General features: G+C 71.6%; 73 protein-coding genes and 6 pseudogenes (2 of these 79 only partly in view). 37 read left to right on the top strand and 42 right to left on the bottom strand.

Annotated features, from left to right (window positions below):
* Positions 1-1072, top strand: the 3' portion of a protein-coding gene (locus ACLZOT_RS11335; RefSeq protein ID WP_416968658.1) for an L-serine ammonia-lyase. The gene continues 296 nt to the left of window position 1, outside the view; 1072 of the gene's 1368 nt are visible here — the last part of the coding sequence; its start codon lies beyond the left edge, outside the window; it ends in the stop codon at positions 1070-1072.
* A gap of 117 nt (positions 1073-1189) precedes the next feature.
* Here the strand turns inward: ACLZOT_RS11335 and ACLZOT_RS11330 are convergent.
* The 3 genes and pseudogenes from ACLZOT_RS11330 to ACLZOT_RS11320 form a co-directional block, all read right to left on the bottom strand.
* Positions 1190-1807, bottom strand: a pseudogene (locus tag ACLZOT_RS11330) (2-oxo acid dehydrogenase subunit E2); the annotation flags it as partial.
* A 222-nt stretch (positions 1808-2029) separates the two neighbouring features.
* Positions 2030-3286 (bottom strand): annotated as a pseudogene (locus tag ACLZOT_RS11325) (transketolase C-terminal domain-containing protein); the annotation flags it as partial.
* A 52-nt stretch (positions 3287-3338) separates the two neighbouring features.
* Positions 3339-4445, bottom strand: a complete 1107-nt coding sequence (locus ACLZOT_RS11320; RefSeq protein WP_416968657.1) for a thiamine pyrophosphate-dependent enzyme — start codon at positions 4443-4445, stop codon at positions 3339-3341.
* Between the two features lie 237 nt (positions 4446-4682).
* On the opposite strand from ACLZOT_RS11320, the gene ACLZOT_RS11315 reads away from it, so the two are divergent.
* The 12 genes and pseudogenes from ACLZOT_RS11315 to ACLZOT_RS11260 all read left to right on the top strand — a co-directional run bounded on the left by ACLZOT_RS11315 (position 4683) and on the right by ACLZOT_RS11260 (position 30901).
* Entirely contained in the window at positions 4683-6062 is a 1380-nt protein-coding gene (locus tag ACLZOT_RS11315; protein ID WP_416968656.1) for a cysteate synthase, read from the top strand.
* A 44-nt stretch (positions 6063-6106) separates the two neighbouring features.
* On the top strand, positions 6107-14098 hold the full coding sequence (locus ACLZOT_RS11310) for an amino acid adenylation domain-containing protein (protein WP_416968655.1): 7992 nt from the start codon (positions 6107-6109) through the stop codon (positions 14096-14098).
* 6 nt (positions 14099-14104) lie between these two features.
* A pseudogene (locus ACLZOT_RS11305) lies at positions 14105-18622 on the top strand (amino acid adenylation domain-containing protein); the annotation flags it as partial.
* A 192-nt stretch (positions 18623-18814) separates the two neighbouring features.
* Positions 18815-18913: pseudogene (locus ACLZOT_RS11300) on the top strand (phosphopantetheine-binding protein); the annotation flags it as partial.
* Between the two features lie 114 nt (positions 18914-19027).
* Positions 19028-20398: a condensation domain-containing protein gene (locus ACLZOT_RS11295; RefSeq protein WP_416968686.1), complete on the top strand. Its 1371-nt coding sequence runs from the start codon at positions 19028-19030 to the stop codon at positions 20396-20398.
* 3 nt (positions 20399-20401) lie between these two features.
* Positions 20402-24250, top strand: a complete 3849-nt coding sequence (locus ACLZOT_RS11290) for an amino acid adenylation domain-containing protein (RefSeq protein WP_416968654.1) — start codon at positions 20402-20404, stop codon at positions 24248-24250.
* A gap of 12 nt (positions 24251-24262) precedes the next feature.
* Positions 24263-24475 carry an MbtH family protein gene (locus ACLZOT_RS11285; RefSeq protein ID WP_050369211.1) on the top strand — a complete coding sequence of 71 codons (213 nt, stop codon included), beginning with the start codon at positions 24263-24265 and terminating at the stop codon, positions 24473-24475.
* The gene (locus tag ACLZOT_RS11280; RefSeq protein ID WP_416968653.1) at positions 24472-25161 is read left to right on the top strand and encodes a thioesterase II family protein; all 690 of its coding nucleotides are present in this window, start codon (positions 24472-24474) and stop codon (positions 25159-25161) included. Before ACLZOT_RS11285 ends, ACLZOT_RS11280 begins: the two co-directional genes overlap by 4 nt.
* A gap of 15 nt (positions 25162-25176) precedes the next feature.
* The gene (locus ACLZOT_RS11275; protein ID WP_416968652.1) at positions 25177-26001 is read left to right on the top strand and encodes an SDR family oxidoreductase; all 825 of its coding nucleotides are present in this window, start codon (positions 25177-25179) and stop codon (positions 25999-26001) included.
* A gap of 797 nt (positions 26002-26798) precedes the next feature.
* Positions 26799-28484 (top strand): non-ribosomal peptide synthetase, encoded by a 1686-nt coding sequence (locus ACLZOT_RS11270; protein ID WP_416968685.1) that lies wholly within the window; start codon positions 26799-26801, stop codon positions 28482-28484.
* 74 nt (positions 28485-28558) lie between these two features.
* Positions 28559-29032 (top strand): SRPBCC family protein, encoded by a 474-nt coding sequence (locus ACLZOT_RS11265; RefSeq protein WP_416968651.1) that lies wholly within the window; start codon positions 28559-28561, stop codon positions 29030-29032.
* A 147-nt stretch (positions 29033-29179) separates the two neighbouring features.
* Positions 29180-30901, top strand: a complete 1722-nt coding sequence (locus tag ACLZOT_RS11260) for a hypothetical protein (RefSeq protein ID WP_416968650.1) — start codon at positions 29180-29182, stop codon at positions 30899-30901.
* A gap of 54 nt (positions 30902-30955) precedes the next feature.
* Here ACLZOT_RS11260 and ACLZOT_RS11255 read toward each other — a convergent pair whose 3' ends face one another.
* Positions 30956-33259 (bottom strand): NB-ARC domain-containing protein, encoded by a 2304-nt coding sequence (locus tag ACLZOT_RS11255; protein WP_416968649.1) that lies wholly within the window; start codon positions 33257-33259, stop codon positions 30956-30958.
* Between the two features lie 758 nt (positions 33260-34017).
* On the opposite strand from ACLZOT_RS11255, the gene ACLZOT_RS11250 reads away from it, so the two are divergent.
* Positions 34018-34932: a WD40 repeat domain-containing protein gene (locus ACLZOT_RS11250; RefSeq protein WP_416968648.1), complete on the top strand. Its 915-nt coding sequence runs from the start codon at positions 34018-34020 to the stop codon at positions 34930-34932.
* Between the two features lie 19 nt (positions 34933-34951).
* Here the strand turns inward: ACLZOT_RS11250 and ACLZOT_RS11245 are convergent, their stop codons facing one another.
* The 6 genes from ACLZOT_RS11245 to ACLZOT_RS11220 all read right to left on the bottom strand — a co-directional run bounded on the left by ACLZOT_RS11245 (position 34952) and on the right by ACLZOT_RS11220 (position 44529).
* A complete protein-coding gene (locus ACLZOT_RS11245; RefSeq protein WP_416968647.1) occupies positions 34952-38770 on the bottom strand; it encodes a hypothetical protein in 3819 nt (1272 codons plus the stop codon).
* A complete protein-coding gene (locus ACLZOT_RS11240; protein ID WP_416968646.1) occupies positions 38767-39171 on the bottom strand; it encodes a hypothetical protein in 405 nt (134 codons plus the stop codon). Before ACLZOT_RS11240 ends, ACLZOT_RS11245 begins: the two co-directional genes overlap by 4 nt.
* Before the next feature lie 280 nt (positions 39172-39451).
* Positions 39452-39637 carry a hypothetical protein gene (locus ACLZOT_RS11235; protein WP_416968645.1) on the bottom strand — a complete coding sequence of 62 codons (186 nt, stop codon included), beginning with the start codon at positions 39635-39637 and terminating at the stop codon, positions 39452-39454.
* Positions 39638-39744: 107 nt separating this feature from the next.
* Positions 39745-42645, bottom strand: a complete 2901-nt coding sequence (locus ACLZOT_RS11230; protein WP_416968644.1) for an AAA family ATPase — start codon at positions 42643-42645, stop codon at positions 39745-39747.
* A gap of 312 nt (positions 42646-42957) precedes the next feature.
* The gene (locus ACLZOT_RS11225; RefSeq protein WP_416968643.1) at positions 42958-43620 is read right to left on the bottom strand and encodes an NADPH-dependent F420 reductase; all 663 of its coding nucleotides are present in this window, start codon (positions 43618-43620) and stop codon (positions 42958-42960) included.
* 219 nt (positions 43621-43839) lie between these two features.
* Positions 43840-44529 (bottom strand): FadR/GntR family transcriptional regulator, encoded by a 690-nt coding sequence (locus ACLZOT_RS11220; protein WP_416968642.1) that lies wholly within the window; start codon positions 44527-44529, stop codon positions 43840-43842.
* Between the two features lie 53 nt (positions 44530-44582).
* Between ACLZOT_RS11220 and ACLZOT_RS11215 the strand changes: the two genes are divergently transcribed.
* Complete coding sequence (locus ACLZOT_RS11215) at positions 44583-45410, top strand: ABC transporter ATP-binding protein (protein ID WP_416968641.1); 828 nt, start codon at positions 44583-44585, stop codon at positions 45408-45410.
* A gap of 38 nt (positions 45411-45448) precedes the next feature.
* On the opposite strand, the gene ACLZOT_RS11210 is transcribed toward ACLZOT_RS11215, so the two are convergent.
* Positions 45449-45661 (bottom strand): EF-hand domain-containing protein, encoded by a 213-nt coding sequence (locus ACLZOT_RS11210; RefSeq protein WP_055723894.1) that lies wholly within the window; start codon positions 45659-45661, stop codon positions 45449-45451.
* A 48-nt stretch (positions 45662-45709) separates the two neighbouring features.
* Positions 45710-46621, bottom strand: coding sequence for a MerR family transcriptional regulator (locus ACLZOT_RS11205; RefSeq protein WP_416968640.1), 912 nt, complete (start codon positions 46619-46621; stop codon positions 45710-45712).
* Positions 46622-46681: 60 nt separating this feature from the next.
* On the opposite strand from ACLZOT_RS11205, the gene ACLZOT_RS11200 reads away from it, so the two are divergent.
* Positions 46682-47317 carry a GNAT family N-acetyltransferase gene (locus ACLZOT_RS11200; RefSeq protein ID WP_416968639.1) on the top strand — a complete coding sequence of 212 codons (636 nt, stop codon included), beginning with the start codon at positions 46682-46684 and terminating at the stop codon, positions 47315-47317.
* Here ACLZOT_RS11200 and ACLZOT_RS11195 read toward each other — a convergent pair.
* From ACLZOT_RS11195 to glgX, 5 genes are all read right to left on the bottom strand, one after another.
* Positions 47304-47906: an ADP-ribosyltransferase gene (locus tag ACLZOT_RS11195; protein WP_416968638.1), complete on the bottom strand. Its 603-nt coding sequence runs from the start codon at positions 47904-47906 to the stop codon at positions 47304-47306. The genes ACLZOT_RS11200 and ACLZOT_RS11195 overlap by 14 nt on opposite strands.
* Positions 47907-47993: 87 nt before the next feature.
* Entirely contained in the window at positions 47994-49160 is a 1167-nt protein-coding gene (locus tag ACLZOT_RS11190) for a YncE family protein (protein ID WP_416968637.1), read from the bottom strand.
* Positions 49157-49927, bottom strand: coding sequence for a polysaccharide deacetylase family protein (locus ACLZOT_RS11185; RefSeq protein WP_416968636.1), 771 nt, complete (start codon positions 49925-49927; stop codon positions 49157-49159). Before ACLZOT_RS11185 ends, ACLZOT_RS11190 begins: the two co-directional genes overlap by 4 nt.
* A 137-nt stretch (positions 49928-50064) precedes the next feature.
* Positions 50065-51465, bottom strand: coding sequence for a sulfatase (locus ACLZOT_RS11180; protein WP_416968635.1), 1401 nt, complete (start codon positions 51463-51465; stop codon positions 50065-50067).
* 99 nt (positions 51466-51564) lie between these two features.
* Positions 51565-53775 (bottom strand): glycogen debranching protein GlgX, encoded by a 2211-nt coding sequence (gene glgX, locus ACLZOT_RS11175; protein WP_416968634.1) that lies wholly within the window; start codon positions 53773-53775, stop codon positions 51565-51567.
* 194 nt (positions 53776-53969) lie between these two features.
* Between glgX and ACLZOT_RS11170 the strand changes: the two genes are divergently transcribed.
* The 4 genes from ACLZOT_RS11170 (at position 53970) to ACLZOT_RS11155 (ending at position 58263) form a co-directional block, all read left to right on the top strand.
* A complete protein-coding gene (locus ACLZOT_RS11170) occupies positions 53970-55175 on the top strand; it encodes an Ig-like domain-containing protein (RefSeq protein ID WP_416968633.1) in 1206 nt (401 codons plus the stop codon).
* 144 nt (positions 55176-55319) lie between these two features.
* A complete protein-coding gene (locus ACLZOT_RS11165; RefSeq protein WP_416968632.1) occupies positions 55320-56558 on the top strand; it encodes a L,D-transpeptidase in 1239 nt (412 codons plus the stop codon).
* 85 nt (positions 56559-56643) lie between these two features.
* The gene (locus tag ACLZOT_RS11160; protein WP_416968631.1) at positions 56644-57411 is read left to right on the top strand and encodes an enoyl-CoA hydratase/isomerase family protein; all 768 of its coding nucleotides are present in this window, start codon (positions 56644-56646) and stop codon (positions 57409-57411) included.
* Between the two features lie 243 nt (positions 57412-57654).
* On the top strand, positions 57655-58263 hold the full coding sequence (locus ACLZOT_RS11155) for an ATP-binding protein (protein ID WP_416968684.1): 609 nt from the start codon (positions 57655-57657) through the stop codon (positions 58261-58263).
* Positions 58264-58326: 63 nt separating this feature from the next.
* Here the strand turns inward: ACLZOT_RS11155 and ACLZOT_RS11150 are convergent, their stop codons facing one another.
* The 8 genes from ACLZOT_RS11150 to ACLZOT_RS11115 all read right to left on the bottom strand — a co-directional run bounded on the left by ACLZOT_RS11150 (position 58327) and on the right by ACLZOT_RS11115 (position 69674).
* Positions 58327-58962, bottom strand: a complete 636-nt coding sequence (locus ACLZOT_RS11150; RefSeq protein ID WP_416968630.1) for a response regulator — start codon at positions 58960-58962, stop codon at positions 58327-58329.
* Positions 58952-60217: a sensor histidine kinase gene (locus ACLZOT_RS11145; protein WP_416968629.1), complete on the bottom strand. Its 1266-nt coding sequence runs from the start codon at positions 60215-60217 to the stop codon at positions 58952-58954. The genes ACLZOT_RS11150 and ACLZOT_RS11145 overlap by 11 nt, the downstream gene beginning before the upstream one ends.
* Positions 60218-60229: 12 nt before the next feature.
* A complete protein-coding gene (locus ACLZOT_RS11140; RefSeq protein WP_416968683.1) occupies positions 60230-60994 on the bottom strand; it encodes an ABC transporter permease in 765 nt (254 codons plus the stop codon).
* Positions 60995-61101: 107 nt separating this feature from the next.
* Positions 61102-62007, bottom strand: a complete 906-nt coding sequence (locus ACLZOT_RS11135) for an ATP-binding cassette domain-containing protein (RefSeq protein ID WP_416968628.1) — start codon at positions 62005-62007, stop codon at positions 61102-61104.
* Positions 62008-62162: 155 nt separating this feature from the next.
* Positions 62163-63932 carry an ABC transporter ATP-binding protein gene (locus ACLZOT_RS11130; RefSeq protein ID WP_416968627.1) on the bottom strand — a complete coding sequence of 590 codons (1770 nt, stop codon included), beginning with the start codon at positions 63930-63932 and terminating at the stop codon, positions 62163-62165.
* On the bottom strand, positions 63929-65704 hold the full coding sequence (locus tag ACLZOT_RS11125) for an ABC transporter transmembrane domain-containing protein (protein ID WP_416968626.1): 1776 nt from the start codon (positions 65702-65704) through the stop codon (positions 63929-63931). The genes ACLZOT_RS11130 and ACLZOT_RS11125 overlap by 4 nt, the downstream gene beginning before the upstream one ends.
* A complete protein-coding gene (locus tag ACLZOT_RS11120; protein ID WP_416968625.1) occupies positions 65701-67557 on the bottom strand; it encodes an ABC transporter ATP-binding protein in 1857 nt (618 codons plus the stop codon). Before ACLZOT_RS11120 ends, ACLZOT_RS11125 begins: the two co-directional genes overlap by 4 nt.
* Positions 67554-69674, bottom strand: a complete 2121-nt coding sequence (locus ACLZOT_RS11115) for an ABC transporter ATP-binding protein (protein ID WP_416968624.1) — start codon at positions 69672-69674, stop codon at positions 67554-67556. Before ACLZOT_RS11115 ends, ACLZOT_RS11120 begins: the two co-directional genes overlap by 4 nt.
* A 364-nt stretch (positions 69675-70038) precedes the next feature.
* Between ACLZOT_RS11115 and ACLZOT_RS11110 the strand changes: the two genes are divergently transcribed.
* The 3 genes from ACLZOT_RS11110 (at position 70039) to ACLZOT_RS11100 (ending at position 74693) form a co-directional block, all read left to right on the top strand.
* Complete coding sequence (locus ACLZOT_RS11110; protein WP_416968682.1) at positions 70039-71997, top strand: M4 family metallopeptidase; 1959 nt, start codon at positions 70039-70041, stop codon at positions 71995-71997.
* 440 nt (positions 71998-72437) lie between these two features.
* Entirely contained in the window at positions 72438-74105 is a 1668-nt protein-coding gene (locus ACLZOT_RS11105; RefSeq protein ID WP_416968623.1) for a M4 family metallopeptidase, read from the top strand.
* 72 nt (positions 74106-74177) lie between these two features.
* Positions 74178-74693, top strand: a complete 516-nt coding sequence (locus ACLZOT_RS11100; RefSeq protein ID WP_416968622.1) for a DUF1990 domain-containing protein — start codon at positions 74178-74180, stop codon at positions 74691-74693.
* Position 74694: 1 nt separating this feature from the next.
* On the opposite strand, the gene glgP is transcribed toward ACLZOT_RS11100, so the two are convergent.
* Positions 74695-77250, bottom strand: a complete 2556-nt coding sequence (glgP, locus tag ACLZOT_RS11095) for an alpha-glucan family phosphorylase (RefSeq protein ID WP_416968621.1) — start codon at positions 77248-77250, stop codon at positions 74695-74697.
* 239 nt (positions 77251-77489) lie between these two features.
* Here glgP and ACLZOT_RS11090 point away from each other — a divergent pair, with 239 nt between their 5' ends.
* The 5 genes from ACLZOT_RS11090 to glgB all read left to right on the top strand — a co-directional run bounded on the left by ACLZOT_RS11090 (position 77490) and on the right by glgB (position 86516).
* Positions 77490-78656 (top strand): S8 family peptidase, encoded by a 1167-nt coding sequence (locus ACLZOT_RS11090; RefSeq protein WP_416968620.1) that lies wholly within the window; start codon positions 77490-77492, stop codon positions 78654-78656.
* Positions 78657-78879: 223 nt separating this feature from the next.
* Positions 78880-80937: an alpha-1,4-glucan--maltose-1-phosphate maltosyltransferase gene (locus ACLZOT_RS11085; protein ID WP_416968619.1), complete on the top strand. Its 2058-nt coding sequence runs from the start codon at positions 78880-78882 to the stop codon at positions 80935-80937.
* Positions 80934-82634 (top strand): maltose alpha-D-glucosyltransferase, encoded by a 1701-nt coding sequence (treS, locus tag ACLZOT_RS11080; protein ID WP_416968618.1) that lies wholly within the window; start codon positions 80934-80936, stop codon positions 82632-82634. Before ACLZOT_RS11085 ends, treS begins: the two co-directional genes overlap by 4 nt.
* Positions 82635-82735: 101 nt before the next feature.
* The gene (locus ACLZOT_RS11075) at positions 82736-84124 is read left to right on the top strand and encodes a maltokinase N-terminal cap-like domain-containing protein (RefSeq protein ID WP_416968617.1); all 1389 of its coding nucleotides are present in this window, start codon (positions 82736-82738) and stop codon (positions 84122-84124) included.
* Between the two features lie 28 nt (positions 84125-84152).
* Entirely contained in the window at positions 84153-86516 is a 2364-nt protein-coding gene (glgB, locus tag ACLZOT_RS11070) for a 1,4-alpha-glucan branching enzyme (protein ID WP_416968616.1), read from the top strand.
* A 3-nt stretch (positions 86517-86519) separates the two neighbouring features.
* Here glgB and ACLZOT_RS11065 read toward each other — a convergent pair whose 3' ends face one another.
* The 5 genes from ACLZOT_RS11065 to ACLZOT_RS11045 form a co-directional block, all read right to left on the bottom strand.
* Positions 86520-87905, bottom strand: a complete 1386-nt coding sequence (locus tag ACLZOT_RS11065; RefSeq protein ID WP_416968615.1) for a cytochrome — start codon at positions 87903-87905, stop codon at positions 86520-86522.
* 55 nt (positions 87906-87960) lie between these two features.
* A complete protein-coding gene (locus ACLZOT_RS11060; RefSeq protein ID WP_416968614.1) occupies positions 87961-90204 on the bottom strand; it encodes a HelD family protein in 2244 nt (747 codons plus the stop codon).
* Between the two features lie 170 nt (positions 90205-90374).
* On the bottom strand, positions 90375-91124 hold the full coding sequence (locus ACLZOT_RS11055) for a hypothetical protein (protein ID WP_416968613.1): 750 nt from the start codon (positions 91122-91124) through the stop codon (positions 90375-90377).
* A 143-nt stretch (positions 91125-91267) separates the two neighbouring features.
* On the bottom strand, positions 91268-91600 hold the full coding sequence (locus tag ACLZOT_RS11050; protein WP_416968612.1) for a thioredoxin family protein: 333 nt from the start codon (positions 91598-91600) through the stop codon (positions 91268-91270).
* Positions 91585-92007 (bottom strand): MerR family transcriptional regulator, encoded by a 423-nt coding sequence (locus ACLZOT_RS11045; RefSeq protein ID WP_416968611.1) that lies wholly within the window; start codon positions 92005-92007, stop codon positions 91585-91587. The genes ACLZOT_RS11050 and ACLZOT_RS11045 overlap by 16 nt, the downstream gene beginning before the upstream one ends.
* 87 nt (positions 92008-92094) lie before the next feature.
* On the opposite strand from ACLZOT_RS11045, the gene ACLZOT_RS11040 reads away from it, so the two are divergent.
* Positions 92095-92835 carry a VOC family protein gene (locus tag ACLZOT_RS11040; protein WP_416968610.1) on the top strand — a complete coding sequence of 247 codons (741 nt, stop codon included), beginning with the start codon at positions 92095-92097 and terminating at the stop codon, positions 92833-92835.
* A gap of 39 nt (positions 92836-92874) precedes the next feature.
* Here the strand turns inward: ACLZOT_RS11040 and ACLZOT_RS11035 are convergent, their stop codons facing one another.
* Together ACLZOT_RS11035 and ACLZOT_RS11030 are read right to left on the bottom strand one after the other, a co-directional pair.
* Positions 92875-93639 (bottom strand): DUF2127 domain-containing protein, encoded by a 765-nt coding sequence (locus ACLZOT_RS11035; protein WP_416968609.1) that lies wholly within the window; start codon positions 93637-93639, stop codon positions 92875-92877.
* Between the two features lie 192 nt (positions 93640-93831).
* The gene (locus ACLZOT_RS11030) at positions 93832-95268 is read right to left on the bottom strand and encodes a cation:dicarboxylate symporter family transporter (protein WP_416968608.1); all 1437 of its coding nucleotides are present in this window, start codon (positions 95266-95268) and stop codon (positions 93832-93834) included.
* 124 nt (positions 95269-95392) lie between these two features.
* Between ACLZOT_RS11030 and ACLZOT_RS11025 the strand changes: the two genes are divergently transcribed.
* Both ACLZOT_RS11025 and ACLZOT_RS11020 read left to right on the top strand, forming a co-directional pair.
* Positions 95393-97069 (top strand): ATP-binding protein, encoded by a 1677-nt coding sequence (locus ACLZOT_RS11025; RefSeq protein ID WP_416968607.1) that lies wholly within the window; start codon positions 95393-95395, stop codon positions 97067-97069.
* The gene (locus ACLZOT_RS11020; RefSeq protein ID WP_416968606.1) at positions 97066-97761 is read left to right on the top strand and encodes a response regulator; all 696 of its coding nucleotides are present in this window, start codon (positions 97066-97068) and stop codon (positions 97759-97761) included. Before ACLZOT_RS11025 ends, ACLZOT_RS11020 begins: the two co-directional genes overlap by 4 nt.
* Before the next feature lie 64 nt (positions 97762-97825).
* Here ACLZOT_RS11020 and ACLZOT_RS11015 read toward each other — a convergent pair.
* Positions 97826-99814: pseudogene (locus ACLZOT_RS11015) on the bottom strand (ATP-binding protein); the annotation flags it as partial.
* Positions 99814-100347 carry a hypothetical protein gene (locus ACLZOT_RS11010; RefSeq protein WP_416968605.1) on the bottom strand — a complete coding sequence of 178 codons (534 nt, stop codon included), beginning with the start codon at positions 100345-100347 and terminating at the stop codon, positions 99814-99816. The pseudogene ACLZOT_RS11015 and the gene ACLZOT_RS11010, both read right to left, overlap by 1 nt.
* A 46-nt stretch (positions 100348-100393) precedes the next feature.
* Here ACLZOT_RS11010 and ACLZOT_RS11005 point away from each other — a divergent pair, with 46 nt between their 5' ends.
* The 3 genes and pseudogenes from ACLZOT_RS11005 (at position 100394) to ACLZOT_RS10995 (ending at position 103247) form a co-directional block, all read left to right on the top strand.
* Positions 100394-101218, top strand: a complete 825-nt coding sequence (locus ACLZOT_RS11005; protein ID WP_416968604.1) for a 5'-methylthioadenosine/S-adenosylhomocysteine nucleosidase — start codon at positions 100394-100396, stop codon at positions 101216-101218.
* 88 nt (positions 101219-101306) lie between these two features.
* Positions 101307-101897, top strand: a pseudogene (locus tag ACLZOT_RS11000) (NB-ARC domain-containing protein); the annotation flags it as partial.
* On the top strand, positions 101895-103247 hold the full coding sequence (locus ACLZOT_RS10995) for a tetratricopeptide repeat protein (RefSeq protein WP_416968681.1): 1353 nt from the start codon (positions 101895-101897) through the stop codon (positions 103245-103247). The pseudogene ACLZOT_RS11000 and the gene ACLZOT_RS10995, both read left to right, overlap by 3 nt.
* Here the strand turns inward: ACLZOT_RS10995 and ACLZOT_RS10990 are convergent.
* The 3 genes from ACLZOT_RS10990 to ACLZOT_RS10980 are packed head-to-tail and all read right to left on the bottom strand — an operon-like array spanning position 103236 to position 106737.
* Positions 103236-105239, bottom strand: coding sequence for a tetratricopeptide repeat protein (locus tag ACLZOT_RS10990; protein WP_416968603.1), 2004 nt, complete (start codon positions 105237-105239; stop codon positions 103236-103238). The genes ACLZOT_RS10995 and ACLZOT_RS10990 overlap by 12 nt on opposite strands.
* The gene (locus ACLZOT_RS10985; protein WP_416968602.1) at positions 105236-105685 is read right to left on the bottom strand and encodes a PPOX class F420-dependent oxidoreductase; all 450 of its coding nucleotides are present in this window, start codon (positions 105683-105685) and stop codon (positions 105236-105238) included. Before ACLZOT_RS10985 ends, ACLZOT_RS10990 begins: the two co-directional genes overlap by 4 nt.
* 26 nt (positions 105686-105711) lie before the next feature.
* Positions 105712-106737, bottom strand: a complete 1026-nt coding sequence (locus tag ACLZOT_RS10980) for an ATP-dependent 6-phosphofructokinase (RefSeq protein WP_416968601.1) — start codon at positions 106735-106737, stop codon at positions 105712-105714.
* Between the two features lie 245 nt (positions 106738-106982).
* Between ACLZOT_RS10980 and pta the strand changes: the two genes are divergently transcribed.
* From pta to pyk, 3 genes are all read left to right on the top strand, one after another.
* Positions 106983-109073: a phosphate acetyltransferase gene (pta, locus tag ACLZOT_RS10975; RefSeq protein WP_416968600.1), complete on the top strand. Its 2091-nt coding sequence runs from the start codon at positions 106983-106985 to the stop codon at positions 109071-109073.
* The gene (locus ACLZOT_RS10970; RefSeq protein ID WP_416968599.1) at positions 109070-110305 is read left to right on the top strand and encodes an acetate kinase; all 1236 of its coding nucleotides are present in this window, start codon (positions 109070-109072) and stop codon (positions 110303-110305) included. The genes pta and ACLZOT_RS10970 overlap by 4 nt, the downstream gene beginning before the upstream one ends.
* A 73-nt stretch (positions 110306-110378) precedes the next feature.
* Complete coding sequence (gene pyk, locus ACLZOT_RS10965) at positions 110379-111809, top strand: pyruvate kinase (RefSeq protein ID WP_416968598.1); 1431 nt, start codon at positions 110379-110381, stop codon at positions 111807-111809.
* 188 nt (positions 111810-111997) lie between these two features.
* Here pyk and ACLZOT_RS10960 read toward each other — a convergent pair whose 3' ends face one another.
* From ACLZOT_RS10960 to ACLZOT_RS10945, 4 genes are all read right to left on the bottom strand, one after another.
* Positions 111998-113362, bottom strand: a complete 1365-nt coding sequence (locus ACLZOT_RS10960; protein ID WP_416968597.1) for a hypothetical protein — start codon at positions 113360-113362, stop codon at positions 111998-112000.
* Complete coding sequence (locus tag ACLZOT_RS10955) at positions 113352-113900, bottom strand: DUF6114 domain-containing protein (RefSeq protein ID WP_416968596.1); 549 nt, start codon at positions 113898-113900, stop codon at positions 113352-113354. The genes ACLZOT_RS10960 and ACLZOT_RS10955 overlap by 11 nt, the downstream gene beginning before the upstream one ends.
* A gap of 131 nt (positions 113901-114031) precedes the next feature.
* Complete coding sequence (locus tag ACLZOT_RS10950) at positions 114032-114697, bottom strand: DUF6230 family protein (protein WP_416968595.1); 666 nt, start codon at positions 114695-114697, stop codon at positions 114032-114034.
* Positions 114698-115324: 627 nt separating this feature from the next.
* Positions 115325-115343: the 3' end of a tetratricopeptide repeat protein gene (locus ACLZOT_RS10945; RefSeq protein ID WP_416968594.1), read on the bottom strand. It continues 956 nt past the right edge of the window; only the last 19 of its 975 coding nucleotides appear in the window; the start codon falls outside the window, past its right edge; its stop codon occupies positions 115325-115327.

Genomic DNA, 115343 nt, shown 5'->3' with positions numbered 1-115343 from the left:
GTTGGGCGAGCGGGAGATCCCGTTCTCGTTCGACGACGATCTGATCCTGCACCGGCGCAAGGCACTTCCGTACCACGCGAACGGGATGACCCTCTGGGCGTACGACTCCTCCGGCGCCGAGGTCCTCACCCGGACGTACTACTCCGTGGGCGGCGGGTTCGTGGTCGACGAGGAAGCCGTCGGCGCGGACCGGATCAAGCTCGACGACACCGCCCTGAAGTACCCCTTCCGTACCGGGGACGAACTCCTGCGTCTCACCAAGGAGACGGGGCTGTCGATCTCCTCGCTGATGCTGGAGAACGAGCGGGCCTGGCGGACCGAGGACGAGATCCGTGCCGGGCTCCTCGACATCTGGCATGTCATGCGGGCGTGCGTGTCGCGGGGCATGTCCCGGGAGGGGATTCTCCCCGGGGGCCTGCGCGTTCGGCGCCGGGCCGCCATGACGGCTCGTCAACTGCGTGCCGAGGGCGATCCGTTGGCCCGCTCCATGGAGTGGATCACGCTGTACGCCATGGCCGTGAACGAGGAGAACGCGGCGGGCGGGCGCGTGGTGACCGCGCCCACGAACGGCGCCGCCGGGATCATCCCCGCCGTCCTGCACTACTACATCAACTTCGTGCCCGGCGCGGACGAGGAGGGTGTCGTCCGCTTCCTGCTGGCCGCCGGGGCGATCGGGATGCTGTTCAAGGAGAACGCGTCCATCTCCGGGGCCGAGGTCGGGTGCCAGGGCGAGGTCGGTTCCGCGTGCTCCATGGCCGCGGGGGCGTTGGCCGAGGTGCTCGGCGGGTCTCCCGAGCAGGTCGAGAACGCGGCCGAGATCGGGATGGAGCACAATCTCGGGCTCACCTGTGATCCCGTGGGCGGGCTGGTGCAGATTCCCTGCATCGAGCGGAACGGGATGGCCGCGGTGAAGGCGGTGACCGCCGCTCGGATGGCGATGCGGGGGGACGGGTCGCACAAGGTGTCCCTCGACAAGGTCATCAAGACGATGAAGGAGACGGGGGCGGACATGTCGGTGAAGTACAAGGAGACGGCTCGGGGTGGGCTGGCGGTGAACATCATCGAGTGCTGAGGGGGGATCGGGGGTGGCTGGGGGTTCGGGAGCGGCTGAGGGGGCTCGGGAGCGGGTGGGGGGCTCGGGAGCGGCTGGAGGGCTCGGGAGCGGCTGGGGGCCGGGGCCCCGGGGGCCTCAACTCCCTTGTGTCAGTGTGGCGATGGTGTGCTGGAGGAACGCCGCCGCTGTCGCGCCGTCGCAGGTCCGGTGGTCGAACGTCAGGGACAGGGGGAGGATCGGGCGGACGGTGACCTCGCCGTTCACCGCCCAGGGGCGGTCCGCGAGGCGGCCCGCCGCGAGCATCGCCGTCTGGGGGTGGTTGAGGAGCGGGGTTGCGCCGTCCACGCCCAGGGGGCCGTAGTTGTTGAGGGTGAAGGTGCCTCCCGTGAGGTGGTCGGGGGGCAGGGTGCCGGTGCGGGCCAGGGTGGTCAGGCGGGTCAGTTCCGCGGACAGGGCCTTGAGGGGGAGGGTGTTCGCGTTCTTCGCGACGGGGACTGCCAGGCCCTTCGGGGTCTGTGCCGCGAACGCCAGGTTGATGTGCGGGAGTCGGAGGAGTTCGTGGCGGTCGGGGTCGATCCTTGAGTTGAACTCGGGGTATTCCTCCAAGGCTTTGACGGCTGCTTCCGCCAAGAGGGCGAGGAGGGTGGTTCCTTCGGACTGTTTCCGGGCGAGGAGGGGGGTCGCGTCCGTGTCGGTCCAGATGGTGACGGCCGGGGTGTCGCGTTGGGTGCGGAGGAATTTGTCGGCGGTGGACTGGTCGAGGGGGGTGCGGGTGGGGGTCTTGGGGGTGGGGTTGTTCGGGGCAGGGCTCTTCGGGGCGGCGCTCTTGGGGGCGGTGTTCTTCGGGGTGCGGCCCGTGCCGTAGCCGGTGAGGACGGCTCCTGAATCGGCGTCCGTGGTGGGGGTGTCGGGCTCGGGGTGGGCGGTTCGGTGAGGCCGGTTCTCCGGGGCCGCCCGCTCGCCGATCGACACCAGCGGCGCCCCCACCTCGGCCGTCCGCCCCGCGTCGCAGTGCAGCGCGGTCACGACTCCGGCGTACGGACTCGGCAGCGCGACAAGGGACTTGGCGGTCTCGACCTCCGCGAGGGGCTGGTCGTGGGTGACCTGGTCCCCGACGCGCACGAGCCACTCGACGACCTCGGCCTCGGTGAGCCCCTCGCCCAGGTCGGGGAGGTGGAAGGTGTGGACGGTGCGGGGCGCCGGTTCCGGAGCCACGCGGCGCAGAGCCGTCAACACCCGTGCCGCGTCGGGGAGATGGGCGTGTTCGAGGAGCGGCGGCGGGTACGGGATGTCCAGCCCGGTGACCCGCAGCACCGGCGCCCGCAGCGCGTCGAAGCACCTCTCCTGGACGCGGGCGACGATCTCCGCGCCGACCCCGGCGAACCCCTGCGCCTCGTGGACGACGACACAACGCCCGGTGCGCCGTACGGACTTGGTGAGGGCGGCGTCGTCGAGGGGGACGATCGTCCGCAGGTCGAGCACCTCGACGTCCAGCCCCTCGGCGGCGGCCTCCTCGGCGGCGGCGAGGGCGACGGGGACGGCGGGCCCGTAGGCGACGAGCGTCGCGTCGGTCCCGGCTCGGCGGACGGCGGCGGTGCCGAACGGCTCGGCGGTGACGGGGAGTTCGACGTCCGCCTTGGTCCAGTAGTGCCGTTTGGGTTCGAGGAAGACGACCGGGTCGGGGTCGTCGATCGCCTCGCGCAGGAGGGCGTACGCGTCGCCGACGGTCGCCGGGGTGACGACCTTCAGCCCGGCGGTGTGGGCGTAGTACGCCTCGCTGGAGTCGCTGTGGTGCTCGACGCCGCCGATGCCGCCGCCGTAGGGGACGCGCAGGACGATCGGCAGGGAGAGAGCGCCGCGCGTACGGTTGCGGAGCTTGGCGACGTGGGAGGCGATCTGCTCGAACGCGGGGTAGGCGAAGGCGTCGAACTGCATCTCCACGACCGGGCGGAAGCCGGCCATCGCGAGGCCGACGGCGAGGCCGACGATGCCGGACTCGGCAACTGGCGTGTCGAAGCAGCGGTGTTGACCGAAGTCGGCGGCGAGACCGTCGGTGACGCGGAAGACGCCGCCGAGCCTGCCGACGTCCTCGCCGAAGACGAGGACTCGGTCGTCGGCGCAAAGGGCGTCGCGGAGGGCGGTGTTGAGGGCTTTCGCCATGGTCGTCGGGGTCGGTGGGGCCGTCGCCGTCGCCTTGGTCGCCGCCGTCGCCGTGGTCGCGGGGGTTGTCATGGTCTCGGGGGTTGTCATGGTCGTGGCGGTTGTCATGGTTGTGGCGGTCATCTCAGCGGCCCTCCAACACGGTTCGCTGCTCGGTCAGTTGGGGTGTGGGCGCGCTGAAGACGTGGTCGAGGAGGCCGCTGGGGTCGACGTAGGGATCCTCGGCCAGCCGCACGCGTACGTCGGCCGCGTACGCCTCCGCCTCGGCGGCGATCTCCTCCACCTCGGCGGGTGTGAGGAGTTGCCGTTCCGTCAGCCAGGTCTCCAGCCGCTCGACGGGGTCCCGGTCCCGCCACGCCTCGGCCTCCTCGGCGGGCCGGTAGCGGGAGGGGTCGTCGGCGCTGGTGTGCGCCGCCATCCGGTAGGTGTGGGCCTCGATCAGCCAGGGCCCGCCGCCGGTACGCGCGCTCTCGACGGCCTTGTGCAGGACGGCGATCAGGGCGACCGCGTCGTTGCCGTCGACCTGTTCGGAGCGGACGCCGTAGCCAACTCCCTTGTACGCGAGGGCCGGTGCGGCGCTCTGCGCGGCGAGCGGCACGGAGATCGCGTACCCGTTGTTCTGCACGAGGAAGACCACCGGCGCCTTCAACACCCCTGCCAGGCCCAGCGCTTCGTGGAAGTCGCCCTCGCTGGTGGCGCCGTCGCCGAGGAGGGCGAGGGCGACGGTGTCGGTGCCTTTGAGGCGTTCGCCGTGGGCGAGGCCCGTCGCGTGGGCGGTGTGGGTGGCGAGCGGGGTGCACTGGGGGGCGGTGCGGTGGGCGACGGGGTCGTATCCGCAGTGGGCGTCGCCGCGCAGGAGGGTGAGTGCCTCGACGGGGTCGATGCCCCGGCTGACGAGGGCGACGCAGTCGCGGTAGGTGGGGAAGAGCCAGTCGGTGGGGCGCAGGGCGAGGGCGGCGCCGATCTGGCACGCCTCCTGGCCGAGGCTGGAGGGGTGGACCGCGAGCCGGCCCTGCCGGGCCAGCGCGGTGGCCTGCGCGTCGAAGCGGCGGCCGACGACCATTTTCCGGTAGGCGCTGCGCAGCAACTCCGGTGCGGGCAGGGAGTATTCCCCGTCCGCGTTCCCGGAGAACCATTCGCCCGTGTCGGCTTCTCCCCTGCGCGGGAGAAAACGAACCGGATCTTCGGATGGCAGCCACGGCGTTCCCGATCGTGTCGGCCTGTCGCCCATTTCGCCGCCGTCCTCTCGCCAAGGAACCATGTCGGGCCAGAGCTAACACACCCTCGACTCCCCGTCTGAGAAGGGGAAATGAAGCGGACCTGAACAAACGGCCGGTCTATACCAGTTCTTGACCAAGCACCTGATGTCAACCGACCGTTGGGCCAACCGCAATTCCGGGTCCTCCCCTTCTTTGCTGAGTCCCGGATGCAATGGGGCGGCGAAGCACGACCTGCGGAAGGCAATGGAATGTCCCGAGTACGCCCCTCAGTACACGCGGGAAATCGGCACTACTCGCTCGTCTGCTCCTCCTGCGGGGCGCGGTACGCGGACGACGGGCTGCTCCTCGACTGCGCGCGCCCGCACGAACCGGCGTTCCTGCGGGCGGAGTACGAGTCCCCGTTCGACTCCCCGCGCACCGGGCTGTTCCGGTTCGCCTCGCTGCTGCCCGTCGCCCGCACCTTCCCCGACGTACCCGGGCCGGTCGTCCTGCGCGCGGAGAAACTCGGGCGCGCGCTCGGTCTCGACCGGCTGTGGACCGCGTTCAACGGGCACTGGCCGGAGCGCGGTGCCTACCTTCCGACCTGCACGTTCAAGGATCTTGAGGCGTACACCGTACTCGGCCGGCTGCCCGCCGACCCGCCCGTCCTGGTGATCCCCTCGGCGGGCAACACGGCCGCCGCGTTCGCCTGGGCGGCGACCCTGTACCGGGTCCCGTGTCTGATCGTCGTCCCCGCGCCCGCGCTCGACGGCATGCGCTTCCCCGGGCCGCTCGATCCCTGCGTGCGGATCGTCGTCCTCGACGGGCCCGCCACCTACAGCGACACCATCGCCTGCGCCGAACTCCTCTCCGCGCTCCCCGGCCATCGGGCGGAGGGCGGTGCGCGCAACGTGGGGCGGCGGGACGGGCTCGGGAGTGTGCTGCTCGCGGCAGTTGAGGCGATCGGGGGGTTGCCGGATGTGTACGTCCAGGCGGTCGGCAGCGGTACGGGGGCACTCGGGGTGCACGAAGCGGCTCGGCGGGTGCGGGCGGGGCGGGAGAAGGCACCCCGGCTGATGATGTGTCAGAACGCGCCGTTCGCCCCGCTGTTCGAGGCTTGGCGGGGGCGGGGTGCCGCTCCTGCCGACCGCGAGCGTGAGCCTCTCGCCCGTGAACTCACCAATCGGCGGCCGCCGTTCACGGTGCGCGGTGGGGTGCGGGAAGCGCTCGTCGAGAGCGGGGGTGACGTGCTGTGCGTCGACAACTCCGCGGCGCTGGCCGCCATGGCGCTCTACGAGGAGACCGAGGGCATCGACATCGAGCCGGGGGCGGGGGTGGCGCTGGCCTCGCTCGCGGAGGCGGTGCGGGAGGGGAGGGTGCGGCGGGACGAGGTGGTGCTGCTCAATGTCACGGGTGGGGGGCGGGCTCGGCAGGGGCGGGATCTGCGACTCGTCGCGGCTGAGCCGTGGTTGAGGGTGGCTTGGCCTGATGGGGGTGAGGGTGGGGCTCGGCTTGTGGCGGGGCTCGTGGGTGAGGCTTCGGTGGGGGCGGCGTATTCGGGGGCGGCGCGTTCCTGGGGGGCGCGGTCGGAGGCAGTGGCTTCGGAGTCGGTGCGTTCGGGGGCAGCGCAGTCGGGGGCGGATCGTTGATCTCGCGGTTTTCCTATGGCCCGTCCTCTCAGGGGAGTTCGTCGATGACCGTGCGTCTCGTGCCGTCTTCCGCTCAGCGGTCCATGTGGTTCGGGGCGCGGCTCGACGGGGGTGGTGCGGCGTACAACGTCGGTGAGTTCACCGAGATCCACGGCGCCGTCGATCCCGGTCTGCTCCTGGCGGCCGTACGGCAAGTCGTCGCGGCCACCGAGACGTTGCGGTCCCGGTTCGTCGAAGACGCCGACGGTGTGGGGCTGTTGGTCGAGCCGGAGCTCCGGTGCTCGATGCCGGTCGTGGAGGTCGCTGGGATCGAGGGGGCTCGGGAGTGGATGGCTCGGGACTTCGCCGTGCCGTTCGATCTGGAGCAAGGGCCCTTGTTCCGGTACGCGTTGCTGCGGGCGGGGGACGGGCACTGGGTCTGGTACCAGGCGTACCACCACATCGCGGTGGACGGGTTCAGCTGTTCGCTCATCGCGGGGCGGGTGGCTGCGGCGTACACGGCGTTGGGGGAGGCGGGAGTTTCCGCCGAGGGCGTTGTGGAGGGGGGCGCCAAGGGCGTTGTGAAGGGGGAAGCCGAGGGCGTTGTGAAGGGGGAAGCCGAGGGCGTTGTGAAGGGGGGAGCCGGGGACGTCGTCGTTGCCGCCGTTCCGGACGCGCCGCTCGGGCCGCTGCTCGCCGCCGACGACGCGTACGACGCCGAAGGCGACCGCGCGTACTGGAACCGTGTTCTCGCCGACCGGCCCGAAGCGGTCAGCCTCTCGTCCCGGCCGCCTCGTGTCTCCGGGCGTTTCCTGCGGCGGACGAGCCACGTCACCGGTGAACTCGTGCACTCCGCCGCCGACTTGACCGGCACCCGCTGGTCCCGGGTCGTGCTCGCGGCGAGCGCCGCGTACCTCCACGCGATGACCGGCGCGGAGGAGATCGTCCTCGGGCTCGCCGTCACCGCCCGCACCTCCCCGGCCGAACTCGCCACGCCGGGCATGGCGTCCAACGTCCTCCCGCTGCGGATCACCGTCCGGCCCGATGCCCTCGCCGCCGACCTCGTCCGCGAAACCGCCCTCGCCACCCGGGAGTTGCTCGCCCACCAGCGGTACCGGGGCGAGGAGCTGTGCCGCGAGCTGAACTGGCCCGAAGGCGGGCGCCGGTTCTTCGGTCCGGTCGTCAACATCATGGCGTTCGGGCCGGAGTTGAGATTCGGCTCCCTCCCGACGACCCGGCACAACCTGTCCACGGGCCCGGTCGAGGACCTCGCCGTCAACGTCTACGACCGCGCCGACGGCAACGGCGTACGCGTCGACTTCGACGCCGGCACCGAGCAGTACCCGGACACCGAACTCACCGCCCATCACGACCGGTTCGTCCACTTCCTGGAACGGTTCGCGGAGGCCGTGCGTACGCCGGGGGCCCTGGTCGGACGTATCGCCATCACGTCGCCGAGTGAGGAGTCGACCCTCGCCGGGGCCCCCGCATCCGGCGGCGGGGGCAGTGTGCCCGAGGTGTTCGCGGCCCGGGTCGCCGCGACGCCGGACGCCGAGGCCGTCGTACACGGCGACCTCTCCCTCTCCTACGCCGAGTTGGACCGCCGCTCCAACCGGCTGGCCCACCGGCTCCTGCGTCTCGGCGTCCGGCCCGAGGACCGGGTCACCGTCCTCGTACGCCGCTCCGGCGATCTCATCGTCGCGCTGCTGGCCGTCCTCAAGGCGGGCGGCGCGTACGTCGGCCTGGACGCGTCCGCGCCCCGCGCGCGTACCCTGCACATCCTCGAAGAGACCGGTGCGCGGCTGCTGTTGACCGACACGGACGTGGCTTTGCGCGACGGGCTGCGGGTCGTCGTGACGGGTGACCCTTCACTGCTGGACGAGTCGGACCGGCGGCCCGATGTACGGGTGATGGGCCGTCAACTCTGTTATGTCAGCAACACGTCGGGGTCGACCGGGACGCCCAAGGGGGTCGCCGTCACCCATCACGACGTCGTCTCCCTGGCCCGCGACTCGGCGTTCGCGGGTGGGGCCCATGCGCGGGTTCTCGTGCACTCGCCGGTCGCCTTCGACGCGTCGACGTACGAGATGTGGGTGCCGCTCCTCGGGGGCGGGACCGCCGTTGTCGCCGAGGACGGGCCGACCGTCGACGCCTTTACCGTAAGACAGTTGACGGAGCGTCATGGTCTGACCGGCATCTGGCTCACCGCCGGGTTGTTCCGGCTCGCCGCCGAGGAGGATCCCGGGTGTTTCGCGGGGTTGCGGGAGGTGTGGGCTGGGGGTGAGGCGGTGCCCTCGGGGGCCGTGCGGCGGGTGCTGGAGGCGTGTCCGGGGGTGACCGTCACCAACGGGTACGGGCCCACCGAGACCACCACCTTCGCCACGAACCGGCCCTGCGTCGACGGGAGTTCGGTGCCGGAGTCGCTGCCCGTCGGGCGGCCGCTGGACGGGGTGCGCGCGTACGTCCTCGACTCGGCGCTGCGGCCCGTACCCCGGGGAATCGTCGGGGAGTTGTACCTCTCCGGGGACGGTGTCGTCCGGGGCTACCTCGGGCGGGCCGGGGCGACCGCCGAACGCTTCGTCGCCGACCCCTTCGGGCCCGCCGGTTCGCGCATGTACCGGACCGGCGACCGGGTCCGCGTGACCGACGCCAACGAGCTGGAGTTCCACGGGCGTTCGGACTCCCAGGTCAAACTGCGCGGCTTCCGGATCGAGCCGGCCGAGGTCGAGGCGGTCCTCGCGGGGCATCCCGGGGTCGCACAGGCCGTGGTGGTCGTGCGGGGTGAGCTGTTGGTCGGGTACGCCGTATCGCCGCTGGGGGCGCGGGAGTTGCGCGCGTACCTGGCCGACCGGCTCCCCGAGTACCTCGTCCCCGCCGTCGTCGTCCCCCTGGAACGCCTGCCCCTCACCACCAACGGCAAGGTCGACCTCCGCGCCCTGCCCGAGCCGGTCCTCTCCACCGGCCCGAGGCGTGCGGCCCGCTCGCCGCTGGAGGAGACCCTCTGCGGACTCTTCGCGGACGTCCTCGACGTACCCGAAGTAGCCGCCGACGACAGCTTCTTCGCCCTCGGCGGGCATTCCCTGCTCGCGTTGCGGCTGGTGGGGCGGGTGCGGGGGGCTCTGGGGGTGACGCTGGCCCTGCGGGACGTGTTCACCGCGCCGACACCCGCGAGGTTGGCCGAACGGGTGAGCGGCGCGGCTGCCCCTACGGCTTCCCGGCCCATCCGTCGAGGTGGGGCGACGGAGGTTCCGCTGTCCTCGGCTCAGCGGCGGTTGTGGTTCCTGGACCGGCTGGAGGGGGCGGGGGCGGCGTACCACGTGCCGTTGGCGGTGCGGTTGGTGGGCGGCGGGGTTGATGTGGGGGTGCTGGAGGAGGCGTTGGGGGATGTGGTGGGGCGGCATGAGGTGTTGCGGACGGTTTATCCGGCGGGGGGTGGGGTGCCTTGTCAGCGGGTGGTGGGGGTGGGGAGGGCTCGGGTGAGGGTGGGGGTTGAGGTGGTGGGGGGAGTGGCTGAGCCACTTGGCCAGTGGGCCACTTCGGGTGGGGCGGGGGCTGGGACTGGGACTGGGGTTGGTGTAGTGGCTGAGCCACTCGGCCACCGGGCCACTCTGCCGGAGGTCGGCGCAGTGGATCAGCCACTCGGCCACCAGACCACTCCGCCGCGGGACGGCGCAGTGGATCAGCCACTCGACCACTGGGCCATCTCGGCCGGCGCGGAGACGGGGGCTGGAGCAGAGGCTGGCGCAGTGGCTGAGCCACTCGGCCACCAGGCCACTCAGCCGAGGGCCGGCGCAGTGGATCAGCCACTCGGCCAGTGGGCCAGCTCGGCCGGCGCGAGGGCGGCGGCCGGGGCGAGCACTGGCTCAGCGGCTCAGCCAATCAGCCACTCGGCCACCCTCTCCGCTCGGCTCTCCGCGCTTGCCGCTCGGGAGTTTCGGCTTGCCGAGGAGTTGCCGATACGGGCGCACCTCCTCGTGGTGGGGCCGGAGGAGCACGTTCTGCTGTTGGTGCTGCATCACATCGCCGCCGACGGGCAGTCACTGGGGCCGCTGGCGCGTGATCTCGCGGATGCGTACGAGGCCCGGGCGGCGGGGCGGGTGCCGGGGTGGGCGCCGTTGGCCGTGCAGTACGGGGACTTCGCGGTGTGGCAGGCGGAGTTGTTGGGGGACCCGCAGGTCGTGGGGCCGCAGGTCGAGTACTGGACGCGGACGTTGGCGGGGATGCCCGATGAGCTGGTGTTGCCGGCGGATCGGGCCAGGCCGGCCAGGGCCTCGCATCTGGGTGGGGACGCGGCCGTGCGCTTCGGTGCCGAACTGCACAGGCGGATCAGGAAGTTGGCCGGGGAGACGGGGACCACCCCCTTCATGGTCGTCCAAGCCGCGCTCGCCGCGTTGTTGACCCGGCTCGGCGCGGGGACCGACATCCCGATCGGAACCCCGGTCGCGGGGCGCCCGGACGAGGTGCTCGACGACATGGTGGGGTGCTTCCTCAACACGTTGGTGCTGCGGACCGACACCTCGGGCGACCCCGGCTTCCGGGAGCTGCTGGCGAGGGTCAGGGAGACCGACCTCGCGGCACACGCCCACCAGGACCTGCCGTTCGAACAGGTGGTCGAGGCACTGGCGCCCCCGCGTTCACTGGCCCGGCATCCGCTGTTCCAGGTGATGCTGGCATTCCGGCCGAGCGAACCGGAGTTGAGGCTGCCGGGTCTCACGGCGACGCAGATCCCGGTGGAGACGGGTGCCACGAAGGTCGATCTGACGTTCAATCTCGGCGAGTTGAGGGCCCTGGACGGCTCCCCGGACGGCATCGAGGGGTTCCTCCAGTACAGCGCGGACCTGTTCGACCGAGGTACGGCCGAGGGCATCGTCGTGCGGCTGGAACGGTTGCTGTGGGCGGCAGTCGACGCCCCGGACCTCCCGATCGGCGCGCTGGAGATCCTGGGAAGTGACGAACGCCGGGGCATCGTCGAGGAGTTCAACGACACCGCACGCGACATCCCGGCGACGACGTTCCCGCACATGTTCGAGGAGCAGGCAGCCCGGCGCCCCGAAGCGGTCGCGGTGACGGACGTCGGGCGTGTTCTGACGTATCGACAACTCTCAACGGCCTCGGACGACTTGGCGCGTGCTCTGATCGGCTCCGGCGCTCGCCCGGGTCGTGTCGTCGCCTTCTCGCTCCCCCGTTCGGCGGACGTCGCCGTAGCTGTCCTGGCCGTACTCAAGTCGGGCGCCGCCTACTTGCCGCTCGACCCGGACCACCCGGCGGACCGGACGGCGTATCTGCTGGCCGACGCGGACCCGGTGTGCGTCATCTCGCGGGACCGGCTGGACGTCGACTGCCCGGTCGTGAGCCCCGAAGCCACCGCTCACAAGGGCGAGTTGCCGGACCTCCACCCGGCCGACGCCGCGTATCTGATCTACACGTCCGGAACGACCGGTCGCCCCAAGGGCGTTGTCGTGGAGCACCGCAACCTCACCAACTACGTGGCCCGTTGCGTCGAGGAGTACCCGAGCCTCAAGGGGACGTCGCTCCTGCACGCGACGATGTCGTTCGACGCGACGGTGACGACGCTGCACGGCGCGCTCGCGGCGGGCGGCCAAGTGCACATCGCAGCCGTACACGAGGCGGACGAGCGGCAGTTGACGTTCCTCAAGGCCACGCCGAGCCACCTCGCGCTCCTCCCCGCGCTGCCGCACGACATCTCTCCGGCCGAGGAGTTCATGTTGGGCGGCGAGGCCCTGGTGGGTGAGGCGCTGCGGGCCTGGCGCCGCGAGCACCCGGATGTCCGGCTGATCAACCACTACGGCCCGACCGAACTCACGGTGGGCTGCACGGACCACCGTATCGAGCCGGGCGACGAACTCCCGTCGGGACCGGTGCCGGTGGGGCGGCCGATGTGGAACACGCGGGCGTACGTGCTGGACCGGCGCCTGAACCCCGTACCGGCAGGCGTGGAAGGCGAGTTGTACGTGGGCGGCGCCCAGGTGGCGCGGGGTTACCACAACCGGCCCGCCCTCACCGGCGAGCGTTTCGTGGCCGATCCCTACGGCCCGCCGGGGAGCCGGATGTACCGCACAGGCGATCTCGCGGTGCAACGTGCCGACGGGACACTGGAGTTGCGGGGACGTTCGGACGGGCAGCTCAAGATCCGGGGGCTGCGGATCGAGCCCGGGGAGATCGAGGGCGTGCTCGCGTCGTACGACGGGGTCGAACAGGCCGCCGTGGTGGTGCGTGAAGACCGGCCGGGCGTACGGCGGTTGGTCGGGTATCTCGTGGGCGCGGCCGGGGTGGATCCGGCGGACGTGCGGACACATGCGGCCCGGCGGTTGCCCGAGCACCTGGTGCCCGAGGCGTTCGTGGTGCTGGACGCGCTGCCGATGACGGTCAACGGGAAGCTGGACCGGGACGCGCTTCCGGCACCGGTGGCCGAGAGCGGTGGCGACCGTGCCGCGCGCACTCCGGCGGAGCGGGTGCTGCGCGAGCTCTTCGTCGAGGTGCTGGGCCGTGAAGTCGGCCTGGACGACGGCTTCTTCGACCTCGGCGGGGACAGCATCGCGTCCATCCACCTGGTCAGCCGGGCGCTCGCGGCGGGGTTGCGGCTGAGCCCTCGGGATGTGTTCGAGCACCGTACGGTCGCGGCTCTCGCGGCGGTCGCCGACTCACGGCCGACCGCCTCGCGCGGGCCCGTTCAGGAGCCGGCGACGGGAGGCGTTCCGCTCACTCCGGCGATGCACAGGCTGCGTGAACGCGGCGGCCCCATCGGCCAGTTCAGTCAGTCGGTGGTGCTCGTGACGCCCGTCGGGGCCGACGAGCACAGCCTCACCGCCGCGCTCCAGGCCGTCGTCGATCACCATGCCGCGCTGCGGATGCGGGTCGGCGCCGACTGGTCGGCCGACATCCCGGCGCCGGGCACCGCCTCTGCGGGAGTACGGCGGGTGACCGATCGGGCGGAGCTCAAGGCCGACCAACTCGACTCGGAACGTGGCGAGTTGGTTCGGGCGGTCTGGTACGACGCCGGGCCCGACCGACAGGGGCGGCTGCTTCTCACGGTGCACCACCTCGCCGTTGACGGTGTCTCCTGGGGCATCCTGCGCACCGACCTCGCGGCAGCCTGGCGCGGTGAGCAACTCCCGCCCACGGGGACGCCGTTCCGGCAGTGGGCGCGGCTCCTGGAGGAAGAGGCGCAGAAGCGCCGTCCCGAACTGGAGGTCTGGCGGCACCTGTTGGACGCCCCCACGCCGGACGACCGCTCCTGCGACCCGGCCCGGGACGTCGTAGGCACCGTCCGTCACCTCACCCGCACCCTCCCGACCGGGCCGAGCGCCGAGTTGCTCACCACGGTCCCGGCCGCTTTCCACGCCGGTCCGGACGATGTCCTCCTCACCGCTCTCGCCCTCGCGTTCGCCCGTCGGGGCGGGCGGCCTGCGCTGCTGGTCGACGTCGAGCGGCACGGCCGGGAGGACCTGTTCGAGGACGTGGACCTGTCGCGCACGGTCGGCTGGTTCACCAGTGTCGTCCCGGCCCGGCTCGACCTCGCCGGGGTTGAACTCGCCGACGCGGCAGGGGCGTTGCGGGCCGTGAAGGAGCAGGTGCGGGCCGTCGCGGACCACGGGATCGGGTACGGCATGCTGCGTCACCTCGACCCGGTGTCGGGCGCGGAGCTGGCCCAACTCGCGGTGCCGCAGGTCGGGTTCAACTACCTGGGCCGTACGTCACGCGAACGGCCCACGGACGACTGGGCGTCGGTCCCGGACGAACTCCCCGGCGAGCTGGCGTTCGGCGCCGCGCACGATCCTCAACTCCCGCTGGCGCACGGCCTGGAGGTCACCGTCGTCGCCGATGACGACGGGCTGCGGGCCGTGTGGTCGTGGGCGCCCGGCGTCTGGTCCGAGGCCGAGGTCGGTGCGCTCGCCGACCTGTGGTGCACGGCGCTCGACGAGTTGAGCCGCACCGGTTCGGCGGGCGGGCACACGCCGTCCGACCTGCCTCTGGTGTCCCTGTCCCAAGCAGAGATCGACGAACTCGAAGCCGAGTTCGGCAGCGAGTGGAGGTAACCCACGGTGACCCGGTCCGGAATCTCGGATGTCCTGCCCCTGTCGCCGTTGCAGGAGGGGCTCCTCTTCCATGCCCTGTACGACGACGAGGGCAGCCCCGACGTCTACGCGGCCCAGCAGGTCCTGGAGTTGACCGGAGAGGTCGACGCCGCCGCTGTACGCGCCGCCGGTCAGGCGCTCCTCGACCGGCACCCCAACCTGCGCGCCTGCTTCCGGCGCCGGGAGGCGGGGGCGCCGATGCAGATCATTCCCATGGACGTCGAACTCCCGTGGGCCGAGGCCGACTTGTCCGCGTGCGGCGACTCCGAGCGGGAAGCGGCCTGGCTGCGCCTCCTCGACGAGGAGCGGGCCCGGCGCTTCGACCTCGCGAGGCCGCCGCTGCTGCGGTACCTGCTCGTCCGGCTCGGGCCGGAGCTGCACCGGCTGATCATCACCAACCACCATATTCTGCTGGACGGTTGGTCCAAGCAGCTCCTCACCCGCGAGTTCGCCGCCCTGTACGCGGGCGAGCACCCGACCGCGCTCGCGCCGGTCCCGCCGTACCGGGACTACGTGGCGTGGCTGACCCGCCAGGACCGTCCGGCCGCCGAACAGGCGTGGCACGACGAGCTGTTCGGCCTCGACGAGCCCACCCTCCTCGTTCCCGGCGCTCCCACGGCCCCCGTGCTGCCGCACGAGGTGATCGTGGAACTGCCCGAGGACCTCACCAACCAGGCGGAACGCACGGCCCGTTCGCTCGGCGTCACCCTCAACACCCTGGTGCAGGGCGCCTGGGGTGTGCTCCTCGGGCGGCTCACCGGGCGCTCCGAGGCGGTGTTCGGGCAGACCGTGTCGGTGCGTCCGCCGGAACTGCGCAACGTCGCCTCGATGGTCGGGTTCTGCATCAACACTGTTCCCCTGCGGGTGTGTTGGGACGATCAGGGGACCGTCGCCGACCTCCTCACCGGGCTCCAGTCCCGGCAGGCGGCGCTGCTGCCGCACCAGTACCTCGGGCTCGCCGACATCCGCCGGGCCGCCGGCGTCGGGGACCTCTTCGACACGCTGCTCGCCTTCGAGAACCATCCCGGCGCCCAAGGGGACTCCCCCGTACGCCAGTTGACCGGCCGCGACGCCACCCACTACCCCCTCACCCTCGCCGTCCTCCCCGCCCGCCGCCTGGCCCTGCGCCTCTCCTACCGCCCCGACGCCTACGACGAGTCCGGCGCCCGCCGCCTCCTCGACCGGTTCGCCGTCACCCTCTCGGCGCTGGCCGGCGACGTGTCCCGGCGGGTCGGCGAGATCGAGGTGCTGCTGCCCGGCGAACGCGAGCGGCTCCTGACGTCCGAGCCGTACGCCACCGAACCGCCCGAGGCCACGCTCCCCGAACTGTTCGCCCAGCAGGCCGCCCGCACCCCCGACGCCACGGCCGTCGTGTACGAGGACACCCGCCTCACCTACGCGGACCTCGACGAACACTCCGACCGCCTCGCCGCCCTCCTCGCCGCCCACGGCGCCGGCCCCGAGCGGCTGGTGGCCCTCGCACTGCCCCGCTCCGCCGAGCTGGTGGTCGCCGTGCTGGCGGTGCTGAAGGCGGGGGCCGGATACGTGCCGATGGACCCGGCGTATCCGGCGGACCGGTTGGCGTTCATGCTCGCCGACGTGCGGCCGGTGCTGGTGGTCGCGGGAGAAGGGGTGGAGGTGCCGGCCGGGTGCGAGGTGCCGGTGGTGCGGGTCGGGGCGGTGGCTGAGTGGCCCGTGGATGAGTGGCTGAGCCAGTCGTCCAGTGGGGGCGAGGGCAGGGGCACGGTGGATAGCGGCGGGGTGGATCAGTGGCTGAGCCACTCGCCCACTCCCCCACCGCCGCCCACACCCCCCGTGGCCCAGTGGCTCAGCCACCCGTCCACCCCCGCCTACGTCATCTACACCTCCGGCTCCACCGGCCGCCCCAAGGGTGTCGCCGTCCCCCACAGCAACGTCGTCCGCCTGTTCTCCGCCACCCGCCGCTGGTTCGACTTCGGACCGGACGACGTGTGGACGCTGTTCCATTCGTACGCGTTCGACTTCTCCGTGTGGGAACTCTGGGGCGCGTTGCTGCACGGCGGGACGCTGGTCGTGGTGCCCTACCGGGTCAGCCGGGACGCGGGGGAGTTTCTGCGGCTGCTGGCGCGGGAGCGGGTGACGGTGGTGAACCAGACGCCGTCGGCGTTCGGGGAGCTGGTCCGTGCGGACGCGGCGGCGCCGGAGCTGCGGGGGCGGCTGGCGTTGAGGTATGTCGTGTTCGGCGGGGAGGCGCTGGACCCGGCCTCGGTGGCCGAGTGGTTCGGCCGGCATCCGCAGGACGCGCCGGTTCTCGTGAACATGTACGGGATCACGGAGACGACCGTCCACGTGACCGGGCTCCCGCTGACCGAGGACATCGTGCGGGACGGCGGGGCGCGTATCGGTCGGGTGATACCTGACCTGCGGGCGTATGTGCTGGACGCCGGGCTGCGGGTCGTACCGCCGGGTGTGACCGGGGAGTTGTACGTCGCCGGGGCCGGGCTCGCGCGGGGGTATGTGGGGCGGGCGGGGCTGACGGCCGGCCGGTTCGTGGCGGATCCGTTCGGTGGGGCTGGTGAACGGATGTACCGCACCGGGGACTTGGCTCGCTGGTCGGTGAACGGCGAGCTGGAGTACGCGGGTCGGGCGGACCACCAGGTCAAGGTGCGCGGGTTCCGGATCGAACTCGGCGAGGTGGAGGCCGCGTTCACGGCGAGGGAGGGCGTCGGCAAGGCGGTGGTGGTCGTGAAGGACGGCCGGCTCGTCGCGTACGTCGTCGGACAGGGCCTGGATGCCGAGGAGTTGCGTCGGCACGCGGCTCGGACGCTCCCCGAGCACATGGTCCCGGCAGCCGTGCTCCCCCTGGACCGGCTGCCGTTGACCGCGAACGGGAAGCTGGACCGCGCGGCTCTGCCGGAGCCGGTGACCACGGGTGGTGGTGACGGCCGGGCGCCGCGTACGCCGCAGGAGGAGATCCTGTGCGGGGTGTTCGCGGAACTGCTCGGTGTCGCGGTGCATCAAGTGGGCGTGGACGACGGGTTCTTCGACCTGGGCGGTGACTCGCTGCTGGCGATGCGTCTCACGGACCGGGTGCGGGGCGCGTTCGGTACGGCGTTGCCGGTGCGGGCGGTGTTCGAGGCGCCGACACCGGCGGCGCTCGCCCTGAGGCTGCGGGCGGAACAGGAACTGTCCGAGGAGCGCCCTCAACTCGCCGCGTACGAGAGGGGTTACGCGCCGATCCCGTTGTCGTACGCCCAGCAGCGCCTGTGGTTCCTGAGCCGGCTGGACGCGGGCAACGGCACGTACACCGTGCCATGGGCGCTGCGGCTGTCCGGCCCGTTGGACCGGGACGCGCTGCGGGCGGCCCTCGGTGACCTGGTCGCCCGGCACGAGTCGTTGCGCACGCTGTACCCGGACTTCCAGGGGACTCCGTACCAACGGATCGTGGACGTACGGGACATGGACCTGGCGATCGTCCCGACGACGGCCGGGGAGCTTCCCGCGCGGCTCACGGAGGCCGCCCGGCAGCGGTTCGACCTGGCGTCCGAACTCCCGTTGCGGGCCACGTTGTTCGTACTGGACGCGGAGACGCATGTGCTGTCGCTCGTGGCGCATCACATCGCCGTGGACGGCTGGTCGATGGCGCCGCTGATGCGGGACCTGGAGACGGCGTACGCGGCCCGGGTCGCCGACGCGGAGCCGGGCTTCACGCACCTCCCGTTCCAGTACGCCGACTTCGCGCAGTGGCAGCGCGAGGTGCTGGGGGACGCGGCGGATGGCGCAAGCCTGATGAGCCGTGACATCGCTTTCTGGCGCGGCGCGTTGGCGGGTGCTCGGGCCGAGTTGCCGTTGCCGACCGACCGCCCTCGTCCGGCCGAGCCGTCCGGGGAGGGTGACCGGGCCGGGTTCACGATCGACGCGGACCTCCACGCGGGCCTGGTGAAACTGGCGGCCGAGTCGAGGGCCACCCTGTTCATGGTGGTCCAAGCGGGGCTCGCCGCCCTGCTCACGCGGTTCGGTTCGGGGACGGACGTCACGCTCGGGACTCCGGTCGCCGGACGCCCTGACAGCCGGTTGGACGAGTTGGTGGGCTTCTTCGTCAACAGCCTCGCGCTGCGCACCGACACCTCGGGCAACCCCACGTTCCGTGAACTTCTCAGCCGTGCACGGGAGTTCGGGCTAGCGGCGTACGCGCATCAGGACGTGCCGTTCGACGTGCTGGTGGACGCGCTCGGCACGAGGCGCACGCTCGCCCATCACCCCGTGTTCCAGGTCGTGTTGGCGTTCACCGGGCACGGCGAGCAGACCTCGCTGAGTCTGCCCGGGATCGAGGCGAGCCGCGAGATCGTCGAGACCGGTGCCGCCCGCTTCGACCTGTCGCTCTACCTCGGCGAGCGCCGTGCCGGGGACGGCACCCCGGCGGGGATCGACGGAATCGCCGAGTACAGCACGGACTTGTTCGACGCGGAGACGGGTGAACGGCTCGCGCGGGCGTTCGTACGGCTGCTCGGTGCGGTCGTGGCGGATCCCGGGGTGCGGATCGAGGACGTGGACCTGCACGGGGACGACGTACGGCCCGTGCGCGAGGCGAGCCACGAACCGGTGCCGACCGCGCCGCAGCCGCAGGTGGTGCCGGAGGCGGTCGGTACTCCGGCCGAGCGTGTCCTCGCCGGGCTCTACCGCGAGTTGCTGATGCTGGACGAAGTCCCCCTGGACGAGGACTTCTTCGCGCTCGGCGGGGACAGCATCGCGGCGATCCGGCTGGTCAGCCGGGCGGCCGAGGCGGGGGTGGTGATCACGGCGCGGGAGGTTTTCAAGCACCAGTCGGTACGGGAGCTGGCGGCGGTGGCCCGGGGTCCGGTGACCGTGCGCGCCGACGACGGCACCGGCCTGGTTCCGCTGACGCCCATCATGCGGTGGCTGCTCGAACGGGGCGGCCCCATCGGCCGGTTCAGCCAGTCGGTGTTGCTGACCGTGCCGTCGGACGCCCAACTCATGCACCTCACCGGGGCACTTCAGGTTCTGCTGGACCGACACGACATGCTGCGCGCCGCGTTCGCCACCGATGGGCTCACTGTCCCGCCGGTGGGTGCGGTGAACGCGGCCGAGCTCATCGTCCGGCGCGACGTCTCGGACACGGACGACTTCCGCTCCGCCGTCGCCGAGGAGTCCGAGCGGGCCGTCGCCCTGCTCGACCCGGCCGGCGGGACGATGCTGCGCGCGGTGTGGTTCGACGCCGGTCCCGAGCACGACGGGCGGCTCCTGATCGTCGTACACCATCTGGTGGTTGACGGTGTGTCATGGCGCATCATCCTGCCGGACCTCAGGTCGGCGTGGGAGGCCGTCAAGGGTGGGCGGAAGCCTGAACTGCCGCCCGTCGGGACGTCGTTCAAGCGGTGGGCCGGGATTCTTCAGGAGCAGGCGGCGGCTCGGGGGGACGAGGCCGAGGTGTGGCGGGGAATGGCGGGGGCGCCGTTGGGGGCGCGGCCGGTCGATCCCGATCAGGACACCGCTGCCACGACACGGGTGGTGCGGCTGGAGTTCGAAGCCGGGGTGACCGGTCGGCTGATCGGTCGTGCCGGGGTCCAGGACATGTTGCTCGCCGGGCTCGCGGCGGCTGTCGGAGAGCGGTACGGATGCCCGGAGGTCGTGGTCGACGTCGAGGGGCACGGCCGGGAGGAAGTGGTGCCCGGGGTCGAACTGTCGCGTACCGTCGGCTGGTTCACCTCGCTGTATCCGGTGCGGAAAGGTGTGTCGGGTGAGCGGTCTGGTGAACTGCCGGACAACGGGCTGGGATACGGGCTGCTGCGCTACCTCAACCCCGACACGGCCGACGAGTTGGCGAAGGCACCCACGCCGGCGATCGGGTTCAACTACCTGGGCCGGTTCACCGTTCCCGACGCGGAGTCGTGGACGTTCGCCCCGGAGTCGTCGTCCCTCGCGAAGGGCACCGATCCCGAACTCGCCGTCGCCCACGCCCTGGAGGTGAACGCGGTCGTGCGGGACACGGACGCGGGCCCCGTCCTGGTGGCGGACTGGTCGTGGCCCGAAGGGGTCCTGACCGAGCCCGAGGTACGGGAGTTGGCGGAGGCGTGGCGTACGGAGGTCACCGCGCTCGCCTCCCGAACCGACGCGGACACGAACGCCGACGCCGGCGAGCGCCGCTCCGGTACGACGGCCCTCACCTCGTCGAACCGGCCCCCCACCACCCCCGACGACCTCGACGACCTGGCCCTCTCGGACGACGAACTCGCCGAGCTGACCGACGGATTGGACGACTGACCGGTGACTCCCCCCACCACCCCCAGACCGGCACCGGCCGACGTCCTCCCCCTCACCCCGCTCCAGGAGGGCCTTCTCTTCCACGCCCTCTACGAGCACGAGCGCGGCGAACAGGACGTGTACGTCGTCCAGTTGGTGTTCGAGCTGGAGGGCCCGCTCGACCCGGACCGCCTGCACGCCGCCGCGCAGACCCTCCTGGACCGGCACCCCAACCTCCGCGCGGCCTTCCGGCGCCGCCGGGGCGGGCAGCCCGTGCAGGTGGTCCCCCACCGCGCAGCCCTCCCCTGGACGGAGACCGACCTCACCGCCGCCGACCAGGAGAAGGCGTGGGCCGAACTCCTGGACAGAGACCGGGAATCCGGCTTCGACCCGACCCGTCCGCCCCTCCTGCGCTGCACCCTGGCCCGCCTCTCCGAGCACCGCCACCGCCTGCTCATCACCCACCACCACATCCTGCTCGACGGCTGGTCGGTCGCCGTCCTCGTGCGTGAGCTCCTCGCCCTCCACCAGGGCACCGAGCTGCCGCCGGTCCCCCCGTACCGCACCTTCCTCCAGTGGCTGGCCCGCCAGAACCGCGCCGCCGCCGAGGACGCCTGGCGGGAGGCGCTCTCCGGAGTCACCGAGCCAACCCGCCTGGCCCCCCAGGCACCCCCGGGAGCCGGTGAACTCGCGCAGACCAGAGTGGAGTTGTCCCCGGAGACGGGCGCCGCACTCACCACGGCCACCCGACGCCTCGGCGTCACCCTCAACACCCTGGTCCAGTCGGCCTGGGGACTCCTCCTCGGCCGGCTGACGGGCCGCGACGACGTCGTGTTCGGTACGACGGTGTCGGGCCGCCCGCCCGAACTCCCGGGCGTGGAAAGCATGGTGGGCCTGTTCATCAACACCGTGCCGACAAGGGTGCGGCTGCGCCCGGCGGACTCCCCGGCCCGCCTCCTGCGTGAGGTGCGCGACACGTACGCCACGCTCCTCGACCATCATCACCTCGGCCTCGCGGACATCCAGCGGGCAGCTGGAGTCCCCGAACTCTTCGACACGCTCCTCGTGTTCGAGAACTACCCGGCGGACGTGGGGACTTCGGGCGACGGCCTGCGGCTGGCGGGCTCCAGCGGCCGTGACGCCACCCACTACCCGGTGACGCTCGTGGCCCTCCCGGGACCCCGTCCGCGCTTCCGGCTCGCCTACCGCCCGGACCTGTTCACGTCCGAATGGGCGGACGCCACCCTGGCCCGGCTGGTGCGGATCCTCACGGCGATGGCGGCGGACCCGGAGCGGCCCCAAGGCCTCATCGCGCTCGAAGACCGGCCCGTCCAGGCCCCGTTGCCGCCCCCCGCGTGCCGGACGCTCACCGATCTCTGGTCGGCGCAGGTGGCGGCGACTCCCGACGCCGACGCCGTACTCGATCGCGGAACCCGTATGTCGTACCGCGAACTCGACGACAGGGCAGCCCAGTTGGCCGGACGGCTCGTCGAACTCGGGGCGGGGCCCGAGCAGGTGGTGGGGATCGCGCTGCCGCGTACGGCGGAGCTGGTCGTCGCGGTGCTGGCCGTACTCAAGTCGGGTGCCGCGTACCTGCCGTTGGACCCGGCGTATCCGGCGGAGCGGCTGGCGTACATCGTCGGGGACGCGCGTCCGGTCGTGGTGCTGGCGACGGAGGACGGTACCGCCCGCGCGCTGCCCGAAGGGACGCCGACGCTCGATCCCGCCCGTACCCGTACGGCTGGTCCCGAAGACCGGGTGGCCTCAACTCCCGTCTTGCCCAACGGCCTTGCCTACATCACGTACACCTCCGGTTCCACCGGTCGCCCCAAGGGTGTTCTGGCGACGCACCGCAACGCGGTGGAGTTCGTGGAGTGGACGCACTCGGCGTTCGGCCCGGAGCGGCTGGCCGAGGTCCTGTTCTCCACCTCGCTCAATTTCGACGTGTCGGTGTTCGAACTCTTCTCGCCGCTGACCTGCGGCGGCCGGGTCGAGATCGTCGAGAACCTGCTCGCGCTGGCCGACGGCACACCCAGGTCGGCGGGCCTGATCAGCGGCGTTCCCACGGTCATGGCAAGCGTCCTGGCCGAGGGGCCCGCCGTCACGGCCCACACGATCGCCCTCGGCGGCGAGCCGATCCCGGCCCAGCTGCGGACCGGCCTGGGGAACGCCTTCCCCGGCGCGCTGCTGGTCAACTTCTACGGCCCGACGGAGGCGACGGTCTACGCGACGGCGTGGCGGTCCGACGAGGACGGCACTCCCAGCACGGACGCCAAGGCCCACACTCAAGAGCCGCCCATCGGCCGCCCCTTGGCCCGCAACCGGATCCATCTCCTCGACCACGCCCTCCAGTTGGTCCCGGACGGCGCGGTGGGTGAGGTGTACGTCGCGGGCGGCGGCCCCGCGCGCGGCTACCTCGGACGACCGGCGCTGACGGCCGGGCGGTTCGTCGCCGACCCGTTCGGTGACCCGGGTCAACACCTTTACCGCACCGGCGACTTGGCGGTCCGCGAGCCCGACGGACAGCTCCGCTTCCTGGGCCGCGCGGACCAGCAGGTCAAAGTCCGGGGTTTCCGCATCGAGTTGGGCGAGGTCGAGGCCGCGCTCGCCACGCATCCGGCGGTCACACAGGCCGCCGCGACGGTACGGGAGGACGCACCGGGCGAGAAGCGGCTCGTCGCATACGTCGTGGCGGCCGGGCCGGTCTCCCCCGACGCCCTGCGCGAGCACGTCGCCCGCACGCTCCCCGCCCACATGGTGCCGTCCGCGTACGTCACCGTCCCCGCCATCCCCCGTACGGCGAGCGGGAAGTCGGACCGCAAGGCGCTCCCCGCGCCGGACGCGCCCCTCGCCGGGAAGGCCGCTCCGCGCACCCTGCGGGAGGCTCGGATCCGGGACGTCTTCGCGGAGGTCCTGAACCTGGACGCGGCCCAAGTCGGCGTCCACGACAGCTTCTTCGACCTCGGCGGGCACTCGCTGCTGGCCCCGCGCCTCACCTCCCGCATCCGGGCGGAACTCGGCGTCGAGCCCTCGCTGCGGTCTCTCTTCGACGCGCCGACGGTCGCCGCGCTGGCCCACGGTCCGGTCGACGCGGGTGCCGCGCCGCTCGGTCCGCTCCTCACCTTGCGGGAGCGGGGCGACCGCGAGCCGTTGTTCTGTCTGCCGCCCGCGTCCGGGCTGGCGTGGGGGTTCGCCGGGCTCGCACGTCATCTCGCCCCGGGGCGGCCGCTGTTCGGGCTCCAGTCGCGCGGGCTCGTCCCCGGCGAGGCTCCTGCCGCGACGCTGGCCGAGGCGGTCGCCGAGCACACCGCGCGTATCCGGGAGCGGCAGCCCGAGGGGCCGTACCACCTGCTCGGGTACTCGATGGGCGGGCTGGTCGCGTACGAGGTGGCCGTCGCGCTCCAGGCCGCCGGGGAGAAGGTGGCCCTGCTCGCGGTCCTCGACGCCTTCCCCGGGTCATGGATCCGCCAGGCACCCCCGGCCGACCGCCCCACGCTGCTGCGGAGCATCCTCACCGTCCTCGGCCGCCCGGTACCCGACGTCCCGGTCACCGACGAGGAGTTCACGGAGTTGATCCGCAGCGTGCCCGACATGGCCGGCGGGCTCACGGACGACGAACTCGCGGCCCTGGTCGACGTGACGGCCCGAAACGGGCGGCTGCTCCAGGAGTTCGCGCCCACCTCGTACGACGGCGACCTGCTGGTGTTCACCGCCGCCGGCGACCCGGGCGCCGTGCCGGGCCGGTACGGCGACTGGTGTCCGTACGTCACCGGTCGCGTCGTCGACCACGAAATCCCCTGCGCCCACGGGGAGATGACCCGCCCGGGGGCACTGGACCGGATCGGTCCCGTACTGGCCGAGCAACTCGCCTAGGAGAGAGCAGAGATGACCACCAACCCCTTCGACGACGACTCGATCGAGCACTTCGTCCTGGTGAACGACGAGAACCAGCACTCCCTTTGGCCCGCGTTCGCCGAGGTGCCGGCCGGGTGGACGGTCGTGCACGGCCGGGCGAGCCGGACGTCGTGCCTGGAGTACGTCGAGGAGCACTGGACCGACATGCGCCCGCAGAGCCTGATCGACGCGATGGGACAGTGACCGTGACCAAGCTGATCTGTCTGCCCTACGCCGGTGCCGGAGCCTCCTTCTACCGCCCCTGGACCGGCGGCGAGTTGGAGATTCTCGCGCCGCAACTGCCGGGCCGCGAGCGGTTGATCGACGACGAGCCGTACCGGGACGTGCACGAGGCCGTGGCCGGTCTCCTCGACCAACTGGACCTGGACGGTGGCCGGTTCGCGCTCTTCGGGCACAGTCTCGGGGCCGTCCTCGCCTACGAACTCGCCCACCGGCTCGTCGCACTGCCCGGCGTGGAGGTCGCGCACCTCTTCGTGAGCGGTTCCCCGGAACCCGATCTCGGGCGGGAGCGCCGGGCGACCGGGCTGTCCGACGACGAATTCCTGGACCGCGTCGGGGAGTTCGCCGGGTACCGGCATCCCGCGCTGGAGGACCCGGAGATGCGGGAGCTGCTGCTGCCGACGCTGCGGGCGGACGTCGAGATGCACGAGAACTACGTCCGCAGCACGAGCCTTCCGCTGGACGCGCCGATCACCGTGTTCCGGGGCGTGGACGACGAGTTGGTGAGCCGCGACGAGGCGGCCTCCTGGTCCAAGGCGACCAGCCGTGACTTCGACCATGTCGAGGTGCCCGGCGGACACATGTATCTCACCGAGTCGGGGCCGGAGTTGCTGCGCGCGATCACCGACCGGCTCAAGTCCGTTTCGTAGTCAGGGAGTTTCCGTATGCGTCTCGACGGCAAGTCGGTCCTCGTCACCGGGGCGGCCCGGGGTCTGGGTCGGGTGATCGCGGTGGCCTGTGCCGCCGAGGGGGCCGATCTGGCTCTGCTGGACATCTGCGCGGACCTGCCCGGGGTTCCGTATCCACTGGGCACGCGGGGGCAGTTGGAGCACACGGCCGACCTGTGCCGCGAGGCGGGGTCGGCGGTGGTGACGGTCGAGGCCGACATCCGGGACCTGCTCGCCGTACGCGAGGGGGTGCGGATCGCCGAGGGGCGGTTCGGGCGCATCGACGTGGCCGTCAACAACGCGGGGATCGCGGCGCCTTCGGGGAAGCCGGTGCACGAGATCGACGAGGACGAGTGGGCGCTGATGATCGACGTCGACCTGTCCGGTGCCTGGCGGGTGGTCCGGGAGGTGGGCCGGGCGATGAGTGCCCGCCGGTCGGGGAGCATCGTCAACGTGTCGTCCACGGCGGGGCTGGTGGGGTACCGGCACTTCGCCGGGTACGTCGCCGCCAAGCACGCGGTGATCGGGCTGACCAAGGCGGCCGCGCTGGACTACGCGCCGACGAAGGTGCGGGTGAACGCCGTCTGCCCGGGGTCCGTCCGGGACGAACCCCGCGCCGAGGGGCGGATGTTGGCCGAGATCGCGCGGGCGCTGGAGGTGCCGGTGCACGAGCACGAGCGGACGTTCGTCCAGGCGCAGCCGATGAACGCGCTGATCGAGCCGGAGGACGTGGCCGGGGCGGTCGTGTTCCTCGCGTCCGACGATTCCCGGCAGGTCACCGGGTCCGTACTGACCGTCGACGGCGGCTTCAGCGCCCGCTGAACACCCCCAGAACACCGAGGAGTTGCCCCGTGTCGTCCCTTGCCGCGCGCTGCCATGCCCTGCGGATCCCGTCGCCGTCCGCCGCCGGACCGGACGTCTGGGTCGAGGAGGTGCACGTGCCCGCCGGTCATCCGATCGCCGTTCGGCGTCGGGCGGTTGAGCTGGCGCGGGCCTCGGAGGGGGTGCGGAGGGTGCTGTTGCGGTACGCGGACGGCGGCAGCGATCTGATCGTCGTCGGGCCGCGTGAGGATGAGGATCGAGTCGGGACGGCGGAGAGCGCGCCCCCACCCTCGTGGGGTCTCCCCGACGGCACTCCGGGCACCCCGTACACCTTGTCCGTAGCTGAACTCGGCGACGAGACCAGCTGGTTGACGGCTCTCGGAGCGACGCTCGCGCGCTACGGCTCGCAGGACGCGCTCCTCGGAACAGATCACGGCGCCTACGTCCTGCGTGACGCGAAGCCCGTTCCCGCGACCGGCCCCGTCCTCGCCGGGCTCCTCTTCAGCGACGTCGAGCGGGCCGGGGAGTACGTCCCGTGCCTCGCACCGCCGTTCCCGTTGACGGTGTCGGTCGTGCGGGACGACCAGGGGCTCCGGCTGCGGTGCGATCACCTCGGGAGCCACTTCTCGGGGGACATCGCCGCCCAGTTCGTACGGCATCTCGCACATGTCCATCGCCAGGTTCTCGCCGAAGTTCCGCTCGACGATGTGGAGTTGCTGGACGCCGGTGAGCGGGAGCGGGTCGTGGCGCTCGGGCGTTCGGGGCGGGCGGTGGCGCCGGGTCCGGGAGACGTGAGCATGGTGGAGGCGTTCGCGCGGATCGCCGGGCGGGCACCGGACCGGGTGGCCGTGACGGACGGCGCGGAGCATCTGACGTACGGGGAACTCGACGCGCGGGCAGCCGAGTTTGCGCGGGGTCTGGTCCGGCGTGGTGTGGTCCCCGGCGACCGGGTGGGGGTGTGTCTCGACCGTACCGCCGAGCTGGTCGTCGTCCTGCTCGCCGTGTTGAAGGCCGGGGCGGCGTATGTGCCGGTGGACCCGGCGTATCCGGCGGAGCGGATCGCGTACACGGCCCGGGATGCCGGGGTGCGGGTGATGGTGACGCGGTCGGCGGGGTTCTCCGACGCGGTCTCGCCCGATGAACTCGTCGGCGAGGGGGGCGAGTTGCCAGTGCCGGGGGACGGTCCCGCGTACGTCGTCTACACGTCGGGGTCCACCGGGCGGCCCAAGGGGGTCGTCGTGCCGCACCGGAACGTGCTCGCCCTCGTCGACGCGACGCGCGAGGAGTACGGGCTGGGTTCGCGGGACGTGTGGACGTGGTTCCACTCCGCCGCCTTCGACTTCTCCGTCTGGGAGATCTGGGGGTGTCTGCTGACCGGGGGGCGGCTGGTCGTGGTGCCGTACTTCGTGTCCCGGGAGCCGGACGCCTTCCGCGATCTGCTGGTGTCCGAGAAGGTCAGCGTGCTCAGCCAGACCCCGTCCGCCTTCGGACAGCTAACGGGCCTCGAACACGCCGCCGTGGAGGTGCGGTTGGTGGTGTTCGGGGGTGAACCCCTCGATGCACGGGGCGTGTTGCCGTGGCTCGACCGGCATCCCGCGTGCCGGCTGGTCAACATGTACGGGATCACCGAGACCACCGTCCATGTCACCGAGCAGACCCTCACGCGGGGTGCGGCGCTCGCCGGAACGCGGTCCGTGGGGCGGGCGTTGCCCGGGTGGCATCTGTATGTCACCGGCCCCGACGGGGAGTTGCTGCCGCCCGGGGTGGCCGGGGAGATCTGGGTGGGCGGGGCCGGGGTCGCGCTCGGGTATCTCGGCCAAGTCGAGCTGACCGCACGGCGGTTCGTGCCCGACCCGTACGCCGCCGGCACGCTGTACCGCAGCGGGGACCTGGGGCGGCTGCGGCCCGACGGGCGGCTCGACCACCTCGGGCGGATCGACAGCCAGGTCAAGATCCGGGGTTTCCGGATCGAGTTGGACGAGATCCGCAACGTGCTGCTGGAGGATCCCGCCGTACGGACGGCCGCCGTCGTCGTCCACCGGGAGGGCGACGCGGCCGGGGCGCGGATCGACGCGTACGTCGTCCTGGACGGCGGGGACGCGGGCGGCGTACGCGCGCGGGCGGCCGAGCTGCTGCCCGAGCACATGGTGCCGGCGACGGTCACCGTCCTGGACGCGCTGCCGTTGACGGCGAACGGGAAGCTGGACGCGGCGCGGCTCGCCACGGCCCCGCCCGCGCCGCCCCGGCAGCAACCGCTTGCCGACGATCTCGCCGCCCGCCTCACCCGGATCTGGAGCGACGTCCTCGGCACGCCCGTCGGACCCGACGACGACTTCTTCGAACTCGGCGGGAACTCCCTGTTCGCCGTACGCATCACCGCTGCCCTGCGGGAACAGGGGCTTCCGTCCGTCCGGCTGCGGGAGCTCTACCGGCATCCGACGGTCCGGGAGACCGTCGCGAGCCTGGAGCGGGCCGGGGCATAGGATTCCGGGGACCTCAAGATCCAGCGGCCCCACGAGAGCCCCCGCAGCAACCGCTTACAGAAACGAGGGAGACCATGTCCGACGAGCGCTTCGAGGTGACCCGCGAGATAGCCGCGCCCCCGGCCCGCATCTTCGCCGTCCTCACCGACCCGCGCGGCCATGTGTCCATCGACAGCTCCGGCATGCTCCAGTCCGCCGACGGCGAGCGCGTGTCCAAGACCGGTGACTCCTTCGTCGTACACATGGACCGCGAGGCCCTCAACGACCGGCCGATGGGGCGGTACGACGTGACCGTGGTCATCACCGCGTACGACCAGGACACGCTGATCGAGTGGACCCCCACCTCCCCGGGCTTCAAGCCGGACATCGACCACCGGTACGGGTACCTCCTGAGAGCTACGCCCACTGGCACGCACGTCACCTCGTACTACGACTGGAGTATGATCCACGACCGCTACCGTGCCGCCGGCGTCTTCCCCATCCTCCAGGAGTCCGCCCTGCGCGCGACCCTCGGCATCCTGGCCCGCACGGTCGAGAACCCCGCCTGACGGCTGGGCTCCGGGCCTCGCCCGATAGCATCGGATGATCTCCCGCTGAACGGCGGGTGGCGGGCGAGTGGCTAGGGGGCGGGGCGGTTGCTGGGCGGCGGGGCGGGGCGGTTGCGGGTGCCCGTCGGGGAGGACTCGGAGCGGTGGGTGACGCGGACCGGGTGCCGGAGTGTGCTGTTCGTCGTCCACAACGTCACCTCCGCGACACGGTTGTTGGATGTGCTGCCGCTGTTCCACAGCGATGTGCGGGTGCAGTTGTTCGCGACGTGTACGGGGTCGTCGCCGTTTCTCGCCGGGGTTCCGGAGTTGCTGGCGGGGGTGGGGGTGCCGGTGGTGCCTTGGGAGCAGGCCAAGGAGACGGAGTTCGACCTCGCCGTCTCGGCCAGCTATGGAGGTGAACTGGGGGAGATACGGGCGGAGTTGGTCGTATTGTCACACGGGGTCGGATACAACAAGAGGTTGGCCACGCCTCAACACCTCAACGCCTCAACGTCCGAAATACCCGGCGAGGCGCCCGTGTTCGGGCTCTCCCCCGACTGGCTGCTCCGCCCGGACGGCACTCCCCTCGCCGCCGCGACCGTCCTGTCCCATCCCGAACAGCTCGCCAGGCTGCGGGAGTCGGTCCCGGAGGCGGCGCCCACGGCGGTTCTCGCTGGGGATCCCTGTTACGACCGGATCCTCGCCGCGCTCCCTCAACGTGACCGATTCCGACGGGCGTTGGGAGTCGCGCCGGGGCAGAAGCTGATCGTCGTCAGCTCGACCTGGGCGCCGAGGTCGTTGTTCGGCGGCGACACACGGAACGGTGACGATCTCCTCCCCTGGCTCCTGTCCCGCCTCCCGGCGGACCTCCCGGCGGACGAGTACCGTGCCGTGGCGGTCCTGCACCCCAACATCTGGCACGGTCACGGCCCGGGCCAGGTACGGGCCTGGCTGGACGCCGCGCGCAGGGCCGGCCTGGAGACGGTCGACCCCCTCGAAGGCTGGCGGCAGGCCCTGATCGCGGCGGACTGCGTGCTGGGCGACCACTCCAGCGTCACGTACTACGCGGCGGCCATCGGTGTCCCCGTCCTCCTCGGCGCTTTCCCTCAGCAGGACTTGGCCCCGGACTCCCCGGTCGCGGCCCTCGGCCGCACGGCCCCTCACCTGACCCGGCACGGCAGCCTCCGCGCACAGATCGACCGCGCGATCACCACACACGACCCGGCCCACTACAAGGAGCTTGCGGAGCAGACGAGTTCGACGCCGGGCGAGTCGGCAGCGCTCCTACGGCGCCTGTTCTACGGCCTGTTGGACCTCCCTGAACCGGAGACCCACCCGCCCCTCCTCGACCCCCTGCCCCTTCCCCCGTACACCCCGGCCCAACTCACCGCCCCGGTCCGCGTGTTCACGCGCCGCAAGGACACCGCCCCGCCGTCGGTCGAGGTCACCCGGCACGCCGTCTCCGGCGACGCCCCCGACCCGCACGTCGAGTCCGACGCGGCGCACACGGTCGTCGACGAGGAGACCCGGGAGACCGGCCGCCTCACGCTCGCCGATGTCGTCGTACGCCGTGCCCCCGAGGACGACCCCCGCCTCGGCCCGCCCGCGTCGTGGACGGCGGAGACACTCGCGCGCTACCCCTACTGCGGTATGGCGGTGTACGTGGACGGACCGGGCCGGTGTGTCGTGGGGACGCGGGACGGACGGGTCGTACGGCTGACGGCGGCGCCTGGGCCGGACGGCCGGGTGGATCTGTGTGACCCGGCGGCGTACGCGTCGGGGTTGTACGCGTGGCTGGCCGACGAGGAACAGCCTGGTCGGATGCCGGACGAGTTGACGGTGTGGACGGGGACGGAGGCGCACCGGGTCAGCCTCAGGAGCTACCCCTGAAGTACCCCCTCCGGTAGTCATCCTTCGGGGGTACATCGCCCGAGCCCCGACGTCTCACCCGGACAGTTCGGCCAGCCGCTCCCGGACCCGTCCCGCGCCGGCCAGATCCCCGTTTTGCTCGTACCACTCGGCGGCGATCTCCAGATCGGCGGCTTCCTCGGTGTCCCGCCCGGCCCTCCGGTGCACGTCAGCCCGCAGTTCGACCGCGTCGGCGTGCTGCGGCCAGGCCCCCTCGGTGGCCATGATCCGGACGGCCTTGTCGAGGCAGACGAGGGCCTGTTCGAGGTCTCCGGCGTTGCGGTGCAGCTCGCCGAGGCAGGTGTAGACGCGCCCTTCGTTGTGGCGGTCACCAGATTCACCGAGCGAACGGAAGCCCACGAGCGCGCCGTTGAGCCGGGTGAGGGCGCTGGAGAAATCGCCCGCGCCGGTCTCGGCCCGGCCGGTGTGGAGGTCGAGAAGGGCGATGGCACGTTCCTTGTCCTGGAAGCCGTCGTCCCCGTCGGCGACACGCGCCCAGATGGCCCGTGCCTCCTGGAAACACTGGGCGGCCTCGCGCCACTTCCACAACCGGAGTCGGAGCAGTCCGGCGGTCTCGACCGCGCTGGCCTCGCCACGGTGGTGGCCGCAGGACCGGTCGGCGGCGACGGCGTCGGCAAGCTCCCGCGCGGCGTCGTCGGCCCGCCCGACTCCCATGTAGGCGAAGGCGAGTTGGACCCGCATGCGTCCCACCGCGCGGCGATCCCCGAACTCCTCCGCCTGCCGCTGTGCGGCCTCGACACCGAGCAGGTGCGTGTCGATCCACTGCGCGTGGAACCCGAGCCGCAGGTGCAGACTCCAGGTCGCCTCGCACAACTGCCAGACGAGCTCGTCGAATCCGTGGTGCGCGGCGGCCCGGATCACGGCGGCGATGTTCTCCCGCTCGCGGCTCAACTCCTCCAACGCCTGCTTGGCGTCGGCCGATCGAGCACTGAACCCGCGATAGGCGGGGCCGAGCCGCCACCGCAGCGGCATCACCCGGTGATCCGCGCTCGCGGTCGACTTGAGCACCGCGACGGCAACGCGCCGTACGGCGGCGGCGGTTCGCCCGAGGCCGCCCTCGGCGTGGGCCAACTCCCGTGCGTGGGCGCGGGCCGCGTCGTGGAAGCGGTACCGCTCCTCCTCGACCTCCGTCAACAGGCTGACGCGGGCGAGGTGTTCGAGCTCTTCACGTGCCGTGTCCTCGGGGACCCCGGCGGCAGCGGTGGCGATCTGGAGGGTGATCGTCGGCCACGCTCCGGCACCGAGTGCGCGGTAGAACGCGGCGGTGCCGGACGGGAGTTCGCGGTAGGAGACGTCGTAGGCGAGGCGTACGGGGCTGTCGGCCATCGGTGTGGCTTCCTCCCGTCGTAGGTCTTGGGCCACCCTCTCCCAGCTCAGGTGTTCGCGCTGTGCGAGTCCCGCCCCGGTCGTGCACACCGCGAGCGGGTAGCCGCCGGTGCCCTCGGCGACGGCTCGAACTGCCGTGTCCGGGGCGGCTCTTCCCACCGTACGCACGAGGAGGTCCATGGCGTCCTCGGTCGAGAGGGGGCCGACGGCGCGCGGGCGGGCGCCGTAGTGGGCGGTGAGGCGGGGGAGCCGGTGGCGGCTCGTGACGAGGGTCAACGACGTGGGCGATGCGGGGATCAGGGGCATGACCTGGGCGTCGTCGTGCGCGTTGTCGAGGACGACGAGGAGGCTGCGGTCGGCGGTGAGGGTGCGGTAGAGGTCGCGTTGACGGGCCTCGTCGCCGGGGACGCGGTCGGGTGCCACGCCGAGGGCTTCGAGGAAGCGGGCGAGGACATCGGAGGGGGTGAGGGCGGTGGCGGCGGAGTCTCCGGCGAGATCGACGAACAGGTCGCCGTCGGGGAAGAGTTCACGCAGCCGACCGCCGCCCCGGACGGCCACGGCGGTCTTGCCGATGCCGCCGGGGCCGGTGAGCACCCCTACGAACGGACCCTCGCCTTCGCCGGTTAGCGCTTCGATCCACTCCACGACGTCCTCGCGGTCCGTGAACACGGAGGTCGACGGCGGCAGCATCCGGGGTCGGGCCAGGGCAGTTGGCGTCATCCGCTGTGCGAACAGGGTCGCCTCCCGCAGCCACGCGCTCACTTCCTCGGCCAACTCGCCTGATCTGCGGGAGAGTTCGGCCAAGTCCCGGACCGCGTCGGCGCATTGGTCCTCGGTGACCGGCAAAGTGGCGGTCTCCCCGGGGCGGACGCGGTTCAGCAGGCCGTAGAGCCGCTCGGAGATCCGGCGCCCCGCTTCGCCGCCCGCGCCGGACAAGGCACCCGAGGCGACCGTGCTGACAGCCGCGGTCGCCATCCCTATCAACACTGACACGCAGGTCTCCCCAACTCGCCGTTGCCGAAATCGTATCCACAAGTTCCTGACCTGCGGCAGGGAGGCAGAAGATGGCACTTCACCCACTGTGTGACATGACTTGCACACACTCCGCTACCGTCGTGTCGTGGCAAGCTTTCTGATCGAATTGGCGAAACATAGTGATCCCGTGGCAACGTACCGCTTACCCGCTCGGCGCCCAGGCGACGTCGGGCACCCTCCTCGGCGAGGTCGCAACACCTCACCGATCAGCGTCCGGAGGGACGTGCCACGAGGGCTGGCGGTTCCGTCGTCCAGCACCAGGGCACGCAGGCGATCGGCTCGCATCCCTGATCAACACCAGGGATCACTAAGCCAATCAGAGACGCTTGCAAGCCGCGCTCTGGGGGTTACAGGGAAGCGGTGTCGCGGGAGCGCTGAATCCTTCCGCGTCCATGCGACCGGTCGGCCCGTGCCGGAAGCGGCGGTGGCCGTGGCACAGCAGGGCCGACCGGCCGGTGATGCCGGTAGCCGTCGCGCTGCGACGGTTCGCGGGTCCGGGGCTCGGGGCAGCGGGGTATCTCACCGACGAGACGGCCGCGTTGACACGCGTTGAGGAGGTGGACGCGGGCGCTGGCGGCGGACCTGCACGGCGGAATGGGCGCCGACGGTCGACCCGCCCCGCACCCCGCCGACTTCACGACCGGCTCGCCTTCGCGCTCGGCGCGCGGCCGGCCCCTCCCCGCCTCCCTCCGGTCTCCCGGCCCAGCCCCCACTGGGTGCCCGGTCTCCTCACCACCTTCGCGCTCGTCCTGACCTGCCTGACCACAGCCGCCGCGCAGGGCGTGCTGCCGACGCCGTGGATCGACAGGCCGGCGCCGGGCCGAGACGCCGCGCAGGAGCGGTGGTCGGCGCTCGGCAAGCTGCAACTCGGGTCGGGGGTCGGGGACATGACCTTCTGCTCCCTGGACCCTCGGCAGTTGCTCGCGATCGGGGAGGACGGCGTCGAGACGTGGGACGTGTCGGACACCGCGCGCCCGAGGCTGTTGTACCGCTCGCGGGTGCCGGAGACGGGGCCGGTGTCGGCCCTGGGGATCGACGCCGACGGGCGTACGGTCTTCGCCGCGTCCGACGAGCGGCTCCTCACCTGGATGCAGGGGTCCGAGATCCTCTCCTGGCTCCAACTCGCGCCCCCGGTAAAGGGAGTGAAGGCCCTGCGCAAGCGGACGGAGAGCCTCGACATCGTCGTACGCCGCTCGCGGACCCTGACCGTGCTCCAGGAGGCCGCGACGAACGGGTCCGCCCGTGGGGACTTCGTGACGACGGCGAGTTTCGCGCAGGCCACGCATGCCGCGCGGTTCTCGCCGGACGGCAACACCCTCGCTCTCGCGGACGACTTGGGCAACGTCCAGCTCTGGGACCTGACCCGCAACTACGAACCGACCCCGAGGGGACGCCAGTTGAACACCGGCGCGCGACTGCCCCGCGCCCTCGCGTTCAGCGCGGACGCCGGGCTCCTCGCGGTGATCGGCAGGGACGACGTCGTACGCCTGTGGGACGTCACCCACCCGGACCGCCCGCGCCATCTGGGCAACCCGGTCCGGCTCCCGGCCAGGGCCGTCGCGTTCAGCTCGGACTCCCGCCTGGTCGCGACGGCGGGCCCGGACGGGACCGTGTCCCTGTGGCGGCGCTGACCGGTAAGCGCAACGCCCGTCAGCCGCACGGCGGTTCGTACGGCAGGTCCGCCGAGACGTGTTCGCGCCACGTCTCCTTCGTCAGGGCCGAGCGCGTCACGGCGCAGATCTGTGCCCGCGCGCGGGGGACGTCGGTCTGCCAGAGGCGTACGGTGCCGTCGTTGCCGGTGCTGACGAGCGCGCCGTGGGGGAGGAAGCGCAGGCCGGAGACGGGGCCGACATGGCCGGGGACGGGGGCGCCGTAGAGGGCGGGGCGGCCGGGGTCGGCGGTGTTCCAGAGGCGGATCTCGCCGCCCATGTCGCCGCTGGCGAGGAGGTGGCCGTCGGGTGAGAAGGCGGTGGAGTTGAGGCCGGCCCCGGCCGTGAGGGGGGCGCCGGTCTTGCGCGGGGCGCCGGTGCCGGAGACGTTCCACAGCTGAAGTCGGCTGTCTCCGCCCCCGGTTGCGAGGAGGCGGCCGTCCCGGCTGAGGGCGAGCGCGAAGATGAGCTGCGGGCTGAGCGCGTACCCGGTCATCGCGGGTGCGGCGCCCCGGCCGGCCTTCCAGGACCGCAGGAGGCCGATCATGTCCCCCGAGTACATCTTGCCGCCTGCGGAGTCGGCCGCCAACGCCCGTACGGGCATGGCGATTCCGCCGATGTTGCCGCCAAGTGCCTTGGCGTGGCCGGGGTCCGTGGTGTTCCAGGCGCGCAGGCCGCCCGTGTACCGGTTGCGGACCTCCAGGTATCCGGCGGTGAGGGTGGTGCCGTCGCCGGAGAACGCGAGGGCCGACACCGGGTCGCCGCTGCCGGTCAGGGCCGGTCCGAGGGCGGCCGGACGCGTCGGTGAGGCGACGTCCCACAGCCGGACCGTGCCGGTGAACTCCCCGGTGGCCAGGATCTGTTGGGGGCCGGGGCGGAAGGCGAGCGCGTTCACCGAGCCGGTGTGGGCCGGGAGTTCGCCGAGGCGTACGAGCCTGTCGGGCGCGGAGACGTCCCACAGGGTGACGTGGTTGGCCGTGGAGACGGCGATACGGCGTCCGTCGGGGCTCGCGGCGAGGGCCAGCACCTCGTCGCCGATGATCAGTGCCTTCGGGAGGCGCCACAGGCGGATGAGCCCGTCGGAGCCGCCGCTGACGACCGTCCGGCTGTCGGGGCCGAAGGCGAGGGTGCCGACCATGCCCGAATGGCCGCGCAGCGTGGGGGTGATGGCGCGGGCGCGCTCCGGTGCGCGGACGTTCCAGACATTGACGCCGCCCGATGTGTCACCGGTGGCGAGGAGCCTGCCGTCGGGGCTGAACGCGACCGAGTCCGCCGCCGAGTTGAGCATGAGCTGGTTGGCGGGGGTGGGGCGGCGGGGGTCCGTGAGGTTCCAGAGCAGGACGCGGTAGTCGCTGGAGGCGGTGGCGAGGGTGTGCCCGTCGGGGCTGAACGCGAGCTGGTTGATGACGGAGGCGTGGCCGCCCTTCGGGTCGGGCAGCGGTTTCGGGCGGGCCGGGTCGGAGGTGTCCCAGAGCTTCAACAGGACGGCGCCCTGGCCTCCTTGGGCGGTGCCGCCGCCGGCCGCGAGGACCCTGCCGTCGGGGCTGAGGGCGACGGAGACGACGCCCTGGCCCTGGGTGCTCAGGGCGCGGCTGAGGCGGCGCGGGGTGCGCGGGTCGGCGAGGCTCCACAGCTCGACCTCGCCGGTCTGGGCGGCGGGGGCGCCGGGCTTCGCCAGGCTCGTGGTGGTGAGGCCGGCGGCGAGGGTGCGGCCGTCGGCGCTGAGCGCGAGGGCGTTGACCGTGCCCTGGGAGAGCCGTACGGGTGCGGAGAGGGGCTGTGGGCGGGCCGGGTCGGAGACGTCGAGGACGCGGATCAGCCCGTCCGAACTGCCCCAGATCATCAGGTTGTTGCGCTTGTCGTGGACGACGGGCTGGATGCCGCCGGCCTTGGTGCCCGTGCGGATCTCGGTGGTGAGCGGGGTGGGCGTGGTGGTGCGGGGGACGTTCCACAGGCGCAGCCGGCCGAGGCTGTCGGTGGGGACGGAGGCGGCTGTCATGAGGTGTCCGCCGGGGCCGAAGGCGACCGTGTGGACGAGGCCGTACCGGCCGGGCAGGGTCTGCGGGAGGATCGCGGCGGACTCGGCGAGCAGGCGGGTGCGGAGGCTTTCGGTGGGCCTCATGTCGTAGGCGGCGAGGTCGAGTTGGGCGGCGAGCGCGCTGTCCGTGGCGCGCAGCCGGTCGGCCTCGGCGGTGACCCGGTTGAAGATCGCCTCGTCGCGCTGTTCGACGGCCTCGCGGCGGCGGTCGAGGGCGTAGACGGCGAGGGCGGAGGCGATGAGGGCGAGGACGGAGACGACGGCGACGGCGCCCCGGCGCAGTCGGCGGGCCCGGCGTTCCTGGGCGCCGGAGGCGTGCAGGAACGCGGCGGCGAGCGGGGTGACGTCGGCGGGGTCGGCGACGGCCGCCCAGGACCGGGCGCGGCGCAGCCGGTCCCCTCTGAACAGGGCGTCCTTGTCGGGGCGTTCGCCCGCCGACCAGCGGGCGGCGGCCTCCCAGACCTCCTGGCGGACGAGGCTGTCCCGGTCGCGGGGCGCGATCCACTCGTCGAGTTTCTTCCAGCCTCTCAGCAGCGCCTCGTGGGTGATCTCGACGGTCTCGCCGAGCCGGGTGCCGTCCTGGGTGAGGAGGCGGGCCTCGGTGAACGCGTCGACGACGGGCGGGACTTGGGCCGGGTCACGGGCCTCCTGGAGGAGTTCGCGGCGGGTGCGGCGGCGGAAGGTGGTCGCGCCGCGTTCGTCGACCCGGACCAGTCCGGTGAACAGAGCGCGTGCCACCGGTTTCTGGCTCTCCGTCAGGTTCTCGTACACCTTCTCGGCCGCCGTGTTGACGGCGTTGTCGATGCCGCCCGCCGTCCGGTACGCGGCGAGGGTGAGGCGGTCGCCGGTGCGCTGCTGCCAGGTGGAGTGCAGGGCCTGGGAGAGGAACGGCAGGCGGCCGGGCGGGTAGGCGTCGCGCTGGGCGGCGCCCGTGCGCAGGTCGCGGACGATGACGTCGGCGAGCTGGGGGTCGATCGAGAGGCCGTCCACCCTGCTGACGGGGCCCTCGATCGCCGCGCGGACCTCGTCGTCGGTCATCGCGCCGACGATCACGTCGTTGCGCAGGGCGGCCCGCAGGTGCGGGTAGGGGGCGCAGTCGCCGTAGCGGTCGGCACGCAGGCCGTAGACGACCAGGGCGAGGGGGGTGAGGGCGGCGAGGGCGTCGACGAAGCGAGTGCGGGCGGATTCGTCGTGGCACTGGGTGAAGAGCTCCTCCAGCTGGTCGACGACGATGACGACCCTTCTGCCGGGCGGCAGTTGGAGGCTGGTGCGCAGCAACTCGCGGAACGTGGCGGGGCCGTTGTCCAACGCGGCGTGTACGGCGGCGGGTTCGGTGCCGGTCAGGCGGGCGCAGGCTTCCGCGAGCTGTCCGACGGGGTCCTCGGTCGGTTTCAGCAGGAGCTGGGGCCAGTACTGGGCGCCCGGCAGCATCCTGCCCTTCGCCAGCTCGTGGAGCAGGCCCGCCCGCAGGAGCGAGGACTTGCCCGCGCCCGAGGGTGCGACGACCGCCGCGGGTGTCCCCTCGTCCAGGCATGTCGCGAGGGTCCGCCCCAACTCGGCGACCAGGCCGACCCGTCCGAAGAACCAGCGCGCCGACTCCCGGTCGAACGCCTTCAGTCCGGGGTAGGGGCACTCGTCCACGGCGGACAGGGTGTCGTCGTAGGCGGTCGTGCCGTCGCCGTAGTGGTGGACGGAGATGTCGCCGCCGGCCTGGAGGACGAGGCTGTCGCCGGACGCCCACGCGGTGAGGGTGAGGGCGACCTTTTCCTGACGGTCCTTCATGGCTTGGGTGCCTGGCCGAAGTTCATGTCGCCGGTGGCCTGGTAGATGCGGGAGCGGTCGTGGGACTCGGCGTTGAAGACGGGGCCCGGCTGCGGGGCGGCGTGCGGGGCGAGTTCGGCGACCAGGTCGAGGAGGGCGCGGGCGGCGTCCGGGTCGTCCTCGATCAGTCTTCTGAACCTGAGCCGCCAGGCCGCCGTGAGGTCGTCGCGCGTCCGCCGGTCCGCCGGTTCGGCGAGCAACAGGGCCCGGTCGCGGTCGAGTTCGAGGGGCAGGCGGTCGGTGTCGGGGGTGCGGCGCAGGCGGGCGAGGAGGGCGCGGGCGCGTTCCCAGGTCTCCGTGGTGAGGGCGCCCACGAGCGCGTTCGCGGCGCTCGCCGCGAGTGTCGTCAGTTCGGTGTCCATGTGCACGCCCCCGTGGTGCGCCGTCGATGGTCCTGTGGGGACTGTTCTCGCACCGGTCCGCCCGGTCCGTGCGCCGATGACCGTTCTTGGTGCGCCGTGGACCTGTCGTGACCGTTCGTCGTGCGCGGGCCGACCGGACGGGGTCCCCTGATGCCGTGTTCCCACGGCTCCCCGCCGGCCGGCCCCGGGCGCCGCTCGCGCCCTTTCCCCTGTGCGCGGGCCCCGCATCCGGCTCCCCGGGTCCGCCCTCACAACGTACGGGCGGGCCCGCGCGGTGTCCTCAGGGGTCGCCCCCTGGTTCTGCGTCCGGACCTCCCGAGAACCGGGTGTCGTCGAGGTGGGCCTCCAGGGCGGAGACCAGCGAGACGACGCCGTGGAAGGGGTGCCCCCGGTCCTCGGGGCCGGACTTCACCGTCCCCTCCAGGTGGCCCTCGGGCGACCTGCGCAGTTCGATGAGGATCAGCACGTCGGGCTCCGTTCGCCGTGGGGGGCCGACTTGCCACGGTAGGAAGGGAGTTCGGGGGGCGCGTCGGGAGTGACCCCCGAGAAACCGGGGAGCCGCCCCCGGGACGGTCAGTCGTCGTCCAGTCTCAGCGCCTTGAGTTGGTCCCGGTTCAGGTGCAACTTGTCGTAGGCGTGCTGGAGATGGGTCTCCACGGTCTTCCCGGCGACACCGAGGCGGCGTGCGATGCCCTGGTTGGACAGGCCGGCGCGCATGAGGCGTACGGCTTCGCGCTCGCGCGGGGTGAGGGCGGCGAGCGCGGAGACGGGGCCGGTCAGGCGCAGGCCCAACTCGTCGGCGAGGCGCCGGGTCTGGGCCTCGTAGGCGTGAGCCCCGGATTCGGTGAAGGTGTGCAGGGCTTCCCGTAACGCCGACTCCGCCGCCAGCCCTCGGCCCAGTGCCGCTGATTGACGGGCCATCAGGAGGCGCACGCGGGCGCCCTCCAGGGGCAGGCCCGCCTCCTTCGCCAGGGTGAGGGCCTCCTCGCAGGACGCGAGGGCGGCGGCCGGTTCGCCCTCGGCCTCGTGGATCTGGGCGCGGACGCGGGCCACGGCGAGGTGGGCGGAGACGCGGTCCACGCAGCGGGTCCGGGCGACGAACTCGGCGAGTTCCAGGGCGGCTTCCTGCGTGCGGCCCAGCCGGGAGAGGGCGTCCGCCCGCACCGGGCCGAAGAGGTGGGCGCCGGGCTCCCGGGACGAGTAGTGCGCCTCGATCGCCTCGGCGGCGGCCAGGAAACCGGGATGGTCCTCGGCGGCCTGGGCGATGGCCGCGCGGGCGCCCGCCGCGAACGCGAAACTCATCGGGCTGGCGAGGAGCTGGGACCAGTCCGTGGCCTCCCGCGCATGCCGGGCCGCCTCCTCCCAACTGCCCTGCGCGGCAAGGGGATAGCAGGCCAGAGCGTGCAACAGGGGGTAGTCCCAGACGCGCCCGTTCTCCGCCGCGTCCCCGATCGCCGACGCCGTCAGCCGGACCGCCTCGGCGAGGTTCCCCCTGCGGTACTCGGCCTCCCCGAGGAACCCGAGGCCCTGCCCGATCCGCAACGCCTCGCCGCGCGTGGCCCGTTCCACCGCGCTGCCGAGATCCGCGTGCGCGCCGTCCAGGTCGTCCGTCCACAGCCGGATCATGCCGCGCGCCACCAGACCGTCCAGCCCGGCCGGCGCCCCCGGCAGGTGCACCGCACCCAACTCCCCGAGCGCCCTTGCCGCGTCGCCCGCGAGGGCGGTCCCGACGGTCTTCGCGAACCAGGCGAACGCCCGCACCCAGGGCTCCCGCGTGGTGGCGGCGACCGCCGCCTCGCCGTAGAACACCATGTCCTGGTAGTCGAGTTGGACGACGCCGATGATGGCCAGCTGGGTGGCGATGCGGGCTTCGAGGTCGGCGGGGGCGGTGGCCGTCGGGTCTTTCGGAGGCGCGGCGTCCATGGCATCGGCGAGAGGTGCGGCGTCCACGAGAGCCTCCTTGCCCTGAAGCCGCCTTCCGTCCAAGGGAGTTGGCCTCCCCGGCGAGCCTTCCGCCCGGACCACCTCCAACGCCCGTAAGAACAACGCCCGCGCCTGCGCGATCCGTCCGCCCAGCAGCACCAGGTAGCCGTTCACGTAGTCCACCCACGGCTCCGGCGCCAGCGACCCCAACTGCCCCTCGTACCGCCGCGCGGTGGACGCGTCGCCGCTCACGAGGAGTGTCTCGACGGCCGTGAGGAGGCGGGCGCGGACATGCGGGCCCGGCGGGGTCAGTTCGAGGGCGTGCCCGGCGTACACCGCGGCCAACCTGAGGTTGCCGAGGGACAGTTGGCGGCGTGCCTCCTGCTCGGCGGCGAGGGCGACGTCCTCGTTCCGGCCCTCGTCCGCGGCGATCCGGTGCCACAGCGCGTCCGGGCCCCCGAACCCGGCGGCGGCACGGTACAGTCGGCGGCGCCGGCCCGGGCTCATGTCGCTGTAGACGTAGTCCCCGATCACCCCGTTGGGGAACGCGAGGGCACGCCCTCCGGTGCCGGGCACTTCCACCAACAGCCCTGCCCGCACGGCCTCGTCGAGCGCCTCGCCCACGTCGGTGGCAGGGTCGCCGCCACCCACCCCCAGCCCCGCCAACTCCCGTGCCTGCGCCAGCAGGAACCTCCGGCCCAGTACCGCCCCGGCCGCCACGAGATCCCGTGTCGCCGGGGCGCAGGAACCCAACCGGGAGATGAGGGTCAGCGGCATCGACCGGTGCGCGGGCAGTGGGCCCTGGCCGTACGCAAGGGTGTGCGGGGCGACCTGTTGCAGCAACTGCCTTGCGTGCAGGGGGTTTCCGCCGGTCAGTTCGTGCAGGTGGGCCGCCCCGGCGGGGGAGAGACGGGGCTGTCCCCAGGCGGGTGCGAGCCGCAGCAGCGCGTCCGCGGGGAGCCCTGTCAGCCGTACGACGTCCCCCTCGCCCGACTCGATCAGCCGCCGCCACCCCTCGTGCAGGCCCTCCTGCGCACGCCCCCACGACCGGCCCCGTGTCACCGCCGCGTCGATCGGGACGTGCGCCAGCACGAGCAGTACGGGTTCGGTGCGCAGCGACCTCGCGGCGAGCCGCAGTGCGGTCATGGACGCCCGGTCACCCCAGTGCGCGTCGTCGACCACGACGACCACCGGCCCCACCCGCGCGAGATCCTCCGCGAGGGCGCGGGCGACGAGCGCGGGATCGGCCTCCTCCGTCAACTCGCCGCCCCGCGCGCCCGGGAGGCCCTGGACGACCTGCCGGAGCACCTCCCAGGGCCGGCGCTCCCACGCCTCGTCCCCGTACGAGCGGGCGACGAGCGGCGGCGCGGCCTCCCGCAGGAACGCGGCGACCAGCGCCGACTTCCCGATCCCCGGCGCCCCTTCGACGACCACGACCGTCGGCCGCAGCCTCAAGGTCCGCCGCCATGCCTCCCGTAGCACCCCGAGTTCGGCGCCGCGCCCGGCGACCGGGGAGGGGTTCGGTTCGAAAAGGTCACCACTGGCCGCCACGGAGCCGCCCCTTCCCCGCCGGAGGACGCCCAGTATGGCCGGATACGACCGCCCGGAACAGCCTCTCGGCAGGCAGGGCCCGGAGGGGGCGGACCCCGGGGGCCGGATCAGCCTTGAGGGGTACACGGGTAGTACGCGCGGGGCACGGGGCGACCGCGCCGGGAGGGGCGGGTCACCCTTGAGGCGTACCCGGGTAGTCCCCACGCGGCACGAGCCGCCCTTCCCCGGAACGACAGCTCACCCCTGAGGGGTACCCGGGTAGTCCCCGCTGTCCCGGCAACGCCTCCGCCCTACCCCCGCACCACCTCCGCGCTATCCCCGAAACGCCTCCGGCCGCTCCCGCGAAGCCTCCGCCAGCGCCTTCGTCACCGCGTCCACATCCCCCCGCAGCCCGTACACCGGCGTATCCGGCTGCTGGCGCCACGACTCGTCGATCGTCCCGGAGTCCACCGTGTCGAACCCGAGCTCCTCGACCAGCGCCCGCACCTTGGCCTTGGCGGCCGGGTCGTCGCCGGCGACGGGTACGGCGATGCGCTCGGCGTCGCCCGCCGGGCGGTGCCGGTCCAGGATGTCCTGCGCGTAGGTCCCGTTGAACACCTTCACCACGTCGTGCCCGAGGTGGTTGGCGACCCACCGGCTCTCGGTGATCCCGCCGTCCTCGATCTCGCCGATCCGCCCGTCCCGCTCACGCGGGTAGTAGTTGTTGGTGTCGACGACGACCGCCCCCTCGGCCACCCCCGCGAGGACGTCGTCGGCCAGCCCGGGAATCGCCTTGAGCGGAATGGTCACGACGACGATCTCGGCGCCCTTCGCCGCGTCCCCGACGGCGACCGGCGTCGCGCCGGTCTCGGCGGCCAGCTCGCCCAGCGTCTGCGGACCCCGGGAGTTCGCGACGAACACCTCGTGCCCCAGCGCGGTGAGCCGCCGCGTGAGGTTGCCGCCGATGTTGCCCGCCCCGATGATGCCGATCTTCATGAGAGACCCTCCAGATGGATGCACATGCATACACCAGGGCCAACCGCATCCCCCCGCCCCCTATTCCGGCTCTGCTCCACATAGCCCCTCGGTATCACCCCACCCCGAAGAAGCCCAGCTCCAAGCACCCCCACCCGGCGTAACACCCCCCACCTCGACCACCCCCACCCGGCGTAGCACCCCCACCCCGACCACCCCCACCCGCCGTAACACCCCCCCCTACCCCGGAGCCACCCCGAACGGATCCTCCAGCTCCCCCCGCACCACCTCCGCCGCCCCCGCCCCGTCCCCCTCCCGCACAGCCCGCACCAACGCCTCATGCGCCCCGTCCCGCGCCCCCGGATCCCCCTCCCGCATCCGCGTCAACGCCAGCAGCTCCACCAACCCCTCCCGCAGCACCGGCACGAAATCCGCGAACAACCCCGCCAGCACCGGATTGTGCGCCGCCCCCACCACCGCCGCGTGAAACGCGATGTCCGCCTCGACGAGCGCCCGGTCCCCCTCGGCGGCAGCCGCCCGCCGCCCCGCGAGCGCCGCCTCGATCGCGGTCAGGTCGGCCTCCGTACGGCGCTCCGCGGCGAGCCGCGCCGCATGCGTCTCGACGGCCATCCGCACCTCGTACACATCCCGCACCGCGGCCTTCCGCAGCCGGGCCGGCCACTCCTCCCCCACCGGCTCGGCCGACACGACGAACACCCCGGCCCCCTGCCGCGCCCGCACGAACCCCTCCCCCGCGAGCCCGCGCAGCGCCTCCCGGACGGTGGACCGCCCCACCCCCAGCTCGGCGGCGAGGGTCGTCTCCCCCGGCAGCCGCGCACCCACCGCCCACTCCCCGGCGACGATCTGCGCCCGCAGCCGCTCGGTCGCCTGCTCGACGAGGGGACTGGGACGGACGGGGCCCAGCGGCATGATCGACTCCGGCAACTTGTCTGAGGACCTGAGGAGTGACTAGCGTACCGGCCATGCCCGACCCCCTCGACACCCACGACCCCCGCGCCGCCCTAGTCCTGCACGCCGAGAACACCCACGTCGTACGAGACGGCCGCCCGATCCTCCAGGAGGTCACCCTCCAGGTCCGCGCCGGCGAGCACTGGGCGCTCCTCGGCGCCAACGGGGCGGGAAAGTCGACGCTGTTGGGCCTGCTGGGCGCCCGCGTGCACCCGACGCACGGCACGGTGGACGTCCTCGGAAACCGCCTGGGCCGGGTGGACGTACGGGACTTGAGGTCGTACGTCGGACATGTGGACCCCCGGCACCCCCTGCACGACCCGCTGACCACCCGGGAGGTGGTCCTCACCGGCGTCACCAACTCGGTGGCCCCGCTCCCGCGTTGGCGGCCGACCCCCGAACAGCGCGACAGGGCGGAGGAGTTGATGGACACCCTGGGCCTCGGCCCGCTCAAGGACGCCCGCTGGCCCACGCTTTCACAGGGCCAGCGCGGCCGTACGCTGATCGCCCGCGCCCTGATGCCGAGCCCCCGCCTGCTGCTGCTCGACGAACCGGCGACCGGCCTCGACCTGCCCGGCCGGGAGCGGCTGATCGGCGCGCTGGGCACCCTCGGCGAGGACCACCCCGACCTGGCGACCGTGTTGGTCACCCACCACCTCGAAGAACTCCCGCCGCACACCACGCACGCCCTGCTCCTGCGCGACGGCCGCACCCTCGCGCAGGGCCCGGCGCCCGAGGTCCTCACCGCCGGCCTGGTCGGCAAGTGCTTCGACCTGCCCCTGGCCCTGGACCGGCACGACGACGGCCGCTGGAGCGTACGCATCCAGCGGCCGACACACTGAGCCGGGCGCCCCTCAAGGCGGCGCCCCTCGAAAACGCGCTACTTGCTCAGGTGCGCCCAGAACTCGTCGAACGACAGCTTCTTGTCCCCGTCGAGGTCCCGGCTCTTGATGATGGACTCGGCGACGGCCTCGGTGACGTTCCAGTCGCCACCCTGCGCGAGGGCGGTCTTGAACTCGGCCGCGGTGATCTCGCCGTCACCGTCCGTGTCGATCCGGTCGAATTCCTTGCGCGCTTCTTCGATGCTGGCCACCGATCCGCCCCTTATCCACTGCTTGCTGTCCTGCTGACGCAGGTCAGACTAACCGCCCGCGGCGACGCGCAGTGCGGCGACCACCCACGCGAAGTCCTCGGCGTGCGGTGGCGCGGCCTGCCGGTTGATCACCGCGATCAGCTCCCGGTAGCGCGCGAGCCGCTCGTCGAACCCGGCCGTCATCCGCTCCAGTACGCCGGAGAGGTCACCGTCGCCGAACAGCTCCCGCAGCGCCTCGCGCGCCTCCGCCGAGTCCGGCGCGACCCCCCGCTCCCGCAGCGGCGCGACCCGCTCGACGAGCTGTCTGGCGAACCACACCGTCTCACCCGGCGGTGAACTCGCCGTCCGGTCCGCCGCGTTGAACTCCACCGCCCGCCGCATCTGCGCCCGGAACGCCGGGTCCTGCAGCATCTCCGCCAACTCCACCCAGGCGTCCACCTGTTCGGGCGTCGGATCGTCGGACAGCTCGACGGCCGTCCGCCGGATCCGCTCCTGGACGTCCGGGTCGACCTCAGGGAGCCCGTGCAGCGTCTCCGCCACGAACTCCTCCATGATCCGCTGCCGTTCGACCGCGGACAACTTCGCCAGCCTGTGCATGAGCTTCATCTCCTCCGTCGTGGAACCCCGTCGTGCGACGCTCGACAACACGGCCCGGACGACCTTCAGCGACCTGATCTGTACGTCGATGGCGGCGACGTGCGTCGCGGCCACCTCCGCGACGGTCCGCTCCCCCGCCAGCACCTCCCGCACCGCGTCGAGCCCGAGCCCGAGTTCGCGCAGGGTGCGGATCAGCTCCAGCCGTGCGGCGCCCTCGGCGTCGTACAGCCGGTAGCCGCCCGCCGAGCGGCCGACGGGGTCGAGGACGCCCTCGTCGGACCAGTAGCGGACGGTGCGGACGGACAGTCCGCTGGAGCGGGCCAGCTCGCCGATGGTGAACAGCCCCGTACCGTGGTCGATCATGTGTCGGAGTCTGGGCCTTCCAGTGGGTGGAGACTCAAGCGGTGCGAGAGAGGACCTCCGGTGGAGACCTTGCGGGACATTCTCGACGGCGCGGCGCGGGGCGTCTTCCCACCGCCGGACGGCCGGACGACGGTCGTCCCCCAGATGTCGCGGCGCGACGCGGGCGTCCTCAACTTCACGGCGCACGCGGTCGTGTTCCTCGACGAGGACCCGGACTGGGTGTACGCACAACTCCGGCGCGTCGACTGCGACATGTACTCGGCGCCGACCCACCCCGCCTTCCTCACCGCCCTGTTGGAACACACGGGCCGCACGGCCGAGACGGTCGACGCGATGCTGGTGGCCCAGCCGCGCGAGGGTGAACTCCCGTTGCCGCTGCGGGAGATCACGGACGCCGGGCACCCGCGGGTGGCGTACGCGCGCAAGCGGCGGGACGACGTACGGGTCTGGCGGGCGGACGGCGGTGTCCTGGTCCTGGGACGCGGGATCGGCAGACGGCTCGAAGTGTCCGTGGAGGTCGACGAGTCCGTGCGCGGCCGGGGGATCGGGCGGCAACTCGTGGACGCGGCACGGTACTTGGCCGGGGAGCCGGTGTGGGCGCAGGTGGCGCCGGGGAACGCCCGCAGTCAGCGGGCGTTCCTGGCGGCAGGCTATCTGCCGGTGGGGTCGGAGCTGTTGATGCTCAGCGCTGGATGACTCCGTGCCATGCCTCGAAGTGCGGGTTGCTCTGGCAGCCGCTCATGATCTCGACCTTGGTGTTCTTGTTCACCGGACAGACGCCGATGACGTACTTGCGGTCGATCCCGCCGGGGAAGGCCACCTCGACCTGGTCGGCCCACTTGTGGGTGTCGCCGATGGTCTTGTTGACGTCGACGCCGCCCGGGGCGTCGATGTAGTAGTTCCAGCCGGACTTCCACCACGTCTTGTACAGGTCGTGGTCGTAGGTCGTGGAGACGTACGGGGAGGGCTGGTTGACCAGGACGTACTTCTCGATGTCGTACTGGCCGTTGACGTCCTTGGGCTTGAAGCCCTCGTTGAAGACGATCTCGGGGCCCCGGCCGTCGGCGCGGTAGAGGGTGCCGCAGGTCTTGCGCCAGACCGGCGCGGGGGTGATCCGGGAGACGTCGACACGCTCGACGGCGGCCTTGATCGGGTCGTCGTACTGGACGGAGCAGTCCTTGGGCGCGGGTGCGGCCGTGGCGGGGGTCGCGGTCGTCGTCGCGAGGACGGCGGTCAGGCAGAGGGCGGCGGCAGCGGCTCGCCGCCGCAGGGAGGTGATGATCATGCCCGGCAGCCTGACGGCTCGGCTCCCGGGGGTGGGGGATCTTCACCCGTACGGCGGCGAGTCAACTGACCCTCGGTCAAGGAGGGTTCAGCGGAAGATGCCGGTGTGGCCCAGCGAGTAGCGGCCCGGCTGGGGGTAGACGGCGAGTCCGTGCGGGCCGGAGCCGACCTTGACGCGGGCGAGCTGCTTGCCGGTGCTGGTGTCGATGGCGTACACCTCCGCGTCGTAACGGCCGGACAGCCACAGGACTTTGCCGTCCGCCGAGACGCCGCCCATGTCGGGGCTGCCGCCCTGCGGGAGGTGCCACTTCTTCGTCAGCTTGTTCCGGGTGAAGTCGAAGATGGAGATGGTGCCCTCGCCCCGGTTGGAGACGTACATCTCGCGGGAGTCGCGGCTGACGTACAGGCCGTGGCAGCCCTTGCCGGTGGGCAGGAACTCCGGTTTGCCGAAGGTCTTTCCGTCGACGATCCACATGCCGTCGGCCATCATGTCGGCGATGTAGAAGCGCTTCCCGTCCGGTGAGATCTTCACGTCCTGCGGCATCGCGCCGTCGAACGGCAGCTTCTGCTGGCCGACGACCTCCATCTTCTCCGTGTCGACCTTCAGGAGTTCGCCGCTGAACTCGCAACTCACGATGAAATAGCGGCCGTCGAGCGAGAAGTCGGCGTGGTTGACGCCGTAGCAGGTCACCGGCACGGTCTTGATCCGCTTCATGCTGTGCGGGTCCCGGAACACCAGCTCGCGGTCCAGGGAGGCCATCACGACCGCGTACTTGCCGTTCGGCGTGAAGTACAGGTTGTACGGGTCGTGGACCTCGACGGGCTTGCCCGCCTTGCCGGTTCGCGGGTCGATCGGCGTGAGGGTGTGGCCCCGGTTGTTGTTGACCCACAGGGTCTTCATGTCCCAGGAGGGGACGACGTGTTGGGGCTGGCGGCCGACGTGCAGGGTGTCGATGATCTCGTACGTCTTCGGGTCGATGACGCTGACCGTGTCCGACTCGGTGTTCGGGACGTACACGCGGGACGGGAAGTCCTTCACGACCGGGGACAGCCGGTTCGGGCGGTCGGCGGCGTACACGTCGTTCGGGTCGAGCACCGGCGGCATGCCCGGCAGCCCTTGCGGGACCGCCTTCTTCACCGGCGCGGGGATGGCGGCCTTCGTGGCCCCGGTGGCCTTCTGGTCCCCGCTCTGGGTGCCGCAGCCGGCCAGGGCCGCGGCGAGGGCGAGGGCGACAAACGCAGGACGACTCTTCAACTGAGCAGCTCCGTGGTGGTGACCGCGCGCAGCCCGCGGCGGCCGAGTTCTTCCAGTACGACGGGGAGGGCGGCGACCGTGTCGCGGTAACCGAAGTGCAGGCTCACGACCGAGCCCGCGCGGGCCTCGCCGAGAACCGTCCGGGCGACCTGGTCGGCGCCGGGTGAGGTGAAGTCGAGCGAGTCGACGTCGTACGACAGGACGTGCGGGTAGCCGGCCTCCCGTGCGAGCCGTACGACCAGCGGGGACGCGCGCGCGGCCCGCGACGGCCGGAACCAGTTCCCCACACCGCCGGTCAGCCGCTTGATCCGCGCGGCACACGCGCCGATCTCGGCGCGCGCCTCGGCCTCGGACATGTCGTTGATCCCGAGGTGTCGCTGCGTGTGATTCCCCAGGTCGTGCCCCCCGTCGAGCACCCGCCGGGCCATCCCGGGAAACTCGTCCAGCCAGCTCCCCACAGCCAGCACGGTCACCCGGGCCCCGGCCCGCTCGACCTCCCCGAGCACCGATCTGGCGATCCCCGGATCACCGGCACCGTGAAAGGTGAGGGCGAGCTGAGGGCGGGTACGCGGCCCGGCCGCGATCTGCGCCGGTTCGCGCGGGAAGGCGCGGGGAGTGGGTACGACGGTGAGGGGGCGCGCGGGCGCGGGACGGGACGGCTCGGCGCGGTCCGGCTCACCGCGCCCGGAACACGCGGCGACGAACACACCCCCGGCGACGAGCCCGGCACCGGCTCGCAACGCGGCACGACGATCGGTCGAAGTCACCTGGCCCATTTAAGGGGGTTGATGACCAAAAACGGGTGATTCACCCGCCCGGGGGCGAGGAGGTGGGGAGGCCACCGGACGCGGCACGGCATCTCGACCGACCATGCGACGAACACATGACCACCCCGGCGAAGCGCCTAGCTGTACGGCAGCAGTGTCGCCGCCGTCCTCTCCCACGCCGCCTTCAGCTCGGCCAGCAACTCCGGCTCGTCCGGGGCGAGGTCGGCCTGTTCGCGGGAGTCGGCCGCGAGGTTGTAGAGGTGGTCGACCCTGTCCTTGTCCTGGTAGTACTTCCAATCGCCGCGCCGCAACGCCTTGTTGGCGCGGACTCGCCAGAACAGGTCGCGTTCCGGGACGACTTCGCCGCGCAGCAGGTAACCGGCGAGGCTCGTGCCGTCGAGGGGGTACGCGGGGTCGGGGCGGGCGCCGGCCAGCTCCAGGAGGGTGGCCGTCCAGTCGGGGGAGAAGTTCGGTTCGTGGCTGACCTGGTGGGGGTCGATGCGGGAGGGCCAGCGCAGGATGGTGGGGACGCGGATGCCGCCCTCCAGGAGCTGGAACTTCTGGCCGCTCAACGGCCAGTTGTAGGAGTAGCGTTCGCCGCCGTTGTCGCTGGCGAAGAGGACGACCGTGTTGTCCTCCTGGCCCGAACGGCGCAGTGCGGCAAGGACTTCGCCGACGGCCGCGTCCAGACTCTCCACCATCTCCGTGTACTTGGCGACGGAACCCCCGTCGTAGTGGTTGAGGGCGGCGACGACGTCGGCCTGGCTCTTCGCCGCCCGGATCTTCGCGGCGATCTCGGCCCCGGTCCCCGCGTCCCCCTCGGCGAGCCAAGGCCAGTGCGGAGTCGTGAAGTTGAGGTTCAGCAGCCACGGCTTCGCGTGCTCGCGGGACACGTACTCGACGGCCCGCTCGGTGAGGACGGTCGTGTAGTACCGCAGGTCCTTGTACTCGGCGTCCCCCTCGAAGAGGTCGTACTCGCCGAGCTGACCCAGCTTGGAGAAGTACTCCAGGACGCCCCCGTGGTTGCCGAAGAACTCGTCCCAACCCGACTTCGTGGGGCTGTAGTCGGGCAGCCAGCCGCAGTGCCACTTCCCGATGAGGGCGGTCGCGTACCCCGCGTCCTTCACCAGCGAGGCCAGCGTGGGGTGTCCGGGCGCGAGCCCCTGCGTACGGTTCCCGATGGGCTCGGCGAGCCCGCCCGGCGTACGCCCCGGATAGCGACCGGTGTAGAGGCTGAACCGGGTCGGCGAGCAGGTCGCGGACCCGGAGTACGCGTCGGTGAACCGCACCCCTTCGCGGGCGAGCCGGTCCAGGTGGGGCGTCTTGATGTGGGGCGCCCCGTACGAGGAGAGGTCGGCCCAGCCGAGGTCGTCGCCGAGGATGACGAGGAGGTTGGGCCGCCGTCCCCCCGCCCGGCGCACGGCTCCGAACGGCCGTTCCGCAGAGGCCGCTTGAGCCTCGCCGGCCGTCCCGGCGACAGCCGTGACCGCGCCACCGCCCACCAGACCACCGAACGCACGACGGGACATCTCAGGCATACGTCAACCTCGGCAAGGGATTCACGAAGGGGAACGTCCCGAGGATGCGGACTCGCACCTCCCCCCATCAACCCCAAGGCGCCCGGTTTCATACGGTGTTCACGAACGCACCTTCAGCAACAGCACGGTCCGCCCGGGCACCGTCACCGCACTGCCCGCCTCGTACACCCGCCCCTCCGACTCCCGCGCCGTGTCCACCACCACCTCGTACCGCTCGGCCCACGGCGCCCCCGGCAGCGTGAACCCCACCTCCGCCGCCCCGGCGTGCAGCACGGCGAGGAAGCTGTCGTCGACGACCGGCTCCCCGCGCTCGTCGCGCCCGGGGATGTCCCGCCCGGACAGATACATGCCGAGCGTGGCGGCCGGGGCGTACCAGTCGCCGTCGGTCATCTCCGCCCCCCGCGCGGTGAACCACGCCAAGTCCCGTATCCCGTCGGCGGACCGGGCCCGCCCGGAGAAGAACGCCCGCCGCCGCAGCACCGGGTGACGGTGTCTCAGCCCGATGAGCCGCGCGGTCAGCTCGGCCAGCGACCGCCACTCGGGCTCCTCCAGCAGCCCCCAGTCGACCCAACTCGTCGCGTCGTCCTGGCAGTAGGCGTTGTTGTTGCCCCCTTGGGTGCGCCCCATCTCGTCCCCGGCGACGAGCATCGGCACCCCGGTGGACAGCAGGAGTGTCGTCATGAGGTTCCTCAACTGCCGTCCGCGCAGGGCGAGTACACCGGCGTCGTCGGTCTCCCCCTCGACCCCGCAGTTCCAGGACCGGTTGTCGTCGCTCCCGTCCCGGTTGCCCTCCCCGTTGGCCTCGTTGTGCTTGCGCTCGTACGACACGAGGTCGCGCAGCGTGTAACCGTCGTGCGCGGTGACGAAGTTGACCGAGGCGTACGGCCGCCGCCCGCCCCAGGCGTAGAGGTCGCTGGACCCGGAGAGCCGGTACCCCATCTCCCGTACGTCGGGCAGCGCGCCGCGCCAGAAGTCCCGTACGGCGCCCCGGTAGCGGTCGTTCCACTCGGTCCACAGCGGAGGGAACGCGCCGACCTGGTAGCCGCCCGAGCCGACGTCCCAGGGCTCGGCGATGAGCTTCACCCGCCGCAGCACCGGGTCCTGGGCGATCACGGCGAGGAAGGGGGAGAGCATGTCGACGTCGTGCATGGAGCGGGCGAGCGCCGCCGCGAGGTCGAACCGGAAGCCGTCGACGCCCATTTCGGTGACCCAGTAGCGCAGGGAGTCGGTGATGAGGCGCAGGACGTGCGGCTGGACGACGTGCAGGGTGTTGCCGCAGCCGGTGTAGTCGGCGTACCGGCGGGCGTCGTTCTGGAGGCGGTAGTAGCCCCGGTTGTCGATGCCCCTGAGGGAGAGCGTGGGCCCCAACTCGCCCGCTTCGGCGGTGTGGTTGTAGACGACGTCGAGGATCACCTCGATGCCCGCCGCGTGCAGGGCGCGGACCATGCGCTTGAACTCGCCGACCTGCTGTCCCGTCGTACCGGAGGCGGCGTAGGCGGCGTGCGGGGCGAAGTAGCCGATGGAGTTGTAGCCCCAGTAGTTGCGCAGCCCCTTCCGCAACAGGTGGTCCTCGTGGGCGAATTGATGGACGGGGAGGAGTTCGACGGCGGTGACGCCGAGCCGTACGAGGTGCTCGATGGCCGCCGGGTGCGCCAACCCGGCGTAGGTGCCCCGGAGTTCGGGCGGGATGCCGGGGTGCAGCCTGGTGAAGCCGCGGACGTGGAGCTCGTAGATCACCGAGTCCGCCCAGGGTGTCTTGGGGCGCTGGTCGTCGGCCCAGTCGTCCTCGTCCTGGACGACGACTCCCTTGGGGACGTGGGGTGCCGAGTCGCGGTCGTCGCGGACGGTGTCGGCGATGTGCTGCTGGGGCCAGTCGCGGACGTGGCCGTACACCTCGGGCGGCAGCCCGAACTCGCCGTCCACGGCGCGGGCGTAGGGGTCGAGGAGGAGCTTCGCCGGGTTCCAGCGGGCGCCGGTCCAGGGGTCCCAGCGGCCGTGGACGCGGTAGCCGTAGCGGCGGCCGGGGCGGACGCCGGGGACGAAGCCGTGCCAGATCTCGTGGGTGAGTTCGGTGAGCCGTACGCGGGTCTCGGCACCAGAAGCGCCGTCGTCGTCGAACAGGCACAGGTCGACGGCTTCCGCGCCGCCCGCCCACAGCGCGAAGTTGGTGCCGCTGACCCCGCCGGGGCCGGTGCGGAAGCGCGCGCCGAGGGGGACGGGGGCGCCGGGCCAGACGGGCGGCACCGAAGGGCGGTGCTCCGCCTCCTCGGTCAGGGGCGCGGCTGGCTCCTGTTCGGCTGTGCTGGACACCGGTCGGCCCCTCTTCGTCCAGTCCGCCGCCGGGCCGCCGCGCCGGTCGGGTACGGCGCGGCGCGGCTCCCCGGCGTGCGGTCGTCGTCCTCCCCCTGTTCTGCCCAGAGGTCACGGCGCCCAGACCGGAGGGTCGCACTCTTGTTTCCCTTTGGGGCCTGTGTCCCTGAGGTGCATCCGCTCGTTGTACTCGCGTGACGTATGGACAGAGACGCGCGGGTGCCGCGCTGGTCGTCGTGGTGGCAGGGCTCGTCGCCGGGTGCACGGCCGGGGACGGGCGCAGTGGGATGGACAGGTTGCTCGGGAAGCCGGCGGCCGCCGAGGACGTGATCCGGGTGACGCCGGACGACGGGGTGAAGGGGGTGGGGGCGGACGGGAAGCTGCGGGTGCGGGTGCCGTTCGGGAGGCTGGAGTCCGTGCGGGTGGCGCGCGTGCAGGACGCGCAGGAGACCCTCGTACCCGGGAAGATCGTGGACGGCGGCGGGAGTTGGCGGCCGGACGACGACCGGCTCGCGCTCGCCGCGCGGTACACGGTGGACGTCGTCGCGCGCGACGAGTCGGGCAACCGGCTGGCGCGGCACAGCACGTTCACGACGTTCGTGCCGGACGAGCGGTTCATCGGGTACGTCGCTCCGGAGAACCGTTCGACCGTCGGCACCGGCATGATCGTGTCGCTGGAGTTCAACCGGGAGATCGTCAACCGCGCGGACGTGGAGCGGGCCGTCGAGGTCACCGCGAACCCTCCGGTGGAGGTGCGTCCGCACTGGTTCGGCGGCGAGCGGCTGGACTTCCGGCCCGAGCAGTACTGGAAGCCCGGCACCGAGGTCACGGTCACGCTGCGGCTGCGGGACGTCGAGGGGGCGCCCGGGGTGTACGGGCTCCAGTCGAAGACGTTCTCCTTCACCGTCGGCCGCAGCCAGGTGTCGCTGGTGGACGCCGCCGACCACACGATGGAGGTCCGGCGCGACGGGCGGCTGCTGGCGACCGTGCCGATCACGGCGGGTTCGCCGAGGACGCCGACGTACAACGGGAAGATGGTCGTCACCGAGATGCTCGACGTGACGCGGATGAACAGCCGGACCGTCGGGTTCGGCGGGGAGTACGACATCCCGGACGTGCCGCACGCGATGCGGCTGACCGACTCGGGGACGTTCCTGCACGGGAACTACTGGGCGCCGTACGCCGTTGGACGGGTGAACGTGAGTCACGGGTGTGTGGGGCTGAGGGATGTGAAGGGGGGTTCGTCGCAGTCTCCGGCGGGGTGGTTCTTCGACCGGAGTCTGATCGGGGACGTGGTGGAGGTGGTCAACAGCCGGGACAAGGTGGTGGCGGCGGACAACGGGCTGGGCGGCTGGAACATGGCCTGGAAGGAGTGGGTCGCGGGGGGTGCGGTCGGGTAGGGAAGGGTGTGTGGGTCCTTTGCGACGAAACGGTGACGTTTACCTGACCAGATGGTCAAATGCCGCCGGTTAGGATGCGCCAGTGATCGCGCGGCGAGCGCGGGGGTGGGGGCCTGACCAGGGGCCTCGCGAGGGGAGAACGACTTGAACGTGCGGCCGATATCGGGGGCGTCGCTGCGAGGCCGGAAGCGGGGGCTGGCGCTGATGTCCGGCGTCCTCCTGCTCGCCGTCACCGCGTGCGGCGGGAGCGGGGACACCGGCTCCGGCGACTCCGGGAAGAACGAGGCGAAGAACAAGCCCGCCGACAGCGCGCAGAGCGCCCAGAGCGAGGCGGTCGTCAGCATCCTTCCGGCGAACGGCGCGACCGCCGTGAACACCAGCGGCACCCTGAAGGTGACCGCGGCGAAGGGCAAGCTGACCGAGGTCGTCGTCAAGGACCCGAAGGGTACGGCGGTCAAGGGCGCGATCTCCGCGGACGGCGCGGGCTGGACTCCGGCCACGCACCTGGCCGCGTCGACGAAGTACCAGGTGCACGCGGTCGCCAAGGACGCGGCGGGCCGCCAGGCGGCCGAGGACTCCACGTTCACGACGCTCAGCCCGAAGAACACGTTCACCGGCAACTTCACGCCCGAGGACGGCTCGACCGTCGGCGTCGGGATGCCGTTCTCGATCCGCTTCACGCGCGGGATCACCGCGCCGGACGCCGTCGAGAAGGCCATCGAGATCAAGACGGTCCCGGCCGTCGACGTCCAGGGCCACTGGTTCGGCAACGACCGCCTCGACTTCCGGCCCGAGCAGTACTGGAAGGCCGGCACGAAGGTCACCGTCAAGCTGAACCTGAACGGCGTCGAGGGCCGCAAGGGCGTCTACGGCGAGCAGGTCAAGACCGTCTCCTTCACCATCGGGCGCAACCAGGTGTCCATCGTCGACGCCAAGAAGCACACGATGGCCGTCCAGCAGGACGGCAAGACCATCAAGACGATCCCCGTGACCACCGGCAAGCCCGGGTACGCCACGTGGAACGGGCAGATGGTCATGAGCGAGAAGTACAAGGTCACCCGTATGAACGGGGACACCGTCGGCTACGACGGCGAGTACGACATCAAGGACGTCCCGCACGCGGTCCGCCTCACCGACTCCGGCACGTTCGTGCACGGCAACTACTGGGGTGGCGACGCGTTCGGGAACTACAACGCCAGCCACGGCTGCATCGGGCTGCGGGACGTCCGGGGCGGGTACGACAGCGACATCGCCGCCGCGTGGTTCTACGACCACTCGATGATCGGGGACGTCGTCGTCGTCAAGAACTCCACGGACCCCGTGGTGAATCCGAGCAATGGGCTCAACGGCTGGAACATGTCGTGGGCGGAGTGGACGAAGTAATTCGTTTCAGTAGCTAGAAGGTGGCCTTGGTGCTGTGAGTCACAGCACCAAGGCCACCGCCGTTAGCCCCCATTAACCTGCTCCCATGACCGTGAATCTCGAAGTCGCCGAAGGCGTCGGTACGCTGCGGCTCGACCGACCGCCCATGAACGCGCTGGACACCGCCACGCAGGACCGGCTGAAGGAGCTGGCCGAGGAGGCCGCGCGGCGGGACGACGTCCGCGCGGTGGTCGTGTACGGCGGGGAGAAGGTGTTCGCGGCCGGCGCGGACATCAAGGAGATGCAGGCGATGGACCACGCGGCGATGGTGGTGCGCTCCCGCGCGCTCCAGGACGCGTTCACGGCCGTCGCGCGGATCCCGAAGCCGGTCGTCGCGGCGATCACCGGGTACGCGCTGGGCGGGGGCTGCGAGTTGGCGCTCTGCGCGGACTACCGGTTCGCGGGCGAGAACGCGAAGCTGGGCCAGCCGGAGATCCTCCTCGGCGTGATCCCGGGCGCGGGCGGCACCCAGCGCCTCGCCCGGCTGATCGGCCCGTCCAAGGCGAAGGACCTCATCTTCACCGGCCGGATGGTGAAGGCGGACGAGGCGCTCGCCCTCGGCCTCGTGGACCGGGTCGTCCCCGCCGACGAGGTGTACACGCAGGCGCACGCGTGGGCCGCGAAGCTCGCGCAGGGTCCGGCGATCGCGCTGCGCGCCGCGAAGGAGGCGATCGACACGGGCCTGGAGACCGACCTGGAGACGGGGCTCGCCGTGGAACGCACCTGGTTCGCGGGGCTGTTCGCGACCCAGGACCGGGAGCTGGGGATGCGGAGCTTCGTGGAGGAGGGTCCGGGGAAGGCGAAGTTCCTCTGACGGCACGGGCGTTGCCGGGCGGGAGGCGGGTGTCGATCGCTAAACCCGATCGGCCTGTGAGGTATCCCCTGCCCGAATTCCCGTACGGCCTCTTGTAATTGACGTGATGTCTCATCCGGGTCCCTCGATGGGGCGGTTTGTGGGAACCTTGGGGTGACCACAAGTCAGCCGTGTCGAGGGAGCCGTCGATTGCCTCCTAGCGAGCCGTCGCCGCAGCTCAGCGGGGGTTTGCCGGACTCCGGCCTGCCACCGTCATATGCCACCGGCCCGGTGGGTACCGGGAGCTTGCGGGGGGCGTATTCCCCCGGAACGGCCACGGACGGCGCTCCGGGCGGCCATGATGGGGGCATGGCGGGGCTGGAGGGTTTCGAACAGCCGCGGGGACACGGGCGTGTGGACGCGGCGCGCTGGTCGCCCGCGGTCGAGGACGAGCGGGCACTGAGAGCGGTGGAGCTGTTCGGCGATCCCACGGAGGCCGAGGTTCCGCTCCCGTCCCGGCCCGAGTCCGCCGCCGCCGCGCGCCGGCTCACCCACTTCGTCGTCCTGCGTGTCTGGAACCTCTCCCCCAAGCTCGCCGAGGACGCCGTCCTCCTCGTCTCCGAGCTCGTCGGCAACGCCGTGCGGCACACCGGCGCCCGCGTCTTCGGTTTGCGTATGCGGCGGCGCCGGGGCTGGATCCGTATCGAGGTCCGCGATCCCTCGCGGGGGCTGCCCTGCCTGATGCCGGTCCACGAACTCGACGTCAGCGGCCGGGGGTTGTTCCTCGTCGACAAGCTGTCGGACCGCTGGGGGGTCGACTTACTTCCGCGCGGGAAGACGACGTGGTTCGAGATGAGGGTGGGGGACAGGTAGTCCCGGGGTTTTTCGAGTCTGTTGATGTGTACGGCTGTTGGTGTGCGGCCGTTGGTGTGCCGGTCAGCCGAGGATCTTCCGTTCGTACGCCACCGCGACCGCCGCCGCCCGGTCGCTGACGCCCAACTTGGCGTACAGGTGGGTGAGATGGGTCTTCACCGTGGCCTCGCTGATGAACAGCTCCCGCGCGATCTCCCGGTTCGACGTGCCCTTGGCGACCAGCGCGAGCACTTCGCGTTCCCGCGCGGACAGGGGTTCGGCCGCGGGGGTGCGGACGGCGCTGACCAGCCGCGTCGCGACCGCCGGCGACAGCACCGTACGGCCTTGCGCCGCCGCCCTGACCGCCGTGAACAACTCGTCGCGCGGGGCGTCCTTGAGGAGGTAGCCCGTCGCGCCCGCCTCGATCGCGGGGAGCGTGTCGGAGTCGGTGTCGTACGTCGTCAGCACGAGGACCTTCGCGCGGGCGCCCTCGCGGGTGAGCCGCGCGATCGCGTCGACCCCGCCGCCGCCCGGCATCCGCAGGTCCATCAGGATCACGTCGGGGTCGAGGACGGCGGCCTTCTCGACGGCCTCGACACCGTTCGCGGCCTCGCCGAGGACGCGGAAGCCGGCCGCCGAGGCGAACATGCCGCGCAGGCCGTCGCGGACGACGGGGTGGTCGTCGACGATGAGGAGGGAGATCGGGGAATCATCGGTCATGGCGGACCAACGGTACGCGAGCCGAGAGTGCCGTGCCCTGGCCCGGCTCCGTCTCGATCGTGAGGGAGCCCGCGATGCGTTCCGCGCGGGCGCGCATGCCGTCGAGGCCGAAGCCTGCCGTGCGGGTGCGTTCGGGGAGGGCGAGGGGGTCGAAGCCGCGGCCGTCGTCGCGGATGTCGAGGATCACCTCGTCGGTGAGGAAGCTGAGGGTGACGCCGAGGCGGGCGGCGCGCGCGTGCCGGGCGGCGTTGGAGAGTGCCTCCTGAGTGATGCGCAGGAGGGTCGCGGAGACCTCGTCGTGTAGTTGCTCGGCGGCTCCGGTGACGGTGAACTCGGCCCGTACGCCCGTGCGTTCACCCCACTCCGCGACCGTGTCCTTGAGCGCCTCGGGGAGCCCCGCGTCGGCGAGCGCGACCGGGGCGAGGTTGTGCACGGAGCGGCGGGCCTCGCCGAGGCTGTGCCGGGCGAGGTCCATCGCGCGGACCGTGTGCTCGCGCGCCGCGTCCGGGTCCGGCGTGTTCGTCACCACCTGGAGCTGGGCGATGATGCCGGTGAGGCCCTGCGCGATGGTGTCGTGGATCTCGGCGGCGAGGCGTCTGCGTTCGTCGGCGACTCCGGCTTCCCGTGCCTGGACGAGAAGTTGGGCGTGCAGCGCGGCGTTCTCGTCGAGGGCCTGTTGCAGGGCGGCGTTGGTGCGTTCGAGTTCGGCGATGGTCGCGGCGCGTTCGTGGGCGCGGCGCTCGTCCTGTTCGGTGAGGTGGGCGATCACCGCCTGGAGCGCGAACTGGAAGAGCAGCAGCGCCATGAACACCGCCCACTGGCCCAGGTTCCGCGGCGGCAGCCCCCCGGCCTGCGCACCGGCCACCGGAACCGCGCTCGCGAACAGACCGGCCCTGCGCCATCGGCCGGGGAGCAGTTCGTCCGAGTCCATGTAGCCGGTGGCCGCGTAGAACGCGAAGAACGGGTTGAGCAGGGTGAGGACGAAGGCGAGCGCCCAGCGCAGGACGTAGTACGCCGTCCCGGCCGGGGAGGGGGTCCGGCCGCGGTTCGGACGGCGGTGGCGGGTGGTGTGCCACCAGAGCTGGAGCAGCAGGGCGACGACGACCAGGCCCGCCGCGGCGTACCGCGCGGCGGGGCCCGCCATCAGCTCGGCGGCGATCGCCGAGAGGACGACGCTGATGCCGAGCATCGCGTACGGGCCCCAGACGTGCAGTTGCTCCCATCGCCGGTCGGTCTGCGTGTCCTGCGCGGTCATGGGCCCAGTCTCCTACTCCCAGCGGAACCAGCGCGCGGCGGCGCCGGTCAGCAGCACGATCCACGCGGCCAGCACACCGAGGTGACCCCAGCCGGGCCAGTCGCCGGCCGCCGCCTGGTTCAGGGCTTCGGCCGCCGCGCCGAACGGGGTGTATCCGACGGCTGTCGCGAGGCCGTGCGGCATCGTCTGGACCGGCATCCACACGCCCGCGCAGAACATCGACGGGAAGAACACGGCGGAGCCGATGGCGCCGGCGACCTTCGTCGTCCGCGACAGCGCGGAGATCACGGCGCCGAGGGCGAGGGCCGCGAGCAGGGTGAGGAGGAGGGCGAGGGCGTATCCGAACGGCTGCCTCGGCAGGGTGACGTCGAAGGCCAGGCGGCCGGCCGCGAGCGCGAGCAGCGCGGAGGCGAGGGCCGCGACGCCGTAGACCAGCATCTGGGCGGCCAGCAGGGCGGAGGGGCGGACGGGGGTCGTGGACATCCGGCGCAGGATGCCGCGCTCCCGGTAGCCGGTGAGGGTCTGCGGCATCGACTGGAGGCCGCCGACGATCAGCCCGAGCAGGACGGCCACCGGTACGTACGCGTCCACGGGGCGCAGGCCGCCGAAGGAGTCGTCCGGCTGCCGGAAGGAGGGGATCGAGCCGAGGATCGCCAGGAGGAGGGTGGGGAAGAGGAGGATCCAGAAGTGGGCGCCGGGTTCGCGGCGGAAGAGGCGGAGCTCGGCTTTGACGACGGCCCCGTCGAAGGTGGGGGCGAGGGGGGTGGCGGGGAACATGGGAGCTGCCTTACGGGAGGCGGGGGTCTGGGGCTGCGCCTGGTGCGGGGACGCCGGGTTCCGGGAGGTGCGGTTGCGCGGGGCCGCCGGGTTCGAGGGGCCCGTGCTCATGCCGGCACCCCCTTCGTGAGGTCCAGGAACGCGTCGTCCAGCGTCGCGTCGGTGACGCGGAGCTGGTGGGCGGTGACGTGGCGGCGGGCGAGGAGGGTGATCACGGCGTTGACGGTCTCGTCGGTGCCGGAGAGGGTGAGGCGGCCGTCCTTGTGCTCGACGGAGGCCAACGCGGGGAGGGCGGCGAGGTCGGTCTCGTCGAGGGGTGCGGAGGGGGTGAAGCTGATGACCGTCGCGCCCGCCGAGCGGCGGATCAGGCCGGCCGGGGTGTCGAGGGCGGCGACCCTGCCCTTGTCGATCACGGCGATCCGGTCGCAGAGGCGCTGGGCCTCCTCCATGAAGTGGGTGACGAGCAGGACGGTCACGCCGTTCGCCCGGATGTCCTCGATCAGCTCCCAGGTGTCGCGGCGGGCGCGGGGGTCCAGGCCGGTGGTGAGTTCGTCGAGGACGACGACCCGGGGGCTGCCGATCAGCGCCAGCGCGATGAACAGGCGCTGTTTCTGTCCGCCGGAGAGCTTCCCGAACCGGGTCGTCAGCTTGCCGGTCAGCCCGAGCCGTTCGGCGAGCGGGCGCCAGTCCGCCGGGCGCGGGTAGAAGGACGCGTACAGCTCCAGCGCCTCCCGTACGGTCAGCTTCGGCTGCAGCTCGCTCTCCTGGAGCTGCGCGCCGAGCCGCTGGGCCACCTTCTCGTGCTCGGCGACCGGGTCGAGGCCGGTGACCCGGACCCGCCCCGCGTCCGGCACCCGCAGGCCCTCCACGCACTCCACCGTGGTCGTCTTCCCGGCCCCGTTGGGACCGAGCACTCCGAAGATCTCCCCCTCCTCGACGGCGAAGGAGACTCCGTCCACCGCCCGGTGGGCGCCGTACGTCTTACGCAGATCCGTGACTTCGATGACGGGCATGGCTCCAGCGTCCCGAACCGCCCCCACCTGCCGCATCGGCCGAAGAGCCGGACCCCGGGTCCTCCGTTCACCCGTTCGGCATCAACCGATCGGCTGATGCGCGGGTAGGACCCGGGAGGCGACCATGGACACGGGCCGTCTTCGGCCGGCCCCCCTCAGTCCACCCCCGCCCGCTCTCCGTGCCACGTCCCCCACAACTCCGCGTACGCGCCCCCGGCGTTGACCAGTTCCTCGTGTGTCCCCAGTTCCGTCAGCCGGCCGTCCTCCATCACCGCGACCCGGTCCGCGTCGTGCGCCGTGTGCAGGCGGTGCGCGATGGCGATGACCGTCCGGTTCTCAAGGACGGCGGCGAGGGCGCGTTCCGTGTGGCGCGCGGTCGTCGGGTCGAGGAGGGCCGTCGCCTCGTCGAGGATGAGGGTGTGCGGGTCGGCGAGCACCACCCGGGCCAGCGCGAGCTGCTGGGCCTGGGAGCCGTCCAGGGCGCGGGCCCCGCCGCCGAGTCCGGCGTCCAGGCCGCCCGGCAGCTCGCCCACCCACTCCCCCGCCCCCACGGCGTGCAGCGCGGCCCACAGCTCCTCGTCGCTCGCGCCGGGTTCGGCGATGCGGAGGTTGTCGCGGACCGTGCCGAGGAAGACGTGGTGCTCCTGCGTGACGAGGACGACCTGACGGCGGAGCTGCTCGGGGCCGAGGTCGGCGACGGGGACGCCGCCGACGGTGACCGACCCTTCCGTGGGCGCGTCCACGCCCGCGAGCAGCCGGCTGAGGGTCGTCTTGCCGGCGCCGGACGGGCCGACGACGGCGAGCCGTTCACCGGGCCGGACGGTGAGGTCGACCCCGCGCAGGACCTCGCCGCCGCGCTCGTACGCGAACCGCACCCCGGTGACGTCGATCCGGTCGTCGGCCGGGGTCGGCGCGTCCTCCTTGCCCGTGCCCGGCGCCTGCGCGATGCCCTCGACGCGGGCGAACGACGCGCCGCTGGACTGGAGTTGCTCGACGCGGATGAGGACGTTGTCGAGGGGTTCGAAGAACTGGCGGGTGTAGAGGGTCGCGGTGACGACCGCGCCGACACTGATCGCGCCGTGCGTGTGCAGGACGCCGCCGAGGATCAGGATCGCCGACACGGGCAGGGTGTACGACACCTCGACGACCGGGAAGAAGACGGTGCGCAGGTAGAGGGTGTGCAGGCGGGTGCGCCGGGACGTGTCGAGTGCCGTGCGGCTGGCCGCCGTACGCCGCTGCGCGAGGCGGAACGCCTCGACCGTGCGGGCGCCGCCGGCGGTCGCGGCGAGGATCTCGGAGACGTCGGAGTCCGCCGCTCCCTGGGCGAGGTAGCCGGTGCGGGCGCGGTTCAGGTACCAGCGCAGGCCGGCCCAGATCGGTACGAGCCCGAGCGCGGCGACGGCGCCGAGGAGCGGGTCGACGAAGAAGACGGCGGCCAGCAGGAACAGGGCCTGCGCGCCGCCGACCATGATCTCGGGCCCGGCGTCGCGCAGGGTCGTCCCGACGGTGCCCACGTCGGCGATGCCGCGCGTGGTGAGGTCGCCGGTGCCGGCGCGCTCCACGACGGACGCGGGCAGCGCGAGCGCCCGGTCCACGAACTCCTCGCGCACGCGGGCGAGCGTCCGCTCCCCGAACCGGTGCGCGACGTACCGCCCCCAGCGGGCGAGCAGCAGTTGGACGACGGCGGCGACGAGGATGCCGAGCGCGAGCCGGTCGACGACGGCGACCCCGGCGCCGCCGCGCACCTCGTCGATGATCCGCCCGAGCAGCCACGGCCCCACGAGTCCGACGACGGCGGCGAGCACGTTGACGCCTACGACGATCCCGAGCGCCCGGCGATCGGCGCGCACCAACCGCCCGACCGCACGCCGCACTTCACGCGCTCCGGCGATGGGCAGCCGCCCAAAGGCCCCGTCGCCGCTCACAGCACGTCCCCTTCCGCCGAACCGGCCCGACCGGCCAACTCCCGGTGCCCCACGCCCTGTTCCGGCACCTGCTGCGCCTCTCCCGCGTCCCGGGCCACCAACTCCCGGTATCCCGCGTCCCGTTCGAGCAGTTCCCGATGCGACCCCACGGCGGCCACCCGCCCCTCCACCACGTACTGCACCCGGTCCACCCGGTCCAGCAGCAGCGGCGACGTGGAGGTCACCACCGTCGTCCGCCCCGCTCTCCCCTCCCGCAGCCGTGCGGCGATGGCCGCCTCCGTGTGGGCGTCGAGCGCCGACGTCGGTTGCACGGCGAGCAGCACCTCGGGGTCGGCGAGCAACGCCCTTACCAGGCGCACGCGTTGGCGCTGTCCCCCGGAGAGGCTGCGCCCCTGTGCGGAGACGGCGGAGTCGAGGCCGTCCGGCAGCCCGCGCACGATGTCCTCGGACGCGGCGGCCCACACGGCCCGCGTGATCTGCTCCACGTCCCGTTCCGATCGCCCCGACACCATCTCGCGCAGGGTCTCGGCGAAGAGGTCGGCCTCGTTGTCGGCGACGAGGATCCGTGCCCGCACCTCGGCCAACGGCACGCGGTCCAGCCGGACTCCACCCCACATCACGTCGGACGGCAGGTACCGTCCGAGCCGGTCGACGATCACGGCGCTGTCGGCGGGACGGGCGCAGACGACGGCGGTCGACTCGCCCGGCAGGACGCGCACGTGGGACACCGGGTCGTACAACTCGGCGGCGTGCGGGGGAGCTTCGGCGGAGGCCGGGTCGGGGTCGGGCTCCAGGGCCAGCAGCCGGACGACGCGCCGCGCGGCGACGACCCCCCGGCTGGTCTGGTATCCCACCTCGACGAGGAAGCCCACCGGGCCGACGAGGACGGCCACGAAGCCGTACACGGAGATGAGTTGGCCGATCGTGATCTCGCCCTGCGCGGCCAGGCGCGCGACGAGCCAGGTCACGACGGACAGGAACAGCGTCGGCAGTCCGACCCCGAGTGCCTGGATCCAGCTCGTCACCGCGCCGACCCGGTAGCCCTGTTCGCGCAGGCGTGCCGAGTCCCGCCGGAACGCGTCCGCGAACAGCCCTTTGCCGCCCAGGCCGTTGAGGACGCGCAGCCCGCCCGCGAGGTCCCCGACGCGCGCGGTCAGCAGCCGCTGGCGTTCGCGGTACTCGGTCTCGGCGCCCTGGAGGCGGGCCATCAACGGCCCCACGACCAGGGCGAGTACGGGCATGCCGGTCAGGACGACGACAGCGAGCAGCGGCGAGATGTCCAGCAGGAGCACCGCGACGACGACGTACACGACGATCGCCCCGAGCCCCGGGCCCAGGGCGGTCAGGGAGAACGCGATGGTCTGGACGTCGCCCACGCCGATGGTGACGAGCTCACCGGCGGCCGTGCGCCGGGGCAGCGCAGCGCCGAGCCGGACGGCCTGGCCCACGACCACCTTCACCGTACGGAAGTTGGCGTCCATGCGCAGCCGCGTCATCGTGCGGTGGCGCATGATGCTGACCCACGCGTTGAGCGCGCCGACCACGAACAGGGCGATGCTCCACCGGACGAGCGCGCCCATGTCGCCGGGTTCGAGGCCCTCGTCCACCGCTCTGGAGATCATCCAGGGCGCCGCGGCGAGCAGGACCATCCACACGGACGCCAGTGCCGCGCCGGCGAGGGCCCTGCCGGGCTGGCACCGGGTCAGCCACCAGAGGTACCCGAGCCCGCCCTTGCAGTCGGGCGTCCCCGGGTCCGCGTACGCGTCGATCACCTGCCCTCCCCCGTGCGGGCCAGGCTGTCGCGCCAGGCGCGGTGCAGGCCGGCGAACCGGCCGGTCCCGGCGATGAGTTCGGCGGGGGTGCCGTCCTCGACGATCCTGCCCCGCTCCATGACGAGCACCCGGTCGGCGATCTCGACGGTGGACAGGCGGTGCGCGATGACGACGGCGGTACGGCCGCGCAGGACCGTCGACATGGCGCGCTGGACGGCCTGTTCGCCGGGGATGTCGAGGGAGCTGGTGGCCTCGTCGAGGATGAGGACGGCCGGGTCGGCGAGCAACGCCCGCGCGAACGCGACGAGTTGGCGCTGGCCGGCGGAGATGCGGCCGCCGCGCTTGCGGACGTCCGTGTCGTAGCCGTCGGGCAGGGCGCTGATGAACTCGTGGGCGCCGATGGCCTTCGCGGCGCGCTCGATCTCCTCGCGGCCGGCGTCGGGGCGGCCGATCGCGATGTTCTCGGCGACGGTGCCGGAGAACAGGAACGCCTCCTGGGTCACCATGACGACGCCGCGCCGCAGTTCGGGGACGGGCAGGTCGCGCAGGTCGACGCCGTCGAGGGTGACGCGGCCGTCCGTCGGGTCGTAGAAGCGGGCGAGGAGTTTCGCGAGCGTCGACTTGCCCGCGCCGGTGGAGCCGACGACGGCGACGGTCTGGCCGGCCGGGAGGGTCAGGTCGAAGCGGGGCAGGATCTCGCCGCCGGTGCGGTAGCCGAAGGAGACACCCTCGAACTCGACGGCGCGGCCCGGGAGTTCGCCCTGCCGTACGGGCAGTTCGCGGGGGTCGGCGGGCTCGGGGACGGACGGGGTCTGGGCGAGCAGGCCGGCGATCTTCTCCAGGGACGCGGCGGCCGACTGGTAGGAGTTGAGGAACATGCCGAGCCGGTCGATCGGGTCGTAGAGGCGGCGCAGGTACAGGACCGCCGCCGCGAGCACGCCGAGTTCGAGCGAGCCGTCCGAGACGCGGTACGCGCCCCACAGGACGATCACCGCGACGGCCGTGTTGGCGATCAGGCGGGAGCCGGTGACGTACCGGGCCATCTCCAGCAGGGCGTCGCCGTTGGAGCGTTCGTGCGTACGGTTCAGGGCCGCGAACTCGGCGTCGTTGACGGCCTCGCGGCGGAACGCGCGCACCGGGCGGATGCCGTTCATCGTCTCGACGAACTTGACGATGACCGAGGCGATCGCCGTCGACCGCTTCGCGTACACGCGGCCCACCCGGCGCCGGTACATCCGGATCATCAGGTACAGCGGGCCGAACGAGGCGACGGCGACCGCGCCGAGGCCGAGGTCCAGCCAGAGCAGCATCGCCGAGATGTACACGAACGAGAGGATGACCGTCACGAGTTCCTGGAGGCCCTCGCTGAGGAGCTCCCGCAGCGATTCGACGTCCGTCGTGGAGCGGGAGATCAGCCGGCCCGAGGTGTACCGCTCGTGGAAGTCGACGCTCAGCGCCTGCGCGTGGCGGAAGATCCTGCCGCGCAGGTCCAGCAGGACGTCCTGGTTGACGCGCGCGGAGGCGTTGATGAACGCGTACTGGAGGGCGCCGGACAGCAGCGCGCAGCCCAGATAGCCGACGCCGGCCGCGATCAGCGGGCCCTTGTCGCCGTCCCGGTACGAGGGCACGGCCGTGTCGATCGCGTACGCCACCAGCAGCGGGCCGACCTGCACGGCCGCCTGCTGCACGAGCAGCAGCAGCGCCGTCAGCGCGGCCCGCGCCTTCATCGGGGCGAGCAGCGACCGCAGCAGCGCGCCCGTCGCGCCGGGTGGCGTGGGAAGGTCGTCCTGGTCGAAGGGGTCGGGCGCGGGGGCCTTGCCGGTGGGCGCCGGGGTGGTCGTGGGGGCGGTCATCGGCGAGCGTCCTCCTGCTCCAGGGGGGCGGTGGGGGGTTCGGCGGGGGCGGGGAGACCGGCGGGCGGGCCTGCGGCGTACGAGTCGTCGGCATCACCGGCACCGGCGAGCCTGTCGATACCGGCATTTCCGTCAGGACCGGCAGCCGGTTCCGTCTCTGCCCCCGCCATCAGATGCGCGTACTCCGCGTTCGTCCGCAGCAGTTCCTGGTGCGTGCCCACCGCCTTGATCCGTCCCTCGGAGAGCAGCGCGACCCGGTCGGCGAGCAGGACCGTGGAGGGGCGGTGGGCGACGATCAGGGCGGTCGTGTCCGCGAGGACGTGCCGCAGGGCTGCCTCGACGGCCGCCTCCGTGTGGACGTCGAGCGCGGACAGCGGGTCGTCCAGGACGAGGAACGGCGGCTGTCCGACGACCGCGCGGGCGAGCGCGAGCCGCTGCCGCTGGCCGCCGGAGAGGCTGAGCCCCTGTTCGCCGACCTGGGTGTCGACGCCGCCGGGGAGGTCGTGCACGAACCCGGCCTGGGCGACGTCCAGCGCCCGCGCGAGGTCGCCGTCCGCGCCGCCCATCAGGACGTTCTCCCCGACGCTGGCGGAGAACAGGGTGGGCTCCTCGAAGGCGACGGCGACCCGGGAGCGCAGCTCCTCGCGGGTCATCTCCTCGATGTCCTCGCCGTCGAGGGTGATCCGCCCGCTCGTGGCGTCGTACATGCGCGGCACGAGCGCGGTGAGCGTCGTCTTCCCGCTCCCGGTCGCCCCGACGAGCGCGAGGGACTCACCGGACCGTATGTGCAGGTCGATATGGCCGAGGACGGGCGGCGACTCGGGATCGGCGTCGGGGTACCGGAAGGAGACCCCCTCGAAGCGCAGCCCGTCACCGATGCCCGCAGACTCCACGCGGGCCGCGCTCGCGGGAGCGTCCCCGGCCGCCGCCGGAACCGCACCCGGCTGCCGGGCCCCGCCGGCGGAGGCCGCCGCACCCTGCACGGAACCACCCGCCGAGCCGTCGGCCCCTCCCCCGCCGTCGGCGCCCCGGACGGCCGTCGGACGCTTCGCCGCAGCGTCGTCCGCCACCCTCCGCGAGGGAACCGTCGCGCCCTTCGCGAGCCCGCCGGCCGCGCCCCCCTCCGCCGCCTCGTCCATCACCTCGAAGTACCGGGCCGTGGCGGTGGCCGCCTCCTGGCTCATCGCGAGCAGGAAGCCGATCGACTCGACGGGCCACCGCAGGGCCAGCGCGGTCGACAGGAAGGCCACCAGCGTCCCCGCCGACAGGTTCCCGTCGGCGACCTGGACCGCCCCCACGACGAGCGCCACCCCGATGGCGACCTCGGGGAGCGTGACGATGACGCCCCAGATCATCGCGAGCAGCCTGCCCTTGCGCAGTTCGGTGCCCCGCAGGGTCCCCGCCAGCTCCTGGAACGCCCGCGCCTGGCTGCGGTGGCGCCCGAACCCCTTGATGATGCGGATGCCGAGGACGCTCTCCTCGACGACGGTCGTCAGGTCGCCGACCTGGTCCTGGGCGAGACGGGCCACGCGCGCGTACCGGGACTCGAAGACGACGCAGACGACAACCACGGGGACCGCGGGCCCGAGGATGACGAGGCCGAGGGTCCAGTCCTGGAGCAGCATGATGACGACGCCGACGACGATGGTGACGGCGTTCACGAAGAGGAAGGTCAGCGGGAACGCGAGGAACATGCGCAGGAGCATGAGGTCGGTGGTCGCGCGCGAGAGGAGCTGCCCGGAGGCCCACCGGTCGTGGAAGGAGACGGGCAGCCGCTGGAGCCGGCGGTAGAGGCCGGCCCGCATCTCCGCCTCGACGTGGGACAGCGGGCGGGCGACGAGCCAGCGCCGCAGCCCGAAGAGCAGCGCCTCGGCGAACCCGAGGAGCAGCAGCCACAGCGCCCCGAGCCAGACCCCGCCCGTGTCGCGGGAGGCGATGGGCCCGTCGACCATCCACTTCAGGACGAGGGGGATGACGAGCCCGACGCAGGAGGCCAGGACGGCGACGAACGCGGCGGTGAAGAGCCGCGCCCGCGCGGGCCGTACGTACGGCCACAGCCGTAGCAGCGTTCGTACGGCCGGCTGTTCCGGGGACCGTTCCTCTGGGGCTGGCTTCACTGACGTCACGTTCGCGAGCCTACGGACCGGCACTGACAACGCCCACCGAGTTTCGGCCGGTGCACACTCGTCCGATGGTCCTACTACCTGCGGTTTCTCCGGGGCCTCACCAGGAACCCCGGGCCGCCCGGGGGTCCGCGTACAGAGATTCCCAAGGGATGGTCAACAAAGGGTTCAGGCCAATTTGTTGATGTGCTCCTGACATAACCCCCACTCTCCTGCCACCCTTCCCCCAACCGCTGCACAGCAACCCCACAGCACCACCACACCAGTTGACCGACGGTCTCCCTGAAGGAGTTCAGTGGTGAGCAGCAGCCCCACCTCCAGACGTACCCCCTACCGCAGAACAGCCGCCGCGGCCCTGATGGGCGTGGCGGCTCTCGTCGCGACGGCGATCCAGTCCGGCGCCGCGACGGCCGCCCCCGAGAAGTCCACGACGAAGACCGAGGCCGTGCAGCTGACCCCGTCCCAGCGCGCGGAGCTGCTGCGCGACGCGGACGCGGGCAAGGCCGCGACGGCGAGGAGCCTGGGCCTGGGCGCCCAGGAGGCCCTGGTCGTGCGGGACGTCGTGAAGGACAGCGACGGCACGACGCACACCCGCTACGAGCGCACGTACGCCGGTCTGCCGGTCCTCGGCGGCGACCTGGTCGTGAAGGAGAACGCGGCCGGCGTCGCGCAGAGCGTCGTCAAGGCGACGAACGCGACGGTGAAGGTCGCCTCCCTCACCCCGAAGATCGCGGCCGGCGCGGCCGAGAAGCAGGCCCTGTCGCGCGCGGCGGCGGAAGGTTCGACGAGCAAGGACGCGGCGCAGGCCCCCCGCAAGGTGGTCTGGGCGGCGAACGGCACCCCGACGCTCGCGTACGAGACGGTCGTCGGCGGCCTCCAGCACGACGGCACGCCGAACGAGCTGCACGTCATCACGGACGCCAACACGGGCCAGAAGCTGTACGAGTACCAGGCCGTCATGAACGGCACCGGCAACACGATGTACAGCGGCTCGGTGACGATCGGCTCGACGCAGTCGGGTTCGACGTACAACCTGACCGACGCGACGCGCGGCAACCAGCGCACGTACAACCTGAACCGGGGCTCCTCGGGCACCGGGACGCTGTTCTCCGGACCGGACGACGTGTGGGGCAACGGGCTGCCGTCCAACGCGGAGACCGCGGGCGCCGACGCGCACTACGGCGCGCAGGTGACGTGGGACTACTACAAGAACGTCCACGGCCGCAACGGCATCCGCAACGACGGGGTCGCGGCGTACTCGCGGGTCCACTACGGCAACGCGTACGTCAACGCGTTCTGGCAGGACTCCTGCTTCTGCATGACGTACGGCGACGGCGCGGGCAACAACAAGCCGCTCACCTCGCTGGACGTGGCCGGGCACGAGATGTCGCACGGCGTCACCGCGAACACCGCGCGCCTGGTGTACAGCGGCGAGTCCGGCGGCCTCAACGAGGCGACGTCCGACATCTTCGGCACGGCCGTCGAGTTCTACGCCAACAACTCCTCGGACGTGGGCGACTACCTCATCGGCGAGAAGATCGACATCAACGGCAACGGCACGCCGCTGCGTTACATGGACAAGCCGAGCAAGGACGGCTCGTCCAGGGACAGCTGGTACTCCGGTCTCGGCGGCCTGGACGTGCACTACTCGTCGGGTCCCGCGAACCACTTCTTCTACCTGCTGAGCGAGGGCAGCGGCACCAAGACGATCAACGGTGTCACCTACAACTCGGCCACCTCGGACGGGCTTCCGGTGACCGGCATCGGCCGGGACAAGGCGGAGAAGATCTGGTTCCGCGCGCTGTCCACGAAGTTCACGTCGAACACCAACTACGCGGGCGCGCGCACCGGCACGCTGGCGGCGACCGGTGAGCTGTACGGCACGACGTCGGCCGAGTACCGCGCCGTGCAGGACGCGTGGGCGGGCATCGCGGTCGGCGCACGCTCGACGGGCGGCGGCGGCACCGGCACCTCGTTCGAGAACGGCACGGTCGTGGCGATCCCGGACAACGGGGCGGCGGTCTCCTCGTCGATCGCGGTGACCGGGCGGACCGGCAACGCGCCGTCCAACCTCCAGGTCTCGGTGGACATCACGCACACCTTCCGGGGCGACCTGGCGGTCAACCTGGTGGGGCCGAGCGGGACGACGTACCTGCTGAAGGCGTTCAGCTCCTCGGACTCGGCGGACAACGTCGTGGCGACGTACACGGTCAACGCGTCGACCGAGACGGCCAACGGGACCTGGCAGCTGCGGGTCCAGGACCAGGCCGCGCGGGACACCGGGCAGATCAACAGCTGGAAGGTCACCTTCCCGTAAGCCGGTGATCTCCTGAACGTCGGGCGCCGTCCCCTCGGGGGCGGCGCCCGATCGTTTCCGGTCAACGCGGTCCGGGGAGTGCGGGGTTCGCCGTTCACGGTGGGGCGGCAGGGGTGAACGGGGCGGCCGGAATGCGACGTTCCGGCACACAGGCCAACGTAAGGACACCGTAAGGGGCTTCTGAGAGACGTAAACCTGGCGTTCACCAACTGGCCTTTTTTGCCGTTGCGTTGCCAAGTCGCTGTTGGGTCTTTACCGAGGTCAGCCCGTTTTACATGCCAGAAACGTTTACCGGACAGGCGGTTTTCGGCCAACATCGATTCAGGGTCCTGACATGTACGCGTCCCCGATGTCACTCTTCCCCCACCCGCCGCACAACTTCACGACTACTCCGGCCGGCAGCCCCAAGCCGACCCGGACTCCCCCACGAAGGAGCTTGTGTGACCCCCGTCTACACGCGTCACAAGCGCACCACGCTGGCCATCGCGACCGCGGTCGCCGCCGGAGCGCTGCTGACCACCGGGCTGACCACGGCCAACGCGACCGACACCAAGGTCGACGCCAACAAGGCCGCCCGGACCCTCGCCGCCGCCCCGCTGTCCCTGTCCGCGCCCGACCGGGCCGCGCTGATCCAGGACAAGCAGGCCGACGCGAGCGAGACCGCGCAGCAGATAGGTCTCGGCACCAAGGAGGCGCTCGTCGTCCGCGACGTCGTCAAGGACGTCGACGGCACGACGCACACCCGCTACGAGCGCACCTACGCGGGCCTGCCGGTCCTCGGCGGCGACCTCGTCGTCCACGCGACCCCGGCCGGCGCCGAGAAGGGCGTCACCAAGGCGACCACGGCCACCATCAAGGTCGCGTCGCTGACCCCGAAGGTCACCCCGGCCACCGCCCAGAAGCAGGCCGTCGGCCTCGCCAAGGCGGCCGGCTCCGCGGAGACCGCGCCCGACGCGGCGCCCCGCAAGGTGATCTGGGCCGGCAACGGCTCCGCCCCGACCCTCGCCTTCGAGACCGTCGTCGGCGGCCTCCAGGACGACGGCACCCCCAACGAGCTGCACGTCATCACCGACGCGGCCACGGGCAAGAAGCTGTACGAGTGGCAGGGCATCGAGACCGGCACCGGCAAGAGCCTGTACTCCGGCACGGTCACCCTGGGCACCACCAAGTCGGGTTCGACGTACAACCTGACCGACGGCACCCGCGGCAACCACAAGACGTACAACAAGGCCCGCTCGACCAGCTCCTCGGCCGGCACCCTGTTCACGGACGCGGACGACACGTGGGGCACCGGCACCGCGTCCAGCTCCTCCAGCGACCAGACGGCCGCCGTCGACGCCGCCTACGGCGCGCAGGTCACCTGGGACTTCTACAAGAACACGTTCGGCCGCAGCGGCATCAAGAACGACGGCGTCGCCGCGTACTCCCGCGTCCACTACGGCAACGCGTACGTCAACGCGTTCTGGGACGACTCCTGCTTCTGCATGACGTACGGCGACGGCGCGGGCAACACCGACCCGCTGACCTCGCTCGACGTCGCCGGCCACGAGATGACGCACGGCGTCACCTCCAACACCGCGGGCCTCAACTACTCCGGCGAGTCCGGCGGGCTGAACGAGGCGACCTCGGACATCTTCGGCACCGCCGTGGAGTTCTACGCCAACAACGCCTCGGACCCCGGTGACTACCTCATCGGCGAGAAGATCGACATCAACGGCGACGGCACCCCGCTGCGCTACCAGGACAAGCCCAGCAAGGACGGCTCGTCCAGGGACAGCTGGTCCTCGACCCTCGGCAACCTGGACGTGCACTACTCGTCCGGCCCGGCGAACCACTTCTTCTACCTGCTGTCCGAGGGCAGTGGCGCGAAGACCATCAACGGGGTGTCCTACAACTCCCCGACGTCCAACGGCTCCACGATCACCGGCATCGGCCGCGCCAAGGCCGTGCAGATCTGGTACAAGGCCCTGACCTCGTACATGACCTCGACGACCAACTACAAGGGCGCCCGCACCGCGACCCTGAGCGCGGCGTCGGCCCTGTACGGCGCCAGCTCCACCGAGTACGCGACGGTCGCCGCCGCGTGGTCGGCCGTGAACGTCAGCTAGTGGTCACGGACAGGTGAACAGGGCGGCACCCGGGACGAAGGCATCCCCGGGTGCCGCTCTACTCTTGCGCCCATGTCCGAACGGCCTTTCTCGTACGACGACGTGGGCGCGACCCGCGACCCCCAGTTCTGCCCTCCCGGCTTCCACCACCTGCGTGAACGCACGCGGCTCGGCGAGGGCGAGGCGGTCTTCCGGCGGGCCTCGGAGGCGGTGCTCACCTGGGAGATGCACCGCGCGATGGGCGTCGGCATCAACGCCTCCGCCGACCGCGCCGCCCTCGACGTGGACGTCACCGTCTCCCTCGCCGGGGTCATCAAGGCGCCCTGCCGGATCGTGTGGACAGTGGAGGAACCCCGCCGCGCCGGCTGGGCCTACGGCACGCTCACCGGCCATCCCGAGTGCGGCGAGGAGTCCTTCCTCGTGGACCGCACGGGGGACGGCACGGTGTGGCTGACGGTGACGGCGTTCAGCAGGGCGGCCAAGTGGTACGCGAAGGCGGGGGGTCCGGCGGTGCGGGGGCTCCAACTCGCCTACGCGCGCAGGTGCGGGAAGGTGCTGAGGGGGCTGTGCGCGCCGGTGTCCGAGTAGGTCACCTCATCAACACGCCTCCCCCTTCCACGACTTCCTCGGACGGCACCGCCACCAGCCCCAACTCCGCGTCCGACGCGAGCAGTCGGTGCGACGGCAGCACCCGTACCGTGTATCCGAACGGCCCGGTCCGGTCCAGCGCGAGCGGCCCCTCGTACGTCCAACCCCCTTCGTCGTCGGGCCCGTTGACCGGTTTCAGGGCGACGGGGGTGGCGTCCGTGATGCGGTCCTCGGGGTCGACGCGGCCGGCGAGGGCCTGCACCTGGACGTCCTCGGGGCCGAGGTCGCCGAGCCGGACGCGGACGCGCAGCGCGAGGGTGGAGCCGAGTTCGGGGGTGGGGGTGGCGGTGGACGTCTCGACGTGGCCGACGGCGACCCGGTGCCAGCCCGCGCGCAACCGGCCCTTCCAGTCGGCGAGTTCGCGGGAGCGGTCGGGGGTCATCGCGCGGTGGGCGAGGGCGGCCGGGGTGTAGAGGCGGTCGACGTACTCGCGGACCATCCGGTCGGCGAGGACCTTCGGGCCGAGCCGGGTGAGGGTCTGGCGGACCATCTCCGTCCAGCGGTCGGGGAGTCCGGCGGGGCCGCGCTCGTAGAAGCGGGGCGTGACGCGCTGCTCCAGCAGGTCGTACAGGGCCGCCGCCTCGATGTCGTCGCGTCGGTCGGGGTCCACGCCGTCCCCGTCGTCGGTGGGGATCGCCCACCCGAAGTCGGGCTCGAACCATTCGTCCCACCACCCGTCCAGGACCGACAGGTTGAGGCAGCCGTTGAGCGCGGCCTTCATCCCGCTGGTCCCGCACGCCTCCAGGGGCCGCAGCGGGTTGTTGAGCCAGATGTCACAGCCGGGGTAGAGCCTGCGGGCCATCGCCATGCCGTAGTCGGGCAGGAACACGATCCGGTGGCGCACCCGGGGATCGTCGGCGAACCGCACCAGCTCCTGCACGAGCCGCTTGCCCCCGTCGTCGGCGGGGTGCGCCTTGCCGGCGACGACGATCTGTACGGGCCGCTCCGGGTGCAGCAGCAGTTCCATCAGCCGGTCGCGGTCGCGCAGCATCAGCGTGAGCCGTTTGTACGAGGGGACGCGCCGCGCGAACCCGATGGTCAGGACATCCGGGTCCAACACTCCGTCGATCCAGCCGAGTTCGGCGGTCCCGGCACCGCGCTGCCGCCAGGACGCGCGCAGCCGCGCACGCACCTCGGCCACCAGCTGCCCGCGCAACTCCCTGCGCAGCGCCCACAGTTCACCGTCGGACACCCCGGACACGTCCCCGATCCGCAGCATTTCGGGCGCGACCCACGTCGGCGCGTGAACGCCGTTGGTGACGGAGGTGATCGGCACCTCGTCCGCGTCGAACCCGGGCCACAGCCCCGCGAACATCTCCCGGCTCACGTTCCCGTGCAGCAGCGAGACCCCGTTGGCCCGCCCCGCCAGCCTGAGCCCCATCACCGCCATGTTGAACAGGTTGGGTTCCCCGCCGGGGTACGTCTCCATGCCGAGGCCGAGGACGTCCTGTACGTCGATCGCGGGGAGTTCGGCGTCGGTGCCGAAGTGGTGGGCGACCAGCTCCCGGTCGAACCGGTCGATGCCGGCCGGGACCGGCGTGTGGGTGGTGAACACGGTGCCCGCCCGGACGGCTTCGAGCCCGGCGGCGAAGTCGAGGCCCTCGGCGCGGAGTTCGGCGATCCGCTCCAGGCCGAGGAACCCGGCGTGGCCCTCGTTGGTGTGGAACACCTCGGGCGCCGGGTGCCCGGTGATCCGGCAGTAGGCGCGCACGGCCCGCACGCCCCCGATGCCGAGCAGCATCTCCTGGAGGAGCCGGTGTTCGCTGCCGCCGCCGTACAGCCGGTCGGTGACGCCGCGCTCGCCGGGGTCGTTCTCCTCGACGTCCGAGTCGAGCAGCAGCAGCGGGACGCGGCCGACCCGCACGACCCAGACGCGGGCGAGGAGACGCCGGCCGCCGGGCAGGGCGAGGCTGACGTGGGCCGGGGTGCCGTCGGTCTCCTGGAGGGGGGCGAGGGGGAGTTCGTGCGGGTCGAGGACGGGATAGTGCTCCTGCTGCCAGCCGTCCCGGGACAGGGTCTGGCGGAAGTAGCCGTGCCGGTACAGGAGTCCGACGCCGACGAGCGGGACGCCGAGGTCGCTGGCGGTCTTGAGGTGGTCGCCGGCGAGGATGCCGAGTCCGCCGGAGTACTGCGGCAGGGCGGCGGTGATGCCGAACTCGGGCGAGAAGTAGGCGACGGCGGCGGGGAGTTCGCCCGCCTCGCGCTGCCGCTGGTACCAGCGTGCGCCGCGTACGTAGTCGTCGAGGTCCCCGGCGGCGGCGTCGAGCCTCCTCAGGAAGCCGCGGTCCTCGGCCAGTTCGGCGAGCCGCTCGGGCCCGACGCCGCCGAGGAGCCGGACCGGGTCGCCGGTCGCGGCCCACCGCTCGGGGTCGACGGCCCGGAACAGTTCGCGGGTCTCCTCGTGCCACGACCACCTGAGATTTCTGGCCAGTTCGGTCAGGGGGCGCAGGGGTTCGGGGAGGACCGGCCGGACGGTGAACCGACGTATCGCCTTCAATTTCCACCTCGTCGCGCGTACAGAGGGGGGACACACCGCGATGTGCGTCTCGTCGTCTCCTCGACGGTAATGGCTCCCCGCGGTCCCGTCCGAAAAACACCGCAACCCTTTGCTCGTCCGGCTCCGGACGATATGGCCGATTCCCTGCCCGTAGGCCACCTTGTGAGGGTCTGCGGCACACGAGAGGGTGCGGGAGAGAGGGGTGCTCGCGGGCGCCGGGCACGGAGGGGACGGGAGCCATGGGGTGGACACGGGCGGGGAGTTCGGGGCTGGTCGCGGTCGCGGTGGCCCTGCTGGTCTCGACGACCGCGCACGCCGTACCCGAGGGGGTCGTGGCGGGTGCGGGCATGTCCGGTTCGGTGGAAGGGAGTTACCTGGTCACGCTGAGAGCGGGGACGAGCGCCGAGGAGGGGCGCGCGGTGGCCGCCGCCTACGGGGCGAGCGTGACCCACGCCTACTCCGCCACGCTGAACGGGTACGCCGTGCACGCGGATCCGCGCCAGGCGCGGCGGCTCGCGGCGGATCCCCGGGTCGCGTCGGTCGTGCAGGACACGCGGGTGAACGCGGAGGCGGGGACGGCGAGCTGGGGGCTCGACCGGATCGACCAGGCGTCGCTGCCGCTGGACGACGCCTATCGGGCGCCCGCGTCGCAGGGGGCGGGGGTGACGGTGTACGTGATCGACACGGGCATCCGTATCAGCCACAAGGAGCTTGCGGGGCGGGCCGGTTACGGCTGGGACTTCGTCGGCGGCGACCGGTACGCCGGGGACGGCCACGGGCACGGTACGCATGTCGCCGCGACGGTCGCGGGGTCGACACTGGGCGTGGCGCGCAGGGCGCGGGTCGTGTCGGTGCGGGTGCTGGACGACTCCGGCGCGGGGACGATCGCGCGGACCATCGCCGGGATCGACTGGGTGACGCGCCATGCGAAGAGGCCCGCGGTCGCCAACCTCAGCCTGGGCGGACCGGCGAACGCGGCGCTGGACGCCGCCGTACGCGCCTCGATCCGGGCGGGGGTGACGTACACGGTCGCGGCGGGGAACTCCGGGCGGCCGGTGGGCGGGTACTCGCCGGGGCGGGTGGCGGAGGCGGTCACGGTCGGGGCGACCGACCGGTGGGATGCCCGGCTGAGCTATTCGAACTACGGTTCGCGCGTGGACCTGTTCGCACCGGGCGGGTCGATCGTGTCCGCGTCGAACGCGAGCGATACGGGGCGGGCGGTGTACTCGGGGACGTCGATGGCGGCGCCGCACGCGGCGGGCGCGGCGGCGCTGTATCTGGCGGATCACCCGAAAGCCACGCCCGCCCAGGTCGCCGGAGAACTCGTCCGGGACGCGGTGAACGGGAAGGTTTCCGGCCGTGGCACGGGTTCGCCGGACAAATTGCTCCAGGTTCCGGCACCTTAGCGAAGGACTGCCGTGACCGGCGTCCTTCACCTGAATGGCGGTATACCCAGGTATTGGACTACGCGCGAGTAGTTAGCTGCGCGCCGGATTGCTCACCCGAATAGTGTGGGAAGGCTCCTGCGGTACTACCCCGCTACTTCTCAGGTATCCGACTCGTACCACCCCGCAGGCCCACCTCCCCACACCCTGCGCCCACCCCTCGTTGACGCGGACAGGAGCGGTCATGCCCGCCACACAACGCCCGTCGGCACCCCCGACACCCCGCCCCGCGCCGGAGCGATCCTCCGGTTCCCGGACGGATTCCCCACCGGCACTCCCCCCACCGCCCCCGGTGACGGGCCGGATACCCGTGCTGGACGTCCGCCCGGTCGTCCAGCGGGGCCTCAGGCCCGCCAAGGCGGTCACCGGCGAGACCTTCGAGGTCTCCGCCACCGTCTTCCGCGAGGGCCACGACGCCGTCGCCGCCAATGTCGTCCTCCGGGACCCCCGGGGCAAACCCGGCCCCTGGACCCCGATGCGCGAACTCGCCCCCGGCACGGACCGGTGGGGCGCCGACATCACCCCGGACGCCCCCGGCCTGTGGACGTACGCCGTCGAGGCGTGGAGCGACCCCGTCTCGACCTGGCGCCACCACGCCCGGATCAAGATCCCGGCCGGGCTCGACACGGAACTGGTGCTGGAGGAGGGGGCGCGGCTGTACGAGCGGGTCCCCGTCGACTCCGGCGCGCTCAGGGTCGCCGTGGCGACTCTGCGCGATGTGTCACGGCCACCCGCCGAACGCCTGCGCGCCGCCCTCACCCCCGAGGTGGACGCGGTCCTCGCCGAACATCCGCTGCGCGAACTGGTCACCTCCTCCCCGGAGTTGCCGCTGCTGGTGGAGCGGGAGCGGGCCCTGTTCGGTTCGTGGTACGAGTTCTTCCCGCGTTCGGAGGGGACGCCGGAGGTACCGCACGGCACGTTCCGTACGGCGGCCCGGCGGCTGCCGGAGATCGCCGCGATGGGCTTCGACGTCGTCTATCTGCCGCCGATCCACCCCATCGGGACGACGTTCCGCAAGGGCCGCAACAACTCCCTCGCCCCGACGGCGGACGACGTCGGCGTGCCGTGGGCGATCGGCTCCCCGGAGGGCGGACACGACGCCGTGCACCCCGCGCTGGGGACGCTGGACGACTTCGCGTGGTTCGTGAGCCGCGCCGCCGAGCTGGGACTTGAGGTCGCCCTCGACTTCGCGTTGCAGTGCTCGCCGGACCATCCGTGGGTCGCCGAGCACCCGGAGTGGTTCCATCACCGCCCGGACGGCACGATCGCGTACGCGGAGAACCCGCCGAAGAAGTACCAGGACATCTACCCCATAGCGTTCGACGCGGACATGGACGGCCTGGTCGCGGAGACGCTGCGGGTGCTGCGGCACTGGATGGCGGTCGGCGTACGGATCTTCCGCGTCGACAACCCGCACACGAAACCGGTCGTGTTCTGGGAGCGGGTCCTCGGCGAGATCGGCCGCTCCGACCCGGACGTCGTCTTCCTCGCGGAGGCGTTCACCCGGCCCGCGATGATGCGCACGCTCGGCGAGATCGGCTTCCAGCAGTCGTACACGTACTTCACCTGGCGCAACACCAAGGCCGAACTCACCGAGTACCTCACGGAGTTGTCGCGGGAGACGGCCGCCTCGATGCGGCCGAACTTCTTCCCGAACACCCCGGACATCCTGCACGAGTACCTCCAGCACGGCGGCCGTCCGGCGTTCGAGGCGCGCGCGGTGCTCGCGGCGACGCTCTCGCCCTCGTGGGGGATCTACAGCGGCTACGAGCTGTGCGAGAACACACCGCTGCGGGCGGGCGGCGAGGAGTACCTCGACTCGGAGAAGTACCAACTCCGTCCGCGGGACTGGCGGTCGGCGCCCTCGATCGCGCCGCTGATCACCCGGCTCAACGAGGTGCGCCGGTCCAGCCCGGCGCTGCGGCAGCTCAGGAACCTGCACTTCCATCACGCGGACCAGGAAGCGGTGATCGCCTACTCGAAGACGTCCGGGTCGAACACCGTCGTGACGGTCGTCAATCTCGACCCCCACCACACCCAGGAGGCCACGGTCTCGTTGGACATGCCGCAACTCGGCCTGGACTGGCACGAGTCGGTGCCGGTACGCGACGAGCTGACCGGCGAGACCTATGACTGGGGCAGGACCAACTACGTGCGGCTGGACCCGGGTTCGCGTCCCGCGCACGTGTTCACGGTCCTGCGACCGTCCCACCCGCAGATCGGAGGGTCAGCCACACGATGATGGTCAACGAGCCCGTACAGGACACCTTCGAGGACACCCCGGCCAAGGACCGCGACCCCGAGTGGTTCAAACGCGCGGTGTTCTACGAGGTGCTGGTCCGCTCCTTCCAGGACTCCAACGGCGACGGCGTCGGCGACCTGAAGGGGCTGACCGCCAGACTCGACTACCTCCAGTGGCTGGGCGTCGACTGCCTCTGGCTGCCGCCGTTCTTCAAGTCGCCGCTGAAGGACGGCGGTTACGACGTCGCCGACTACACGTCGGTGCTCCCGGAGTTCGGTGACCTCGCCGACTTCGTGGAGTTCGTGGACTCCGCGCACCAGCGCGGGATGCGCGTCATCATCGACGTCGTCATGAACCACACGAGCGACCAGCACCCGTGGTTCCAGGAGTCCCGCAAGGACCCCCAGGGCCCGTACGGCGACTACTACATGTGGGCCGACGACGACAAGCAGTACGACGAGGCGCGGATCATCTTCGTCGACACCGAGGTCTCCAACTGGACCTTCGACCCGGTCCGCAAGCAGTACTTCTTCCACCGGTTCTTCTCCCACCAGCCGGACCTCAACTACGAGAACCCGGCCGTGCAGGACGAGATGATCTCGGCGCTGAAGTTCTGGCTCGACCTCGGCATCGACGGCTTCCGGCTCGACGCCGTGCCGTATCTGTACGCCGCCGAGGGAACGAACTGCGAAAACCTTCCTGCAACCCACGAGTTCCTCAAACGGGTCCGCAAGGAGATCGACGCGCAGTACCCGGACACCGTGCTGCTCGCCGAGGCCAACCAGTGGCCGGAGGACGTCGTCGACTACTTCGGCGACTACTCCTCCGGCGGCGACGAGTGCCACATGGCGTTCCACTTCCCCGTCATGCCGCGCATCTTCATGGCGGTGCGCCGCGAGTCGCGCTACCCCGTCTCCGAGATCCTCTCCAAGACGCCGGCGATCCCCTCGAACTGCCAGTGGGGCATCTTCCTGCGCAACCACGACGAGTTGACGCTCGAAATGGTCACCGACGAGGAACGCGACTACATGTACGCGGAGTACGCGAAAGATCCGCGGATGCGCGCCAACATCGGTATCCGGCGCAGGCTTTCGCCCCTCCTCGACAACGACCGCAACCAGATCGAGCTGTTCACCGCCCTGTTGCTGTCCCTGCCCGGCTCGCCGATCCTCTACTACGGCGACGAGATCGGCATGGGCGACAACATCTGGCTCGGCGACCGGGACGCGGTCCGCACGCCGATGCAGTGGACGCCGGACCGCAACGCCGGTTTCTCGTCCTGCGATCCGGGGCGGCTGTACCTCCCCACGATCATGGACCCGGTCTACGGCTACCAGGTCACCAACGTCGAGGCGTCCATGTCGTCGCCGTCGTCGCTGCTGCACTGGACGCGCCGGATGATCGAGATCCGCAAGCAGAACAAGGCGTTCGGCCTCGGCTCGTTCACCGAACTCCCGTCCAGCAACGCGGCGGTGCTCGCGTTCCTGCGGGAGTACGACGACGACCTCGTCCTGTGCGTCCACAACTTCTCCCGCTTCGCGCAGCCCACCGAGCTGGACCTCAGCCGCTTCGGCGGACGCCACCCGGTGGAGCTGTTCGGCGGGGTACGGTTCCCGGCGGTCGGTGAACTCCCGTACCTGCTCACGCTCGCGGGACACGGCTTCTACTGGTTCCGGCTGCGGGAGAACCCTGCCTAGAACCTCCGGGCGGGGCGGTTTCCCCCGCCCCGCCCGGGGCACGCATCACTAAACCCCTACCCCTCACGACCCGTTCAGGTCCCCGGGGAAAGGACGACGTCATGGCGGACACGGCTCTGCGCCCCGGCCCCGACCTGCTCACGTCGCTGGCCCCCCTGCTACGCGAATGGCTGCCCCGCCAGCGGTGGTTCGCCGGGAAGGGCCTGCCGGTGACCGGGTTCACCCCGGTCGCCGTGACCGAGCTCCTCCCGCCGTCCGGGCGCCTCTCCCTGCACCACATCCTCGTCCACGCGCGGCAGGGCACGGGCCCCGGCGACTGCTACCAGCTCCTCGTCGCCGCGCGCGACACGCTCCCGCCGCACCTCGCGGGCGCCCGCATCGGCGAGGTCGACGGGCATACGTACTACGACGCCCTGCACGATCCCTGGCCCGCCGAGATCCTCCTCGAAGCGATCCGCTCCGAGGCCCGGGTGGGCGCCCTGCGTTTCTCCCGCGTCCCCGGCGCGGACATCCCGCCCGACCTGGTCCCCCGCCTGGTCACCGCCGAACAGTCCAACTCCTCGGTGACCTACGGAGATACGTTCATCCTGAAACTGCTGCGCCGGGTCCTCCCCGGTGTCAACCCCGACCTGGAGCTACCCCTCGCCCTCACCCGCGAGGGCTGCGACCGGGTCCCGGACCCCGTCGGGTGGATCGGCGCGGAGGTCGGCGGGGAGGCGTGGGTCCTCGGCGTGGCTCAGAAGTATGTCGCCGGGGCGGTGGACGGCTGGGAGCTGGCCTTGCAGGGGGTGGGGAAGGAGCCGGGGGAGTTCGAGGTATGGGGGTACGACGGCGGCGGGGGGTACGACTTCGCCGAGGACGCCCGTGCCCTCGGCCGCGCGACCGCCGAGGTGCACCAGGCCCTCGCCCGCGCCCTGCCCACCGCCACCCTCGGACAGGCCCAACTCCAGCCGCTCGTCGAGGGGATGACCGAGCGGCTGGAGGCGGCCGTACAGGCGGTGCCGTCGCTGCGGCCGTACGAGGTGGGGTTGCGGACCGCGTTCGGGGCGCTCGGGGAGCTGGCCGCCGAGGGGCACACCTGGGTGGCCCAGCGGATCCACGGTGACCTGCATCTCGGGCAGTGCCTGCGGACACCCGGCGGGAAGTGGCTGCTGATCGACTTCGAGGGGGAGCCCGCGCGGCCCCTCGCCGAGCGGCGGATGCCGCAGCCGGCGGTGCGGGACGTCGCCGGGATGCTGCGGTCGTTCGACTATGCCGCGTACTCGGCGGAGCCGCCCGCGCCGCAGTGGGCGGCGGCCTGCCGGGCGGCGTACTGCTCGGGGTACGCGGAGGTGACCGGCGCGGACCCGCGGACCGACCCCGTGCTCCTGCGGGCGTACGAGACCGACAAGGCGATCTACGAGGTCGTGTACGAGGCCCGGCACCGGCCCGACTGGCTGCCGGTCCCCCTCTCGGCGATCCGGCGGCTCGCCGCACACGAACTCACCTGAATCCCCGACTCCCCAGGAGGCCCCACCCGTGACGTCCGGTGCGCCGAACCCCAGGAAGAAGGCGGCTGCCGCGAAGAAGGCGGCCTCGAAACAGCCGCCCGCGAAGAAGCCGGCGTCCGGCGGCGCGGGGGCACGCAAGAGCGCGGAGACTACGGCGAGTTCGCAAACGCCCCCGCGCGAGCAGACTCCGCGGCCCGCCCACCTCTTCGACCCCGCCGTCCCCCGCCCCGACCAGGACCGCCTGCTCACCGGCACCCACCACGACCCCCACTCGGTCCTGGGCCCGCACCCCACCCCCACCGGGGAGACGGCCGTGCGCGCCTTCCGCCCGTACGCCCGCGCGGTCACCGCCGTCACGGCGGACGGGCTGCGCCACCCGCTGAAGGACGACGGCAGCGGCTTCTTCTCGGTCCTCCTGCCCGGCGCGACGCCCCCGCCCGCGACCACCGCGTACCGCCTGCTGGTCGAGTACGACGGCACGACGCACGACACGCACGACGCGTACCGCTTCCTCCCCACCCTCGGCGACCTCGACCTGCACCTGCTCGGCGAGGGCCGCCACGAGCAGCTCTGGACGGCGCTCGGCGCGCACCCCACGACGCAGGACGGCGTCACCGGCACGCGGTTCGCGGTGTGGGCTCCGAACGCGCGGGGCGTCCGGATCGCCGGGACCTTCAACTTCTGGGACGGCACCGGCTTCCCGATGCGCTCGCTGGGCTCGACCGGCGTCTGGGAGCTGTTCGTCCCCGGCATCGGCGAGGGCGAGCTGTACAAGTTCGAGATCACCCGCCCCGACGGCTCGAAGACGCTGCGCGCCGACCCGATGGCCCGCCGTACGCAGACCCCGCCGGAGACGGCGTCGGTCGTCACGGCCTCGCACTACGCGTGGGGCGACGAGCAGTGGCTGGCGCAGCGCGCCGAAACCCCGGTCCACGAGGCCCCGTTCTCGGTGTACGAGGTCCACCTCCCGTCCTGGCGCCCTGGCTTGACGTACCGTCAGCTCGCCGATCAACTCCCTGCCTACGTCAACGACCTGGGCTTCACGCACGTCGAGTTCCTGCCCGTCGCCGAGCACCCCTTCGGCGGCTCCTGGGGCTACCAGGTCACCGGCTTCTACGCCCCCACCGCCCGCCTGGGCACCCCCGACGACTTCCGGCACCTGGTGGACGCCCTGCACCGCGCGGGGATCGGCGTCCTCATGGACTGGGTGCCCGCCCATTTCCCGCGCGACGACTGGGCGTTGGCGGAGTTCGACGGGCGGCCCCTGTACGAGCACGAGGACCCGCAGCGCGCCGCGCACCCCGACTGGGGGACGCTGGAGTTCGACTACGGGCGCCGCGAGGTCCGCAACTTCCTGGTGGCGAACGCCGTCTACTGGTGCGAGGAGTTCCACATCGACGGGCTGCGCGTGGACGCGGTCGCCTCGATGCTGTACCTGGACTACTCGCGCGAGCCGGGCCAGTGGTCGCCGAACGCGTACGGCGGCCGGGAGAACCTGGACGCGGTGGCGTTCCTCCAGGAGATGAACGCCACGGTGTACCGCCGTTGTCCGGGCGTCGTGACGGTCGCGGAGGAGTCGACGGCCTGGGACGGCGTGACGCGCGCGACGGACTCCGGGGGCCTCGGCTTCGGCCTGAAGTGGAACATGGGCTGGATGCACGACTCGCTGGGCTACATGGCGCACGACCCGGTCCACCGCGCCTACCACCACGGCGAGATGACGTTCTCGATGGTGTACGCGTACAGCGAGAACTACGTGCTGCCGATCTCCCACGACGAAGTCGTGCACGGCAAGCGGTCGTTGGTGTCGAAGATGCCGGGCGACTGGTGGCAGCAGCGGGCCAACCTGCGCGCCTACCTGGCCTTCATGTGGGCCCACCCCGGCAAGCAACTCCTCTTCATGGGCCAGGAGTTCGCGCAGGGCGCGGAGTGGTCGGAGGCGCACGGCCCGGACTGGTGGCTCCTGGACCCGGCGTACGGCGCGGAGGCGGACCACCGGGGCGTCCGGGACCTGGTCCGCGACCTCAACGCGGCCTACCGTACGCACCCTTCGCTGTGGCAGCGCGACACGACGCCGGACGGCTTCGAGTGGCTGGTCGGCGACGCGGCGGACGACAACGTGTTCGCGTTCCTGCGCAGGTCCGCCGACGGCACCCCCCTCCTGGCGATCACCCACCTGTCCCCCGCGGTCCGCCACGACTACCGCATCGGCGTCCCCGCCGAGATCCCGGCCTGGCACGAACTCCTCAACACGGACGCGGTGTTGTACGGGGGCGGCGGGGTCGCCCACCCGGACGCCCTGAAGCCGGAGTCGACCCCGTGGCACGGCCGGGCGGCGTCCCTCACCCTGACCCTGCCCCCGCTGGCGACGATCTGGCTGCGCCCGGCATAGACGTCATCCCTCCTTCTTCGCCCCGAACATCACCCGCCGCAACGCCGCCAGCAGCCCCTTCCCCTCGCCCCCGGCCTCCCGCACCGGCTCCGCCCGCCGGACCACCGTCCCCGGCGCTAGCTCGTACCGCACCGGCAGCACCCGCAGCCCCCGCACGACCGCGCCCGATCTCCAGGGCAACTGGTCGTGCGGGAGGGCGAGTTCGAGGGTGGCGAAGTGGTCGAAGAGCTTGCCGACGGCCGTGGTGACGATCAGCATCCCCAACTCCCGCGCGGCGGTGGGGCACTGGTGGGGCCCGGCGCCCCAGCCGAGGTGCGCCCGGGTGGAGACGGTCGACCCCACCATGTGGGAGGCCCCGATCTCCAGCAGGTCCTGGTGCGCGGCGGCGGCCGAGGGGCACACCACGTCCCCGGCCCGGATGAGATAGCTCCCGAGCCCCATGTCCCGCGCCGCGAACCGGAAGCACATGTTGGCGACCGGCGGGTTGGCGAGGGCCGCGCGGTTCACGGTCTCCCCCAACTGCCCGGCGGACAGGCTGCGCCGGACGGTCGCGTTGCCCCGCAGCACTTCGAGGAGCGTGTTGAGGACCATGTTCCCGGTGATGTCGTTCAGGTAGACGGCGTGCATGAACAGCTCCCGCCCGAGCTGCTCGTCGCTCAACTCCGGGTCGGCGAGCAGGAGATACGACGTCAGGTCGTCGCCCGGCCGGGCCCGGCGGTGCGCGGCGAGCCGGGTGAACGCGCCGAGCGCGCGGGCCGTGGCGAGCCCGGCGTCGGGTCCGCCGTCGAGCATCCGCCACAGGTCCATGACGAGTTCGTCGCCGAGGTCGACGGGGCAGCCGAACAGCTTGGTGGTGACCATGAGGAGCAGTGGCCGCACGTACTGCGCCCCGAGGTCCGCGTGCCCGGTCGCGCCGGACTCGGCGGCGAGCATCGCGACCAGCTCCCCGGCGTACTTGGCGACCGCCGAGCGCAGTTCCCAGCCCTCGGGGCTGCGCGCGTTCTGGAAGGGGCCGAGGGCGGTGTGCAGGACGCGCCGGGTCGCCTGGTGCTCCTCGTCGTCCATGAACATGGTCTGCCGGACCTCGTACCCGGCCAGCAGGGGCCAGTCCGCGGGGAGTTCACCGTGCGCGCGGGCCCGCCAGTAGCGGACGTCGCGCCGCCACTGGCTCTCGTTGCGCAGCACCTCCAGGACGTCCCGGTAGTCCAGGACGAGCCACACCGGGACCCCCATCAGGCCGACGGGTGCGACGGAGCCGTACGTGCCGCGCAGCCGGGTGTAGACGGCGCCGGGGTCGGCGTCGAACTCGGCGGTGAGCAGCGGCTCGACGGGCAGGGAGTCGAGGGTGGGCGGGCCGGCCGGTGGGGTGGGGTGTGCGGGGGTGTTCATAGTGCACACGCTTACCGCACCGGCCATGCACGCGCAGTGACGCTCACATGAACTGTTACGCCGGTGTGATCCCGCGCGGCGCGAGCGTCTCCGCAAGCGCTTGCGGCAGTGCTTTGGTATGGACCACGCCGAGCCGTTGGGTGGCCCGGGTGAGGGCCACGTACAGGTCACTGGTGCCGTACTCGCCGGGTTCGACGACGAGCACGGAGTCGAATTCGAGGCCCTTGGACTGCCGGGGGTCCAGCAGGACGACGGTCCGGGTGAGGTCGGGTTCCTCGCCGGCCGTCACCCCGTCGAGCCGGGCGGCGACAGCCGCGTGCAGGGCGCGCGGCGCGATGACCGCCAACCTGCCCTCCTCCGGGGTGAGTTCGGCAACGGCCTTGTCGACCACGGCCGTCAGGTCCTCGGCGAGCCAGGACCAGGGCCGGACCCCCGTGGCCCGTACGGACTTCGGCGGTTCGAAGTCCGGCCGCTCGGCGCGGACGACGGCCGCGGCGACGTCCATGATCTCGGCGGGCGTGCGGTAGTTGACGCCGAGCCGGGCGTGTGTCCAGCGGTCCTCGACGTACGGTCCGAGGATGCCCTGCCAGGAGCCGACGCCGGCCGCCTCGGCGGTCTGTGCCGGGTCGCCGACGAGGGTCATCGAGCGGGTGGGGCTGCGCCGCATGAGCAACCGCCAGGCCATCGGGGAGAGTTCCTGCGCCTCGTCGACGATGATGTGCCCGAACGCCCAGGTCCGGTCGGCCGCCGCACGCTCGGCGGCGCTGCGGACGTCCTCCTCCTCCTGCCGCTCGGCGAACCGCTCGGCGTCGATGATGTCGTGCGCCGACAGCACCTCGGAGTCCTCCTCGTCCTTGTCGTCGAACTCGTAGGTCCGGGAGGCGTAGGAGACGTCCAGCACGCCCTGCGCGTAGGCGACCTGCTCCTCCCGCTCCAGCTCGGCCAGCTCCCGCGCCCGGCGTTCGTCCACGCCGAGGAGTTCGGCGAGTTCGTCGAGCAGCGGGACGTCCCCGACCGTCCAGGCCCGGGTGACGGGGCGGCGTACGGCGTCGGCGTCCTCGTCGGGGAGGTAGGCGTCGGGCTCGGCGAGGAAGTCGGCCAGCACCCGGCGCGGGGTGAGCAACGGCCACAACCGCTCGATCGCGGACCAGACTTCGGGGTTCTCGGCGAGTTCGTCGCGGATCTGCGTGAGGTCGCTCGCGTCGAGGAGGCTGCTCCCGTCGTAGGGGTCGGTGCCGACGCGTTCGGCGTACATCTCGGTGAGCGTGTTGAGGATGTGGCCCTCGAAGTGCTCGCGGGCCGCGTTGTGCGGGAGGCGGGCGGCGCGGGTGCGTTCGCGGGCGACCTTCACCAACCCGTCGTCCAGCATGAGGACTTCGCGGTCGTGGACGACGGCGATGACCGGGTCGGGCAGTGCCTGCCGGTCGCGGACGACGGCGGCGAGGACGTCGGCCATGCCCGAACGGCCTTTGATTGCCGCCGCCTCGGGCGTGTCGCCGGCCGTCGCCTTCACGCCCGGGTACAGCTCGCCGACCGTCGCGAGGAGCACGCCGGTCTCGCCGAGGGCGGGCAGCACCTCGCCGATGTAGCCGAGGAAGGCGGGGCCCGGGCCGACGATCAGGACGGCCCGCTTGGCGAGCAACTCCCGGTGCTCGTACAGGAGATAGGCCGCGCGGTGCAGGGCCACGGCGGTCTTGCCGGTGCCGGGGCCGCCCTCGACGACCAGGACGCCCTTGTGGGGCGCGCGGATGATCTCGTCCTGTTCGGCCTGGATGGTCTGCACGATGTCGTTCATCCGGCCGGTGCGGGCCGCGCCGAGGGCGGCGAGCAGGACGGCGTCGCCGGTCGGGTCCTCGTGGCCGGTGCGCTCGTGGTCGCCGAGGTCGAGGATCTCGTCGTGCAGCGCGGTGACCGTACGGCCGTCGGTCGTGATGTGCCGCCGCCGGCGCAGGCCCATGGGGGTGTGGCCGGTGGCGAGGTAGAAGGGGCGGGCGACGTCGGCACGCCAGTCGACGAGGACGGGGGTGCGTTCGGCGTCGTCCAGGCGCAGCCCGATCCGGCCGATGTGGTGGACCTCACCCCCGGTGAGGTCGATGCGGCCGAAGCACAGCGAGCCGTCGACCGCGTTCAGCGCGGCGAGCAGGCCCGAGCGCTCGGCGACCAGGATGTCCCGCTCCAGCCGCGCCTGCATCGGGGTGTTGCCCTGGGCGAGGGCGGCGGTGACGGAGGTCTCGGTGTCGCCGCGCAGGGCGTCGACCCGGGCGTACAGGCCGTCGACGAATTCCTGTTCCGCGCGCATTTCACCGTCTTGAAAGTCGGTGTTTGACAATTCCACTCCCGGCCGGATATACTGTGCTCGTTGAGCTTCTTCTGTGATTTCCGCGAAGGAAGTCACGAACCATTGAATATACGCCGTGAAAACCCCCGAGCGCAATCTCGCTCGGGGGTTTTCGCGCATTCCGGCCGCGGTCAGTTCCTCGGCTTCGCCGAGAGCTCCGCGCCCTGCCGGTAGCCGGGCTTCGCCAGGTGGATCACGACGTGGCTCGCCGCCGGGACGTTCGCCGTGCCGCCCGGGCCGCCGCACATCGACTTGCGCTCGTTCGCCGTCATCGGGCGGGGGTCGAACGTGGTCGTCGAGAACTGCATCTCGTCGGGGTCGTACTGGGTGAGGGTCGGATAGACGTACCACTCGTAGTGGCCGTGGCGGCGCTTCGGATAGTTGATGACCATCCGGCCCGAGACCCGCTGCATCGCGGGGGCGATCGTCACCGCGCCGATCGAGTACGGCGGCACCTCACCGTTGACCTCCTCGGTCTCCGACGTCGAGTACGCCCAGGTGTGGCTGTAGCTCGTCTCGATCGACGCGGTGAATATCTGCGACAGGCCCGCCTCGACGCCCGCCGAGACGCTGATGCTGTTCTCCTCCGTGCGCCCCTCCGTCGTCTGGCGGCCGACGCCGACCTTCGCGGAGCAGGCGTGCACGGTCGTGCCGACCTGTCTCGCCGGGCCGGTGAACACCTCGCGCTTCGCCGGCTCGAACCGGCAGCGGTCCGCCTTGCCGAGGCCGTCCACCTTCTGCTCGCAGGAGGTGAGCAGCGCGGAGGGGTCGTACCAGTTGTCGTCCGCGGCGCTCGCGCCGTGCGCGCCGGCCAGCAGTCCGCCGGTCGCGGCGAGCGAGGCGACAGCGGCGAGCACGGAGTTGCGCAACGCGTGTCCCATGAAAAGCGACTTCACGTGGGGGGCCTTTCCGGAGTGGGGGGCTGCATTCCCGTGGGAGGGCTCCCACGGCGATGTGCTTGAAACATATAGGACCCACTCCGGGCGGCCAAGTAAAACAAACACAAAGCCGTATCGTTCAATGTTTATGCACTCTCGAGCAGAAACACCTCCTCCAGTTCGGCCAGCAACTTCCTCTTGGCCCGCGCCCCCACCATCGCTTTCACCGGTTCACCGCCCCGGAAAACGATGAACGTGGGCATGGAAAGGACTTTGTACGTCTGCGTCGTCAACGGATTGGCGTCCACGTCGAGTTGTACGACCTTGAGCCGCTCACCCGCCTCCTCCGCCAGCGCCTTCAGCACCGGCTTCATCTGATGGCACGGCGGGCACCACCCGGCCGTGAACTCCACCAGCACCGGCAACTCCGCCCCGATCACCTCGTCCACGAAATTCCCGTCCGTCACGTCGATGACCATTCCCGGCCTCCCAGTTCGCATTCTGGATCTCCCTTTCCGGCGGCGAGCGCGTCCATGGCCTCCTCCGCCCGCGCGAGCTGTCCGGCGACCTTTTCCCTGACGGCCCCCAACTCGCCGATCAGCGCGTCGAGTTCCGCCAGCTTCCGCCGATAGACGGCCAGCGACGCCGGACACGAATCCCCCTCCGGGTGCCCCGCCCTCAGACACTCCACAAAGGGCCGCGTCTCCTCCAGCTCGAACCCGAAGTCCCGCAGCGTACGGATCTGTTGAAGCAGCCGGACGTCTCCCTCGTCGTACGCCCGGTGCCCCTGCGGGTCCCTGCGGGCGGGGAGCAGTCCGCGTGTCTCGTAGTACCTGAGAGTTCGCGTCGTAGTACCTACGCGGGAGGCCAGCTCGCCGATTCGCATGCGTACGAACGTAGGGGTTGACGCCGGGGTCAAGGCAAGGGAGTGGGTGTCGCGGAAGCGGGGTGCCGAGTGCCTACGCTCGTGAGCATGCCCCTGCGCCCCGTCATGGTGAACATCAAGGCCCTCGACGCCCCGGCGACCGGCCGGTTCTGGGCCCAGGCCCTCGGCTGGACCGCGTACCACCCAGGTATCACCACGTACGTCGGCCCGCCCGGCGGCCTCGTCTGGCCCGACCCGGTCTACGTCGGCGTCGACGTCGTACCCGTCCCCGAGCCCAGGTCCCCGGCGAAGAACCGCGTCCACCTCGACCTCGCCAGCGACTCTCCCGCGCACCAGGCCGAGTTGGTCGCGCGGCTGCGGGCGCACGGCGCGACCCTCGCCGACGTGGGGCAGGGTGACGTCCCCTGGACCGTCCTGCGCGATCCCGAGGGCAACGAGTTCTGTGTCCTGGAACCCCGGGAGGTCTACCGGGACACCGGGCCGATCGCCGCGATCGTCGTCGACTGCGCGGATCCCCGGGGCATGGCCCGCTTCTGGGGCGAGGCCCTCGACTGGGCCGTGCTCGAAGTCACCGACGAGCAGGCGACGTTGCGCTCGGCGCGGGGAACCGGGCCGTACCTGGAGTTCCTCCGGGTCCCCGGCACGGAGGCCGTCCCGGACCGGGTCCACCTCGACCTCCTGCCGTACGCCGGGGACGACGGGGCGGCGGAGGTGGCACGGCTGCGGGCCCTCGGCGCCGGTGACCTCGACGTCGGTCAGGGGGAGGTGCCGTGGACGTGTCTGGTGGACCCGGAGGGGCACGGGTTCTGCGTACTCACGCTGCCGTGAGGCCGGGCGCGCGCCCCCGGCGCCGTACGCGGTGGCTCCCTACGCCGCCACCCCCGCCGACTCCTCCACCTCCAGCAGCGACGCGCTCCGCCGTTCCTCCTCGAACGCCCTCCGCCCGCCCCGTAGCCCGAACAGCTTCTTCGCGACGGCGATGTACAGCACCGCGAGCAGGTTCAGGACCAGCATCGCGATCTTCAACCAGCTGACCCGCTCGGTGAGTTCGTAGATCTCCAGCGGCAGGAAGGCCGCCGTCGCCACCACCGTCAGATACTCCGCCCACCGCTTCGCGTACCAGAGCCCGACCGCCTCGACGAGTTCGATCAGCGCGTAGGCGAGGAGGAGGGCGGCGACCAGGACGAGGGTGCTGTGCTTGTACCCGAACACCTTCTGGACGGACCCGACGACCGGGGAGTGGTCCAAGTCGTAGTGGAAGTGCCGGAAGACGGGCCGGAAGACGTCGAGGTACTCGTCGAACAGCCTCCGCACGGCGTCCTGACTGTTGCTGAACTTCCACACGGCGACGGCGACCAGCACGATGAACACCCCGCGCACGGCCCGCTCCACGGCCAGGAACCGCAGGATGAACAGGTCCCGCAGCACCTTCCCCCGCGCGACGATCGGCGCCCCCACCGCCGGCCCCCTCCCCTGCGGCTCCCCCACCACGAAGTCCCCGCACCGCAGACACCGCCACGCGTCCCCCAGCGCGGTCACCGCATGCAGCCGCTCCGCGAACCGGCCCTCGTCGGGCGCGTACGTCACATGTCCCTTCCGCGCACACGTCCGCCGATCCCAGTCGACCTTCATCCCCCGTGCCTCCATACGCTCCGGTTGGTTACGGAGCGGCACGGTAGTGGTCGGAGGTGAGAACTCGACGTGAGAACGGGCGGGGCCATCCCACGCGAAGACCCCGGACCGAGGTGGTCCGGGGTCTCCGTATTTCATCTACCGGGTGTCCGGCCCCGGTTCAGGCGGGGCCGGGCACCCGGAGTCTGGGGGTCACGCCTTGGCGAGTTCCTTCTCGCCCGAGGCGCCGGAGGCCGGGTGGTCGTCCGCCTCGTCGTCGTCCGGGACGACCGAGGCGTGGTCGTCGAGGAGGGTCTTCTCGTCGAAGGGAAGGTCGCCCGCGAGGACCTGGCGGACGCGCTCCTTGTCGATCTCCTTGGTCCAGGTGCCGATGAGGACCGTGGCGACGGCGTTGCCCGCGAAGTTCGTGAGGGCGCGGGCCTCGCTCATGAAGCGGTCGATGCCGACGATGAGGCCCATGCCGTCGACGAGGGCCGGCTTGTGGGACTGGAGGCCGCCCGCGAGGGTGGCGAGACCGGCGCCGGTGACACCCGCCGCGCCCTTGGAGGCGACGAACAGGAAGAGCAGCAGCGGGATCTGCTCGCTGACGGCCATCGGCGTGCCCATGGCGTCGGCGATGAAGAGGGACGCCATGGTCATGTAGATCATGGTGCCGTCGAGGTTGAAGGAGTAACCGGTCGGGACGGTGATGCCGACGACCGGCTTGCTGACGCCCAGGTGCTCCATCTTCGCGATGAGCCGCGGCAGCGCCGACTCGGAGGAGGAGGTGGACAGGATCAGCAGGAACTCACGGCCCAGGTACTTGAAGAGGGTGAAGATGTTGAGGCCGGTCACGAGCTTCAGCAGCGTACCGAGGACGATGAAGACGAAGAGGAAGCAGGTGATGTAGAAGCCGACCATCAGGACGGCGAGGCTCTTCAGCGCGTCGACACCGGCCGAACCGGTGACCGCGGCCATCGCGCCGAACGCGCCGACCGGAGCCGCCCACATGATCATCGCGAGGACGCGGAAGACGAGGCGCTGGATGTGCTCGACACCGCGCAGGACCGGCGCACCGGCCTTCCCCATCGCCTGGAGCGCGAAACCGCACAGCAGGGCGACGAAGAGGGTCTGGAGGACCTCACCCTCGGTGAACGCGGAGACGATCGTCTTGGGGATGATCCCGAGCAGGAACTCGGTGGTGTCCTTGGACTCGGCCGCCACCTGCGACTGGCCGGTCTCCCGGACCGCCTCGGTGATGTGCAGGCCGCTGCCGGGCTCCAGGATGTTGCCGACGACCAGACCGATGGCGAGCGCCGCGAACGACATGACCACGAAGTAGCCGAGCGCGATCCCGCCGACCGCGCCGACCTTGGCGGCCTTGCGGACGGAGCCGATGCCCAGCACGATCGTGCAGAAGATGATCGGCGAGATCATCATCTTGATCAGGTTGACGAACCCGGTCCCGATCGGCTTCAGCTCGACGGCGAAGTCGGGGGCGATCAGACCGACGGCGATACCGAGGGCGACCGCGGCGATCACGGCGATGTAGAGATAGTGGGTGCGGTCCCGCTTCACAGCGGGAGCGGCAGGTGCCGTATCGGGGGTGCTGGCGGCCACGGCTGCCCTCCTTGACGTCTTCGTCGGCATCACTCCGGCGTGCGGCTCACGGTCCGGGGAGATAAGGGAATGCGGTGACTATCTCCCGCCCTGTGAGGGCGGTCACCCTTCCGTTCATTTAGTTCACGCCACGGACGGAAGGCAGACTGGCCATATGCACCTCCGCGTCCCCCGCCCCCGCAGCCTCGCCGGCCAGCTCTTCGGCATGCAGGCGGTGCTGATAGCGGTGGTCGTGGCCGGATACGCGCTGTTCAGCTACTTCAGCGACGAGCGGCAGGCGGAGGACGCGGCGCGTCGGCAGGCGATGGCCGTCGCCCGTTCGGTGGCCGATTCACCGTCGGTGCGGGAGGCGATCGGTACGGGCGATCCGTCGGCGACGCTCCAGCCGTACGCGCTCAAGGTCATGAAGGACACCGAGGTCGACTTCATCACGATCATGAATCCGAAGGGGATCCGGTGGACGCACCCCGACCGGACGCAGATCGGGCAGAAGTTCCTGGGGCACATCGAGCGGGCGCTGCGGGGTCAGTCGTTCACGGAGAAGTACACGGGGACGCTCGGGGAGTCGGTGCGGGCGGTGACGCCGATCTGGGCGAGCGACGCGGCGGAGGCGGCGGGGGTCGAGGCAGGGACCAAGGCCGGAGCCGATGGGGCCGATGATCGGATCATCGGCCTGGTGAGCGCCGGCATCAAGATCGAGGTCATCAGCAAGCGCGTACAGGAGCAGGTCACCGCCCTCCTCGGCGTCGCCGGCGGCGCCCTCGCGCTGGGCGCCATCGGTACGTACGTCATCAACGCGCGCCTGCGCCGCCACACCCACGGCATGAACGCCGGCGAGCTGAGCGCCATGCACGACTACCACCAGGCCGCCCTGCACGCCGTCCGCGAAGGGCTGCTCATGCTCGACGGGCAGTACCGGGTGGCGCTGATCAACGACGGGGCGCGCGAGCTGCTCGGCGTCGGCCCCTCCGGCGCCGTAGGGGACTCCGTCGCCGGACTCGGCCTGCCCGCACCGCTGACCGGCGCCCTCCTCGCCTCCGAACCACGCGTCGACGAGGTGCACCTCACGGCCGACCGGGTCCTCGTCGTCAACACGTCCCCGGTCTCCGGCGGGGAGCGGCGCGGTACGGTCGTGACCCTGCGCGACGTCACCGAACTCCAGTCCCTCATGGGCGAGTTGAACTCCGAGCGCGGCTTCACGCAGGCGCTGCGCTCGCAGGCCCATGAGGCGGCGAACCGGCTCCACACGGTCGTCTCGCTGATCGAGCTGAACCGCGCCGACGAGGCCGTCGAATTCGCCACCGCCGAACTGGAGTTGGCCCAGGCGCTCACCGACCAGGTCGTCGCCGCCGTGAGCGAACCCGTCCTGGCCGCCCTCCTGTTGGGGAAGACCGCCCAGGCCAACGAGCGGGGCGTCGAGTTGGAGGTCTCCCCGTCCAGCCGCCTCGACGACGGCGTCCTTCCCACGTCCCTCCCCGCGCGCGACCTCGTCACGATCCTCGGCAACCTCATCGACAACGCGGTCGACGCCGCCCAGGGCAGCGTCGGCGCGCGCGTCGCGGTCACCGCGTACACGACCGACGCCGAACTGGTCCTGTCGGTCTCCGACACCGGCACCGGCGTCGACCCCGGCGACACGGAGAAGGTCTTCGAACGCGGCTTCACCACGAAACCCTCCGGTCCCGGGGGGCGCGGACTCGGCCTCGCTCTGGTACGACAGGCCGTACACCGGCATGACGGGACGCTGTCGGTGTCCGCCGCCGAGGGGGGTGGCGCGGAGTTCGTGGTGCGCCTGCCCTTGCGCGTGCCGGTTTCTGGAGGCGGAGCATGAGTACGGGAGCGGAGCCGATCCGCGTCCTCGTCGTCGAGGACGACCCTGTCGCCGCGGACGCGCATGTGCTGTACGTGGGACGGGTGCCGGGGTTCGTCGCGGTCGGGAAGGCGCACACGGGCGCGGAGGCGCGGCGCCAGCTCGACCGTACGCCGGTGGATCTGCTGCTCCTCGACCTGCATCTGCCGGACGGGCACGGGTTGCAGCTGGCCCGCTCCCTGCGCGCCGCCGGCTACCACGCGGACGTCATCGCGGTGACGTCCGCCCGGGACCTGACGGTCGTGCGCGAGGGCGTGTCCCTGGGCGTCGTCCAGTACGTGCTGAAACCGTTCACCTTCGCGACGCTGCGGGACCGATTGGTGCGGTACGCGGAGTTCCGGGGCGCCGCCGGGGAGGCGAGCGGTCAGGACGAGGTGGACCGGGCGCTCGCGGCGCTGCGGGCGCCGAGTCCCGCCGCGCTGCCGAAAGGGCTGAGCGGGCCGACGCTGGAGCGGGTGACGGGGGCGCTGCGGGAGGCCGGGGAGGGGCTCACCGCGGCGGGGGTGGCCGAGGCGGTGGGGATCTCGCGGATCACGGCCCGGCGGTACCTGGAGCATCTGGTGGAGGCGGGGCGGGCGGAGAGACAGCCGTTGTACGGGCAGGTGGGGCGGCCGGAGCTGGTGTATCGGTGGGTTCGGGGGGAGCGGAGGTGAAGGGGAAGGCGCGGATACGGCAGAGGGTGGCGAGGTCGGGTTCGTCCGCCCGCGTGAACGCCTCGGCGGCCCGGCGGTAGGCGTCCCGGGCCCGGTCGAGGGCGTTGGCGTCCTGGTGGATCAGCGCGAGGTTGTGCAGGACCACCCCGATCTCGTACGCGTCGTCGAACTCGGCGTGGAGAGCGAGTGCCTTGTCGTAGGCCGTGATCGCTTCCTCCGGTCGGCCTGCCATTCTGAGGACGATGCCGAGGTTGGACCACGCCGTGCCTTCCATGGGGCGATCCCCCGCGTCGGCGAAGAGGTCCCGGGCGCGGGTATGTGCCTCGATCGCTTCTTGTGTCCGTCCCAGCTTGGCCAGGGTCTGGCCGAGTTTTCCCCATGCGGATCCCGCGCTGACCCGATCGCCGGTCTCCTCGTGCAGTGCGCGCGCTCGGGTGTGCGCGGCAAGCGCCTCGTCGAACCGTCCCAGTTCCGCCAGCGCTCTCCCCATGCTGCTCCAGGCCGCTGCCTCATGGTCCTGGCTCCCGGACTCCGCGAAGAGGGCCCGGGCACGCTCATACGCCTCGATCGCTTCCTCATGGCGGCTCAACCGCTCCAACGCCAGGCCGGAGTTGAACCAGGAGGCGGCTTCTCCATGAGTAAGTCCCGTGGCCCGGGCCTCTTCCCGTGACACCTCCATCACCAGGCACAGGTCGTCGAAGGCTCGCCGCCAGCTCAAGTACTCCGCAAGGCACAGCGCCACGCTCATACCGTCTTGAGCGAACCTCTTCTCCCTCCCCCACCGAACGGCCGCCACAAGTCCCGGCCTCTCAGCGTCCAACCAGGCCACGGCCTCCTCGCGTCCCGGGAACAGCGGGGGCCGTTCCTCACCGGGCAGTTGCCTCAGCCACGCATCGGCCGCGAGTGAGCACCACCGATAGAACTCCAGCACCCGGCCCCGCGCACTCCCCTCCTCTTCCTCCCCGAGCATCTCCGCGCCGAACTCCCGCACCAAGTCGTGCAACCGCCACCGCTTTCCCACCCGTTCCACAAGATGTGCTCGCCGCAGCCCCCTCAACTCCCCCTGCGGCAACTCCTCCGCATCGACAAGAGCCCTCAACACCCCCTCCCCCGCATCCACCCCCGGCGCGGCAGAGAGCAACCGCAACACCCGCGCCTGCTCCGGACTCAGCCTGCGGTACGACATCTCAAAAGCCGCCCGCACACTCCGCACCCCGTCGTCGAGTCCCGTGAGCCGGTTGCGCAACCCGGCGAGTTCTTCGACGAGTTCGGCCACCGACCGCTCGGAGTCCTCCGCGAGCAACGCCGCCACGATCTGCAACGCCAGTGGCAAGTGTCCGCACAGGTCGGCCAGTTGACGGGTGCCGTCCACAGCGGCCCGACCGTCGTCCGGGTCCGCGATCCGCAACGCCCGGTCCAGCAGCTCGTACGACTCCTGCGCCGAAAGCTGCTCCAACGGCAGCAGCCGAGCCCCGAGTTGAGGCAACCGATCCCGGGAGGTCACCAGCAACCGGTGCCGAGGAGCACCCGGCAGAAGGTGCCGCACCTGCTCGACCGACGAGGCGTTGTCGGCCAGCACCAGGACCGCGTCCCTGGCATCAAGCACGGACCGATAGAGAGCGGCACGTTCGTCCAACGTCCCAGGAACACTCTCCGGCCGAACTCCCAACGCCCCCAACAGAATCCGAAGAGCCCGCTCAGCGGCAACCGGCTCCTTGTCGTACCCGTGCAGATCGAGGAAGAGCACCCCACCCGGAAACCACCCTCGCCCCACCGCCTCGTGCGCCGCCTCCACAGCGAGCGCGGTCTTCCCGATCCCCCCGAGTCCAGAGACAGCGGACACGATCACATCCCCCGCCTCCAACGCCCCCAACAACCGCCCCCGTTCCACCCCTCGCCCGGTGAACCCGACCACCCTCCCCGGCAACGCGGCAGCCGCCTCCACAACCTCCCCCGGCGGCACGACGACCTGCACCCCGATGGCCTCCCCCAGAAACACCCCGCCCCGGAAATCCGCGTGATCCCCGCCGTACGACCGCCCGCTACTTCCCATCACCGCGCGTACGCAACGATCTGCGCCCCCAGCCCCACCACGGTCAGCGCCTCCACCCCCGACAGCACCACGAGCAACGGCTCCCCGCTCGCCGCCACCCAGAAGACCACCAGCGCGGCGAACGGCACGAGGCAGAACGCCAGGAGATCCACGGCGAGTTGAAGCCGCTTACGGGACGCGCGCCGGGCGTCGCCCCGATGCGCGACCTCCCAGCCGAACGCGGTGAACCCCCCGCCGGGCAGCGCGATCTCGGAGAGCCGAGGCCCCAACTCCTCCCGCACATAACGCCCGATCGCCGAGATCTTCTCGTCGTTGACCAGGTACGTCCACCCCAGCACCACGCACACCGGCGGCAGCGCGAGCAGCATCTCCGCCCGCTTCGCCTGAGCGGCGGCGGCGATGACGGCCGCGACGACCGTCAGCGTCACGTACAGCAGGTTGTCCCGGAAGCCGATCCGCGCCTTCTGCTCGTCCTTGATGTTCTCGTACTCCGCGAGCAGCAACTGCCCTACGCCGACTTCTTGTTCCGCCATGTCCGTCCTGCCCCTTCCCCCGACGACTTGGCAGTACCTTAAAGGCGTGCCGCACACAGCCGTGATCCTCACCGCCCTGCCCGTCGAGTACGACGCCGTGCACCCGTACCTGAACGACCCGGCGGAGCGCACGCTGCCCGACGGAACTCGCCTGGAACAAGGGCGACTTGAGGGCACGGACTGGACCCTCGCCCTCGCGGAACTCGGCGAGGGCGCCCTCACGACGGCGATCCTCGCGAAGGAGATCATCAAAGAACTCCACCCCGAAGTCCTCCTGTTCGTCGGCGTCGCGGGCGGTCTGAAGGACGATCTGGAACTGGGCGACGTGGTCGTGGGCACGAAGGTGTACGCCGTCCAGGGCGGCAAACTCACCCCCGAGGGCCACCAGGAGCGTCCGGAGAGCTGGCACGGCTCCCACCCGTTGGTCCAGGCGGCCCGCTCGGCCCTGCGCGAGCTGCGCCCGGACGTACGGGGTCACCGCAAGCCCATCGCCTGCGGCGACGTCGTCCTCGCCGACCAGCGCTCCGACCTCGCCGCCCGTATCCGCCGCTCCTACAACGACGCCTACGCCATCGAGATGGAGGGCTCCGGTGCCTCCCACGCGGCGCACCTCAGCGGCCAGTTGGACGCCCTGGTGATCCGGGGCATCAGCGACTTCGCGGACCCGGACAAACACACGGCGGACGCCTCCGGCTCCCAGGAACTCGCGGCCGGCCAGGCGGCGAAGGTGGCGATCACGGTCCTCCGTAAACACCACCCCCGTACCTCCCAGGAGGGACCCAAAAGCCCCACGTACGCCGGCGACCACATCGACTTCCGCGGCGGCACCTTCAACGCCCCCGTCATCGGGAAACAGACCGGCAAACCGTAAGCACGGCCCGGTCCCCCGAGCGACCACGGCCCTCCCACCCCGCCCACCCGGCTTCACCGGCCGCACCACCGAACTCGCCCGCCTCCTCCCCCACTTGGCACCGGACTCGGCCCCCACCCCGGTCCTGATCTTCGCCGTCACCGGCATGGGAGGCATCGGCAAAACAGCCCTGGCGGTCGAGGCGGCCCACCAGGCCCGCGCCGACGGCTGGTTCCCCGGAGGGACCCTGTTCGTGGACCTACGGGGCTACGACGAGGACCCGGTCACGGCGGACCAGGCGATCCTGGCCCTCCTGGACGCGCTGGGCGTACAAGGCCAGGACCTCCCGCCCACGCCGGACCGCCAACACGACCTGTACGCCACCCTCTTGGCGACCCGTCCCGACCGAACCCTCCTGATCCTCGACAACGCCTCCGACCCGTCCCAGTACCTCCCCCTCCTCCCCAGCACCACCCACCACCGCATCCTGATCACCTCCCGCGACCGCCCCGACTCCCTCCCCCTCCGCCTGATCGACCTGGAAACCCTGTCCCCGGCCGACTCCGTCACCCTCATCACCCGCGCCCTCCACACCACGGACGAACGCGACGACCGCCCCCGGCGAGAGCCGCACCAACTCCTCGAACTCACCGACCTGTGCGGCCACTTGCCGCTGGCGCTCCAGATCGCGGCGGCGATGCTCCGCCGACGCCGGGGCCGGGACATCGCGTCGCTGGTGACCGAGATCCGGGAGACCGGCGACACGGCGACAGTCCTCGACAGCACGAGTCCAGGCACAGACCTCTACGGCCGTTCTCTCGCTCTGCGTCCGGTACTTGAGACCTCGTACCACCGTCTCCCGCCCGAACTCTCCCGCCTCCTGCGCCTGTTGTGCCTGGCCCCGGCGGCCGAGGTCGGCACCGGCGCGGTCGCGGCGCTGGCGGACCTGGACGAGAGGACCGTCCTGCCGATGCTGGAGAACCTCGCCGCGCGGTATCTCGTCACGGCGGTGCGTGGTGGCGAGCGGTGGCACACGCATGACCTGGTACGGGCGTACGGTGCGAGCCTGGCGGTCGGCGACCCGGAGGAAGACCTGGCCAGGGCGGGACTGCTGAAGTTCCACCTGGAGCGAGCGTTCGCCGCCTACTGCTGGCTGACCCGGCTGCCGGGCCATGAGACACCGGAGTTCTTCGCGGACCTGCGGGAGGCGTTGGAGTGGCTGGACATCGAACGTACGGGACTGGTGGCCACCGTGGGGTGGGTGCCGGACGGAGAGTTCATGCAGGCGGCCGTGGATCTCGCCGGGTGGCTGGCGCCGTACCTCGGCCGAAGGCGGTACTTCGACGACGCGCTGACCGTGGCGTACGCCGCTCTGGACGCGGCCGAACGCCTTGAGGATCCGGTGAGCCTGACCCTCTCGTGGGACAAGCTCGGTGTCGCGCTGGCGCAGATGGACCGGTTGGAGGACGCGATCGAGGCTCATGTCCAGGCCCGGAACCTGTCCCGTGCCACCGAAGACCGCCAGGGCGAGGCCATGGCGTCCAACAACCTCAGCATCACCCTGGCCAAGGCCGACCGGCTGGACGAGGCGATCGACGCCGCGGTCCAAGCCCGCGAACTGTACCGGAAGACCGGGAACCGGCAGGGCGAGGGCATGGCGTGGAACAACCTCGGAGCCGCTCTGCGCCAGGCGGGCCGGCTGGACGAGGCGATCGACGCCCACACCCGGGCTCGTGATCTGTACCAGGAGATCGGTGCCCGCCACCGTGAAGCCTTCGCGTGGAACAACCTCGGCTCCGCTCTGTACAGGGCGGGCCGTTTCGAGAAGGCGCTCCATGCCTTCGGTGAATCACTGAAGGCCCGCCGGGGTTTCGAGGACTGGTACGGCGAGGGCGGAATCCACATGCACCTGGCGCGCACCCACACGCGGCTGGACCGGCCCGCCGAAGCCCGCGCCTCCTACCTCCGGGCCGTCGAAGCCTTCACCCTCGCCCGTTCCCCCGACGACGTGGCCCAAGCTCACGCCGAAGCCGCACGACTACCCCTGTGACCCCAGTTCCTCCGCCCGCCGCGCATACCCCCGAGCCTCCTCCCTCCACCCCAACTCCCCACACCCTTCGGCCAGATACCGCAACGACCTCTCCAGACAGAACCAGTCCTCCAGCTCCTCGTAGATCCCCGCCGCGCGCCGGTACCCCTCCACCGCCTCCCCCACCCGCCCCGCGTCCCGCAGCGCCAGCCCGAGATTGTCCCGGGACCGTGCCTCCCGGTGCCGGTCGCCGAGCGCGACGAACACCTCAAGTGCCCCCCGATGCGCGGTGATGGCCTCCTCCACCCGCCCGACTTCCCGCAGCGCTCTCCCCAGGCAGTCCCCGGCGTGCGCGGCCTGATGCGCGTCACCGGCCGCGTCGAACATGTCCCGCGCGACGGTATGCGCCTCGACCGCCTCCCCGGCCCTCCCGGACTCCCGCAGCGCGAGTCCGAGCCGGTCCCACTCGTGCGCCTCGCCGGGCAGATCACCCAGGACGGAACACAGCCCCCGCGCCTCGCGATGCGCCGTGATCGCCTCCTCCGTACGTCCGAACTGCCGCAGCGCGCCGCCGAGATGGCTCCAGGCCCGAGCCTCCCGCCGCCGGTCTCCCAGTCGCCGGACGGCCGCCAGTTCCGCCCGCCCCACGGTGATCCCGTCCTCGAAACACCGCCGCGAGGACAGGTAGTCGGCGAGGTAGGCGGCCAGCCGGGCGACCGCGTCCTCGTGAGGGACCCACGCCGTGGCGGCGACGAGTCCTTCCCGCTCGGCGTCCAGCCAGGCCAACGCCTCGGCCAGGCTCCCGAATCCTCCCGGTTCAGGCGCCCCGGGCAGCCACCGCAACCACTCCGCGGCGACCTCGGCCCGCTCCCCGTAGTGCCTCAACACCCGCCCCCGAGCGGCCTCTTCGGCCTCACCCGCCATCCCCAGCCCGTACGCCCGCACGAGATCGTGCATCCGCCATCTTCCCCGCGCCCTCGCCACGAGATGCGCCCGAGTCAGCACTCCCAGATCCCGGACCGGCGGCTCCGCGGCACCCGCCAGAACCGCGACCACCTCATCCCCGACCTCGACTCCCGGAGCCACTGCGAGCAGCCTCAACAACTGCGCCTGTCCTGAGGACAACTGACGGTACGACAGGTCGAACGCGGCCCGTACGCTCCGTTCCCCGTCGTCGAAGCGTTCGAGCCGGTCCCGGGCCCCGCCGAACTCGACGACGAACTCCCCCACCGACCGCCCCCGTTCAACCGCCAACAATGCCGCCGCGATCTGCAGAGCCAACGGCAGGCTTCCGCACAACTCGGCGAGCATCGCGGCCTGTCGGGGTTCAGCCGCGACCCGCTCGTCCCCGGGATCGGCGACACGCAGCACACGGTCCAGCAGCACCCGGGACTCCTCGGCGCTCAGCTCCCCCAACACCACGAGCCGGGCTCCGAGTTGAGGAATCACGGTGCGGGACGTGACGAGCAGCCGGTGCCGGGCGTCCCCCGGCAGCAACGGCCGTACCTGGTCCGGCGAGGAGGCGTTGTCGGCCAGCACCAGCACGGCACCTCGTTCCCGGCCACGCCGGACGAGCAACGAGCGGTAGAGGGAGGCTCGTTCGTCGGCGCGCGCGGGGATGTCCTCCGGCCGGGTCCCCATGGCCCGCAGCAGTGCCGCGAGGGCGAGAGCGCCGGAGACGGACTCGTCGTCGTACCCGTGCAGGTCCAGGAACAGCACTCCGCCGGGGAACCACCCTCGCGCGCACGCCTCGTGGGCCGCCTCGACGGTGAGCGCCGTCTTCCCGGCCCCGCCGAGCCCCGACACCGCGGCGGCGGGGATCCGGGAGGCCGGCTCCAGCACGGAGAGGAGCGCGGCGAGTTCAGCGTCCCGTCCGGTGAATCCGGGGGTCCGCGCGGGGAGTCCGTCGAGAGCCTCGGGGAGCACCGCGTGCTGGTGGACCTCTCCCTTGGCGACGACGATCCCGTGGAACTCGGCGCCACCGAAGTCGAGATGGTCCCCGCCGACGGTCACAGCACCCCCTGCGGAAACGGCTCCACCCCCACCACCCGCCGTACCCGCACCGGCTCGATGACCAGGATCACCCGCCGCTCCCCCTCCATCAACCACGGATACCGCTCCACCCCCAGATACTTCTGGGTGAGTCGGTCCATCCCGCGAAGAGCCTCCTCCCCCTCCACGAACCGCACCACCCGCCCCCGGATCTCGACCCGGTCGTACGGATTCTGCGGATCGTGATGGGAGAGCGAAACCCACGGATTGCGCCGCAGGTTGCGTTCCTTCACCCGCCCGACGGACGTGTTGACGACCACATGGTCATCCACCAAGTCCGCCCACATCGGGGAGACTTGGGGCGCACCGTCCGGCCCGACCGTGGCGAGATGCCAGAAGTTGGGGGCCAGAAGGCGCGCGCGGGTGTGGGGGTCGAGGGTGTCGCCGGCTTCGTACAGTGCGTCCATGGAGGGAGCCTGCCCGCGAGCGGCGTCTAGAAGACGGACTCGGCCTCGTCCATCCGGTCGACGGGGACGCGCTTGAGTTCGGTGACGGCCTCGGCGAGCGGGACCATGACGACGTCGGTGCCGCGCAGGGCGGTCATCCGGCCGAACTCCCCACGGTGGGCGGCCTCGACGGCGTGCCACCCGAAGCGGGTGGCCAGGACGCGGTCGTACGCGGTGGGGGTGCCGCCGCGCTGGACGTGGCCGAGGATGACCGGCCGGGCTTCCTTCCCGAGGCGCCGCTCCAGCTCGCGCGCGAGCGCCGTACCGATGCCCTGGAAGCGTTCGTGGCCGAACTGGTCGATCGCGCCCTTGCCGTAGTCCATGGAGCCCTCGGCGGGGTGCGCGCCCTCGGCGACGCAGACGACGGCGAACTTCTTGCCGCGCGCGAAGCGTTCCTCGACCATCTTGACGAGGTCGGCGGGGTCGAAGGGGCGCTCGGGGAGACAGATGCCGTGCGCGCCGGCGGCCATGCCGGATTCGAGGGCGATCCAGCCGGCGTGGCGCCCCATGACCTCGACGACCATGACGCGCTGGTGGGACTCGGCGGTGGTCTTGAGGCGGTCCATCGCCTCGGTGGCGACGCCGACGGCCGTGTCGAAGCCGAAGGTGCGGTCCGTGGAGGAGATGTCGTTGTCGATGGTCTTGGGTACGCCGACGACGGGCAGGCCGGCGTCGGAGAGCATCCGCGCGGCGGTGAGCGTGCCTTCGCCGCCGATCGGGATGAGCGCGTCGATGCCGAACTCGTGGATCATGTCGGAGGCGTTCTCGCACGCCTCGCGCAGCCGGTCGCGCTCCAGGCGGGAGGAGCCGAGGATGGTGCCGCCGAGGGCGAGGATGCCGCTGACGGACTCCAGGTCGAGGGCGCGGTAGCGGCCGTCGAGGAGGCCGGAGTAGCCGTCCTCGAAGCCGATGACCTCGTCGCCGTAGTTGTCGATCGCCCGGTGCACGACCGACCGGATCACTGCGTTCAGGCCGGGGCAGTCGCCGCCCGCCGTGAGGACTCCGATGCGCATCGTGCTGTGTCTCCTGCTCGCTGTCGGTGTGTGTGAGCCTTCTTGGATTCTTTCATGCCGCTGTGTCCGCCCTTGGACTGACGGGCGCCTTATCCAGGCCCAGGGGTATTGTCAAGAGGGTTCTGCTCACCTGAGTGGGTGACTCTTCGTGAACCGATCGGGCCGCTCGGAACGATCCCCTCACAGCAGCACGAATCGACAGCACGAATCGACCGCACGGGACCGACAGGAAACGGAGACGACGGGTGACGCGCAGTGTGTACGTGACCGGGATCGACCGCGGCGACGGCCGCCAGGTCGTCGAGCTGGGGGTCATGGAGCTGCTGACCCGCCAGGTCGACCGCGTGGGCGTCTTCCGCCCCCTGGTGCACGACGGCCCGGACCGCCTCTTCGAACTCCTGCGCGCCCGCTACCGCCTGGCGCAGGACCCGTCGTCGGTGTACGGCATGGACTACCACGAGGCGTCGACGCTCCAGGCCGAGCGGGGCACGGACGAGCTGGTGTCGACGCTGGTGGACCGTTTCCACAAGGTCGCGCGGGAGTACGACGTCGTCCTGGTCCTCGGCACGGACTACGCGGACACCCAGTTCCCGGACGAACTCTCGCTGAACGCCCGCCTGGCGAACGAGTTCGGGGCATCGGTGATCCCGGTGGTCGGCGGCCGCAGGCAGACCGCGGAGTCGGTCCGCGCGGAGACCCACAACGCGTTCCGCGCGTACGACGGCCTGGGCTGCGACGTGCTGGCGATGGTCGTGAACCGGGTAGCCCGCGAGGACCGGGAGGAGATAGCGGACCGCCTCGCGAACAGGCTCCCGGTGCCCTGTCACGTCCTGCCGGACGAGCCGGCCCTCTCGGCGCCGACGGTCTCCCAGGTGCAGCACGCGCTGGGCGCGCGGGTCCTGCTGGGCGACGACTCGGGGCTGGCCCGGGACGCGCTGGGCTTCGTGTTCGGCGGCGCGATGCTGCCGAACTTCCTGGCCGCCCTGACCCCGGGGTGCCTGGTGGTGACGCCGGGCGACCGCGCGGATCTGGTCGTGGGCGCGCTGGCCGCGCACAGCGCCGGCACCCCGCCGATCGCGGGCGTGGTGCTGACGCTGGACGAGGTGCCGGACGAGCACATCCTGACGCTGGCCGCGCGCCTCGCGCCGGGGACGCCGGTGCTGTCGGTGCGGGGGACCAGCTTCCCGACGGCCGAGCAGCTCTTCTCCCTGGAGGGCAAGCTGGGCGCGGCGACCCCGCGCAAGGCGGAGACGGCGCTCGGCCTGTTCGAGCGGTACGTCGACACGGCGGACCTCCTCACCCGGGTCTCGGCGCCGAGCAGCGACCGCGTCACGCCGATGATGTTCGAGCACAAGCTCCTGGAGCAGGCCCGCTCGGACCGCCGCCGCGTCGTCCTCCCGGAGGGCACGGAGGAGCGCGTCCTGCACGCGGCGGAGGTCCTGCTGCGCCGCTCGGTGTGCGACCTGACCCTCCTGGGCCCGGTCGACCAGATCCGCAAGAAGGCCGCCGACCTGGGCATCGACCTCGGCGACGCCCAGCTGATCGACCCGGCGACGAGCGAGCTGCGCGACGCCTTCGCCGAGACGTACGCGTCCCTGCGCGCCCACAAGGGCGTCACGGTAGAGCTGGCGTACGACGTCGTCTCGGACGTCAACTACTTCGGCACCCTGATGGTGAAGGAGGGCCTGGCCGACGGCATGGTCTCCGGCTCGGTCCACTCGACGGCGGCGACGATCCGCCCGTCCTTCGAGATCATCAAGACGAAGCCGGAGGCGTCGATCGTGTCGTCCGTCTTCTTCATGTGCCTCGCCGACAAGGTCCTCGTGTACGGCGACTGCGCGGTCAACCCGGATCCGGACGCGGAGCAGCTCGCGGACATCGCGATCCAGGCGGCGGCCACGGCGGGCCAGTTCGGGGTGGAGCCCCGGATCGCGATGCTGTCGTACTCGACGGGCACGTCCGGTTCGGGCGCGGACGTCGACAAGGTCCGCGAGGCGACCGAGCTGGTGCGCGCGCGCCGGCCCGACCTGAAGATCGAGGGGCCGATCCAGTACGACGCGGCGGTGGAGCCGTCGGTGGCGGCGACCAAGCTGCCCGGCTCGGAGGTGGCGGGGCAGGCGACGGTGCTGATCTTCCCGGACCTCAACACCGGCAACAACACGTACAAGGCGGTGCAGCGGTCGGCCGGCGCGATCGCGGTCGGACCGGTCCTCCAGGGCCTGCGCAAGCCGGTCAACGACCTGTCCCGGGGCGCGCTGGTCCAGGACATCGTCAACACCGTCGCCATCACGGCGATCCAGGCACAGACCCCGCTCGCAGAGAAGGCAGCCCAGTGACCGCGACCCGTGTCCTCGTCCTCAACTCCGGCTCGTCGTCGGTCAAGTACCAGCTCCTCGACATGGCCGACGGCACCCGGCTGGCCACGGGCCTCGTCGAGCGGATCGGCGAGGAGTCGTCCCGCCTGAAGCACACGGACCTGACGAGCGACGTCACCCGCGAGCGCACCGGCCCGATCGCCGACCACGCCTCCGCGCTGAAGTCCGTCGCCGAGGAGCTGGCGACGGACGGCCTGGGCCTGGACTCCCCCGAGCTGGCGGCGATAGGCCACCGCGTGGTGCACGGCGGCCAGACGTTCACACGGCCGACCGTGATCGACGACGCCGTGCTCGCGGAGATCGAGCGCCTCATCCCGGTCGCCCCGCTGCACAACCCGGCGAACCTGACGGGCATCCGCACGGCCCGGGCGCTGCGCCCCGACCTCCCGCAGGTCGCCGTCTTCGACACGGCGTTCCACACGACGATGCCGGAGTCGGCGGCCCGGTACGCGATCGACGTGGCGACGGCGGACGAGTACCGCATCCGCCGGTACGGCTTCCACGGCACGTCGCACGCGTACGTGTCCCGGGCGACGGCCGAGCTGCTGGGCAGGGCGCCGCAGGAGGTGAACGTGATCGTGCTGCACCTGGGCAACGGGGCGTCGGCGTCGGCCGTGCGGGAGGGCCGGTGCGTGGACACCTCGATGGGGCTGACGCCTTTGGAGGGGCTCGTGATGGGTACGCGTTCCGGTGACCTGGACCCCGCCGTCATCTTCCATTTGGCGCGGGTTGGCGGGCTGTCCACGGACGACATCGACACTCTCCTCAACAAGAGGAGCGGGCTCGTCGGGCTCTGCGGCGACAACGACATGCGGGAGATCCGGCGGCGTATCGACGAGGGCGACGAGGCGGCGGAACTCGCCTTCGAGATCTACGTCCACCGTCTGCGGAAATACATCGGCGCGTATTACGCGGTGCTCGGAAAGGTCGACGCGGTCGCGTTCACGGCCGGTGTCGGGGAGAACGCGGCGGAGGTGCGGGCCGCGGCGCTGGCGGGCCTGGAGGGGCTCGGCCTCGCGGTGGACCCGGCGCGCAACGCCGTACGGGGCGACGGGGCGCGGCTGATCTCGCCGGAGGGCGCGCGGGTGGCGGTGGCCGTCGTGCCGACGGACGAGGAACTGGAGATAGCGACACAGACGTACGCCGTCGTCGGATCCGGTGCGGGAAATCCGGACCCGTCGGTAGGCAACTGAGCGCGAACCCGCCCATTTGTACATTCCGCCAGACGGAATATTCCGTAGCGAAACAAACCGATAGGATCGACTCATGCGCCGTTCGAAAATCGTCTGTACTCTCGGCCCCGCGGTCGACTCCCACGACCAGCTGGTGTCGCTGATCGAGGCCGGCATGAACGTGGCCCGTTTCAACTTCAGCCACGGTTCCCACGCCGAGCACCAGGGCCGGTACGACCGGGTCCGCGCCGCCTCCAAGGAGGCCGGCCGGGCGATCGGCGTCCTCGCCGACCTCCAGGGCCCCAAGATCCGCCTGGAGACCTTCGCCGAGGGCCCCGTCGAGCTGGTGCGCGGTGACGAGTTCACCATCACCGCCGAGGACGTCCCGGGCGACAAGACGATCTGCGGTACGACGTACAAGGGCCTGCCCGGTGACGTGGCGCCCGGCGACCAGGTCCTCATCAACGACGGGAACGTCGAACTGCGGGTCCTCTCGGTGGACGGGCCCCGGGTCCGCACGACCGTCGTCGAGGGCGGCGTCATCTCCGACCACAAGGGCATCAACCTGCCGGGCGCCGCGGTGAACGTGCCCGCGCTGTCCGACAAGGACATCGAGGACCTGCGGTTCGCGCTGCGCATGGGCTGCGACATGGTCGCGCTGTCCTTCGTCCGGGACGCGAAGGACGTCGCCGACGTCCACCGCGTGATGGACGAGGAGGGGCGCCGGGTCCCCGTCATCGCCAAGGTGGAGAAGCCGCAGGCGGTGGAGAACATGGAGGACGTCGTGATGGCGTTCGACGGTGTGATGGTCGCCCGTGGTGACCTCGCCGTCGAGTACCCGCTCGAAAAGGTCCCCATGGTGCAGAAGCGCCTCATCGAGCTGTGCCGGCGCAACGCGAAGCCGGTGATCGTCGCGACCCAGATGATGGAGTCGATGATCACCAACTCCCGTCCGACGCGCGCGGAGGCGTCCGACGTCGCCAACGCGATCCTCGACGGGGCGGACGCGGTCATGCTGTCCGCGGAGTCCTCCGTCGGCGCGTATCCGATCGAGACCGTCAAGACGATGTCGAAGATCGTCACGGCGGCCGAGCAGGAGCTGCTCTCCAAGGGCCTCCAGCCGCTCGTCCCCGGCAAGAAGCCGCGCACGCAGGGTGGTTCGGTCGCCCGTGCGGCCTGCGAGATCGCCGACTTCCTCGGCGGCCGCGGCCTCGTCGCCTTCACGCAGTCCGGTGACACGGCCCGCCGCCTGTCCCGCTACCGCGCCCAGCAGCCGATCATCGCCTTCACCACGGACGAGAACACCCGCAACCAGCTCACGCTGAGCTGGGGCGTCGAGTCCCACGTGGTCCCCTTCGTCAACTCCACCGACGAGATGGTCGAGATGGTCGACCAGGAGATCGCCAAGATCAACCGCTTCACCCCCGGCGACACGGTCATCATCACGGCCGGCTCCCCGCCCGGCGTCCCCGGCACCACGAACATGCTCCGCGTCCACCACATCGCGGGCGGCTCGACGGACTGAGTCCGGCGTGAACGACACTGAGGGCGCCCCCTGTTGTAGCGGGGGCGCCCTCAGTCGTCGCTCATAACGTGAACACCCCTCTACAAAATGATCATGAGCTTGACAAAGAGTGATGGCCCGGCTCCCCCGGCGAATTCGAGGAGAACCGGGCCATCACTCGTGTGCGGCTCCCGGAGAGGTTCGGGGCGTCAGGTGATCGACTGCGTCATCCCGGGGATGGTCAAGGTGCCGCCGAACTGGCCGGCCTGGGTGACCTTGACGTTGCTGAAGTAGATCCAGGGGATGTTCAGCGGCGGCGGGCTCTTGGGGCTGAAGGTGACCGGGAGCAGGCCGAAGAGGTTGCCGGAGATGCTCTCGGTGTACATGACCGTGTCGCCGCCGGTGATCGTGGACTTGGAGCCCTTGGCGCCCTTGACGTGGTAGGTCTTGGCGGCCTGCTTGTCGATCACCGTCTGGTGCAGGTCGTCGATGTCGGTCCCGTCCGAGATGACGTACTTCAGCACCTCCTTGACGGTGCCGTTGGCGGTCTTGACCTTGACGACGCCCTGGTAGTCGGCGCCCTTGAGGGTGAGCCCGCTCGCGTTGAGGTACCAGGGGTCGTCGGGCAGCCGCATCTTGTTGTCGATGCCGGCCGCCTCGTCGTCCGTGGCCGCCGCCGGGCAGTCGTCCACGTCCGTGCTCGCGCTGGGCGAGGGGCTCGGGGAGGCGTCGGCCTCCTTCTCGTCCTCGTCCTTCTTGCCGTCGTCCTTCTGGTCGCCGTCGGAGGACCCGGACGACTCGCCGGCGGACGGCGAGGGAGACGGAGACGCCTTGTCGTCCGCCGCCGGTGACTCCTTCTCGGTGCCCCCGGCGTCCTTGTCCGTCGCCTCCTTCTTCCCGGCCGCGGCACTGTCCGCGCCCGGCGAGGCCGACGGCGACGGGCTCGCGGACGGCGTGGAACTGTCGCCGCCCCCGGTGAACACATCCGTGATCGCGTCCCCGATGGTCTCCAGGAGCCCCTTCGACTCCTCGGAGGCGGGGGCGGAGGCCGACGGCGACGGGCTCGGCGAGGCGCCGGCGCCCCCGCCGGACTCCTCGGTCCCGCCGCCGGACGCGGTCGGGGACGGCGACGGGGAGACGGCCTTGTCGTCGGACGCCTTCTCGTCGGACCCGGCCGAACCCTTCTCGTCGGAACCTGAATCCGACGCCGCGGAGTCCTTGCCGGAAGCCTTGTCGTCCTTCTTGTCGTCGTCGGAGGACGAGGACCCGGACGACTCACTCGCGGACGGCGACGGCGAGGCGTCCGGGTCCTTCGCCATGGCCTCGACACACGCCTGGTACTCCTCGGCCGTCAGGCTCTTCGAGGAGACCGGCTGCTGCCCCTCGGCGCGCGCGAGCGTCGACGTGAGCCCCATCCCCACGAGGACCGTCGGCATCGCGGCCAGGGCTATCGCCTTGCCCGCCGGCACATGGAGCCGAGCGAGCAGCGGCTTCCTGGGGGCCGCGTGGCGCGGTCCGGTTCTCTCCCGGGACCCGTCGGCGTCCACCCCGTGGGTGCCCTCGTCAGTCGGCACTGCGCCTCCCGTTCGCCCCGTTGGCCGGGCTCGTTCCTGACAGGTCCTTCGGCTCGTCCACCACGGCCTCCGTCTCCGGCGCTTCCACAGCCGCCCGAGGCGCCTCGTCGGCGGCCGGTACGACTTCCTCGGCCGCCCCCTCGGACGGCTTGCCCGGCGCCCACGACACGGCCATCGCGCCGCCGAACATGGCGAGCAGGAAGCCCACGACGAAGCCGCCGAAGTTGGAGACCGGGAGAGAGACCAGGGACAGCAGGATCGCGGCGACCCCGGCGAAGGTGCGAATGTGCTGCTGGAACCAGAGGCTGATCCCCAGGGTGACGAGCAGCACCCCGATGATCAGGGAGCCCGCACCCGCGGTGGTGGCCATCGCCACCGTCAGATGACCGATCTGCACATGCGCGTACGGGAAGTACATGATCGGAAAACCGCTGAGCATGACATAGAGGCCCGCCCAGAACGGCCGGGTGCCCCGCCAGACCTTGAACCGCGACCTCCCTCGGGCGAACAGGCCGGGGGCGGCAGAGATGGCGCTCATGGAAAACAGCTCCCTGGTGCGGCTTTGCTGTGGTGAAAGTGGTGTCGCGGTTGCGAGGGGAGTGTGTACGTCGGCCGGATAGGGGGAACGGGCGGGAGAGCCCGAAGGCACCCCCGCCCGTCACCTCGTGCCTAGTAGCACTCCTTGCTGCCCAGATCGATCTTCATCTTCAGATTGGGAAGCGTGAAGGTTCCGGCGGTGGTCGCCCACGCCGTCTGCTTCACACCGGTCAGGACAGCGGTGTCGGCCTGCTGGGCGAAGCCGTACGGGTTGGCCTGCTCCTTGCCACCCTTCATGCCGATGCCCTTGCCACCCTTTTCAGGGTTGCCGGTGTCACCGGCGGCAACACCGATGTCGATGTTCCCGAACGTCGCGCTCTTGGTCTCAAGGTCGGCGATGTCGATGAACAGGTTGTCCGCGGACACCTGCTGCTTCTTGTCATCGCTGTTACCGGCCCTGAGCGTCAGGGTGACCGACCCGATGAGCGGGATGTTCGGGGTCACGACCGACTGGCACAGGTTCTTGATCGTCGCCGAGTCGAACGACGAGACCGCGACCGGGTGACCGGTCTTCTCACCGGTGAGGGTGTATCCCGAGTCGATCGCGCCGTACTGGGTGAAACCCTGGCCGTCGAGCTCGTCGGCCGTGACCTTGAACGACTGGCCCGAAACGCTGAACGACGCGGCGAGCGCACCCTGAGCCAGGGCCACGCCTATGCACGCCGTGGCGGCGACGCTGGGCACCATCACCACAGCGAACCGCTTCCATCTGGTCCCGCCACGCACCTGGGACTCCATCATTTCCTCCTTCTCGGACGTACATCCCGCTCCGGCGAGCCCCGTTGAACGGCGGCCCGGCCAGGCAGGGATGGGAGAAGTGCTACGTCCTCGGGAAGGGGAACGCCTGTGCTCGAAAAGCGCGAACCGCGCCTGAGATCACCGGCGATCACCCCCGAGCGACTACCACTCGGTCGCGCCTGACACGCATCACGCGCAACCTTGCCGGACAGGCTCCACCCTCGGGCGAAGACCCCCCTGCCCTGAAGAGCCGGCGACGCTGCCGTCGGCTCTGCCCGGTGGGGACCCATCAGACCCGTGTCCCGACCGGCTGCCGGGGAACGGGAATGGACCGAGCGTCGCCGATCGTGGTGCATTCTCGCCGCCCGCACAAGGGGGTTCGTTACTGGCTAGTAACGGCCGGATAACCGTCCGACGACCCACAGGTCTCGACCGGCGACCGAGCGCGACATCCCTGCCCAGGACAAATCACTTGACAGTGGGACAGAATCCGGCAGACCAACAGCCTCGACTTACTGGAAGTAACAGCGGCCACGTTTACCAAGATTTGGTAAAGCGTGGCCGCAAAAGCGTCCAGGCGACCGAACTTTCCCTCCGGTACCTCGGCACCGGAGGTTTAGCGACTGGTCAGAACAGCGCGCGGGCG

Origin of the sequence: Streptomyces sp. 4F14 (assembly GCF_048159485.1) — a bacterium.
Taxonomy (GTDB): domain Bacteria; phylum Actinomycetota; class Actinomycetes; order Streptomycetales; family Streptomycetaceae; genus Streptomyces.
The sequence above is the reverse complement of the archived record's forward strand: the minus strand, read 5'-3'. Positions and strand labels throughout refer to the sequence as shown.

Excerpts from the sequence above, each read along its gene's own strand:
- ACLZOT_RS11320 (WP_416968657.1), bottom strand. The coding sequence starts at position 4,445 with ATGGGCGACAGGCCGACACGATCGGGAACGCCGTGGCTGCCATCCGAA.
- ACLZOT_RS11315 (WP_416968656.1), top strand. The coding sequence starts at position 4,683 with ATGTCCCGAGTACGCCCCTCAGTACACGCGGGAAATCGGCACTACTCG.
- ACLZOT_RS11310 (WP_416968655.1), top strand. The coding sequence starts at position 6,107 with ATGACCGTGCGTCTCGTGCCGTCTTCCGCTCAGCGGTCCATGTGGTTC.
- ACLZOT_RS11295 (WP_416968686.1), top strand. The coding sequence starts at position 19,028 with ATGCGGTGGCTGCTCGAACGGGGCGGCCCCATCGGCCGGTTCAGCCAG.
- ACLZOT_RS11285 (WP_050369211.1), top strand. The coding sequence starts at position 24,263 with ATGACCACCAACCCCTTCGACGACGACTCGATCGAGCACTTCGTCCTG.
- ACLZOT_RS11275 (WP_416968652.1), top strand. The coding sequence starts at position 25,177 with ATGCGTCTCGACGGCAAGTCGGTCCTCGTCACCGGGGCGGCCCGGGGT.
- ACLZOT_RS11270 (WP_416968685.1), top strand. The coding sequence starts at position 26,799 with ATGGTGGAGGCGTTCGCGCGGATCGCCGGGCGGGCACCGGACCGGGTG.
- ACLZOT_RS11265 (WP_416968651.1), top strand. The coding sequence starts at position 28,559 with ATGTCCGACGAGCGCTTCGAGGTGACCCGCGAGATAGCCGCGCCCCCG.
- ACLZOT_RS11245 (WP_416968647.1), bottom strand. The coding sequence starts at position 38,770 with ATGAAGGACCGTCAGGAAAAGGTCGCCCTCACCCTCACCGCGTGGGCG.
- ACLZOT_RS11240 (WP_416968646.1), bottom strand. The coding sequence starts at position 39,171 with ATGGACACCGAACTGACGACACTCGCGGCGAGCGCCGCGAACGCGCTC.
- ACLZOT_RS11225 (WP_416968643.1), bottom strand. The coding sequence starts at position 43,620 with ATGAAGATCGGCATCATCGGGGCGGGCAACATCGGCGGCAACCTCACG.
- ACLZOT_RS11220 (WP_416968642.1), bottom strand. The coding sequence starts at position 44,529 with ATGCCGCTGGGCCCCGTCCGTCCCAGTCCCCTCGTCGAGCAGGCGACC.
- ACLZOT_RS11215 (WP_416968641.1), top strand. The coding sequence starts at position 44,583 with ATGCCCGACCCCCTCGACACCCACGACCCCCGCGCCGCCCTAGTCCTG.
- ACLZOT_RS11205 (WP_416968640.1), bottom strand. The coding sequence starts at position 46,621 with ATGATCGACCACGGTACGGGGCTGTTCACCATCGGCGAGCTGGCCCGC.
- ACLZOT_RS11195 (WP_416968638.1), bottom strand. The coding sequence starts at position 47,906 with ATGATCATCACCTCCCTGCGGCGGCGAGCCGCTGCCGCCGCCCTCTGC.
- ACLZOT_RS11180 (WP_416968635.1), bottom strand. The coding sequence starts at position 51,465 with ATGCCTGAGATGTCCCGTCGTGCGTTCGGTGGTCTGGTGGGCGGTGGC.
- ACLZOT_RS11160 (WP_416968631.1), top strand. The coding sequence starts at position 56,644 with ATGACCGTGAATCTCGAAGTCGCCGAAGGCGTCGGTACGCTGCGGCTC.
- ACLZOT_RS11150 (WP_416968630.1), bottom strand. The coding sequence starts at position 58,962 with ATGACCGATGATTCCCCGATCTCCCTCCTCATCGTCGACGACCACCCC.
- ACLZOT_RS11145 (WP_416968629.1), bottom strand. The coding sequence starts at position 60,217 with ATGACCGCGCAGGACACGCAGACCGACCGGCGATGGGAGCAACTGCAC.
- ACLZOT_RS11140 (WP_416968683.1), bottom strand. The coding sequence starts at position 60,994 with ATGTTCCCCGCCACCCCCCTCGCCCCCACCTTCGACGGGGCCGTCGTC.
- ACLZOT_RS11135 (WP_416968628.1), bottom strand. The coding sequence starts at position 62,007 with ATGCCCGTCATCGAAGTCACGGATCTGCGTAAGACGTACGGCGCCCAC.
- ACLZOT_RS11120 (WP_416968625.1), bottom strand. The coding sequence starts at position 67,557 with ATGACCGCCCCCACGACCACCCCGGCGCCCACCGGCAAGGCCCCCGCG.
- ACLZOT_RS11110 (WP_416968682.1), top strand. The coding sequence starts at position 70,039 with ATGGGCGTGGCGGCTCTCGTCGCGACGGCGATCCAGTCCGGCGCCGCG.
- ACLZOT_RS11100 (WP_416968622.1), top strand. The coding sequence starts at position 74,178 with ATGTCCGAACGGCCTTTCTCGTACGACGACGTGGGCGCGACCCGCGAC.
- ACLZOT_RS11090 (WP_416968620.1), top strand. The coding sequence starts at position 77,490 with ATGGGGTGGACACGGGCGGGGAGTTCGGGGCTGGTCGCGGTCGCGGTG.
- ACLZOT_RS11085 (WP_416968619.1), top strand. The coding sequence starts at position 78,880 with ATGCCCGCCACACAACGCCCGTCGGCACCCCCGACACCCCGCCCCGCG.
- treS (WP_416968618.1), top strand. The coding sequence starts at position 80,934 with ATGATGGTCAACGAGCCCGTACAGGACACCTTCGAGGACACCCCGGCC.
- ACLZOT_RS11075 (WP_416968617.1), top strand. The coding sequence starts at position 82,736 with ATGGCGGACACGGCTCTGCGCCCCGGCCCCGACCTGCTCACGTCGCTG.
- ACLZOT_RS11065 (WP_416968615.1), bottom strand. The coding sequence starts at position 87,905 with ATGAACACCCCCGCACACCCCACCCCACCGGCCGGCCCGCCCACCCTC.
- ACLZOT_RS11060 (WP_416968614.1), bottom strand. The coding sequence starts at position 90,204 with ATGCGCGCGGAACAGGAATTCGTCGACGGCCTGTACGCCCGGGTCGAC.
- ACLZOT_RS11055 (WP_416968613.1), bottom strand. The coding sequence starts at position 91,124 with ATGGGACACGCGTTGCGCAACTCCGTGCTCGCCGCTGTCGCCTCGCTC.
- ACLZOT_RS11050 (WP_416968612.1), bottom strand. The coding sequence starts at position 91,600 with ATGGTCATCGACGTGACGGACGGGAATTTCGTGGACGAGGTGATCGGG.
- ACLZOT_RS11045 (WP_416968611.1), bottom strand. The coding sequence starts at position 92,007 with ATGCGAATCGGCGAGCTGGCCTCCCGCGTAGGTACTACGACGCGAACT.
- ACLZOT_RS11040 (WP_416968610.1), top strand. The coding sequence starts at position 92,095 with ATGCCCCTGCGCCCCGTCATGGTGAACATCAAGGCCCTCGACGCCCCG.
- ACLZOT_RS11035 (WP_416968609.1), bottom strand. The coding sequence starts at position 93,639 with ATGAAGGTCGACTGGGATCGGCGGACGTGTGCGCGGAAGGGACATGTG.
- ACLZOT_RS11030 (WP_416968608.1), bottom strand. The coding sequence starts at position 95,268 with ATGCCGACGAAGACGTCAAGGAGGGCAGCCGTGGCCGCCAGCACCCCC.
- ACLZOT_RS11025 (WP_416968607.1), top strand. The coding sequence starts at position 95,393 with ATGCACCTCCGCGTCCCCCGCCCCCGCAGCCTCGCCGGCCAGCTCTTC.
- ACLZOT_RS11020 (WP_416968606.1), top strand. The coding sequence starts at position 97,066 with ATGAGTACGGGAGCGGAGCCGATCCGCGTCCTCGTCGTCGAGGACGAC.
- ACLZOT_RS11010 (WP_416968605.1), bottom strand. The coding sequence starts at position 100,347 with ATGGCGGAACAAGAAGTCGGCGTAGGGCAGTTGCTGCTCGCGGAGTAC.
- ACLZOT_RS10995 (WP_416968681.1), top strand. The coding sequence starts at position 101,895 with ATGCTCCGCCGACGCCGGGGCCGGGACATCGCGTCGCTGGTGACCGAG.
- ACLZOT_RS10985 (WP_416968602.1), bottom strand. The coding sequence starts at position 105,685 with ATGGACGCACTGTACGAAGCCGGCGACACCCTCGACCCCCACACCCGC.
- ACLZOT_RS10980 (WP_416968601.1), bottom strand. The coding sequence starts at position 106,737 with ATGCGCATCGGAGTCCTCACGGCGGGCGGCGACTGCCCCGGCCTGAAC.
- pyk (WP_416968598.1), top strand. The coding sequence starts at position 110,379 with ATGCGCCGTTCGAAAATCGTCTGTACTCTCGGCCCCGCGGTCGACTCC.
- ACLZOT_RS10955 (WP_416968596.1), bottom strand. The coding sequence starts at position 113,900 with ATGAGCGCCATCTCTGCCGCCCCCGGCCTGTTCGCCCGAGGGAGGTCG.
- ACLZOT_RS10950 (WP_416968595.1), bottom strand. The coding sequence starts at position 114,697 with ATGGAGTCCCAGGTGCGTGGCGGGACCAGATGGAAGCGGTTCGCTGTG.